Source organism: Bradyrhizobium sp. P3_C3 (assembly GCF_056402655.1).
The window spans coordinates 167553-281925 of the sequence record NZ_JBFUGY010000002.1 but is presented as its reverse complement, the minus strand read 5'-3'; the positions used below and the strand labels follow the sequence as shown (position 1 = coordinate 281925).

The 114373-nt window shown below is 64.8% G+C and carries 103 protein-coding genes (2 of these 103 only partly in view); 57 read left to right on the top strand and 46 right to left on the bottom strand.

The genetic code is table 11. The features are described 5' to 3' along the window. The 4 genes from AC1DW2_RS03875 to AC1DW2_RS03860 all read right to left on the bottom strand — a co-directional run. Positions 1-202, bottom strand: partial view of an FAD-dependent oxidoreductase gene (locus AC1DW2_RS03875; RefSeq protein WP_441497475.1) — the beginning only. It extends 2012 nt beyond the left edge of the window; 202 of the gene's 2214 nt are visible here — the first part of the coding sequence; it begins with the start codon at positions 200-202; its stop codon lies beyond the left edge, outside the window. Positions 203-351: 149 nt separating this feature from the next. Next, positions 352-1560: an acetyl-CoA C-acetyltransferase gene (locus tag AC1DW2_RS03870; RefSeq protein WP_441497474.1), complete on the bottom strand. Its 1209-nt coding sequence runs from the start codon at positions 1558-1560 to the stop codon at positions 352-354. Positions 1561-1630: 70 nt separating this feature from the next. Further along, positions 1631-3421, bottom strand: coding sequence for an acyl-CoA dehydrogenase C-terminal domain-containing protein (locus AC1DW2_RS03865; protein ID WP_477005278.1), 1791 nt, complete (start codon positions 3419-3421; stop codon positions 1631-1633). 40 nt (positions 3422-3461) lie between these two features. Then, entirely contained in the window at positions 3462-3848 is a 387-nt protein-coding gene (locus AC1DW2_RS03860; protein WP_028151642.1) for a nuclear transport factor 2 family protein, read from the bottom strand. Positions 3849-4027: 179 nt separating this feature from the next. Here AC1DW2_RS03860 and AC1DW2_RS03855 point away from each other — a divergent pair, with 179 nt between their 5' ends. Then, the gene (locus AC1DW2_RS03855; protein WP_441497472.1) at positions 4028-4618 is read left to right on the top strand and encodes a PadR family transcriptional regulator; all 591 of its coding nucleotides are present in this window, start codon (positions 4028-4030) and stop codon (positions 4616-4618) included. Positions 4619-4630: 12 nt separating this feature from the next. Here AC1DW2_RS03855 and AC1DW2_RS03850 read toward each other — a convergent pair whose 3' ends face one another. Continuing rightward, positions 4631-5380 carry an outer membrane protein gene (locus AC1DW2_RS03850; RefSeq protein ID WP_208089103.1) on the bottom strand — a complete coding sequence of 250 codons (750 nt, stop codon included), beginning with the start codon at positions 5378-5380 and terminating at the stop codon, positions 4631-4633. 319 nt (positions 5381-5699) lie between these two features. Between AC1DW2_RS03850 and AC1DW2_RS03845 the strand changes: the two genes are divergently transcribed. The 3 genes from AC1DW2_RS03845 (at position 5700) to AC1DW2_RS03835 (ending at position 11195) form a co-directional block, all read left to right on the top strand. Further along, a complete protein-coding gene (locus AC1DW2_RS03845) occupies positions 5700-9212 on the top strand; it encodes a tetratricopeptide repeat protein (RefSeq protein ID WP_441497470.1) in 3513 nt (1170 codons plus the stop codon). A gap of 298 nt (positions 9213-9510) precedes the next feature. Further along, positions 9511-10428, top strand: coding sequence for a sulfite exporter TauE/SafE family protein (locus AC1DW2_RS03840; RefSeq protein WP_071916904.1), 918 nt, complete (start codon positions 9511-9513; stop codon positions 10426-10428). Beyond that, positions 10425-11195, top strand: coding sequence for a TIGR02186 family protein (locus AC1DW2_RS03835; protein WP_441497469.1), 771 nt, complete (start codon positions 10425-10427; stop codon positions 11193-11195). The genes AC1DW2_RS03840 and AC1DW2_RS03835 overlap by 4 nt, the downstream gene beginning before the upstream one ends. A gap of 225 nt (positions 11196-11420) precedes the next feature. On the opposite strand, the gene AC1DW2_RS03830 is transcribed toward AC1DW2_RS03835, so the two are convergent. After that, positions 11421-12194 carry an MBL fold metallo-hydrolase gene (locus AC1DW2_RS03830; protein ID WP_247316323.1) on the bottom strand — a complete coding sequence of 258 codons (774 nt, stop codon included), beginning with the start codon at positions 12192-12194 and terminating at the stop codon, positions 11421-11423. Between the two features lie 13 nt (positions 12195-12207). Further along, on the bottom strand, positions 12208-13119 hold the full coding sequence (locus AC1DW2_RS03825; RefSeq protein ID WP_441497468.1) for a DMT family transporter: 912 nt from the start codon (positions 13117-13119) through the stop codon (positions 12208-12210). 98 nt (positions 13120-13217) lie between these two features. On the opposite strand from AC1DW2_RS03825, the gene AC1DW2_RS03820 reads away from it, so the two are divergent. Then, entirely contained in the window at positions 13218-14081 is an 864-nt protein-coding gene (locus tag AC1DW2_RS03820) for a LysR family transcriptional regulator (RefSeq protein ID WP_441497467.1), read from the top strand. Here the strand turns inward: AC1DW2_RS03820 and AC1DW2_RS03815 are convergent, their stop codons facing one another. The 5 genes from AC1DW2_RS03815 to AC1DW2_RS03795 form a co-directional block, all read right to left on the bottom strand. Continuing rightward, a complete protein-coding gene (locus AC1DW2_RS03815) occupies positions 14082-14648 on the bottom strand; it encodes a nucleotidyltransferase family protein (RefSeq protein ID WP_441497466.1) in 567 nt (188 codons plus the stop codon). It abuts the gene before it with no gap. A 12-nt stretch (positions 14649-14660) separates the two neighbouring features. Then, complete coding sequence (locus tag AC1DW2_RS03810) at positions 14661-15002, bottom strand: MmcQ/YjbR family DNA-binding protein (RefSeq protein ID WP_354245661.1); 342 nt, start codon at positions 15000-15002, stop codon at positions 14661-14663. Positions 15003-15011: 9 nt separating this feature from the next. After that, positions 15012-15788: a signal peptidase I gene (lepB, locus tag AC1DW2_RS03805; RefSeq protein WP_063980763.1), complete on the bottom strand. Its 777-nt coding sequence runs from the start codon at positions 15786-15788 to the stop codon at positions 15012-15014. Then, positions 15785-17212 carry a metalloprotease TldD gene (tldD, locus tag AC1DW2_RS03800; RefSeq protein WP_441497465.1) on the bottom strand — a complete coding sequence of 476 codons (1428 nt, stop codon included), beginning with the start codon at positions 17210-17212 and terminating at the stop codon, positions 15785-15787. The genes lepB and tldD overlap by 4 nt, the downstream gene beginning before the upstream one ends. A gap of 120 nt (positions 17213-17332) precedes the next feature. Further along, positions 17333-17866 carry an invasion associated locus B family protein gene (locus tag AC1DW2_RS03795; RefSeq protein WP_166345719.1) on the bottom strand — a complete coding sequence of 178 codons (534 nt, stop codon included), beginning with the start codon at positions 17864-17866 and terminating at the stop codon, positions 17333-17335. A 447-nt stretch (positions 17867-18313) separates the two neighbouring features. Here AC1DW2_RS03795 and coxB point away from each other — a divergent pair, with 447 nt between their 5' ends. The 9 genes from coxB to AC1DW2_RS03750 all read left to right on the top strand — a co-directional run bounded on the left by coxB (position 18314) and on the right by AC1DW2_RS03750 (position 25519). Next, positions 18314-19156: a cytochrome c oxidase subunit II gene (gene coxB / locus AC1DW2_RS03790; protein WP_071916897.1), complete on the top strand. Its 843-nt coding sequence runs from the start codon at positions 18314-18316 to the stop codon at positions 19154-19156. An 88-nt stretch (positions 19157-19244) separates the two neighbouring features. Continuing rightward, the gene (gene ctaD / locus AC1DW2_RS03785) at positions 19245-20870 is read left to right on the top strand and encodes a cytochrome c oxidase subunit I (protein WP_071916896.1); all 1626 of its coding nucleotides are present in this window, start codon (positions 19245-19247) and stop codon (positions 20868-20870) included. 61 nt (positions 20871-20931) lie between these two features. Then, entirely contained in the window at positions 20932-21876 is a 945-nt protein-coding gene (locus tag AC1DW2_RS03780) for a heme o synthase (RefSeq protein ID WP_166076593.1), read from the top strand. Beyond that, positions 21873-22049, top strand: a complete 177-nt coding sequence (locus AC1DW2_RS03775) for a hypothetical protein (protein ID WP_014498510.1) — start codon at positions 21873-21875, stop codon at positions 22047-22049. Before AC1DW2_RS03780 ends, AC1DW2_RS03775 begins: the two co-directional genes overlap by 4 nt. Before the next feature lie 5 nt (positions 22050-22054). Next, positions 22055-22705, top strand: a complete 651-nt coding sequence (locus tag AC1DW2_RS03770) for a cytochrome c oxidase assembly protein (protein WP_208089095.1) — start codon at positions 22055-22057, stop codon at positions 22703-22705. 79 nt (positions 22706-22784) lie between these two features. Continuing rightward, positions 22785-23681 (top strand): cytochrome c oxidase subunit 3, encoded by an 897-nt coding sequence (locus AC1DW2_RS03765; RefSeq protein WP_208067435.1) that lies wholly within the window; start codon positions 22785-22787, stop codon positions 23679-23681. Positions 23682-23881: 200 nt separating this feature from the next. Continuing rightward, entirely contained in the window at positions 23882-24283 is a 402-nt protein-coding gene (locus tag AC1DW2_RS03760) for a DUF983 domain-containing protein (RefSeq protein WP_441497463.1), read from the top strand. Further along, a complete protein-coding gene (locus tag AC1DW2_RS03755; RefSeq protein WP_166345710.1) occupies positions 24280-25035 on the top strand; it encodes an SURF1 family protein in 756 nt (251 codons plus the stop codon). Before AC1DW2_RS03760 ends, AC1DW2_RS03755 begins: the two co-directional genes overlap by 4 nt. A gap of 118 nt (positions 25036-25153) precedes the next feature. After that, complete coding sequence (locus AC1DW2_RS03750; RefSeq protein ID WP_063980769.1) at positions 25154-25519, top strand: nuclear transport factor 2 family protein; 366 nt, start codon at positions 25154-25156, stop codon at positions 25517-25519. Here AC1DW2_RS03750 and AC1DW2_RS03745 read toward each other — a convergent pair. Continuing rightward, positions 25516-26847 carry a histidine kinase gene (locus AC1DW2_RS03745; RefSeq protein WP_441497461.1) on the bottom strand — a complete coding sequence of 444 codons (1332 nt, stop codon included), beginning with the start codon at positions 26845-26847 and terminating at the stop codon, positions 25516-25518. The two genes, AC1DW2_RS03750 and AC1DW2_RS03745, sit on opposite strands and share 4 nt — an antisense overlap. Positions 26848-26933: 86 nt before the next feature. Between AC1DW2_RS03745 and AC1DW2_RS03740 the strand changes: the two genes are divergently transcribed. The 5 genes from AC1DW2_RS03740 to AC1DW2_RS03720 all read left to right on the top strand — a co-directional run bounded on the left by AC1DW2_RS03740 (position 26934) and on the right by AC1DW2_RS03720 (position 32287). Further along, positions 26934-27578, top strand: coding sequence for a response regulator transcription factor (locus AC1DW2_RS03740; protein WP_014498503.1), 645 nt, complete (start codon positions 26934-26936; stop codon positions 27576-27578). Between the two features lie 592 nt (positions 27579-28170). Next, positions 28171-29589: a threonine synthase gene (thrC, locus tag AC1DW2_RS03735; protein WP_014498502.1), complete on the top strand. Its 1419-nt coding sequence runs from the start codon at positions 28171-28173 to the stop codon at positions 29587-29589. Then, complete coding sequence (locus AC1DW2_RS03730; protein ID WP_441497460.1) at positions 29586-30875, top strand: M16 family metallopeptidase; 1290 nt, start codon at positions 29586-29588, stop codon at positions 30873-30875. The genes thrC and AC1DW2_RS03730 overlap by 4 nt, the downstream gene beginning before the upstream one ends. A 39-nt stretch (positions 30876-30914) precedes the next feature. Further along, a complete protein-coding gene (locus AC1DW2_RS03725) occupies positions 30915-31502 on the top strand; it encodes a GNAT family N-acetyltransferase (RefSeq protein ID WP_014498500.1) in 588 nt (195 codons plus the stop codon). Positions 31503-31630: 128 nt separating this feature from the next. Next, on the top strand, positions 31631-32287 hold the full coding sequence (locus AC1DW2_RS03720; RefSeq protein ID WP_063980773.1) for a hypothetical protein: 657 nt from the start codon (positions 31631-31633) through the stop codon (positions 32285-32287). Between the two features lie 200 nt (positions 32288-32487). Here the strand turns inward: AC1DW2_RS03720 and AC1DW2_RS03715 are convergent, their stop codons facing one another. The 5 genes from AC1DW2_RS03715 to AC1DW2_RS03695 all read right to left on the bottom strand — a co-directional run bounded on the left by AC1DW2_RS03715 (position 32488) and on the right by AC1DW2_RS03695 (position 35123). Continuing rightward, entirely contained in the window at positions 32488-32973 is a 486-nt protein-coding gene (locus AC1DW2_RS03715; RefSeq protein ID WP_085402617.1) for a F0F1 ATP synthase subunit B family protein, read from the bottom strand. Positions 32974-32978: 5 nt separating this feature from the next. Beyond that, positions 32979-33542, bottom strand: a complete 564-nt coding sequence (locus tag AC1DW2_RS03710) for a F0F1 ATP synthase subunit B family protein (RefSeq protein ID WP_441497459.1) — start codon at positions 33540-33542, stop codon at positions 32979-32981. A gap of 60 nt (positions 33543-33602) precedes the next feature. Continuing rightward, positions 33603-33833: a F0F1 ATP synthase subunit C gene (locus tag AC1DW2_RS03705; RefSeq protein ID WP_007599451.1), complete on the bottom strand. Its 231-nt coding sequence runs from the start codon at positions 33831-33833 to the stop codon at positions 33603-33605. 53 nt (positions 33834-33886) lie between these two features. Further along, positions 33887-34636, bottom strand: coding sequence for a F0F1 ATP synthase subunit A (locus AC1DW2_RS03700; RefSeq protein ID WP_071916889.1), 750 nt, complete (start codon positions 34634-34636; stop codon positions 33887-33889). Between the two features lie 112 nt (positions 34637-34748). Then, positions 34749-35123 carry an AtpZ/AtpI family protein gene (locus tag AC1DW2_RS03695; protein WP_063980777.1) on the bottom strand — a complete coding sequence of 125 codons (375 nt, stop codon included), beginning with the start codon at positions 35121-35123 and terminating at the stop codon, positions 34749-34751. A gap of 75 nt (positions 35124-35198) precedes the next feature. Here AC1DW2_RS03695 and AC1DW2_RS03690 point away from each other — a divergent pair, with 75 nt between their 5' ends. From AC1DW2_RS03690 to AC1DW2_RS03680, 3 genes are all read left to right on the top strand, one after another. After that, on the top strand, positions 35199-35441 hold the full coding sequence (locus tag AC1DW2_RS03690) for a hypothetical protein (protein WP_441497457.1): 243 nt from the start codon (positions 35199-35201) through the stop codon (positions 35439-35441). 41 nt (positions 35442-35482) lie between these two features. Then, the gene (locus AC1DW2_RS03685) at positions 35483-36001 is read left to right on the top strand and encodes a hypothetical protein (RefSeq protein WP_063986051.1); all 519 of its coding nucleotides are present in this window, start codon (positions 35483-35485) and stop codon (positions 35999-36001) included. A 160-nt stretch (positions 36002-36161) separates the two neighbouring features. Next, the gene (locus AC1DW2_RS03680) at positions 36162-36635 is read left to right on the top strand and encodes a secondary thiamine-phosphate synthase enzyme YjbQ (RefSeq protein ID WP_441497456.1); all 474 of its coding nucleotides are present in this window, start codon (positions 36162-36164) and stop codon (positions 36633-36635) included. Between the two features lie 61 nt (positions 36636-36696). Here AC1DW2_RS03680 and AC1DW2_RS03675 read toward each other — a convergent pair whose 3' ends face one another. Continuing rightward, entirely contained in the window at positions 36697-38322 is a 1626-nt protein-coding gene (locus tag AC1DW2_RS03675; protein WP_175627402.1) for an MFS transporter, read from the bottom strand. Between the two features lie 343 nt (positions 38323-38665). On the opposite strand from AC1DW2_RS03675, the gene AC1DW2_RS03670 reads away from it, so the two are divergent. Continuing rightward, the gene (locus tag AC1DW2_RS03670) at positions 38666-39337 is read left to right on the top strand and encodes a response regulator (RefSeq protein ID WP_071917775.1); all 672 of its coding nucleotides are present in this window, start codon (positions 38666-38668) and stop codon (positions 39335-39337) included. A gap of 30 nt (positions 39338-39367) precedes the next feature. On the opposite strand, the gene AC1DW2_RS03665 is transcribed toward AC1DW2_RS03670, so the two are convergent. Next, positions 39368-42202 (bottom strand): ATP-binding protein, encoded by a 2835-nt coding sequence (locus AC1DW2_RS03665; RefSeq protein WP_441497455.1) that lies wholly within the window; start codon positions 42200-42202, stop codon positions 39368-39370. A 200-nt stretch (positions 42203-42402) separates the two neighbouring features. Between AC1DW2_RS03665 and AC1DW2_RS03660 the strand changes: the two genes are divergently transcribed. The 4 genes from AC1DW2_RS03660 to AC1DW2_RS03645 all read left to right on the top strand — a co-directional run bounded on the left by AC1DW2_RS03660 (position 42403) and on the right by AC1DW2_RS03645 (position 45369). Then, positions 42403-42822 (top strand): organic hydroperoxide resistance protein, encoded by a 420-nt coding sequence (locus AC1DW2_RS03660; RefSeq protein WP_441497454.1) that lies wholly within the window; start codon positions 42403-42405, stop codon positions 42820-42822. 40 nt (positions 42823-42862) lie between these two features. Continuing rightward, the gene (locus tag AC1DW2_RS03655; protein ID WP_441497453.1) at positions 42863-43891 is read left to right on the top strand and encodes an alpha/beta fold hydrolase; all 1029 of its coding nucleotides are present in this window, start codon (positions 42863-42865) and stop codon (positions 43889-43891) included. 72 nt (positions 43892-43963) lie between these two features. Then, positions 43964-44527 (top strand): cytochrome P460 family protein, encoded by a 564-nt coding sequence (locus tag AC1DW2_RS03650; protein WP_247316307.1) that lies wholly within the window; start codon positions 43964-43966, stop codon positions 44525-44527. 17 nt (positions 44528-44544) lie between these two features. Beyond that, positions 44545-45369: an SDR family NAD(P)-dependent oxidoreductase gene (locus AC1DW2_RS03645; protein WP_441497452.1), complete on the top strand. Its 825-nt coding sequence runs from the start codon at positions 44545-44547 to the stop codon at positions 45367-45369. A 7-nt stretch (positions 45370-45376) separates the two neighbouring features. On the opposite strand, the gene AC1DW2_RS03640 is transcribed toward AC1DW2_RS03645, so the two are convergent. The 3 genes from AC1DW2_RS03640 to AC1DW2_RS03630 all read right to left on the bottom strand — a co-directional run bounded on the left by AC1DW2_RS03640 (position 45377) and on the right by AC1DW2_RS03630 (position 51333). After that, the gene (locus tag AC1DW2_RS03640; protein ID WP_477005277.1) at positions 45377-48886 is read right to left on the bottom strand and encodes a PAS domain-containing hybrid sensor histidine kinase/response regulator; all 3510 of its coding nucleotides are present in this window, start codon (positions 48884-48886) and stop codon (positions 45377-45379) included. Positions 48887-49170: 284 nt separating this feature from the next. Then, complete coding sequence (gene hemA / locus AC1DW2_RS03635; protein ID WP_477005276.1) at positions 49171-50400, bottom strand: 5-aminolevulinate synthase; 1230 nt, start codon at positions 50398-50400, stop codon at positions 49171-49173. A 198-nt stretch (positions 50401-50598) separates the two neighbouring features. Continuing rightward, complete coding sequence (locus AC1DW2_RS03630; protein ID WP_477005275.1) at positions 50599-51333, bottom strand: GntR family transcriptional regulator; 735 nt, start codon at positions 51331-51333, stop codon at positions 50599-50601. Between the two features lie 158 nt (positions 51334-51491). Here AC1DW2_RS03630 and AC1DW2_RS03625 point away from each other — a divergent pair, with 158 nt between their 5' ends. The 4 genes from AC1DW2_RS03625 to aroQ are packed head-to-tail and all read left to right on the top strand — an operon-like array spanning position 51492 to position 54822. Further along, on the top strand, positions 51492-52520 hold the full coding sequence (locus tag AC1DW2_RS03625) for a TRAP transporter substrate-binding protein (protein WP_441497449.1): 1029 nt from the start codon (positions 51492-51494) through the stop codon (positions 52518-52520). Positions 52521-52545: 25 nt separating this feature from the next. After that, a complete protein-coding gene (locus AC1DW2_RS03620; protein WP_441497480.1) occupies positions 52546-53094 on the top strand; it encodes a TRAP transporter small permease in 549 nt (182 codons plus the stop codon). After that, a complete protein-coding gene (locus tag AC1DW2_RS03615; protein ID WP_259259388.1) occupies positions 53091-54371 on the top strand; it encodes a TRAP transporter large permease in 1281 nt (426 codons plus the stop codon). The genes AC1DW2_RS03620 and AC1DW2_RS03615 overlap by 4 nt, the downstream gene beginning before the upstream one ends. A gap of 19 nt (positions 54372-54390) precedes the next feature. Then, positions 54391-54822, top strand: a complete 432-nt coding sequence (gene aroQ, locus AC1DW2_RS03610) for a type II 3-dehydroquinate dehydratase (RefSeq protein ID WP_247316300.1) — start codon at positions 54391-54393, stop codon at positions 54820-54822. A gap of 109 nt (positions 54823-54931) precedes the next feature. On the opposite strand, the gene AC1DW2_RS03605 is transcribed toward aroQ, so the two are convergent. The 4 genes from AC1DW2_RS03605 to AC1DW2_RS03590 form a co-directional block, all read right to left on the bottom strand. Then, the gene (locus AC1DW2_RS03605; RefSeq protein WP_441497446.1) at positions 54932-55993 is read right to left on the bottom strand and encodes an MBL fold metallo-hydrolase; all 1062 of its coding nucleotides are present in this window, start codon (positions 55991-55993) and stop codon (positions 54932-54934) included. Between the two features lie 135 nt (positions 55994-56128). Next, positions 56129-58285, bottom strand: a complete 2157-nt coding sequence (locus AC1DW2_RS03600) for a methyl-accepting chemotaxis protein (RefSeq protein WP_441497445.1) — start codon at positions 58283-58285, stop codon at positions 56129-56131. Positions 58286-58452: 167 nt separating this feature from the next. Next, entirely contained in the window at positions 58453-59178 is a 726-nt protein-coding gene (locus AC1DW2_RS03595) for an outer membrane protein (RefSeq protein ID WP_441497444.1), read from the bottom strand. Between the two features lie 224 nt (positions 59179-59402). Then, positions 59403-59723 (bottom strand): hypothetical protein, encoded by a 321-nt coding sequence (locus AC1DW2_RS03590; RefSeq protein WP_071916874.1) that lies wholly within the window; start codon positions 59721-59723, stop codon positions 59403-59405. Between the two features lie 120 nt (positions 59724-59843). Between AC1DW2_RS03590 and AC1DW2_RS03585 the strand changes: the two genes are divergently transcribed. Further along, positions 59844-60185, top strand: a complete 342-nt coding sequence (locus AC1DW2_RS03585) for a hypothetical protein (RefSeq protein ID WP_282520443.1) — start codon at positions 59844-59846, stop codon at positions 60183-60185. 124 nt (positions 60186-60309) lie between these two features. Continuing rightward, entirely contained in the window at positions 60310-60597 is a 288-nt protein-coding gene (locus tag AC1DW2_RS03580; protein ID WP_063986056.1) for a hypothetical protein, read from the top strand. 30 nt (positions 60598-60627) lie between these two features. Here AC1DW2_RS03580 and AC1DW2_RS03575 read toward each other — a convergent pair whose 3' ends face one another. The 3 genes from AC1DW2_RS03575 to AC1DW2_RS03565 form a co-directional block, all read right to left on the bottom strand. Beyond that, entirely contained in the window at positions 60628-61563 is a 936-nt protein-coding gene (locus AC1DW2_RS03575; protein WP_441497443.1) for an AEC family transporter, read from the bottom strand. Positions 61564-61666: 103 nt separating this feature from the next. Beyond that, positions 61667-61876, bottom strand: a complete 210-nt coding sequence (locus AC1DW2_RS03570) for a hypothetical protein (RefSeq protein ID WP_028148688.1) — start codon at positions 61874-61876, stop codon at positions 61667-61669. Next, positions 61873-62076 carry a hypothetical protein gene (locus AC1DW2_RS03565; protein WP_477005317.1) on the bottom strand — a complete coding sequence of 68 codons (204 nt, stop codon included), beginning with the start codon at positions 62074-62076 and terminating at the stop codon, positions 61873-61875. The genes AC1DW2_RS03570 and AC1DW2_RS03565 overlap by 4 nt, the downstream gene beginning before the upstream one ends. A 418-nt stretch (positions 62077-62494) precedes the next feature. Between AC1DW2_RS03565 and AC1DW2_RS03560 the strand changes: the two genes are divergently transcribed. After that, complete coding sequence (locus AC1DW2_RS03560) at positions 62495-62767, top strand: hypothetical protein (RefSeq protein WP_441497442.1); 273 nt, start codon at positions 62495-62497, stop codon at positions 62765-62767. A gap of 18 nt (positions 62768-62785) precedes the next feature. Here the strand turns inward: AC1DW2_RS03560 and AC1DW2_RS03555 are convergent, their stop codons facing one another. The 4 genes from AC1DW2_RS03555 to AC1DW2_RS03540 all read right to left on the bottom strand — a co-directional run bounded on the left by AC1DW2_RS03555 (position 62786) and on the right by AC1DW2_RS03540 (position 68020). Beyond that, positions 62786-64405 (bottom strand): ABC transporter ATP-binding protein, encoded by a 1620-nt coding sequence (locus AC1DW2_RS03555; RefSeq protein ID WP_208089591.1) that lies wholly within the window; start codon positions 64403-64405, stop codon positions 62786-62788. Positions 64406-64407: 2 nt separating this feature from the next. Next, positions 64408-65247, bottom strand: coding sequence for an ABC transporter permease (locus AC1DW2_RS03550; protein WP_028148686.1), 840 nt, complete (start codon positions 65245-65247; stop codon positions 64408-64410). After that, a complete protein-coding gene (locus tag AC1DW2_RS03545; RefSeq protein ID WP_028148685.1) occupies positions 65244-66215 on the bottom strand; it encodes an ABC transporter permease in 972 nt (323 codons plus the stop codon). The genes AC1DW2_RS03550 and AC1DW2_RS03545 overlap by 4 nt, the downstream gene beginning before the upstream one ends. 254 nt (positions 66216-66469) lie before the next feature. After that, on the bottom strand, positions 66470-68020 hold the full coding sequence (locus AC1DW2_RS03540; protein WP_038942205.1) for an ABC transporter substrate-binding protein: 1551 nt from the start codon (positions 68018-68020) through the stop codon (positions 66470-66472). A 215-nt stretch (positions 68021-68235) separates the two neighbouring features. On the opposite strand from AC1DW2_RS03540, the gene AC1DW2_RS03535 reads away from it, so the two are divergent. The 5 genes from AC1DW2_RS03535 to AC1DW2_RS03515 all read left to right on the top strand — a co-directional run bounded on the left by AC1DW2_RS03535 (position 68236) and on the right by AC1DW2_RS03515 (position 72858). Next, positions 68236-68874 carry a TetR/AcrR family transcriptional regulator gene (locus tag AC1DW2_RS03535; protein WP_208089071.1) on the top strand — a complete coding sequence of 213 codons (639 nt, stop codon included), beginning with the start codon at positions 68236-68238 and terminating at the stop codon, positions 68872-68874. Positions 68875-69127: 253 nt separating this feature from the next. After that, positions 69128-69790 (top strand): DUF3313 domain-containing protein, encoded by a 663-nt coding sequence (locus tag AC1DW2_RS03530; protein ID WP_477005274.1) that lies wholly within the window; start codon positions 69128-69130, stop codon positions 69788-69790. Positions 69791-69822: 32 nt separating this feature from the next. Then, positions 69823-70392: a DUF2147 domain-containing protein gene (locus AC1DW2_RS03525; RefSeq protein ID WP_208089069.1), complete on the top strand. Its 570-nt coding sequence runs from the start codon at positions 69823-69825 to the stop codon at positions 70390-70392. A 193-nt stretch (positions 70393-70585) separates the two neighbouring features. Continuing rightward, positions 70586-71518 carry a helix-turn-helix domain-containing protein gene (locus AC1DW2_RS03520; protein ID WP_477005273.1) on the top strand — a complete coding sequence of 311 codons (933 nt, stop codon included), beginning with the start codon at positions 70586-70588 and terminating at the stop codon, positions 71516-71518. Positions 71519-71613: 95 nt separating this feature from the next. Next, on the top strand, positions 71614-72858 hold the full coding sequence (locus AC1DW2_RS03515) for an acyl-CoA dehydrogenase family protein (protein ID WP_477005272.1): 1245 nt from the start codon (positions 71614-71616) through the stop codon (positions 72856-72858). A gap of 56 nt (positions 72859-72914) precedes the next feature. Here the strand turns inward: AC1DW2_RS03515 and AC1DW2_RS03510 are convergent, their stop codons facing one another. Next, positions 72915-74465, bottom strand: coding sequence for a winged helix-turn-helix domain-containing protein (locus AC1DW2_RS03510; protein WP_477005271.1), 1551 nt, complete (start codon positions 74463-74465; stop codon positions 72915-72917). 133 nt (positions 74466-74598) lie between these two features. Between AC1DW2_RS03510 and mddA the strand changes: the two genes are divergently transcribed. Together mddA and AC1DW2_RS03500 are read left to right on the top strand one after the other, a co-directional pair. Next, on the top strand, positions 74599-75387 hold the full coding sequence (gene mddA / locus AC1DW2_RS03505) for a methanethiol S-methyltransferase (RefSeq protein ID WP_063980801.1): 789 nt from the start codon (positions 74599-74601) through the stop codon (positions 75385-75387). A gap of 207 nt (positions 75388-75594) precedes the next feature. Further along, positions 75595-76017 carry a GFA family protein gene (locus AC1DW2_RS03500; protein WP_477005270.1) on the top strand — a complete coding sequence of 141 codons (423 nt, stop codon included), beginning with the start codon at positions 75595-75597 and terminating at the stop codon, positions 76015-76017. Positions 76018-76219: 202 nt separating this feature from the next. On the opposite strand, the gene AC1DW2_RS03495 is transcribed toward AC1DW2_RS03500, so the two are convergent. Together AC1DW2_RS03495 and AC1DW2_RS03490 are read right to left on the bottom strand one after the other, a co-directional pair. Then, positions 76220-77779: a winged helix-turn-helix domain-containing protein gene (locus tag AC1DW2_RS03495; protein ID WP_063980802.1), complete on the bottom strand. Its 1560-nt coding sequence runs from the start codon at positions 77777-77779 to the stop codon at positions 76220-76222. A gap of 230 nt (positions 77780-78009) precedes the next feature. Continuing rightward, positions 78010-78198, bottom strand: a complete 189-nt coding sequence (locus tag AC1DW2_RS03490; RefSeq protein ID WP_477005269.1) for a hypothetical protein — start codon at positions 78196-78198, stop codon at positions 78010-78012. Between the two features lie 73 nt (positions 78199-78271). Here AC1DW2_RS03490 and pcaB point away from each other — a divergent pair, with 73 nt between their 5' ends. Both pcaB and AC1DW2_RS03480 read left to right on the top strand, forming a co-directional pair. Then, positions 78272-79633, top strand: coding sequence for a 3-carboxy-cis,cis-muconate cycloisomerase (pcaB, locus tag AC1DW2_RS03485; protein ID WP_477005268.1), 1362 nt, complete (start codon positions 78272-78274; stop codon positions 79631-79633). A gap of 112 nt (positions 79634-79745) precedes the next feature. Next, positions 79746-81002 (top strand): aminopeptidase, encoded by a 1257-nt coding sequence (locus AC1DW2_RS03480; RefSeq protein WP_477005267.1) that lies wholly within the window; start codon positions 79746-79748, stop codon positions 81000-81002. Between the two features lie 137 nt (positions 81003-81139). Here AC1DW2_RS03480 and AC1DW2_RS03475 read toward each other — a convergent pair whose 3' ends face one another. Then, the gene (locus AC1DW2_RS03475; RefSeq protein ID WP_477005266.1) at positions 81140-81694 is read right to left on the bottom strand and encodes a hypothetical protein; all 555 of its coding nucleotides are present in this window, start codon (positions 81692-81694) and stop codon (positions 81140-81142) included. Positions 81695-81933: 239 nt separating this feature from the next. On the opposite strand from AC1DW2_RS03475, the gene AC1DW2_RS03470 reads away from it, so the two are divergent. Continuing rightward, positions 81934-82389 carry a cupin domain-containing protein gene (locus AC1DW2_RS03470; RefSeq protein WP_477005265.1) on the top strand — a complete coding sequence of 152 codons (456 nt, stop codon included), beginning with the start codon at positions 81934-81936 and terminating at the stop codon, positions 82387-82389. 80 nt (positions 82390-82469) lie between these two features. Here AC1DW2_RS03470 and AC1DW2_RS03465 read toward each other — a convergent pair whose 3' ends face one another. The 5 genes from AC1DW2_RS03465 to AC1DW2_RS03445 form a co-directional block, all read right to left on the bottom strand. Next, complete coding sequence (locus AC1DW2_RS03465) at positions 82470-83522, bottom strand: amidohydrolase family protein (protein WP_477005264.1); 1053 nt, start codon at positions 83520-83522, stop codon at positions 82470-82472. A 112-nt stretch (positions 83523-83634) separates the two neighbouring features. After that, entirely contained in the window at positions 83635-84156 is a 522-nt protein-coding gene (locus AC1DW2_RS03460) for a hypothetical protein (protein WP_477005263.1), read from the bottom strand. 65 nt (positions 84157-84221) lie between these two features. After that, a complete protein-coding gene (locus AC1DW2_RS03455) occupies positions 84222-85037 on the bottom strand; it encodes an MBL fold metallo-hydrolase (protein WP_477005262.1) in 816 nt (271 codons plus the stop codon). A gap of 105 nt (positions 85038-85142) precedes the next feature. Next, on the bottom strand, positions 85143-86669 hold the full coding sequence (locus AC1DW2_RS03450) for a permease (protein ID WP_477005261.1): 1527 nt from the start codon (positions 86667-86669) through the stop codon (positions 85143-85145). After that, a complete protein-coding gene (locus tag AC1DW2_RS03445) occupies positions 86666-87415 on the bottom strand; it encodes an ABC transporter ATP-binding protein (protein ID WP_477005260.1) in 750 nt (249 codons plus the stop codon). The genes AC1DW2_RS03450 and AC1DW2_RS03445 overlap by 4 nt, the downstream gene beginning before the upstream one ends. 263 nt (positions 87416-87678) lie before the next feature. On the opposite strand from AC1DW2_RS03445, the gene AC1DW2_RS03440 reads away from it, so the two are divergent. From AC1DW2_RS03440 to AC1DW2_RS03415, 6 genes are all read left to right on the top strand, one after another. Further along, the gene (locus tag AC1DW2_RS03440; RefSeq protein ID WP_014498442.1) at positions 87679-88554 is read left to right on the top strand and encodes a branched-chain amino acid ABC transporter permease; all 876 of its coding nucleotides are present in this window, start codon (positions 87679-87681) and stop codon (positions 88552-88554) included. A gap of 5 nt (positions 88555-88559) precedes the next feature. After that, a complete protein-coding gene (locus AC1DW2_RS03435; RefSeq protein WP_477005259.1) occupies positions 88560-89711 on the top strand; it encodes a branched-chain amino acid ABC transporter permease in 1152 nt (383 codons plus the stop codon). Next, on the top strand, positions 89708-90466 hold the full coding sequence (locus AC1DW2_RS03430) for an ABC transporter ATP-binding protein (RefSeq protein ID WP_063980810.1): 759 nt from the start codon (positions 89708-89710) through the stop codon (positions 90464-90466). Before AC1DW2_RS03435 ends, AC1DW2_RS03430 begins: the two co-directional genes overlap by 4 nt. A gap of 3 nt (positions 90467-90469) precedes the next feature. Beyond that, positions 90470-91258 carry an ABC transporter ATP-binding protein gene (locus AC1DW2_RS03425; RefSeq protein ID WP_063980811.1) on the top strand — a complete coding sequence of 263 codons (789 nt, stop codon included), beginning with the start codon at positions 90470-90472 and terminating at the stop codon, positions 91256-91258. A gap of 119 nt (positions 91259-91377) precedes the next feature. Then, complete coding sequence (locus AC1DW2_RS03420) at positions 91378-93216, top strand: AMP-dependent synthetase/ligase (RefSeq protein WP_477005258.1); 1839 nt, start codon at positions 91378-91380, stop codon at positions 93214-93216. A gap of 81 nt (positions 93217-93297) precedes the next feature. Beyond that, positions 93298-94497 (top strand): ABC transporter substrate-binding protein, encoded by a 1200-nt coding sequence (locus tag AC1DW2_RS03415; RefSeq protein WP_477005257.1) that lies wholly within the window; start codon positions 93298-93300, stop codon positions 94495-94497. A gap of 200 nt (positions 94498-94697) precedes the next feature. Here AC1DW2_RS03415 and AC1DW2_RS03410 read toward each other — a convergent pair whose 3' ends face one another. Continuing rightward, entirely contained in the window at positions 94698-95822 is a 1125-nt protein-coding gene (locus tag AC1DW2_RS03410) for a lysozyme inhibitor LprI family protein (RefSeq protein ID WP_477005256.1), read from the bottom strand. 496 nt (positions 95823-96318) lie between these two features. Between AC1DW2_RS03410 and AC1DW2_RS03405 the strand changes: the two genes are divergently transcribed. Next, a complete protein-coding gene (locus tag AC1DW2_RS03405; protein ID WP_354113423.1) occupies positions 96319-97242 on the top strand; it encodes a helix-turn-helix domain-containing protein in 924 nt (307 codons plus the stop codon). 12 nt (positions 97243-97254) lie between these two features. Here the strand turns inward: AC1DW2_RS03405 and AC1DW2_RS03400 are convergent, their stop codons facing one another. After that, on the bottom strand, positions 97255-97986 hold the full coding sequence (locus AC1DW2_RS03400; protein WP_354244886.1) for a transglutaminase-like cysteine peptidase: 732 nt from the start codon (positions 97984-97986) through the stop codon (positions 97255-97257). 620 nt (positions 97987-98606) lie between these two features. Between AC1DW2_RS03400 and AC1DW2_RS03395 the strand changes: the two genes are divergently transcribed. Further along, on the top strand, positions 98607-105587 hold the full coding sequence (locus AC1DW2_RS03395; RefSeq protein ID WP_477005255.1) for a VCBS domain-containing protein: 6981 nt from the start codon (positions 98607-98609) through the stop codon (positions 105585-105587). 151 nt (positions 105588-105738) lie between these two features. After that, positions 105739-107970, top strand: coding sequence for a CHASE2 domain-containing protein (locus AC1DW2_RS03390; protein WP_477005254.1), 2232 nt, complete (start codon positions 105739-105741; stop codon positions 107968-107970). A gap of 345 nt (positions 107971-108315) precedes the next feature. Here AC1DW2_RS03390 and AC1DW2_RS03385 read toward each other — a convergent pair whose 3' ends face one another. Then, positions 108316-109911: an ABC transporter substrate-binding protein gene (locus AC1DW2_RS03385; RefSeq protein WP_477005253.1), complete on the bottom strand. Its 1596-nt coding sequence runs from the start codon at positions 109909-109911 to the stop codon at positions 108316-108318. 200 nt (positions 109912-110111) lie between these two features. Between AC1DW2_RS03385 and AC1DW2_RS03380 the strand changes: the two genes are divergently transcribed. The 4 genes from AC1DW2_RS03380 to AC1DW2_RS03365 all read left to right on the top strand — a co-directional run. Continuing rightward, on the top strand, positions 110112-111767 hold the full coding sequence (locus AC1DW2_RS03380) for an ABC transporter substrate-binding protein (protein ID WP_477005252.1): 1656 nt from the start codon (positions 110112-110114) through the stop codon (positions 111765-111767). 201 nt (positions 111768-111968) lie between these two features. After that, positions 111969-112922, top strand: a complete 954-nt coding sequence (locus AC1DW2_RS03375) for an ABC transporter permease (protein WP_014498430.1) — start codon at positions 111969-111971, stop codon at positions 112920-112922. 3 nt (positions 112923-112925) lie between these two features. Beyond that, positions 112926-113828: an ABC transporter permease gene (locus AC1DW2_RS03370; RefSeq protein WP_014498429.1), complete on the top strand. Its 903-nt coding sequence runs from the start codon at positions 112926-112928 to the stop codon at positions 113826-113828. Between the two features lie 3 nt (positions 113829-113831). After that, positions 113832-114373, top strand: partial view of an ABC transporter ATP-binding protein gene (locus AC1DW2_RS03365; protein ID WP_477005251.1) — the 5' portion only. 520 nt of this gene lie beyond the right edge of the window; only the first 542 of its 1062 coding nucleotides appear in the window; it begins with the start codon at positions 113832-113834; its stop codon lies beyond the right edge, outside the window.

Sequence of the window (114373 nt, the reverse complement as noted above, 5' to 3'; positions counted from 1 at the left end):
CGGCGCCGGCGCAGAACGCCTCCTTGGCGGAGGTGATGACGACGCCCTTCACGGCAGCGTCGGCCGTGGTTTCCTTGACGATCGCATCGAGCTCGCTGGTCGAGGTCTCGTCGAGCACGTTCATCGAACGGCCCGGGATGTCCCAGGTGACGAGCGCGATGCCGTCGGAATCGGTCTCAACCTTGAAGTTCTTGTAAGCCATGTTGGTTGCTCCTCGGTGCCGCAGCCGATTTCAGGCGCGGCGGTTGACTGTGATCTCGTAGGGTGGGCAAAGGCGCTCTTGCGCCGTGCCCACCATCATTTGCTGAGACGTCAGTGGTGGGCACGCTTCGCTTTGCCCACCCTACGAAGTCAGACGCGCTCGATGATGGTCGCGGTGCCCATGCCGCCGCCGATGCACAGCGTCACCAGCGCGGTCGCCTTGTTGGTGCGCTCGAGCTCGTCGAGCACGGTACCGAGGATCATCGCGCCGGTGGCGCCAAGCGGATGGCCGAGCGCGATCGCGCCGCCATTGACGTTGATCTTGGCGTTGTCGATGTCGAAGGCCTGGATGTAGCGCAGCACCACCGAGGCAAAGGCCTCGTTGAGCTCGAACAGGTCGATGTCCGACTTCTTCATGCCCGAACGCGCGAACAGCTTTTCGGTGACGTCGACCGGACCGGTCAGCATCATCGCCGGCTCGGAGCCGACGTTGGCGAAGGCGCGGATCCTTGCGCGCGGCTTCAGGCCGTATTTCGCACCCGCTTCCTTGCTGCCGAGCAGCACGGCGCCGGCGCCGTCGACGATGCCCGACGAGTTGCCGGCGTGGTGCACGTAGTTCACGCGCTCGATTTCCGGGTGCGACTGCACCGCGACGCCGTCAAAGCCGCCCATCTGCGCCATCATCGTGAACGACGGCTGAAGCTGTGCCAGCGACTGCATCGTCGTCGAGGGCCGCATGTGCTCGTCCTTGGCGAGGATGGTGAGGCCATTGATGTCCTTCACCGGCACGACGGACCTGTTGAAACGGCCCTCGTCCCAGGCCTTGGCGGCGCGCTGCTGGCTCTGCACGGCATAGGCGTCGACGTCGTCGCGCGAGAAGCCGTACTTCGTGGCGATCAGATCGGCCGAGACGCCTTGCGGCATGAAGTAGGCCGGCACGGCCATCGACGGGTCCATCGGCCAGGCGCCACCGGAGGCGCCGATGCCGACGCGGCTCATGGATTCGGCGCCGCCACCGATCACCAGCTCATGCTGGCCGCTCATCACCTGGGCTGCGGCAAAATTCACGGCGTCGAGGCCGGAAGCGCAGAAGCGGCTGATCTGCACGCCGGGCACGGCTTCGCCGAGTCCGGCCTTGAGCGCCGCGAAGCGCGCGATGTCGCTGCCGGCTTCGCCGACGGGGTCGACCACGCCGAGCACGACGTCGTCCACCGAATCTTCCGGCAAATTGTTGCGGTCCTTCAGCGCCTTCAGCGGCACGGTGGCGAGCGCGAGCGCGGTGACCTCGTGCAGCGCGCCGTCTGCCTTGCCGCGGCCGCGCGGGGTTCGGACGTGGTCGTAAATATAGGCATCTGCCATGGGAGCCTCCTGATTGCAGTTATTGGTTACGACCGCGGCGCGGTCGGGATCATTGGCGAAGCGGGAAGCCTCAGAAAGCTTCCGCCGGCAGTTCCATGATGGTGGCGCAGCCGGCCTGGATGCGCGCGAGATTGGCGGCGGTCTCCGGCAGCATGCGTTCCATGAAGAAACGGCCGGTGACGAGCTTGGTCGAGAGATAGGGCGTCGCTCCGCTCGCGGCAATCTTCGCCTGCGTCACCTTGGCCATCTTCGCCCACATGTAGCCGAGCGTGACGAAGCCGAAGAGATGCAGGTAGTCGGTTGCGGCAGCACCCGCATTGTCGGGCTTTGCCATCGCGTTCTGCATCAGCCAGGTCGTGGCCTGCTGGAGATGGCCGAGCGAGGCCGAGAGCGGGGTGATGAATGGCTTGAGCCCCTCATCGCCGCCGTTCTCCTTAGCGAAGGCCATGACCTCGCCGAAGAAGGCCATGATGGCGCGGCCGCCGTCGCGCGGCAGCTTGCGGCCTACGAGGTCGAGCGCCTGGATGCCGTTGGCGCCCTCATAGATCATGGCGATGCGGGCATCGCGCACGAACTGCTCCATGCCCTGCTCGGCGATGTAGCCGTGGCCGCCATACATCTGCTGCGCCTGCACCGCGTTGGCAAAGCCGTAATCGGTGAGGAAGCCCTTCAGCACGGGCGTCATCAGGCCCATGTGGTCGTCGGCGGCCTGGCGGTCCTTGGGATCTTCGGAGCGATGGGCGACGTCGCTCTTCAGCGCGGTCCACATCACGAAGGCGCGCGCGGCCTCGTTGAAGGCGCGGATCGAGAGCAGCGTGCGGCGCACGTCGGGATGCACGATGATCGGGTCGGCCTGCTTGTCCGGCGCCTTGACGCCGGTCAGCGAGCGGCCCTGGATGCGCTCGCGGGCATAGGCGACCGCGTTCTGATAGGCGACCTCGGACTGCGCGAGACCTTGAACGGCGACGCCGAGGCGGGCCTCGTTCATCATCACGAACATGCCCTGCATGCCCTTGTTCTCTTCGCCGATCAGCCAGCCGGTGGCGCTGTCGTAGTTCATCACGCAGGTGGAATTGCCGTGAATGCCCATCTTGTGCTCGATCGAGCCGCACACCACGCCGTTGCGTGGGCCGACCGAACCGTCGGCATTGACCAGGAATTTCGGCACCACGAACAGCGACACGCCCTTGATGCCGGCCGGTGCGCCCTCGATGCGGGCGAGCACGAGGTGGATGATGTTGGGGGCGAGGTCGTGCTCGCCGGCCGAGATGAAGATCTTCGTGCCCGTGATCTTGAAGCTGCCGTCGGGCTGGCGGACCGCCTTGGTGCGGAGCATGCCGAGATCGGTGCCGCAATGCGGCTCGGTCAGGTTCATGGTGCCGGTCCACTCGCCCGCCACCATCTTCGGCACGTAGGTCTGCTTCTGCTCGGGCGAGCCGTGCACGATCAGCGCCGCGGTCGCGCCCATGGTGAGGCCGCCATACATCGAGAACGCCATGTTGGCGGAGATCTGGAATTCGTTGACCGCCTGGCTCAGCGTCACCGGCAGGCCCTGGCCGCCGAACTCGGTCGGTGCCGACAGGCCAAGCCAGCCACCCTCTGCCACTTGCTTGAAAGCGTCCTTGAAACCCTTCGGCGTGGTGACGCTGCCGTCATCGGCGCGCCTGCAGCCTTCGAGATCGCCAACACGGTTGAGCGGCTGCAGCACTTCTTCCGCAAGCTTCGCGGCTTCGCCGAGAATGGCTTCGCGCACGTCGCTCGACGCATCGGAGAAGCGGGCCAGATTGTCGTAGCGATCGATCTGGAAGACGTCGTTGAGCAGGAAGTTCACGTCTTCGACGGGGGCTTTATAGATCGGCATGATGGTCTCCCGGCAGGCGGTCTGAAGTGATGATGTTGGCTTATGACTGGGCGGCGGCCAACTGCTCCGCCATCAGGCGGTGCAGCATGTTGATCGCCTTGAGCGGACGCACCATCACCTTGAAATGGGTGATGCGTCCCTCGGCATCGAAGGTGATGATGTCGACACCGTTGATCTCGATGCCGTCGATGACATTCTTGAATTCGAGCACCGCGCCATTGGCGCTTTTCCACTCGCCGACATAGGTGAAGCCGGGACCGCCGAGCACCTTCTCGGCACTGGCGAGATATTTGAAGGTGATGTCGCGTCCACGCTGCGGCGAATGCACCACGGGGCTTTCGAACACGGCGTCAGGATGGAGCAGGTCCCAGAGCGCGGCGCGGTCGTGGGACTTCATAAAGGCGTACCAGGAGTCGAGGCCGGTCATTGTCAGGGTGCTCCCTAGATAAAGGCCTTGGCAAAAAACTCGAAAACAACCCCATGCACAGTAGCGCGAAGGGCTGGTACAGCGGGTCTGAAGCCCGTCTCATATGCATATTGACGCATATGCACCGATGCGCATAAAGTCAAGTCAATTGGTCGGGACCTCGAAAGGGAGCTGGTGCCATGGCGCTCGGCGACGCAATCCTCGCATGCCTGACGGAACGTCCGATGACGGGCTACGAGCTCGCCAAGACATTCGATTCCTCTATCGGCTTCTTCTGGAAAGCCGACCACCAGCAAATCTACCGCGAGCTCTCGAAGCTGCGCGACCGCGGCTACATCCAGGGCCGCGAGGTCGTGCAATCGGGCAAGCCCAACAAACTGATTTATACGCTGACTCCCGAGGGCCGAACAGCGCTGCGGCACTGGGCCGCGCGGCCGAGCACACCGCCCTCGATCAAGGACGACCTGCTGGTGCGGCTGCACGCGCTCGACAGCATCGACATCGAGCCCATGCGCACCGATCTGATGGCCCGGCTGGAGCACCACCGCGACCGGCACGAGAATTACGAGCGGATCCTCAAGAAGCGATTTCCGGAGGGCTCGGCGTCGGGCGTGCTCGACCTCGGCAATCTGCTGCTGCTTCAGCTCGGTGCCCGCCACGAGCAGATGGTGGCCGATTTCTGCGAAGAGGCGCTCCAGGCGCTATCGGCGATGAGCGGCAAGGGCAAGGTCGTGCCGCTGGAGGACGGCAAGCGCGAGGGGAAGGGCTGAGCCTGCGCAGCCCTAGTACTTCGTGACGACCGGCTTATCCCAGTTGAACCGGACATTGACGCCGGCGCGGACGATGTCGTCCGTCAGCCTGACGTCGCGCGTGACGGCGCCGCTGATCGGCGGATCGACATATCGTTTGCTGCCAAAATCGACGTGCACATATTCGAGCTTGAGGGTCACGGCGCCCCAGGTATCGACATAGGCCGCCCATTCACCACCGAGCCCGGCCGCCAGGCCGGTGCGGGTCTGGGAGCTGGTGACCTGCACCACTTGGTTGGACACGGTGACCTCGGTACCGGCGAAGGCGATACCGGCCGTGCCATAGATCAGAAACTGATCGAGCGCGTAACCGACACGGCCGCGGAACATATCGATCCATTTTTCCCGCGTGCCGCTCGTCACCCCGACGTTGAAGGGCGGCAGATCCTGCACCTTGCCGTGCTGGTTGGTCCATGACGCGTCGTTCTCGAAGCCGAGCACGGTCTTTTCGATCTGGAAATCGCAGCCGAAGACGCCGCCCGCGACGGCAGCACCGCTGAGATTGAAAGTCCCTGTGATCGTTGGCCCGGAGTCGTCGCCGGCGCGCCGGACATGCTCGCTCTTGCCCCAGTTGCCGCCGCCCTGGATGCCGACATAGCAGCTGGTCCAATTGTATCCCGCGGGCGCCGGTGCCTTCACCGCAGGCGCTGCCGCCGGGGCATCGGCGGCAACGGCATGCGATGCCAGTCCGGCCGCCATCGCGGCCACGAGCAACCTTTTCATGTCAGCCAACAATCCAGTCAGGCAAGAACCCGCCCGTGGATCGGGCCGCTCTCTATCCATTGAGACGTGCGGATCGGGCGCGTGGCGAAATCTTTGTCGGGACGCGGCTTTGGGGCGGGGCCAGCGGCGGCAATTGGGTTCCCGGCGCCCAACTTTAAGACACCGGCAACGCGTTCCTTAACCCGTTATTTACCGTAACAGGAAAAAGTCGGTTTTCGAGGCAGACGACCCGCGCCAAATCCGATTGTCTTCACAACCGGCACGCGTGGGGAGGCTGGAGGCGCCGGGTGGGGCGCCGGAGTCGGAACCGGACAGAGTCATGAATTCGCGCGTATCGTGGAGTGTTGACGGCATCGATCCATCCGTCAGGGAGCGGGCCGAAGCTGCTGCGCGTCGTGCCGGCATGTCACTCAACGATTGGCTGAACTCCACGCTCGGCGAGACGGCCCCGCCGAATTTTCGCGGACCTTACGATCAACGCCAAGAACAACGTCAAGACCAGCGTCAAGAGCAGCGCCAGGATCAGCGCCCGCAACAGATGCCGAGCCAGGAGAGCCGCGACGTCGCCGATATCCACCAGCGGCTCGACGCGATCACCCAGCAGATCGAACGGATTTCAAAGCCCGCGCCGCGCCAAGATGCTTCACGACAGGACGCGTCGCGACCAGACGTCTCGCGCGAGCAGGGCGTCGCGCGCCAGCTCAACGACGCGATCTCGCGGCTCGATGCGCGGCTGTCGCAAATCTCAAAGCCGCAGCAGCCTCAGCGGCCGGCACCGGCTCCGGCACCCGTCGAGACGCGCCAGCGCCAGGCCGATATGGTCGAGCGCGCGGCCGCACAGGTCTATCGCAATTCACCTCCCTTGAGCCCCGCATCGTTCGACGTTGCCGTCGCCGAGATCACGGCCCGGCAGAGCGAGCTCGACGGCTTTACGCCGCGGCAGATACCGCCACGCGCAGCGCCCTCGATTGCACCGGCGGCAGCTCCTTTCGCGCCCCCGATGGCGCCGCCCGCGCCTGCCTATGCACCGCCGCCCCCGCAGCCGGGGCCGGATTTCTCGTCGCTCGAGCGCCATTTGCTCAAGATCACGAGCCAGATCGAGTCGCTTCAGCGCCCTGACAACACCGAGCAGGCAATCAACGCCTTCCGCAGCGAGCTTGCCGAGATCCGCCACGCCATCACCGAGGCGATGCCGCGCCGCGCGATCGAATCGATCGAGAACGAGATCCGCTCGCTGCATCGTCGTATCGACGAGACCCGCTCGTCCGGGACGGATGGCCAGGTCCTGTCGGGCATCGAGCACGCGCTGTCCGAGATCAAGCAGGTGCTGCGCACGCTGACGCCGGCCGAGCAGCTCACCGGCTATGACGAGGCGATCCGCAATCTCGGCGCCAAGCTCGATCTGATCCTGCGCGCCAATGACGACCCGTCGACGGTGCGCCAGCTCGAAGGCGCGATCTCGGCGCTGCGCGGCATCGTCTCCAACGTCGCTTCCAACGAAGCGCTGGCGCGTCTTTCCGAAGACGTGCAGCTGCTGTCGTCCAAGGTCGACCAGGTCACCCGCTCGTCCGGCCCCAGCGACAGCTTTGCCGTGCTGGAGCAGCGCATCGCGGCGCTCACCGCCGCGCTGGAAACGCGCGAGCGGCCGCAGCCCACCGAGAGCAGCGAGCATCTCGAAGCCGCGATCCGCGCGCTGTCGGACCGTTTCGACCGCATGCAGGTCGGCAACGATTCCGCGTCGACCTTTGCGCATCTCGAACAGCGGGTCTCGTATCTGCTGGAGCGGATCGAAGCTGCCTCCGATCCGCGCAACGGCAATCTAAGCCGCGTCGAGGACGGGCTGCACGACATCCTGCGGCATCTGGAACGGCAGCAGGCGACCTATTCCGCCCTCGCCGAAAGCCGCAATTCGGCACCGTCTGCCGATTCCGGCATGGTCGATCTGGTCAAGCGCGAGCTCTCCGACATCCGCTTCAGCCAGGCCGAGACCAACCGCAGCACCCAGGATTCGCTCGAGGCCGTGCACAGCGCGCTCGGCCATGTCGTCGATCGCCTCTCGATGATCGAGGGTGATCTGCGCGCGGTGCGCACGGCGCCGCCGGCACCCGCACCGCAGCCGATGCCCAGTTCGACGTCCGTGTCGATGCCGATGGCCGCGCCCATGGAGCCCGCGCCTGTCGCGCGCGAGCCGTGGCAGCAGCCGCAGCAGCAGCCGAAATACGATCCGAAGCCGGAGCTGCAGAACCCGGCCGCCGCGCAACAGCCGCCACAGGGCGCCTTCGTCGCCGCGCCGCGCGAATTCCATGCCGCCGCACCGGCCGCGCCGCCGCCGGTGCCAACGGCACCGCCCGTTCCGCCGCGTGCGATCAGCGAGATCCTCGAGCCGCACACGGCGCCCGCGCGCGCCGCGCTCGCACCGGAATTGCCGCCGGACCATCCGCTCGAGCCGGGCACACGGCCGGGCGGCCGCGTCGCCACGCCCTCGGAGCGCATTGCCGCGTCCGAAAGCGCGATCAGCGAAATCCCCGCCGCGCCGAAAGAGCCGGTGTCGTCGTCGAGCTTTATCGCGGCCGCACGCCGCGCCGCGCAGGCCGCCGCCGCGCAGCCGGAAAAGCCGGCCCGCGGTGCCAAGGCAAGTGCAAAGGCAGCTGCCAAGGCGGCCATCGCAGGCCGCACCAAGGACAAGGGCCAGGAAGGCGGCTCGACCATCACCTCGAAGATCCGCTCGCTGCTGGTCGGCGCCAGCGTGGTCGTGATCGTGCTCGGCACCTTCAAGATGGCGATGAACCTGCTCGATGGCGGCAGCCCGCCACCGTCACCGCAGGCGATGGAGAATTCGTCGAGCGCGCCCGCGCCGCAGGCTCCGCCGCCGCCGGTCGAGACCAGGCCTGCCACGCCCGAGCAGGTCACGCCGTCGATGACCTCGCCGACGCCGATCGGGAAGCAGTCGCTGAACAATCCCGCGCCGGCTCCCGTGGCAGGGGCGGGCAGCTCGGCTTCGGTCGAAATCCCGCCGGTCCCCGCGACGCCACCACCGCCTGCGGCGAGCAACGACGTCACCGGCGCGCTGTCGGGCGCGAGCCGCGCGAGGCTTGGCATGATCCAGGTGCCGCCGAGCGAGAAGCTCCCTGACGGCATCGGCGGTCCGGTGCTGCGCACCGCCGCGATGAAGGGCGATGCGACCGCGGCCTACGAGATCGGCGTGCGCTTTGCCGAGGGCAAGGGCGTCGCCGCGAATTACGATGAAGCCGCCAAATGGTACGACCGCGCGGCGCAGGCCGGCGTGGTGCCCGCGACCTTCCGCCTCGGCACGCTCTACGAGAAGGGCCTCGGGGTGAAGAAGGACGCCGACATCGCCCGCCGCTACTACACGCAGGCTGCCGAGCGCGGCAACGCCAAGGCGATGCACAATCTCGCGGTGCTCGACGCCGACGGCGGCGGACGCGGCGCCAATTACAAGAGCGCGGCGCAGTGGTTCCGCAAGGCCGCCGATCGCGGCGTCGCCGACAGCCAGTTCAACCTCGGCATCCTCTATGCCCGCGGCATCGGCGTGGAGCAGAACCTCGCCGAATCCTACAAATGGTTCACTCTCGCGGCCGCCCAGGGTGACGCGGATGCGTCCGGCAAGCGCGACGACGTTGCCAAGCGGCTCGATCCGCAGTCGCTCGCCGCCGCCAAGCTCGCGATCCAGACTTTCAGTGCCGAGCCGCAGCCCGACGACGCCGTCAACGTTCCCGCCCCGAACGGCGGCTGGGACAGCGCGCCGCAGGCGAACGCAAAGCCCGCGCCGAAGCCGGTCGCGACCAAGCGCTCGGCGTCGGCGGCGCACTAAGCGCACTCTCACTCCTCATGGTGAGGAGCGCGCCCTGGCGCGCGTAGCGGACGATGCTTCGCATCGCCGCGAGAACCGTGCAGGCCCCCACCACCGATCCGGGCCTCGCCCTTCGAGACGCCTGCTGCGCAGGCTCCTCAGGGTGAGGGGAGACAGCTCGCGCGCCACGTTCACCACGCCCTAAATTCATGGTCCCGCCCGACAACGAATTCCGCTATTGAGGGGCGCGGCAATCGTTCCGACCGTCCGGCGAGCATTCCCGCGCAATCGATCCATTTCGCCGGAGTGTGGTCCTTCGATGCAGCTCTATCTCCCGATCGCCGATCTGCCGGTCAACATCTTCCTGGTGCTGGCGATGGGCGCGGCGGTCGGCTTCGTCTCCGGCATGTTCGGGATCGGCGGCGGCTTCCTGATGACGCCGCTTCTGATCTTCATCGGGATCACGCCGGCGGTCGCGGTCGCCTCCGTTGCGAGCCACATCGCGGCCTCCTCGTTTTCCGGCGCGCTGTCCTACTGGCGGCGGCGTGCGATCGATCCGGCGCTGGCGAGTGTGTTGTTATGCGGCGGCGTCACCGGCACGGCGCTCGGGGTGTGGACCTTCACGCAGCTTCGCGCGCTCGGCCAGCTCGATCTGATGATCGCGTTGTCCTACGTGGTGCTGCTCACCACCGTCGGCAGCCTGATGTTCTCCGAGGGCCTGCGCGCCCTGATGCGGACCCGTCGCGGCGCGGTGCCGCCACGGCGCACGCACAGCTGGATCCACGGCCTGCCGCTGAAAATGCGGTTCAAGCGCTCGAAGATCTATCTCTCGGTTATTCCTGTCGTGATCGTCGGCATCGTGATCGGCTTCATCGGCGCCATCATGGGCATCGGCGGCGGCTTCATCCTGGTGCCGATCATGATCTACCTGCTGCGGGTGCCGACCTCGACCGTGATCGGGACCTCGATGGTCCTGACGCTGGTCACGATGCTGTTCGCGACCTTGCTGCACGCGGTGACCAATCACCTCGTCGACGCGGTGCTGGCGCTGATCCTGATGGTCGGCGGCGTCACCGGTGCACAGTTCGGCGCCCGCGCCGGCCAGAAGATCCGGGGCGAGCAGCTGCGGCTGTTGCTGGGCCTGCTGATCCTTTCGGTCGGCGTCCGCTTCGCCATCGAGCTGGTGATCCGGCCCGAGGATCTCTTCACCATCCGCGAATTGGGAGTGAGCGGATGATGCGCGCAGCTCTCGCGGTCCTTCTCGTCCTGCTGCTCGGCTCAGTCGCGCGTGCCGAGCGACTGATCGTGTCGGTCTCCAACCATCGTGTCACGGTGACGCCGAACTATTCCGGCGAGGAATTGGTGCTGTTCGGCTCGGTCGAGAAGGACGCCTCCACGCCCGCGGACCGCAAGAGCTACGATCTCGTCGTCACCGTGATGGGCCCGCGCGCCGACATGGTGACGCGACGCAAGGAGCGCACCTTCGGGATCTGGATCAACACCGACTACCGGCAGTTCCTGGCGGTGCCGAGCTATCTCGCGCTGTTCGCCAACCGCCCCTTCGATGTCATCACCTCACCCGAGATCGCGCGGCGGCAGCAGATCGGGCTCAACAACGTGCTGCTGACCCAACGGGTCAGCGGCGACTATGCCGACGTGGTGCCGAACGATGTGTTCCGCTCGGCCTTCATCCGCCTGCGAACCCAGAAAGGTCTCTATCGCGAGGACCCGAGCGCGGTGACGTTCCTGACACCGACGCTGTTCCGTACCGGCATTCCACTGCCGGAGGAGGTGCCGATCGGCACCTATGAGGTGGAAATCAAGCTGTTCGCGAACGGCGCGTTAGTCACCAAGACCGAGACCGCGTTCGAGATCGTCAAGGTCGGCTTCGAGCAGTTCGTCGCGACCAGTGCGCGGCAGCACGGGCTGATCTATGGGCTCGTTACGGCCGCGATGGCGCTGATGACGGGCTGGATGGCGTCGATCGTGTTTCGGAAGGATTAGCGTCCGTCATTGCGAGGAGCACCACTCTCTCCTCCCGTCATCGCCCGGCTCGACCGGGCGATCCAGTATTCCAGAGGCCTTCGTCGAATAGCTCGCTCTCGCAACGACCGCCGCGGCGTACTGGATGCCCCGGTCCCGGCTCCGCCAAGGCTACGCCGGGCCACAAGCTCGCCCGGCCGCCGAAGCTTCAGCGAAGGCGGCAAGCCGGGGCATGACAGCTGAGGCTCACGGCGCCTCAACCACCGTCGGCACGCCCGGCACCAGCAATCGCAACCGGGTCCCGAAGCCGAGCACATCAAAGGTCTTGCGCAGATCCTCGCCGTCCTGGCGGAAATGCGCCCAGCCCTCGGTATGCAAGGGCACGATCATCGCATCCGGAAAGGCGCGCGCCGTCTCGATGGTGTCGTTGGTGTCCATGGTGAGATGGAACGGCCCGCGGGTTTGCGCCGCGCCCGCGAACGGCAGCACCACGCCGCATTTGAAGCGGCGCGCGACCTCGGCGACGCCGTCGAACCAGGTGGTGTCGCCGCTGATGTAGACGTCGCTCGTGTCCGTCCGGCTCGAGGACACCACGAAGCCGATGACGTCGCCCGACAGCGGCTCGATGCCGGCCGGGCCGTGGCGCGCGGGCGTCGCGGTGATCGTCAGCGTGTTGCCGTCACGGTCCTTCAGATGCGAGGTCGCCCAAGGCGCGAGGCCCTCGACATGGCCGCCCAGGCGTTTTGCGCCGGCCTCGGTGGTCAGCACGCGCTTTGCGTGTTTGAGAAACGCGCGGCCGGAATTGTCGAGATTGTCCGAGTGCTGGTCGTGGCTGAGCAGGACGGCATCGATCGGGCCGATCGCGTCGGCCTTCAGTGCGGGGCCGATGGTCTTTTCCAGCGTCACATGCGGCAGCTGGTAGGCGCCGGGCGCATCGAAGGTCGGGTCAGTGAGCAGGCGGAAGCCGTCGATCTCGATCAGCGCAGTGGGGCCGCCGATCAGGGTGATGGAAATGGGCATCAGAAAGCTCCTCTTACGCGACGGGCTTTGCGGGGCGCGTCACCAGGTAAATGCCGAGCGCGACCGGGATGATGCCGAGCAGGTCGCGGGCCTCGACATGCTCACCGAGCACGATGTAGGCGAACAGCATGCCGAGCGGCGGCATCAGGAAATGATAGGCGCTCGCAGCCGTTGCGCCACACACTTTCAGGAGATGAAACCAGAGCCAGTAGGCGAGGATCGAGCCGCCGAGCACGAGGAACGCGAAGGCGCCGACCAGGCCCGGGGTGAAATCAATTGCGTGGACGTCGGCGAAGGTGAACGCGACCGGCGTCAGCACGATGCCGGCGGCGAGGTTCTGCACGCCGTTGCCGATCCACAGGCTTCCCTTCGGCGCGAGCAGTTTGAACAGAATCGTGCCGGCGACGATGGAGGCGAGCGAGGCCAGGGTGAAGACGATGCCGTGCAGGGAGTCGGTGCCGACCGACAGGCGATGCCAGACGATCAGGGTCACGCCGATGATGCCGAGCAGGAGACCGCCCGCCTTGCGCCAGGTCATGCCTTCGCCAAGCAGCAACGCAGCGAGCGCCGCCGTGAAGACCGGATTGGCCGAGACGATCAGGCCGCCGAGGCCGGCGGAGACCGATTGCAGGCCGGTGTAGCCGAGCCCGAGATAGAGTGCGTTGTTGGCGATGCCGAGCACGGCGAAAATCGCGGCATCGCGCCAGGACAATGACCAGCCATCACCGCGGATCAGCGTCGCACCGAGGATCAAAATGCCGGCGAGCGAGAAGCGCGCGGCGAGCAGAATCAGCGGCGGGCAATGGGTGACGCCGATCTTGCCGGCGACGAAGGCATAGCTCCAGAGCAGGCAAAACACTCCGATGGCGAGCGGCAGCGTGTTGAACCGGCTGGGGGCTGCGGGAAGCGAGGTGGCGAGCGACATGAGGGCATTCTCCTGAGCCCTCGATCTAGGGAGACGGCTTGTCATTTGGAAATTAAATGATTAACTTCCGATCAGTGGATTTTCGAATGGATGCGGCCATGCTCGACCTAGAGCTCCTGCGCAGCTTCGTCTCGGTGGTCGAGGCCGGCGGCTTCACCCGCGCCGGCGAGCGCGTCCACCGCACGCAATCGACCGTCAGCCAGCAGATCAAGCGGCTGGAGGAGGACGTCGGCCAGCTGCTCTTGCACCGCGATGGCAAGGACGTGCGTCCCACTGAGGCCGGCGAACGGCTGCTGTCCTACGCGCGGCGGCTGCTCACGCTCGCCGAGGAGGCGCGCGACGTGCTGCGCGAGCCCGACAGCGAGGGCGCGATCCGGCTCGGCATCCCCGAGGATTTTGCGGCGTACCGGCTGGCAAAACTGCTCGGCGCCTTCTCGCGCTCACATCCGGGCCTGCGAATGGATGTGCGCGCCGACCAGAGCAAGAACCTGTCCCGCGACCTCGAACGCGGCGAGCTCGACCTGGCGCTGTTCAAGCGTGAGGCCGGCGCGAAAGGCGCTATCGCGGTGTGGCCGGAGCGGGTGCACTGGGTCACGAGCAAGAGCCATCCGGTCGACGTCAACGCCTCGTCCGTGCCGCTGATCGGATTTCCGCTCGGCTGTCTCTATCGCGCCGGCGCCATCCACGCGCTGGAAAGCGCGGGTCGCGCCTGGCACATGTCCTACTCCTCGTCGAGCCTTGCCGGCATCCAGGCGGCGGTTGCCGCCGGCATGGGCCTGAGCATTTTGTCTGAGATGTCGATCCAGTCCGACCACCGCGTGCTGACGGCAAAGGACGGTTTTGAGCCGATCAACCGGACCGAAGTGGCGCTGATGGCTTCGCCCGACGCCAGCCCCGCAACGCTGCGGCTTGCGGATCGGCTCGCGGAGTTCTGCGACGATGTACAGGCCAAGGCGGCGTGATCACTCCGCGGCAATCACTGTGAGTTCCGGCCACAACGCCTTCCATCGCGCGGCCTTCACCGCGTAACTCGCCGCAGAGAAGTTCGGGCCCGGATTGGGCCGCGCGATCAATCCGGTTATGTCGTCGAAGCCGTGCGGCGCGTAGACCTCAAAGCCGTCGCCTGCGTGCCTCACACCGACTTGCGTGTTCTGGGTGAGGAAACGGTCGATGCCGTCGGTCGAGCAGGTTAGAGGCGGATAGGGCAGGCCGTGCTTGCCGGGATACCAAAGGTGCACGCGCGCCTGGTTGCGGGTCTCGATCCTGACGCCGAGATGCGAGAGCCGCGCGTGCAGCGTGCGGATCACCGTGTCCTCCGCCTCCCATGAGGTGTCAGGATCGAAATAGAACACGTCGTAATCGGCGATGCCATGATCGACCGCGCGGTCCGTGAGTACGTTCCACGCCGTCTGCACCAGGCACCCCGACACAAGCCACGCATCGGGAAGCGCGAGCGAGGCGAGCTCGCCGATGATTGCAACATTGACCGGGTTCTTCAGCGCCAGTGCTAGGAAGCGGTCGCGATCCATCGCGGCCATCATTCACGCGCTGGCATCGAACGCGGCGCGCGCCGTCTTCGAGGCGAGGCCACGCCAGCGCCGCCGCAGGAACGGCTCGACGATCGCGCGCTTCGCCTTGGACAGGCGGATCAGCACGATCGGATAGTCGGCGTAGTGATCGGTGAAATAAAAGATTTTTGGCTGGCTCTCGACCAGCATCGCGCGCTCGTCGATTGGAACGTCGGGCATGACGAGACTGTCGCCGTCCTCCTTCAGCCGCGCCAGCATCTTCTTGCGCACTTTCAGCGCGGGCGTGCCGTAGGAGGTGCCGTCCTCGACCTCCGGCCACGTCAGCGCAAATTTTCTGACGTCGTCGAAGGTCACGAGATCAGCTCAGTGCACGGCGGTGAAGAATCGCGCGAGCCGGAAGCCGGAGAGCCAGGTCCACACCGGCTGGCCGCGCATGCCGAGATCCCAGGAGCCGAGCACGGCATCCGCGCGTCCGACCAGATTGTCGATCGGCAGCAGGCCGACGCCGCCGGAGCGCAAGGGCACGCGGCTGTCGGCGGAATTGTCGCGGTTATCGCCGAGCACGAAGAGGTGGCCGGGCGGCACCGTCACTTCAGGCGTGTTGTCGAGCGGACCGTTGTCGCGCATCTTGAAGATCAGATGCGACACGCCGTTCGGCAGCGTCTCTATGTAGCGGTAGGCCGGCTCGCTGCCGCCATTGTCGTCTTCGGCGGCGCCAACACCATCCGGCTTCAGCTCGGCGGGACGGTCGTTGATGAAGAGCTGGCCCTGCCGCATCTGGATGCGGTCGCCGGGCAGACCCACGACGCGCTTGACCCAGGCCTGCGAGCGATCGCCGGGCCAGCGGAACACGACGACGTCGCCTTGCTTCGGCGTCTCCGCGAAGACGCGGCCGCTTTCGGGCAGGTTGATCTGGATCGGCAGCGACGAGGTGCCGTAGCCATACGGGAATTTCGAGGCGAGCAGCGCATCGCCGATCAGGAGCGTCGGCTCCATCGAACCCGACGGCACGTAGAACGGCTCGGCGAGCGCGCCCTTGGCGATGAACACGGCGGCGACGATGCCGGCGAGCTGCATGAGCTGACCAGCCCAGCCGCTGCTCTTCCGCTTGGCGGTGACAGTTACCTTCTCAACGCTCATGCGCCCGTTCCACCTACAGTAATACGTTCCATCAGAAGCGACGGCTGGCCGACGCCGACGGGCACGCCCTGACCGTTCTTGCCGCAAGTGCCGATGCCGGTATCCAGCGCGAGATCGTTGCCGATCATGCGGATGCGGTGCAAATCGGTCGGTCCGTTGCCGATCAGCATGGCGCCCTTCAGCGGCGCGCCAATCTTGCCGTTCTCGATCTTGTAGGCCTCGGTGCACTGGAACACGTATTTGCCCGAGGTGATGTCGACCTGGCCGCCGCCGAAATTCGCGGCGAAGACGCCGTTCTTCACGGACGCCAGGATCTCGGCCGGATCGCGGTCGCCCGCGAGCATGTAGGTGTTGGTCATGCGCGGCATCGGCACATGGGCGTAGCCCTGGCGGCGGCCGTTGCCGGTCGGCTTCATGTTCATCAGGCGCGCGTTCTGGCGGTCCTGCATGTAGCCGACCAGAATGCCGTCCTCGATCAGCACGGTGCGGTTGGTCGGCGTGCCCTCGTCGTCGATCGACAGCGAGCCGCGGCGCGAGGCAATGGTGCCGTCGTCGACCACGGTGACGCCCTTGGCCGCGACCTGCTGGCCCATCAGGCCGGCAAACGCGGACGTCTTCTTGCGGTTGAAATCGCCTTCGAGGCCGTGGCCGACCGCCTCATGCAGCATCACGCCGGGCCAGCCGGCCCCAAGCACGACGTCCATTTCGCCGGCGGGGGCGGGGATCGATTCCAGATTGACCAGGGCTTCGCGCAGCGCTCCGTCGGCGGCGTCGCGCCAGTTCTTACTCTCGATGAATTCGGCATAGCCGGCGCGGCCGCCATAACCCTTGCTGCCGCTCTCCTGGCGGTCGCCCTGACCGGCGACGACGGAGACGTTGACGCGCACCAGCGGGCGAATGTCGCGATAGCTCTCGCCGTCGGGGCGCAGGATCTCGACGACCTGCCAGGTCGCACCCAGGCTGACACTGACCTGCCGCACCCGCGGATCCTTGTCGCGCAGATAGGCGTCGATCTCGGCGAGCAGCTTCACCTTGGTCTCGAAGCCCGGCGCATCCAGCGGATTGTCGTCGGCGTAGAGCCGCACATTGGTATGCGCCGGCGGGGCCGCAAAGCTGCCCGAATAGCCGCCGCGCACGGCCGCGACCGCGTCGGCGGCGCGAATCAGCGCCGGCAGCGAGACGTCGGAGGAATGGGCATAGCCGACCGCGTCGTCCTTGACGGCGCGCAGGCCAAAGCCCTGCGAGGTGTCATAGGTCGCCTGCTTCAGCCGCCCATTGTCGAACATCAGCGCTTCGGTCTGGCTGTATTCGAGGAACAGTTCGCCGTCGTCGGCACCGGCAAGCCCGCGTGCGACCTCGTTGCGGACCTGGTCGCGGTCGAGATTGGCGCGGTCGAGCAGGGAGGTTGTGGCTGGATTGGTCATGCGTCCGTCCATTATCGAAAGATGTAGGGCAAGATAATGGTTTCCCGGCGGTTCCGCGAGGGTGCCAGGTGCCACATTACGAAACGATAGGATTCGCCGCGCGCGGACGCGCCTGCCACCCTACGGCAGCTTGTCATAGCCCTCGCCGAGCCCGTTCAGGCTGAGCGGGAAGCCGATGCCTTCTTCCGGGGTCTCGAAGATGATGAAGGTCGCGGTCTTGGCGGTGCGGAGCTGGCCGAGCAGCTTGTCGTCCATGACGACCTCGGCGACGCAGCCATTGGGCAGGCAGCGGACGAAGCCGGCGCGGCCGACGTCCTGGTTGTCGAGCTTCAGCCCGAGGCCGGAGGGCAGCAGCACGCCGAGCGGGGCCACCACCCGCATCAGCCGGCTCTTCTGGTCGGCCGTCTTGAGCACGATCACGGTGAGGCCGGCGTTGGAGCGGTCTTCGGCCACCACGCTCTGGATCAGGGCGCATTGCTCGGTCTGGGCGCCGGGCGGGGTGTCGCAGCGGATCTGCCAGTCGCCATGGACGGAGCGCACCGCGCCCTGCGCATGGGCGAGGCCCGGCAGCGCCATGACTACGACCACCGCCAGCAGGGCCGCTAGCATCGTGAGGCCGCTTGCCTGCCTTGCCATGCTTCTCGAAAACCCCATCGGGTCGGTCCCTCTGCTCGCCTGGGTCGCTCACGCCTGGCGGACTGATACGGGAATGACGGCGTCTTGAAGGCGATTCGCAAGCAAATTCCGCGCCGCCCACACCGCCATCGCCCGCACGAATCAGGTTCCTGCGCGGCTGTCTGCCAGTGCCTACCGCGGGCAATGCCGCTGTCAAGCCGCGGCATCCCGGGAAACGGTATTTTTCTCTGATGTTACTAGGAAATATCTTGCGGGTGATGGCTGACAGACGGGGCTCAAGACTGCATTGCGATAGATCAAGAATTATGGTTTGAGAGGCTTGATTTCGGCGTTCTAGCGATCTGGCCCCAATTCCTCTTAGAGGTATTCTTGCGCGGCGGTTTGTCAGACGGGCGGATCGAATAAGCGTTTCCCGGAAATAGGGGGATGCACTTGGGGTGATTTCGTTAGGGGAGCGCGAACGGCATGAGGATGTCGATGGGCCAGGTTGGCCGGCACTTGCTGGGATTGGCCGTGGCGGGTCTGACGCTGGCGACGGGCGGTGCGACATTCGCCGCTGAGCTCGGGCAACCGGCGCCGTGGGAGTGGACGCTTCAGCAATCCGCCTCTCCGGTGATGGACAACATCGTCTGGTTCCACAATTTCCTGTTCGTGCTGATCACGCTGATCACGCTGTTCGTTCTGGCGTTGCTGGTGATCGTGGTCATGAAGTTCAACGCGAAGGCCAATCCGGTGCCGTCGCGGACCACGCACAACACGCTGATCGAGGTGGCCTGGACGCTCGTGCCGGTGCTGATCCTGGTCGGTATCTCGGTGCCGTCGTTCCGCCTGCTGTTCCTCGAGCTCGACGTGCCGAAGGCGGATTTGACCATCAAGGCCACCGGCAAGCAGTGGTACTGGTCCTATGCCTATCCTGATAACGGCAAGTTCGAGTTCGACTCGCTGATGGCCCAGGACAAGCAGCCCCGTCTGCTCGGCGTCGACAACGAGATGGTGGTGCCGGTCAACAAGGTGGTTCGTGTCCAGGTCACCGGCGCGGACGTCATCCACGCCTTTGCGCTGCCGGCTTTCGGCGTCAAGATCGACGCCATTCCGGGGCGGCTGAACGAGACCTGGTTCAAGGCCACCAAGACCGGCATGTTCTACGGCCAGTGCTCGGAGCTCTGCGGCAAGGACCACGCCTTCATGCCGATCGCGATTCGCGTCGTGGAGGACAAGGAGTTCGCCTCCTGGGTCGAAACGGCGAAGAAGAAATATGCGAGCGGCGGCACCAGCACTTTCGCCTCCGCGGCCGGCCCGACGCAGTAAGCGCCGGACGACGGCTCGAGGGGACTGAAAGCGACATAAAGGGTGGGACCGCACAAGGTCCGAACGGGACGCAAGGCAGGATTTGAAAATGGCAACGAGCGCAGCGACACACGGCGATCACGCGCAAGACCACGGACATGACGAGCACGCCCATCCGACCGGATGGCGGCGCTACGTCTATTCGACCAACCACAAGGACATCGGTACGATGTACCTGATCTTCGCGGTCATCGCCGGCGTGATCGGTGCCGCGATGTCGATCGCGATCCGTGCCGAGCTGATGTATCCGGGCGTGCAGATCTTCCACGAGACGCACACCTATAATGTGTTCGTGACCTCTCACGGCCTGATCATGATCTTCTTCATGGTCATGCCCGCAATGATCGGCGGCTTCGGCAACTGGTTCGTGCCGCTGATGATCGGCGCGCCCGACATGGCGTTCCCGCGCATGAACAACATCTCGTTCTGGCTACTGCCGGCCTCCTTCGCGCTGCTGCTGATGTCGACCTTCGTCGAGGGCGAGCCGGGTGCCAACGGCGTCGGCGCCGGCTGGACCATGTACGTGCCGCTGTCGAGCTCCGGCCATCCGGGCCCGGCCGTCGACTTCGCGATCCTGTCGCTGCATCTGGCGGGCGCCTCGTCGATCCTCGGCGCCATCAACTTCATCACCACGATCTTCAACATGCGCGCGCCGGGCATGACCCTGCACAAGATGCCGCTGTTCGTGTGGTCGATCCTGGTGACGGTGTTCCTGCTGCTGTTGTCGCTGCCGGTGCTCGCCGGTGCGATCACCATGCTGCTCACCGACCGCAATTTCGGCACGACGTTCTTCGCGCCCGATGGTGGCGGCGATCCCGTGCTGTTCCAGCATCTGTTCTGGTTCTTCGGTCACCCTGAAGTGTACATCCTGATCCTGCCCGCCTTCGGCATGGTCAGCCAGATCGTCTCGACCTTCTCGCGCAAGCCCGTGTTCGGCTATCTCGGCATGGCCTACGCCATGGTGGCGATCGGCGGCATCGGCTTCGTGGTCTGGGCGCACCACATGTACACGGTCGGCATGTCCTCGGCGACGCAGGCCTATTTCGTCGCCGCGACCATGGTCATCGCGGTTCCGACCGGCGTGAAGATCTTCTCGTGGATCGCCACGATGTGGGGCGGCTCGATCGAGTTCCGTGCCCCGATGATCTGGGCGGTCGGTTTCATCTTCCTGTTCACGGTCGGCGGTGTCACCGGCGTCGTGCTGGCGAACGCGGGCGTCGACCGCGTGCTCCAGGAGACCTACTACGTCGTTGCGCACTTCCATTACGTGCTGTCGCTCGGTGCGGTGTTCGGGATCTTTGCCGGCTGGTACTACTGGTTCCCGAAGATGTCGGGCTACATGTACAACGAGACGCTGGCCAAGGCGCACTTCTGGGTCACCTTCATCGGTGTGAACCTTGTGTTCTTCCCGCAGCACTTCCTCGGCCTGTCGGGCATGCCGCGCCGCTACGTCGACTATCCCGACGCGTTCGCCGGCTGGAACCTGGTCTCCTCGGTCGGCTCCTACATCTCCGGCTTCGGCGTGCTGATCTTCCTCTACTGCGTGTTCGACGCCTTCGCGAAAAAGGTGCCGGCCGGCGACAATCCGTGGGGTGCGGGCGCGACCACGCTGGAATGGACGCTGCCTTCGCCGCCGCCCTTCCATCAGTTCGAAGTGCTGCCCCGCGTGCAGTAAGCCAACGCTCGCGGCGCCCGTGACGGGCGCCGCGGCTCTGTAACGAAGCGAGTCAAAACTAGTGTCCGTCCTCGACCACAACGCCATCGACATCGATCCCCGCATCTCCGAAGCGGAGGTGGGCGACTACATTGCGCTGCTCAAGCCGCGGGTGATGTCGCTGGTGATCTTCACCGCGCTGGTCGGACTGGCGATGGCGCCCGGGCATTTCCACCCGGTGCTGGCCATCACCTCGCTGCTCTGCATCGCGGTCGGTGCCGGCGCGTCCGGAGCGCTCAACATGGCGCTCGAGGGCGATATCGACGCCAAGATGTCGCGCACGGCAAACCGGCCGATTCCGCGCGGCCGCATCACCCGTCCCGAGGCGATGGCGTTCGGCATGACGCTCGCCTTCTTCTCGGTGATGACGCTCGGCATCCTCGTCAACTGGATCGCCGGCGCGCTGCTCGCCTTCACCATCTTCTTCTACGTCGTGATCTACACGATGATCCTGAAGCGCCGGACCGCACAGAACATCGTGATCGGCGGCGCCGCCGGTGCGCTGCCGCCGGTGGTGGCGTGGGCCGCGGTGACGGGCACGGTCGACGTCGAGCCGCTGCTGCTGTTCGCCATCATCTTCTTCTGGACGCCGCCGCACTTCTGGGCGCTGGCGCTGTTCCGCTCCGACGACTATGCGCGTGCCGGCATTCCGATGCTGCCCAACGTCGCCGGTCCCGACGCGACGCGGCTTCAGATCCTGCTCTACACCATCGTGCTGATCGCGGTCGCCGCCGCCCCGTGGGCGCTCGGCTATTTCGACGCCATCTACGGCATCGTCTCGCTGATCCTCGGCGCCGGCATGCTTGTGCTCGCGATCAACGTCTATGTCCGCCGCGAGCGCAGCCAATCGCTGCGCGCGACCCGCAAGCTGTTCGCCTTCTCCATCCTTTATCTGTTCGCGCTGTTTGCGACCCTGCTGGCCGAAGTCGTGTTCCGGGCGCTTGCTCCGATGGTAGGGGGCGCATGATCGCTGGAATGGCCGACAAACCTGAGATGAATGGAATCGTCCTCACGGAGGCGCAGAAGAAGAGCCGCCGCCAGCGCTCGATCGCGATCGCGCTCGCGCTCGGCGTGCTCGTGGTGCTGTTCTTCGCCGTCACCATCGTCAAGGGACCGGCAGTCCTCGTCCGGCCGATGTAGGAAGCATGGATCGAGAGCCCACCATATCGCGGGATCAGAACCGGACGGCCAACAAGGGGCGTGGGCCTTCCAAGGGTCTTGGCCGCGATGTGCTGGTCGCCTCGATCTGCGGCGGCGTGGTGGCGCTGATGGTCGGTGCCTCCTACGCGGCGGTGCCGTTCTACAACTGGTTCTGCCGCGCCACCGGCTTCAACGGCACGACGCAGGTCGCGACGTCCGCGCCCGCCACCGGCCCGATCGCGCGGAAGATCGCGGTGCGCTTCGATTCCAACGTCGCGCCCGGCCTGCCCTGGAAGTTCGAGCCGGAGCAGAGCGAGATCGAGGTCAATATCGGCCAGGTCGTGACCGTCTTTTACACCGTGACCAACCAGGCCGCGCGCACCACCGCGGGCCAGGCGGCCTACAACGTCGCCCCGCTGACGGTCGGCTCCTACTTCCAGAAGATCAACTGCTTCTGCTTCACCGAACAGACCATGGCGCCCGGCGAGAAGCGCGAGATGCCGGTCGTGTTCTACGTCGATCCGTCGATCGCCGACGATCACGAGAACGACGGGCTGAACACGATCACGTTGTCCTACACGTTCTATCCGGTGCGCGATCCCGTGGTGAAGCCGCTGGCGTCGGGCGAAGACGACAAACGCAAGGGAAATCTCTGACCGCCGGGCTCATGCCGCGGGGGTTGGACACAAGGGGATAAGTGCCGGACAGGCACGGGATTGAGGAGAGAGACCGCAAATGGCAACGGCGCACACCAAGCATCACGACTACCACCTGGTGGATCCCTCCCCGTGGCCCGTCGTCGGCTCCATCTCGGCCTTTGTCATGGCGGTCGGTGCGATCACCTGGATGCACCACATGTTCTCGGCCGCGCCGATCATCTTCGGTGCCGGCACCGTCGGCGTGATCTACACCATGGCGAGCTGGTGGGCCGATGTGATCAAGGAAGCCCAGTACAAGGGCGATCACACCCGCGTCGTGCAGCTGCATCACCGCTACGGCATGATCCTGTTCATCGCCTCCGAGGTGATGTTCTTCGTCGCCTGGTTCTGGGCCTATTTCAACGCGGCGCTGTTCCCGGCCGACGCCGTCCATGCCACGCGCGACGCCGTGTTCGGCTGCGGTCTCGGCACCGCGGCTGGCGCCTGCGCCGTGCCCGGCACCTGGCCGCCGCATGGCATCGAGACCTTCGATCCGTGGCATCTGCCGCTCCTGAACACGCTGATCCTGCTGACATCAGGCACCACCGTGACCTGGGCGCACCATGCGTTGCTCGAGAACGATCGCCAGGGCCTGAAATACGGCCTGATCCTCACCGTCGTGCTCGGCGCGCTCTTCACCTGCGTGCAGGCCTATGAGTACAGCCACGCGGCGTTCTCGTTCGGCGGCAACGTCTATGGCGCGACCTTCTTCATGGCGACCGGCTTCCATGGTTTCCATGTGCTGGTCGGCACCATCTTCCTGCTGGTCTGCCTGTTCCGCGCCTATGCCGGCCACTTCACCCCGACACAGCACCTCGGCTTCGAGTTCGCCGCCTGGTACTGGCACTTCGTCGACGTGGTCTGGCTGTTCCTGTTCCTCTGCATCTATGTGTGGGGACACGGCGCCGAGACCATGGCCCACGGCGCGCACTGAGCCGCATTGGACCGATCAGAAAGGGCGGCCGCAGGGCCGCCCTTTCGCTTTTGGGTCGCCGGAAGCTTCGGCGGAAGCTGTGATTGAGCGTTTTCGAGCGAAGTGGATACCGGTTCGCGTGAAGAAAACGCGTCAAAACAAGAATCTAGAGCTTCGGTTCTGATTCAATCAGAACCGATAATGCTCTAGAGTCCGTCATCATGAACGATACCGCCGGCCCATCCGAGCCCGAAACGACCGTCCTGCAAAGCGCGCTGCGCGGGCTTGCCTGCAAGTGCCCGCGCTGCGGCCAGGGCAAGCTCTATGCGGGTTTCCTGACGCTCGCGCCCAGCTGCGACCGCTGCGGCCTCGACTATGCCTTCATCGACACCGGCGACGGTCCTGCGATCTTCATCATCATGCTGGCCGGCGGGATCGTCGTTGCGTGCGCGCTGATCGTCGAGGTCAAATACCAGCCGCCGTACTGGCTGCATGCCGCGCTGTGGCTGCCGCTGATCCTCGTGACCACGCTCTTGCCGCTGCGCGCGATGAAGTCGCTGCTGATCGCGCTGCAATTCCACCACAAGGCGGCGCCGGGCCGGCTGGTCGACCGCGCGAAATGAACGAGACCGCGCGCAAGCCCCGCGTGGCCGGCTTCGCGCTGTTCACGCTTTTCCTGGCCGCCGTCTTGGTCGCGCTCGGCGTCTGGCAATTGCAGCGCCGCGTCGCGAAACATCAGTTGATCGCCGCATTGACCGAGCGTCTCGCGGCGGCACCTGTTGCGTTGCCGCCGCCGTCGCAATGGAGCACGCTGACGCCGGAGCGGGACGAATTCCGTCGGGTCACATTTACGGCGACCTACGAGTCCCGTCTGGATGCGATGGTCTACAGTTCCGGCTCCGCCATCCGCTCCGACATTTCCGGCCCCGGCACCTGGGCTTTCCTTCCCGCACGGCTGCCTGGCGGCGATATGGTCGCGGTCAACGCGGGCTTCGTGCCGAACACCCAACAGGACCGCGCCCTGCAGGATCGGGCGGTCGCGCGACTCATTACCAACAAGCCGGCGATGTTGACCGGCTACGTCCGTTTCCCCGAAACAGCCAGCGTGCTGATGCCTGACGCTGAGCGTGACAAACGGCTGTGGTTCACCCGCGATCATCTCGCCATGTCCCGGGCGCTCGGCTGGGGCACGGTCGCGCCGTTCTACATCGACCTGGAGCGGCCGGTGCCGGAGAACGGCATTCCGCGTCCCGGCCCGCTCGACGTGCATCTGAAGGACGATCATCTGCAATACGCCATCACCTGGTTCGCGCTCGCCGGCGCGGTGCTGATCGCATTCGGCGTCTGGGCGAGGGGACGGCGGCACCCGACCTGAAATTTTCCGTAGGTTCCTGGAGGGAACCCGGTATCGCCCGGGGTTTATTATTCAGGACATATTCACGAGGGTGGTCCTAAGCCGCACGCAAATTTTTCGCGGCAGACAGGATTTTGGTGTGAGCGATTTCGACCAGATGGGAATTGTCGTCGACTGGGTGGACGCCTGCCGGAAGGGCGACCTCGCGACGCTCCTCGATCTCTATGCGGACGACGCCCGGGTCGAATGCATGTGCAACGGCAAGCGACATTATCGCGGGCGGCGCGAGCTCGAAACCTATTGGGGACCGCGGCTTAGCACCTTCTCGTCGGCAGGCTTCGGTCTTGAGGAGATCAATCCAGTGCCGCATGGCATCGATCTCGAATATTCCGTCGCGGGCTCGCTGCGTATCCACGCCTCGTTTCGCTTCAGTCCCGAAGGCAAGATCTACAGCACCCTGTGCGAGCCGGCGCGGCAGTCCCCGCATGCTGATGGTGTGTGCTAGCCGGCCGATGGCGCGTCTCGCGCCGTCTCGACCGGCAGGCGACAGCGCACATAGGTTCGCTCGTCGGCGCGCAGCAGTGACAGCGATCCGCTGAGCGCGCGCACGCGCTCGTGCATGCCCGTCAGGCCGCGGCCGAAGACGTTGTCGGCGGGAAAGCCGCCGCCGTCGTCGGAGATCTCAATCGTGAGCACCTCGCCGGCAATGGTCGCCAGCACATTGGCATTGTTCGCCCCGGCGTGGCGCAGCACGTTGGTCAGCGCCTCCTGGATCAGGCGATAGACGGTCTGGGCCAGCGGTCGGTCGATCTCGTTCAGGCCAGGATCGATCGTGGCCGTCAGGCTGATATGCGGCGCCTGTCTGCGAAAGTTCTGGAGCAGCGTCTGCACGCTGGTCTTGAGCCCCAATTCCTCGATGTAAAGCGGCCGCAGCCGGTCGAGGATGCGGCGGTTGGTCTGCTGGAGCGCTTCGACAGATCGCATCACCTCCTGCGCCGGGTTGCCGAGATTTCCCGAAACCTCGCTCAGCGCGATCGTGCTGGCGCGGATGCCGAACAATAGCGGTCCGAGCTCGTCGTGCAGCTCGCGCGCGAGATCGCGCCGCTCGTCGTCCTGGAGCGACACCAGGCGGTGCAACAGGTCGCGATTATCCTGACTCAATTGCGCGAGCGTCATCGCCAGCGCATTGGCTTCCTCGCAGCTCTGCCGGATCTCCTGCGGTCCTGCGACCGGGATAGGCGTTGCATAATCGCCGCGCCGGATTCGCGTGAGGCCTGCGCCGAGATCTTGCAGGGGACGCAGCACCGATCCCGCAAAGAGATAGGCAATGGTCCCGGTCAGCATCATCAGCACGGCGATGAGGCTCGTCAGCGCCAGGAAGCCGATCCATTTCTCGAACAGATCGGCTGACAGGTCCGGCATGAACACGATGTCGCCGACGCGCCTGCCGTCGATGATGACGGGAGATGCCGCGTCCATCTCCGGGATGGCGATCAGGTCCACGAACCAATGCGGCACGCCATGCAGATCACGCAGGCTGTCCTTTGGAGAGGGGGCGGGACCTGCTTCCACTGAACGGAATTGAATATCTGAGGAGTTGTCCAAAGAATGGACAAATGCATCGAGTATCTTCCGCGGGTCGTCCGAGGCCTTCAGGCTGTTGTTGAGTGCCTCGGCGACCGTCCGGGTCGAGCGTCGGCCCGGCTCATTCTCGTCGGCAAGCTGCCCCGTCGCGAAGTTCTGGAGCAGCACGCCGCCCATGACCAGCGCGGCAAGGAAGCTCAAGCCGAGCGGAAGAAACAATTGTGTTCTGAATGAGAGCCGCTGCCACATTAGGTCAATTCTAACGCGCATTGGCGGGATTTGCTCTTTCCATTTGTTCCCGTCGGTCTATGAGTCGAAAAACAAGAGAGCGCGCGATGCAAGATACCGCCAAGCCGGCGACCCGAGTTCTGATCGTCGACGACCATCCCGTGGTGCTGTCAGGATGCCGCACCCTTTTCGCGTCCGACCACTCGATCCGTATCGACGAGGCGACCGACGCCAAATCCGGGCATCGCGCCTATATCAGCAAGCGTCCCGACGTCACCGTCATCGACATCAGCCTGCCCGACGTCTCCGGCTTCGAGCTGATGCGGCGGATCCGCAAGGACGACCCCGATGCCAAGATCATCATGTTCAGCATGAACGACGATCCGGCCTTCGTGGTGCGGGCGGTCGAGCTTGGCGCGCAGGGCTATGTCTCCAAGGGCGACGATCCCCGGATTCTGCTCAAGGCGGTGCGCAAGGTGGTCGCCGGCGACAATTTCATCTCGCCGCAGCTCGCGGAGGCGGTCACGTTCTCCGGTGCAGCGATCAAGGCCAATCCGGCCTCGCAAATGACGCCGCGGGAGCTCGAGATTCTCCGCCTGCTCGGCCGTGGCGACAAGATCGTCGAGGTCGCCGAGGCGCTCGGCATCTCCTACAAGACGGTCGCCAACACCACGTCCCTGCTCAAGCAGAAGCTCGGCGCCAAGAACCATTCCGACCTGATCAGGATCGCGGTGGAAATCGGGATGAGCTGATGGGACACTGGCGGCCCCGGGGGCACCGGCGGCCCGCGCACTGGCGGCTCGGCACCGAACCGGCTGCTTCAGGATGCAGCCGGTCCGGCCGGGCGGATCGGGTCTCGACGCTTAGCCGGGCAATGCATGGACAGCGCCGACACCATCCGCCGACACAATGGGCCGGCGTGATATTCGTTCCTGAACCACCCGAAACTTCGGGAAAAAGCAGCAATGGTACGCGAGCGCTCGCAGGGATGCCTTTACGAAACGCGAACCGCGCCGGGAAAAATAGGAACATTTTCTTGCCCCCGCCGTTTTGGCCCTTGACGATTTCGTGACGGGCGCCGAGAACTTGGCCGACAGTTTTTGGCGGGCCGGCAACCCGCACGAGGCAAACCGGGTCTGCACATATCAACGACAGACCTTCCAAGAGAAGGGCTGCGGTATCGCCGCAGCCCTTTTTCGTTGAGCGGGGCACAGGCGGGAAGCGGTTTCCCGATGCCGCAAAACACTTTATGGTGGCCCAACGCCTCTGGCCGTTAACAAGTAGTTTCATGAAATCAAAGGCTTATGGATCTGGCTCAAGGCCGGCCGGCCTTTGGAGGGCAGTTTGACTCGCTATATCTCGACCCGGGGCGAGGCCCCAGAACTCGGCTTCTGCGACGTGATGCTGACTGGGCTTGCCCGTGACGGCGGCCTGTATGTGCCGGTGACCTGGCCGCAGCTCTCGACCGAGGCCATCGCTGGCTTCTTCGGCCGCCCCTATTGGGAGGTCGCCGTCGACGTGATCCGTCCGTTCGCCGGCGGCGAGATTTCGGATGCCGAGCTCGGCCGCATGGCGAACGAGGCCTATGCCACCTTCCGCCATCCGGCGGTGGTGCCGCTGCGCCAGATGACGCCGCATCAATTCGTGCTGGAGCTGTTCCACGGCCCGACGCTCGCCTTCAAGGACGTGGCGATGCAGCTGATCTCGCGGCTGATGGACCACGTGCTCGCCAAGCGCGGCCAGCGCACCACCATCGTGGTCGCGACCTCCGGCGACACCGGTGGCGCCGCGGTCGACGCGTTCGCGGGCCTGGAGAATGTCGATCTCATCGTGCTGTTCCCGCACGGCCGCATCTCCGAAGTGCAGCAGCGGATGATGACGACCACGGGCGCGGCCAACGTCCATGCGCTCGCCATCGAGGGCAATTTCGACGACTGCCAGGCGCTCGTGAAGGGGATGTTCAACAACCATCGCTTCCGCGATGCGACCTCGCTCTCCGGCGTCAACTCCATCAACTGGGCGCGCATCGTCGCCCAAGTGGTCTACTACTTCACCTCCGCCGTCGCCGCCGGCGCGCCGGCGCGCACGGTGGATTTTGTCGTGCCGACCGGAAATTTCGGCGACATCTTTGCCGGTTATGTCGCCAAGCGGATGGGGCTGCCGGTGCGCACGCTGCGCATCGCCGCCAACGTCAACGACATCCTGGCGCGCACGCTCAAGACCGGGATCTACGAGGTGCGCGAGGTGCACGCCACCGCGTCGCCATCGATGGACATCCAGATCTCCTCGAATTTCGAGCGGCTGCTGTTCGAGGCCGGCCGGCGCGATGCGGCCGGCGTGCGCCGTCTGATGGACTCGCTGAAGCAGTCGGGGCGCTTCGTGTTGCCTGACGCGATGCTGGCCGCAATCCGTGAAGAATTCGACGCCGGCCGGGCCGACGAGACCGAAACCGCAGCCGCGATCCGCGCCGCCTGGCGCGAGGCGGGCGAGCTGGTCGATCCCCATACCGCGGTCGCGCTTGCTGTCGCCGACCGCGACACCACCGATACGACGGTGCCCAGCATCGTGCTCTCCACCGCCCATCCGGCCAAATTCCCCGATGCGGTCGAGGCAGCCTGCGGCCAGCGGCCGCAATTGCCCGCCTGGCTCGACGGTCTCATGACCAAATCCGAACACATGAAGGTGATGAAGAACGATCAGGCCGAGGTCGAGCGGTTCGTGCTGTCGGTCAGCCGGGCCGCAAAACAGGGAGTTGCCGGATGAGTGTCGAGATGTCCAAGCTTGCCTCCGGCCTGACCGTCGTCACCGACGAGATGCCCCATCTCGAGACCGCGGCGCTCGGCGTCTGGGCCGGTGTTGGCGGGCGCGACGAGAAGCCGAACGAGCACGGCATCTCGCATCTGCTCGAGCACATGGCGTTCAAGGGCACGACCAAGCGCTCCTCGCGCGAGATCGTCGAGGAGATCGAGGCGGTCGGCGGCGACCTCAATGCCGGCACCTCGACCGAGACCACGTCCTATTATGCACGGGTGCTGAAGGCCGACGTGCCGCTCGCGCTCGACGTACTCGCCGACATCCTCGCCAATCCCGCTTTCGAGCCCGACGAGCTCGAGCGCGAGAAGAACGTCATCGTGCAGGAGATCGGTGCCGCGCAGGACACGCCCGACGACGTCGTGTTCGAGCATCTCAACGAGCTCTGCTATCCCGACCAGCCGATGGGCCGCTCGCTGCTCGGCACCGCCAAGACCCTGCGCGCCTTCAACCGCGACATGCTGCGCGGTTATCTGTCGACGCATTATCGCGGCCCCGACATGGTGGTGGCGGCAGCCGGCGCGGTCAATCACAAGCAGGTCGTCGCCGAGGTCGAGAAGCGCTTTGCGAGTTTCGAAGGAACGCCGGGTCCGAAGCCGCAAGCCGCCCAGTTCGGCAAAGGCGGCGCCAAGGTGGTGCATCGCGAGCTTGAGCAGGCGCATCTGACGCTGGCGCTGGAAGGCGTGCCGCAGAGCGATCCGTCGTTGTTCTCGCTCCAGGTCTTCACCAACATCCTCGGCGGCGGGATGTCGTCGCGGCTGTTCCAGGAGGTGCGTGAGAAGCGCGGCCTCTGCTACTCCATCTACTCGTTCCACGCGCCCTACACCGACACGGGCTTCTTCGGCCTCTACACCGGCACCGATCCGGCCGACGCGCCGGAGATGATGGAGGTCGTGGTCGACATCATGAATGATTCGGTGGAGACGCTGACCGAGGCCGAGATCGCGCGGGCCAAGGCGCAGATGAAGGCGGGCCTCCTGATGGCGCTGGAGAGCTGCTCGTCCCGCGCCGAGCAGCTGGCCCGGCATGTGCTGGCCTATGGCCGGCCGCAGACGGTCGAGGAACTGGTGGCCCGGATCGACGCCGTCAGCGTCGAATCGACCCGGGATGCGGCGCGTGCGCTGCTTTCGCGGAGCCGCCCTGCGGTTGTCGCATTGGGCAGTGGCAGGGGTCTGGACACGGCGGTATCTTTTGCGGAAGGATTGACCCGGGCACGTGCCAAGGCGCGGCTGCATTAGGAGCCGCGCACGGGCTGATCTGCCCCGGGAAGCATCACCATGGCCCTGTTTCGCCTGCCATCCAGTGGACCCGCCGCCCTCGCGCCGCGCGGCAACGGCCTGTTGCTGCGCGCGCCGCAGATGTCGGACTTCATACAGTGGGCGCATTTGCGCGAGTCCAGCCGCGATTACCTGACGCCCTGGGAGCCGATCTGGCCGTCTGATGACCTGACCCGGTCCGGCTTCCGCCGCCGCCTGCGGCGCTATTCCGAGGACATCGCCGCGGACCGCTCCTATCCCTTCCTGATCTTCCGTGAGCTCGATGGCGCCATGGTTGGCGGCATCACGCTCGCCAATGTCCGCCGTGGCATCGTCCAGGCCGGCACCATCGGCTACTGGGTCGGCAAGCCTCATGCCCATCGCGGCTACATGACGGCGGCGCTGCGGGTGTTGCTGCCGACGCTGTTCGGGGAGCTCAATCTGCACCGGGTCGAGGCCGCCTGCATCCCGACCAATGCGCCGTCGATCCGGGTCCTGGAGAAGTGCGGCTTCTCCCGCGAGGGCCTGGCGCGCCGCTATCTCTGCATCAACGGAGTCTGGCAGGACCACCTGCTGTTCGGCCTGCTGCACGAGGATTTCCGCGGCTGAGCCCTGTCATGCCTGAGGCCAAAGTCTGATTGGACTGCCTTGCTTGCCTTGGGTTCGCCGATTTTGGCGATATAAACCGCTGGCCGGCCGGCGATCGGCTGGAAGATGGTCATGGAGTATGGGCGTTGATGGTGAAGAAGCTTCGGTCATCGCGGAATGCGTTGCGGCGGGGTACGGGGATCGCGCTGGCGTTGTCGGTTGCGCTCGCCGCCGTCTCGCCAGTGGCGGCCCAGTCGCTCACCGACCGCTTCAAGAGCCTGTTCGGCGGCAAGTCCGACGAGCCGGCCCAGCCCAAGCCGGCGCCCGCGCCCGGCCAGCCGGCGGCCGATGACGACGTCGATTGTCCGCAGGTCACGGTGCGCGCCGGGGCCTCGACCTATGCGGTCGGCGCCGCCGGCAAGCCGGCCGTCGGCAATGAGATCCGCTTCCAGGCCACGATCACCAAGATGGCGCGTGAATGTACCCGGAATGGCGGCGATATCACCGCCCGGATCGGCATCCAGGGCCGTGTCATCGCCGGTCCCGCCGGTGCGCCTGCGACCGTCGAGGTGCCCTTGCGCATTGCCGTGGTGCAGGGCGGCGTCGGCGAGAAGGTGATCGCCTCGAAGGCGTACCGGACCACGGTCGAGATGTCGGAGGGCGGCAGCGTGCCCTTCACCTTCATCGCCGAGGATCTGGCCTATCCGGTGCCCTCGGCCAAGATCGCCGATTCCTACATCTTCTATGTCGGCTTCGACCCGCAGGCGCTCTCGCCCGAGCCGAAGGCAAGGCCGAAGAAGAAATAGGTAACCACACGCTTCGCTGTCATGCCCCGCGAAGGCGGGGCATCCAGTACGCCGCGGCTTCTCCGTATCCCATTGCTGTCTCTGGAATACTGGATCACCCGCCTTCGCGGGTGATGACACCTGATTTGCGGCTACAGGCCTGCCCAACAAAAAAGCCGGCGCTCGCGCGCCGGCTTTTTGATTGGTGAGGGCAAAGCCCCTCAGTTCAGCTTCTGCCGAACCTCGTTGATGCCCTTGGCGAGCAGGTCGTCGGCGACCTGGCCCTTGACCGACTGCGACAGGATCGTGGAGGCGGCCTGGACGGCGGCTTCCGCGGCTGCGGCGCGGACATCGGCCACCGCCTGGGCCTCGGCGAGCGCGATCTTGCTCTCCGCGGTCTTGGTGCGGCGGGCGACGAAGTCTTCCATCTTCGCCTTGGCCTCGGTCGCGATGCGCTCGGCTTCGGACTTGGCGTTGGCGATGATGTCGGCAGCCTCGCGCTCGGCCGTGGCACTGCGCGCCTTGTAGTCGGCGAGCACCTTGGCCGCTTCCTGCTTGAGGCGCGTCGCGTCGTCGAGCTCGGCCTTGATGCGGTCGGCGCGGTGGTCGAGCGCAGTCGTCACCTTCTTGAAGACCCCGAGATAGCCGAACAGGACCATCAGGATCACGAAGGCGATGGCGACCCAGGTTTCAGGATCGAAGAACATATCGACTAACCCTTCAAGGACGCGTCAACGGCAGTGCTGACCGAGGCTGCGTCCGGAACGATACCGGTGAGCTGCTGCACGATCTGGCCTGCCGCATCGGCCGCGATGCCGCGGACGTTGCTCATGGCCGTCTTGCGGGTCGAGGCGATGGTCTTTTCCGCCTCGGCGAGCTTGACCGCCAGTTGCTCTTCAAGCGCCTTGCGCTCGGCTTCCGCCTGCGCATTCGCCTTGTCGCGGGATTCGTTGCCGATCGCCTGCGCGCGCGAACGTGCCGAAGCAAGCTCACCCTCATAGGCCTTCAGCGCCGCGTCGGACTGGTCCTTCAGCTTCTGCGCTTCGGCGAGGTCACCCTCGATCTTGTTTTGACGTGCCTCGATCGCACCGCCGACGCGCGGCAGAGCGAGCTTGGACACGATCACGTAAAGCGCGACGAAGAAGATCGCGAGTGACACCAGCTGTGAAGCATAGGTGCCGCTCTCGAAAGGCGGAAAACCGCCACCGTGACCGCCTTCGGACTCGGTGTGGGCGCCCGCCGCCGGACTTTTCGCCCCGCCATGACTCTCAGCCATGGATTACTCCTGTTGCCGTCATGCGCGCCGCTTCGGTCGAAGCGGCGCGAAACATCGTCCTCAGAGCGGAACGAACAGCAGCAGCAGCGCGATCAGCAGCGAGAAAATGCCAAGCGCTTCGGTCACGGCGAAGCCGAAGATCAGGTTGCCGAACTGGCCCTGAGCGGCCGACGGATTGCGAACGGCTGCGGCAAGGTAGTTGCCGAAGATCACGCCCACGCCGACGCCCGCGCCGCCCATGCCGATGCATGCGATGCCCGCGCCGATAAGTTTTGCTGCTGCCGGATCCATTTTAGACTCCTTGGAAGAAAGATTGGGTTGTGGGTGGAAATTCCCCGGACCGCTCAGTGTCCCGGATGAATGGCGTCGTTCAGGTAGATGCAGGTCAGGATCGCAAACACATAGGCCTGCAGGAACGCGACCAGAATCTCGAGAGCGTACAGCGCGACCGTGAGCGCCAGCGGCAGCACGCCRCCGACCCAGCCGAGCGCGCCGAGCGAGAAGCCGAGCATGGCGACGAAGCCCGCGAAAACCTTGAGCGCGATGTGGCCGGCCAGCATGTTGGCGAACAGACGGACGCTGTGGGAGACCGGCCGCAGGAAGAACGACAGGATCTCGATGAACATCACCAGCGGCAGGATGTAGCCGGGGACGCCGTGAGGCACGAAGATCGAGAAGAATTTCAGGCCGTTCTTGGCAACGCCGTAGATCAGCACGGTGAAGAAGACCAAAAGCGCGAGCGCGGCCGTCACGATCAGATGGCTCGAGATCGTGAAGGTATAGGGGATGATGCCGACCAGGTTCGAGACGCAGATGAACATGAACAGCGAGAAGATCAGCGGGAAGAACTTCATGCCTTCCGCGCCGGCCGTCGAACGGATGGTCGAGGCGACGAATTCGTAGGAGATCTCGGCGACCGACTGGAGGCGCCCGGGAACCAGCTGCGTGCCACTGGCAAGCATCAGGAACGAGATGATCGCCACCGCCACCAGCATGTAGAGCGACGAATTGGTGAAGGCGATCGTGTGATTGCCGATATGGCCCAGGGTGAAGAGAGGCTCGATGTTGAACTGGTGGATCGGGTCGATTTTCATCAGCGCGGCATCTCTTGGTCTGCCGGGCAATGCCGGCGGGTCTCGGTCTGCCGGCCGGGCCGGCCCGTACCGGCATAGCCGGCACGATCATTCCTCTGTTGGTGCGGATCGCTTAAGAATCACCGCGCCTGTTTTGACCCGCGCCTGCCGTTCTCACCACATTCACCACGCCGGCCACGAAGCCCAGCAGCAGGAACACGATAAATCCGAAAGGCGACGTCGACAGCAAGCGGTCGAAACCCCAGCCAATCCCCGCTCCGACAACGACCCCGGCGACCAACTCGGAGGATAACCGGAAACCAAGCGCCATCGCCGAAGCTCTGGCCGCTCTGTCTTCACCGTCACCTGCGGGTTGCTCGGTCTTGATTCGTCGGTCCCGGAATTCGGACAACCGCTGATCAAGATTCCCGAGCCGTTCGGAAAGCGCAGCTTCCTCGGACGATCTATCGCGATCCCCATTCTCGCCGTGTCCCGTGCCCTGTGTCATGCAACGAAGACCCGAAACGCCGCGGCTGAATGGAAATTACGCCCGCCACCCTCAAAAGCCGCGCGGACCATACTGATGGCCCATAATCAAGTCAAGCCAAGTCACGATTGCGTCGCGTTCTATTATCTATCTGATTTACTTGATGATATTGGCGCGCGCGGCAACGCTGCACACAGCGTGACGCCGCACCGCAGCAGCTCTCTTCATGATCGGCGAATGCGACCACCATTTCGTCCCGCTGGCGGGATCAAAGGGATTGCCGCGATCGTTGATATCGGTGGCGCGTTTTGGGCGGCAGATCGCCTCGCCGGGGTGTAGAATTGAAGAGAAGCCACAGAAGCGCCATGGCGGAGAGCGCGATGAGACCAGCAAATTCATCCACAGCATCATGGCTTGCAGCGGCGGTATTCGCCGCGATGATGACCATCGGCGGCGGCCTCGTTGCCGCACAGTCCGCGCCCGACAGCGAAAACGGCCGCTACAGCATGACGCCCATCCCCGAGGGCGTGCTGCGGCTCGACACCCGCACCGGCACGGTATCGACTTGCACCAAGAACGGCGCGGGCTGGGCCTGTTACGCGGTGCCCGACGAACGCACCGCGCTCGACGCCGAGATCGGCCGGCTCCAGGCCGAAGTCGAGAAGCTGAAGGGGCAGATCGCGGCGGGGCCGACCGTGTCAGGCAAGATCGACGAGGCGATGCCGAAATCCGATCCGCTCAAGAAGGACCCGAAGGTCGCCGAGGGGGACCGCAAGATCGAGATTCCGCTTCCCAGCGACCAGGATGTCGATCGGGTGATGTCGTTCCTGGAAAAGGCCTGGCGCCGGCTGATCGACATGGCCAACCGCGTGCAGAAGGACGTCTCGGGGAAGATTTGAGGACCCCTTCGGGCTATCCATGCGTTGAGCTGCCGTAGGGTGGGCAAAGGCCTTCTTACGCCGTGYCCACCATGTTTCCACCGTGACGTAAGAAGACGTGGGCACGTCGCTACGCGCCTTTGCCCACCCTACGGCGGCGTTCCGAGTTGAGAGATCTTTCATGACATCAGGCAAATCCGTCACGCGCTCGGCGCCATCGTCGGTGCAAGCCACCACCGTCGCATCGTCACTGCTGACCGTGCAGACGCCCGGCCGCGGCTTCACCGATCTCACCAGCGAAGCCGTGAAGTTCATCAATGAGGTTCAGGCGCGCGATGGCGCGTTAACGCTGTTCATCCGGCACACCTCGGCTTCGCTGACGATCCAGGAGAACGCCGATCCGTCCGTGCTCGTCGATCTCACCACGTCGCTGTCCAGGCTCGCGCCTGAAAACGGCGGCTGGACGCACGACACCGAGGGACCGGACGACATGCCGGCGCATATCAAGACGATGCTAACCGGGGCCTCGCTTCAGGTCCCGATCCTGAACGGCAAGCTCGCGCTCGGTACGTGGCAGGCGATCTACCTGATCGAGCACCGCAAGCGCCCGCACCGGCGCGAGGTGGTGCTGCAATTCATCGGCAGCAATCACTGATCCCAAAACAAAACCGGCCGCGGAGACCGCGGCCGGTTCGTGTGTCGATCGGTGCTGTCGATCAGGTCGCCTTGATGTCGACGTCCTTGGTCTCGGGCAGGAAGAAGAAGCCGATCACGACGGTAATCGATGCGAAGATGACCGGATACCAGAGACCCGCATAGATATCGCCTGTGGAAGCCACGATGGCGAAGGCGGTCGCGGGCAGCAGGCCGCCGAACCAGCCGTTACCAATGTGGTAGGGCAGCGACATCGAGGTGTAGCGGATGCGGGTCGGGAACAGTTCGACCAGCATCGCGGCGATCGGGCCGTACACCATGGTGACGAAGATCACCAGGATGAACAGCAGCCCGACGGTCGCGGCCACCTGCGGACGGAAGATGTCGAACGGATGCGACATCTTCACGATGCCCGCATCGCCCGGCTTCGGATAGCCGGCTGCCTGCACTGCGGCGAGCAGCGCGGGATTGCCGTCCTTGGCGTTGGCGTAGGCGATGTCCTTGCCGTTGACCACCACCTTCACGCCGGAGCCGGCCGGGCCGGAAGAGGTCGAGTACTTGACCGACGCGCCCGACAGGTAGGCGCGTGCGGTGTCGCAGGGCGCGCTGAAGACGCGGGTGCCGACCGGGTTGAACAGGTCGCCGCAACCCGCGGGATCCGCCACCACGTCGACCTTGACCGACTCGATCGCCTTTTCCAGCGCCGGGTTGGCGTTGGTGGTGATCATCTTGAAGATCGGGAAGAAGGTCAGCGCCGCGATCAGACAGCCGCCGAGGATAATCGGCTTGCGGCCGATCTTGTCGGAGAGCACGCCGAACACGATGAAGAAGCCGGTGCCGAGCAGCAGCGACCAGGCGATCAGGAGGTTGGCGGTATAGCCGTCGACCTTCAGGATCGATTGCAGGAAGAACAGCGCGTAGAACTGGCCGGTGTACCAGACCACGCCCTGGCCCATCACGCCGCCGAGCAGCGCGAGCAGAACGAGCTTGCCGTTCTGCCAGTTGCCGAAGGCTTCCGTCAGCGGCGCCTTCGAGCTCTTCCCCTCGTCCTTCATCTTCTGGAAGATCGGAGATTCGCTGAGGCGGAGCCGGATCCAGACCGAGATGCCGAGCAGCAGCACCGAGACCAGGAACGGGATGCGCCAGCCCCAAGCCGCGAAATCGGCCTCGCCGATCGCGCTGCGGGTGAACAGGATCACCAGCAGCGACAGGAACAGGCCGAGCGTGGCGGTCGTCTGAATGAACGAGGTGTAATAGCCGCGCTTGCCGTTCGGCGCGTGCTCCGCGACATAGGTCGCCGCACCGCCATATTCACCGCCGAGCGCCAGGCCCTGGGCGAGGCGCAGCGCGATCAGGATGATCGGGGCCGCGATGCCGATGGTCGCCGCATTGGGCAGCAGGCCGACGATGAAGGTCGACAGACCCATGATCAGGATGGTGACGAGGAAGGTGTATTTGCGGCCGACGATGTCGCCGACGCGCCCGAACACGATGGCGCCGAACGGACGGACGAGGAAGCCCGCGGCGAAGGCCAGCAGCGCGAAGATGTCGCGGGTTGCCGGCGGATAGGCCGAGAAGAACTGCGCGCCGATGATGCCGGCCAGCGAACCGTAGAGGTAGAAGTCGTACCACTCGAAGACGGTACCGAGCGAGGAGGCGAGAATGACGAACCGTTCGTCTTTCGTCATTCCTCCCGCGCCCGCTTGAGACACAGCCATTGTCGACATGTTGAGTCGCTCCCCGAAATGCGTTTCCTCGCGCCCCGGATACCCGGTCATGCCGGATCAACCCAGGTCTTGGCTCCAAGGTAACATCGGCGTGAAACCCGCCCCAATACGACTTTCGGCCTTGCGCACTGACGCGCACCTGACGCCGCGGACCTTTCAATCCGGCACGATCGTGCTCGACCATGGGTTAACCCCGTTCCCGCAAAGGGATAATGCCCACTTGCATGCCACGGCCGGTCGGGAAAGAATTGACCAAGGCCCCGGGCCGGCCTACTGGCCCGGTGTGAATGCCAGCAAGAGAACGATGAGCGCTCCTTCGACCCATCTTGTCATTGCCGATGACCATCCCCTGTTCCGCGACGCGTTGCGGCAAGCGGTGGCGGGCGTCCTGACCTCGGCCAGGATCGACGAGGCGGGATCGTTCGAGGATCTCACCAAGCTGCTGGAACAGACATCCGACGTCGATCTGGTCCTGCTCGACCTCTCGATGCCCGGGATCTCCGGCTTTTCCGGGCTAATCTATCTGCGCGCGCAGTACCCGGCCATCCCGGTGGTGATCGTCTCGGCCTCCGACGACAGCGCCACGATTCGCCGCTCGCTCGATTTCGGCGCCTCCGGCTTCATCCCGAAGCGATTCGGCGTCGAGACCTTGCGCGACGCGATCCTCAAGGTGATGGAGGGGGACGTCTGGGTTCCCACCGACACCGATCTATCGGCCGCCGCCGATCCCGACATGACGCGCCTGCGCGACCGCCTGGTGACGCTGACGCCGCAGCAGGTCCGGGTCTTGATGATGCTATCGGAAGGGCTGCTCAACAAGCAGATCGCCTATGAGCTCGGCGTCTCCGAAGCCACCATCAAGGCGCATGTCTCGGCGATCCTGCAAAAGCTCGGCGTCGAGAGCCGCACGCAGGCGGTGATTGCCGCGGCGAAGATCGCCGGCGGCCAGTGGAAGCAGGGCACCCCGACGGGATAAGCCGTCGTCGGTGCGCACTGCCGACCTGGGTCACCCCAGGAGCCTCTTGGCGGCCTTGATATCCGCAGTCTCGGAGCCCTCGGCAAAGCCCTCGAGCGCCGACTGCAGCAACCGCTTCGCTTCCTCACACCGGCCACGTTCAGCAAGGAACTCGGCGAGATCGATCGCAGCCCGTAGCTCCCAGGCTTTTGCGCCGTTGCGACGGCCCAGCTCCAACGACTGCATCAGGTGGCTTTCGGCATCTCCACGGTTCGGCTCCGGCAGTGTCAGCAACACATTGCCCTTCATGCGCAGCAGCTCGGGCATGTAGAGATGATCGCCGCCTTGCTCGACGAGGCCGATCGCGTCGTCGATCAGGCGCGCACTCCGCTCGATCTGTCCAAGCGCCAACAAGCCATGCACGAGCGCGATGTTGAAGGTCGTGGTGAGCAGTTCGTAGCCGGCGTCGTGGAGCTCGCGCAGACAGGCCCGTATCGTCTCGACGCCGCTTGCGGCGTCGCCGCGCCGGATCGCCAGCTCGCCTTTGACGCCGCGGCCGACCGCGAGATAAGGGCCCATCGAGCGCGTTTCGGCATGTGCGATGAAGCGGTCGATGTTCTCTTCCGCGCCGTCGAGATCCCCGCTCCAGAGATCGATCGAGACCGCCCAGATCAGCGCGATGCAGAGCGTGATCGGATGGTCCATCTGCGCGGCCTCGGTGACCGTCTGCCGCGCCAGTTGCCGCGCATCCGCCGGCCGGCCCTGCAACCAAAGCTCGCGCGCGAGAGAGATGCCGGCCCGGTTGCGGTGATCGAAGCCGTTGACCGTGCTGATCCGCTCCGTGCCCGGCCCGTGCCAGGCGGCCTCCAGCATGCCCAGGGCGTCGCGATGCTCGCCGGCCAGATGCAAGGAGACACCCAGCAGCGAATGGGCGAGGGCGATGGAGGCGGCATCGCCGAGCGTCTCGGCGACCGTGAGGCTCTGCTGCGCGTAACCGAGCGCGGCGTCGAACTGTCCCATCCGCTCGTGGAAGATGTGCATGCGGCCGAGCAGCTGGAGCTGGTTCGGCGCGTCGCCGCGCGCCTCGGCGATCGCCAGGCTCCTGCTCAGGGCGGCACGCGCAGCTTCGCTGCCGCCACGCGTGAACATCAAGGTCAATCCGAGGGCGGCCTGGATGTGCATTTCCTCGGCGCTGCCGCGCGAGGGCGGATCGATCGCCAGCAGCGCGCGTTCCGACCAGCGCCGGCATTCGATCAGCAGCGACATCGCGAGAAAGATCGGAGCCGCTGCGGCGGCGAGCGCAATGCCGATGCCGACATCGCCGCCCGTGCCGAAGCACCAGTCCAGCGCCGCGCGCACGTTGTGAAGCGCGGAGAAATGGATCGCGCGTTCGTCGGCGCTCGGCACGGTCGCCCATGTCGTGCCAGCCTGCTCCAGCCATCGCCGGTAGTAGGTTGCGTGGCGGGCGGCAAGCGCGGTCTCGTTCGGCTCGATCTCGAGCAGATAGGCGCGCGTCGTGTCGAGCAGACGGTAGCGCATCATGGCGCCGACCGGTCGCGGCGCGACCATCGACTTGGCGACCAGGCTGTCGATGGCGTCGAACAGGCGCGAGCGGTCGACGCGCTCGTCCGGCACGATTTCGAGCGCGGCGTCGATGGTGAAGTGACCGGCGAAGACGGCAAGCCGGCGCAGCACGAGGCGTTCGGTGTCGGACAGGAGCCCGTAGCTCCAGTCCAGCGTCGCTTGCAACGTCTTCTGCCGCGGCGGCGCGGTGCGCTGGCCCTGCCAGAGCAGATTGAGGCGTTCGTCGAGCAGTGCGGCCGTCTGCTCCAGGCCGTAGGCTTCGACCCGGCCGGCGGCGAGCTCGATCGCCAGCGCCATGCCGTCGAGCTTGCGGCAGATCCCGGCGACGATCGCGGCATTGGCGTCGTCGAGCGCGATCTGCGCGCCGCCGGCCATGGCACGTTCGAGGAAGAGCTGAAGCGCGGGATAGGTCTGTGCGGCAGCCGCGGTCAGCCCGGGATTGTCAGGCGGAACGGCGAGCGGCGCCAATCGGTAGACCTGCTCGCCCTCGACGCGCAGGGCCTCGCGGCTCGTGGCGAGGATATGGACATGCGGTGCGGCGTGAAAGATTTCGGCTGCCAGCGGCGCCGCGGCGGCGATGACATGCTCGCAATTGTCCAGGATCAGCAGCATCCGCTTGTCGCCGAGATGCGCGAGCAATGCAGGCAGGGGATCGTCGGTCTGCGCCGGCAAGCCCAGCATCAGCAGAATCGAGGTGATCACGAGATCGGGATCGCTGAGCGCGGCGAGGTCGACGAAATGCGCGGCGTCGGAGAAAGTCTCGAGCAGGTCGTGCGCGATTGCCACCGCAACGGCGGTCTTGCCGACGCCGCCCGGGCCGACGATCGTGACGAAGCGCGAGCCGATGAGCTTGTCGGAGACCGCGGCGACCGCATCGTCGCGCCCGACCATCCGTTGCAGCCGGTTCGGCAGCTTGACGGGCGGTAATTCCGTTCGCTGCGCGGGACGCCGCTCTGGCGCGATTTCCGCCTTCGAGATCGGCGCCACGAAGCAATAGCCGCGGCCGGAGAGCGTGGTGATGTAGCGGGCGCCGTCCTTGCCGTCGCCGAGCGCCTTGCGCAGGGCTGCGACGTGAAAGCGCAGATTGGCTTCTTCGACGGTCAGGCCGGGCCACACCAGCGCCATCAGATCCCATTTGCTGACGACATCGTTCGGTCGCGACATCAGCGCGATCAGCGTGTCGAAGGCCTTCGCGCCGAGCGGCAGCGCGACGCCGTCGCGCATCACGAGCCTTTCCTGCGATATCACGGTGAATGGCCCGAACGATAGGGTTCCCGTTGCGGTGCCGGCCGACTCGGTCATGGCGAAATCTTGGTCCTTTCAAACGGACCGGATAGCCAGATGATCGCAATCCGGCAAGGCCGCACCTGCATCGGCATCAGACCGCTGATGCAGGCCTCGCGGCGGGGCTGCGCGCCGGGGCCTCACAACTTCTCACAAGTCCAAACGGGTGTCCTGCCGACGCCGCTGCTAGTCAGTTGCGTGACGGCAAGGAGACCTTCATGACGCAAGCGGCAAACCTGCTTTACACGGGCAAGACCCACACCAGCGGTGGACGACAGGACGGCATATCGCGCAGCTCCGACGGCCGCCTGGATGTCAAATTGTCGCCACCGGGCGGCGCGGGCATCGGCACCAATCCCGAGCAATTGTTCGCGGCCGGCTGGTCGGCCTGCTTCGAAGGCGCCATGGAGATGGCCGCGCGCAAGCGGAAAATCGTGCTTCCGAGAAACAGCGCGATCGATGCGGAAATCGACCTTCTTCTCGATGAGGGCACTTACGCCCTCAGCGCGCGCCTCAACGTCAGCCTGCCGGGCCTCGATCGCGAGATCGCGCGCGGCATCGTCGATGAGGCGCACCAGACCTGCCCCTATTCCAAGGCCGTCCGCGGCAATATTGACGTCACGGTCGCGCTGATCTGACGCACCATCACCAACCATCCATCCACAAGGTAGCACCACCATGAAACAGATCATCGACCAGCACCGCCGCAAATTTTTCGGCGTCGCCGCGGGAACCGTCGCCGTCGGTCTCGGCGTGATCGACCTCGCCCGTGCCGAAACGGACGCGCCGAAGTCGTCCGCATCGAATGCGTCGTTCGGTCCGATCAAGCAGATCGACGCCGGCGTCCTCAATGTCGGCTATGCGGAGGCAGGTCCCTCGAACGGTCCCGTGGCGATCCTGCTGCACGGCTGGCCTTACGACATTCACGCCTTCGTCGATGTCGCGCCGATCCTGGCAAAGGCCGGCTATCGCGTGATCATCCCTTATCTGCGCGGCTACGGCTCGACGCATTTCCTTTCCAGCGAGACGCCGCGCAACGGCGAGCCCGCGGCCATGGCCGTCGACATCATCGCGCTGATGGACAAGCTCGACATCAAGAAGGCTGTTATCGCCGGGTTCGACTGGGGCGCGCGCACCGCCGATATCATCGCTGCGTTGTGGCCGGATCGCTGCCGCGCGCTGGTGTCGGTCAGCGGCTATCTGATCTCCAGCCAGGCCGCGGGCAACGCGCCGCTGCCGCCGTCGGCCGAGCTGCAATGGTGGTATCAGTTCTATTTCGCGACCGAGCGCGGCCGCGCCGGATACGAGAAGTACACGCATGATTTCGCAAAACTGATCTGGAAGCTCGCCTCGCCGCAATGGAAATTCGACGACGCGACCTTTAACCGGAGCGCGGCGGCGCTAGATAACAAGGATCATGTCGCCATCACGATCCACAATTACCGCTGGCGGCTCGGGCTCGCCCAGGGCGAAGCCAAATACGAGGAGCTCGAAAAGAAGCTCGCTGCAGCTCCGGTGATCAGCGTCCCGACGATCACGATGGAAGGCGACGCCAACGGTGCGCCGCATCCCGACCCCAGCGCCTATGCCAAGAGGTTCTCAGGCCGGTACGACTTCCGCCTGATCACCGGCGGCATCGGCCACAATCTGCCGCAGGAAGCGCCGCAAGCCTTCGCCAAGGCCGTCATCGACGCCGACGGCGCCTGAGCGTTCATTCGATGCCTCGGTCCAGCGCGGCTGGACCGAGGCTATGCCGCGATCCCAGCATGAAGGAACGTCATGACGTCCATCGAACCTGACAAGAAAAAGCGCTCTTACGCGACGGCTCTCACGCTTGCCGCGCTCCTTCTCGTCGTTCTCCTGACTTGCGTGCCCTATCTGGTCTCGATTGCTCTTGCCGAGGGACCGGCACAAGGCAACACGGCAGACGCTTCGCCGATCTTCGGCGTCACGATTCCTGCGGGTTACAAGCAGTGGGAGCTGATCGCGCCGGCCGAAGAGGCGGCACCGCTCGATGAGCTTCGCGCCGTTGTCGGCAACCAGACCGCGATCGATGCTTATCAGGCCGGAAAACTTCCGTTCCCCGATGGCACCATTCTGGTCAAGCGCGCCTGGAAACGGAAACAGTCACCGGAATTCGCATCCGCGACGATCCCCGGCGCGGCCACCACGGTGCAGGTGATGGTCAAGGATTCCAGGAAATATGCGTCCACCGGCGGTTGGGGCTTTGGCCGTTTCATCAATGGCAAGCCGGTCGACGAGGCCCAGCACCGCACCTGCTTCGCCTGCCATGACGCCCGCGCGAAGAGCCACGACTACGTCTTCACCCGGCTTGCGCCTTGAGCGGTCAGGAGCCCACCGTGTCAAAGATCTGGTTCATCAGCGGCAGCTCGCGCGGGCTCGGGCGTGCGATCACGGAAGCCGCGCTTGCGGCGGGCCACCGGGTGGTTGCCACTGCCCGGAATCTCGGTCCGCTCGAATCGCTGCGGGAACGCTTTGGGGAAAGACTGCGGCTCGCAACGCTCGACGTGACTGACGAGGCGGCCGCGCAAGTGGCCATCGGCCTCGCCGTGGAGGCGTTCGGCGGCGTCGATGTGGTCGTGAACAATGCCGGCTATGGCGATCTCGGATCGGTCGAGGACACGAGCCTGGCCTCGTTCCGTCAGCAGATCGAGGTCAATCTGCTCGGCACCATCATCGTCACCAAGGCGGCGATCCCCGTGCTGCGCCGGCAGCGCCGCGGGCATATCGTGCAATTCTCATCCGTCGGCGGACGGATCGGAGCCCCCGCACGCGCGGCCTATTCGGCCGCGAAATGGGGCATCGAGGGCTTTTCGGAATCGCTGGCACGCGAGATGGCGTTGATCGGCGTGCACGTGACGATCGTCGAACCCGGCGGCTTCCGTACGGGCTTTGCGCAGTCCGCGCATGCGACCGGCGAAGGGCGGGCGGAGTACGACGCCGTCGTTGGAGCGGCCGTCAGGATGCAGCGCGATTATGATGGCCGCCAGCCGGGCGATCCGGCGAAGGCCGCCGCCGTCGTGCTGGAGCTCGTCGACATGGACAGCCCGCCGCTGCGGATCGCGTTCGGCAGCGACGCCGTGAACGCCATCGCGGCGACGGACCGGCAACGCCTCGAAGAGCTCGAGAGGTGGCGCGCGCTCAGCGTCTCGACCGACTACTGACCGCGTCTCACTCCGCCGCCACCATCTGCTGCGTGCGCCACTGTCCCAGCAGGGCGCGCAGCGAGGCCGGCTTCACCGGCTTGTTGAGCACCGCGACGTTTTCCTCGCGCGCGGCGACCTGCACCGCGGGGCTGCGGTCGGCGGTGATCAGGATCGCGGGGATGCCGTCGCCGAAGCGGCGGCGGATGTCGCGGATGGCGGCAATGCCGTTGCCGCGATCGAGGTGATAATCGACCAGCAGGCCGGTGACGCGGCGGCCCGCGCCTTCGATCGCGGCGATCGCGCCCTCGGGGTCGGCGACCGCGATCACCTCGGCGTCCCAGGCCTTCAGCAGCGTGCGCATGCCGTCGAGGATCGCCGCATCGTTCTCGATGCAGACGATGAGGGCGCCCGAGATCGGCCTACGCGCCAGCGGCGTCGCGCTGGTGACGGCCGCGGTGTGGGTGATCGCCTTGGCTGTCGGCACTGTCACGGAGAAGACCGAGCCGCCGCTCTTGTTGCCGTCGATGGCGATGCCGTGCTTGAGCACGCGTGCAAGACGCTCGACGATCGAGAGGCCGAGTCCAAGGCCGCGGGCGATCCGCGCGCCCTGTTCGAGGCGGTGGAATTCCTTGAAGATCTCGCCGCGCTTGACCGGCGGGATGCCGACGCCGGTGTCGTAGACGCAGATTTTCAGCGAAGGGCCCTGGCGGCGGCAGCCGACCAGCACGCGTCCGCGCGGGGTGTATTTGATCGCGTTGGAGATCAGGTTCTGGAGCAGGCGCCGCAGCAACAGCCGGTCGGACTCGACCGGCAGCGAGCAGGGCACGAAGGCGAGCTCGAGGTTCTTGGCACGTGCGATCGGTGCAAACTCGATCTCCAGCGAGCGCATCAAATCGGCCATCTTGAAGCTCGAGATCGAGGTCGTCATCGCGCCGGCATCCAGCCGCGATATGTCGAGCAGTGCACCGAGGATCTCCTCGATCGCCTGGAGCGATTCGTCGATGTTCTCGACCAGCCGCGTCTCCTCGCCGCTGTGCTGGCGTTCGACCAGGCTGGTGACATACAGCCGCGCCGCGTTCAGGGGCTGGAGGATGTCGTGGCTGGCTGCCGCCAGGAATCGCGTCTTGGAGATGCTGGCGTCCTCGGCCGCGCTCTTGGCCAGCGCCAGCTCGGAATTCAGCCGGGTCAGCTCCTCGGTGCGGTCGCGCACCCGCTTTTCGAGCGTCGCGTTGGCGCGCTCCAGTGCTTCGGCGGCCTCGAACGTGGGGGTGACATCGGTGAAGGTGATGACGAAGCCACCGCCGGGCATGCGGTTGGTCAAAATCTCGATCACCATGTGGCGGTCGGGCAGGCGCTCGAGATAAGGCTCGCCGTCGGTGGTGTAAGCCGCGAGCCGCCGCTCCAGCATGGCTTCGCGCTCGACCGGATTGTCCGGCTCGCTCACGCCCATGAATTCCAGGATTTCACGCAATGGCGTGCCGAACTGGATGAAATGCGGCGGCACGTTCAGGAGATCGCCGAACTGCCGGTTGGAGCAGATCAGTTGCAGATCGGCGTCGAACACGGCGATGCCCTGGCGGACATGGTTGAGCGCGGTCTGGAGGATCTCGCGATTGAAATGCAGCGCCGCGTGGGAATCGTCGAGCAGTTTCAGCGCCGCTTTCGCCGAGACCGTCCGCTTGCGCAGCAGCAGCGACATCACGAGCCGCGAGGAGGCCGCGCCGATCGAAGAGGCGATCAGGTGCTCGGCGTGCTGCAGCAGCTCGAAATCGGCGGGCGCCCCGGATTCCAGGCGTACATTGCGCCGCACCGAAAATGCCTCGAACGAATGCCGGGCGCGGTCGGGTCCGAGATATTGCGCGACCGTGGTCTGGATGTCCTGCACCGTAACGGTGGTACGCCAGCGGCGGAAGTTCGGGGAGATCGGCGCGAGCGTGTTCGGTACGAACAGATCGGCTTGCACCAGCTCGATCGAAGACGGCCGCCGCGCCAGCGACAACAGCACATAGGTCAGGATGTTGAGCGACAGCGACCAGATCACGCCGTGCATCAGCGGCGGCAGGTCGGCGCCGAACAGCGCCTGCGGCCGCAAGACCTCGATGCCGAACGGGCCGTGCTGGAGCAGCAGGATTCCCGCCGTCGAGGAATCCATGAAGCTCGGGATGAACAGCGTGTAGAGCCACACCGCGAAGCCGACCAGCATGCCGCCGATGGCGCCGCGCGCGGTGGCGCGCCGCCACAACAGCCCGCCGAAGAAGCTGGGCGCGAGCTGGGCGATGGCGGCAAAGGAGAGCAGGCCGATCGCCGCAAGCTGGGTGTTGCCGAGTGCGCGGTAGTAGAAATAGGCCATCACCATGATGGCGAAGATCGCAAGGCGCCGCGAGCGCAGCAGGAAGTCGCTGAAATCGGCGCCGCCGGTGCGCCCCTCCGGCCGCCGCTGCAGCACCAATGGCACCACGAGGTCGTTCGAGACCATGATGGAGAGCGCGACGCATTCGACGATCACCATCGCGGTCGCCGCCGACAGCCCCCCGACGAAGACGGCGACGCTGAGAAGTCCCGCGCCGCCCTCCATCGGCAGCGCCAGCACATACATGTCCGGTTCGACCGCGCCGAACGGAAAGGTGACGAGGCCAGCGAGCGCGATCGGGATCACGAACAAATTGATGGCGACGAGATAGAACGGGAACAGCCAGCGCGCGCGGCTGACCTCGGCATCCGAGGAGTTTTCGACCACGCTGACGTGGAACTGGCGGGGCAGCAGCATGATCGCGCAGAGCGACAGCAGCGTCATGGTGAGGAAGTTGCCGATCGACGGCGAATAGTTGATGGCGCGCACCGCCTCCGGCGTCCTCATCGCGCGCTCGATCAATTCGTGTGGCGAGAACATCCAGAAGGTGACGAAGATGCCGGCGGCAAGGAAGGCGATCAGCTTGATGATGGATTCGGTTGCGACCGCCAGCATCAGTCCGTGCTGGTGCTCGGTGGCGTCGGTCTGCCGCGTGCCGAACAGCACGGCAAAGGCGGCCATCGCCAGCGTCACCATCAGCGCCATGTCGCCGAGGATCGGGATGTGGGAGAACGCCTGGTCCTCGCTCAGGATCGTTTCGAGCGAGGAGGCGACCGCCTTGAGCTGGAGCGCGATGTAGGGCACCGAGCCGATGATCGCGATCAGCGCCACCGTCGCCGCCACCGCCTGGCTCTTGCCGTAGCGCGCGCCGATGAAGTCGGCGATCGAGGTGATGTTGTGCGCTTTCGCGAGCTGGATCACGCGGCGCAGGACGCCGGCGCCGAGCCCGATCATCAGGATCGGGCCGACATAGATGGCGAGGAAGTCGGTCGAGGCGCGGGTGGCGAAGCCGACCGAGCCGAAGAAGGTCCAGGAGGTGCAATAGATCGCCAACGACAGCGGATAGATCAGCCCGGACGCGCGGCCGCGCCCGGCCGGCGAGCGGCGGTCGCCGTGGCTCGCCACCAGGAACAGGAAGCCGATATAGCCGAAGGCGGCAGCGATCACGCCCCAGTCGTGCAGCATGGCGAGCGCGCTTCTCCCTGGGCGCGGGGGCGCCCGAACTCATTTTCCCTGCAAATCTAGCGCGTTGGGCGGTCGCAAGCGACAGCGAAATGCCGTACCGGGGCGGGAACTGGGGTTGTCGTTAAGGTGCGAGCGGACGCGGATCCCGCTTACCCTCCCTGGAGGGGGAGGGTCGATCGCGCGAAGCGCGATCGGGGTGGGGTGATCTTTCCACACGAGCAGCGTCAGAGGTGGAGAGACTGTCACCCCACCCCGTCTCCCTCCAAGGGAGGGTGGAAGCAGACCTACTCCGCCGCCAGCGACTTTTGCTTGAGCGGCAGACCCAGGCGGTCCCACACCTGCAAGAGCGCTTCGGCGAGCTGATCGATCAAGCCGTCGTCGTGATAGGGCGAGGGTGTGATGCGCAGGCGTTCGGTGCCCTTGGCCACCGTCGGATAGTTGATCGGCTGAATGTAGATGCCGTGCTGTTCTAGCAGCAGGTCGGACGCCTGCTTGCACTTCTCGGCATCGCCGATGAACAGTGGCACAATATGGGTGTCGCTCGACATCACAGGCAGGCCGGCAGCATTGAGGATCGCCTTGACGCGGGCGGCGCGGTCCTGGTGGCGCTCGCGCTCCCAGTTCGAGGTCTTCAGATGCTTGATCGCGGCGGTCGCGGCCGAGCAGATCGCCGGCGGCAGCGCGGTGGTGAAGATGAAGCCCGGCGCGTAGGAGCGCACGGCGTCGATGATCTGGCCGTTGGCGGCGATGTAGCCGCCGAGGCAGCCGAACGCCTTGGCCAGCGTACCTTCGAGAATGTCGATGCGATGCATGACGCCGTCACGCTCGGCGATGCCGCCGCCGCGCGGGCCGTACATGCCGACGGCATGGACCTCGTCGACATAGGYCATCGCGCCATATTTCTCGGCGAGATCGCAGATCTTGGCGAGCGGGGCGACGTCGCCGTCCATCGAATAGAGGCTTTCGCAGGCGATCAGCTTCGGCCGGTTCGGACCTGCGGCCTTCAACTTCTCTTCGAGGTCGGCGAGGTCGTTGTGGCGGAACACGACGCGCTCGCAGGCGGACTGGCGGATGCCCTCGATCATCGAATTGTGGTTGAGCTCGTCCGACAGGATCAGGCAGTTCGGAATGAGCTTCGCGATGGTCGCGATGCCGGTCTGGTTCGAGACATAGCCCGAGGTGAACAGCAGCGACGCTTCCTTGCCGTGGAGATCGGCGAGCTCGGCCTCGAGCTGCACCAGCGGATGATGGGTGCCGGCGATGTTGCGGGTGCCGCCTGCGCCGGTGCCGACGCGGGTCGCGGTTTCGACCATGGCGCCGACCACCTTCGGGTGCTGGCCCATGCCGAGATAATCGTTGGAGCACCAGATCACGACGTCGCGTTTGCCCTTCGGCGAGTGCCACAGCGCATGCGGGAACCGGCCGGCGATGCGTTCGAGATCGGCGAACACGCGGTAGCGCCGCTCGGTGTGGAGACGATCGAGGGCGGTATTGAAGAACTGGGCGTAATCCATCGGCAAAACCTAAGACGGAACTGACCAAAAAGGGCGCATCTTCTTAGAGCTTTTCCAGCTCTAGAGTCTATGCGCTATCCCACATTTGGGCATGGGGAGCATTTGGGCAAAATGCCCTATCGTGCGATTTGAAACTTGATCCCGATCAAGTTCGCGCGAGAGGCAATGTTGCTTTGCACCATCGGCGGCGCTGCGGGTCTACCCGGCCTTGGCCTTCTTGCGCGGCTCGCTCCGCGCGTCCTTGACGGCGGCCACCGGCTTTAACCAATCCGAATTGCGCAAGGCATGCGCCACGCAATCATGGATGTGGGTGTGCAGCACCTTGTTCGCGCCCTTGGCGTCGCGCTTCAGCGCCAGCTCTTTCAGCTCGCGATGCTCGGAAGCAGCCATCTCGCCGCGGAACACCACGGCGATCATCTGGTAGCGCAGATAGCGGTCATAGACCGCGGCATGCGCATCGAGCAGCACCTTCGAGCCGCAGGCCGCGACGAGCGCGCGATGAAACTGGAAATCGCACTGTTTCCAGCTTTCCGCATCGGACCGCTCGCCTGACAGCAGCATCCGCTCCATCGCCGCGAGCTTGTGATGCGCCGAGACGATGTGCGCCTCCCAGTCGAGATCGCCGGCCGCAAACGACTTCTCGATCATGTGGCTCTCGAGCAGCTCGCGCAGCTCCGCGATCTCCTGGAATTCGGTTGCCGAGATCGGCGCGACCTCGAAGCCGCGCTGGCCTTCGGCGACGACAAAACCTTCCGAGCACAGCCGGTTCAGCGTCTCGCGCAGCGTCGAGATGMTGGTGCCATAGGCGCCGCTCATCCGCTCGAGCTTCAGCTTCTGCCCCGGCGTCAGCTTGCCGAAGATCAGGTCGGTGCGGATGCGGCGGTAGGCGCTGTCGCCCACCGTCTCGGCTGTCGTGTCGGGAAGGGTGTCCATGCCTCATTCTAGCGCGTTGGACGTGCGTTTTGCCAAATTTCGAAACTTTATCAAGTGTTTCATGTAATATCAGACAAAATCAAAAATATAGGTTGATTTATAATTCGTCATATAAGACGTTCCTGTCCCTAAGAACGAGATCAACAGGGGAGGGAGCGATGCCCGTTCGGTTCAAAGGTCTGGCTTTGGTGGCGGCGATCGGCGCGGTCGCCTTGGGCGCGATGGGGCCGGCCTCGGCGCAGGCCATTCAGGAGCGCACCATCCGCTGGGGGCACCTCAACAACACCGACCATCCCGTCAGCAAAGGCGTGCAGAAATTCGCCGAGATCGTCGCGGCGAAGAGCGGCGGCAAGATCAAGGTGCGCGAATATCCGGCCAATCAGCTGGGCAGCGAGATGCAGCAGCAATCGGCGCTGCGCGCCGGCACCCAGGAGATGCAGTCGCCGGCGACGACGTCGCTGGTCGGCATCGTCAAGGATTACGGCCTGATCGATTTCCCCTTCATCGTCTCGACGCCGCAGCAGGCCGACGCCTTGCTCGATGGTCCGCTCGGCGCAGCGCTGCTGGCAAAGCTGTCTGAGAAGGGGCTGGTTGGTCTCGCTTATTGGGATCTCGGCTTCCGCAACGTCACCAACAGCAAGCGTGCCATCACCAAGGGCGAGGACCTCGGCGGCATCAAGATCCGTGTGATCCCGAACCCGGTCTATCTGGAGACCTTCAAGGCCTTCAACGCCAACCCGGTGCCGATGAGTTTCTCGGAGCTCTATAGCGCGCTGGAGACGGGCACCGTCGACGGCCAGGAGAACCCGTTCTCCGTGATCCTGTCGAACAAGTTCTTCGAGGTGCAAAAGTATCTCAGCGTCACCAACCATACCTACTCGACCAACATCATCCTGATCAGCAAGAAGTTCTGGGACGGGCTTTCGCCCGACGAGCAGAAGATCTTGCAGGACGCGGCCATCGAGGCGCGCGACTACCAGCGCAAGGTCAGCCGCGAGCAGGCCGCTGCCGCGATCGACGAGCTCAAGTCCAAGGGCATGGCGGTCAACGAGATCGCACCCGCCGAGCTCGATCGCATGCGCGAGAAGACAAAGCCGATCGCGGAAAAATTCTCGGCCGACTACGACCCCGCCATCGTCAAGCTGTTCAACAGTGAGCTCGACCGCGTGCACGCTTTGAAGCCGTAAGCCGACGCGCAGCAGGACGGACATGATGAAAACGATGGTCAACGCCTATTTCTGGCTGCTCCGCGCGGTGATCGCGGTGCTGCTCGCCGCCATGGTGGTGCTGGTGTTCGGCAACGTCGTGCTGCGCTACGGCTTCAATTCCGGTATCGCGATCTCGGAAGAGCTGTCGCGCTGGCTGTTCGTGTGGATGGTGTTTCTGGGCGCGATCATCGGCCTGAAGGAGCATGCCCATCTCGGCGTCGACAGCCTCGTCAAGGTGCTGTCGCCGTTCGGCCGCAAGGTCTGCTACGGCCTCAGCCACGCGCTGATGCTCTACGCCTCCGTGCTGCTGACGGAAGGCTCCTGGAAGCAGACGGTGTTGAACTGGGATACGGTGGCGCCCGCCTCGGGGCTCTCAGTCGGCCTGTTCTATGCTGCCGGGATCGTATTCGGCGCTTCCTCCTGCGTGATCATCGTGCACGAGCTCTATCGGCTCGTGACCGGGCAGGTCGCCGATGCCGATCTGATCGCCATCAGCGAATCCGAGGAGCTCCCGCATTCTCCTGGCGCCGCGAGCGGAAAGCAGCAGGCATGACTGTCGCCGTCTTCACCTTCTCGCTGCTCGGCGCCATGGCGATCGGCATGCCGATCGCGTTTGCGCTGATCATCTGCGGCATCGCGTTGATGACCTATCTCGCGATGTTCGATTCCCAGATCATCGCGCAGAACGTCATCAACGGCGTCGATTCCTTTCCGTTGATGGCGGTGCCGTTCTTCATCCTTGCCGGCGAAGTCATGAACACCGGTGGCCTTGCGCGCCGTATCCTCAACTTCGCGATCGCGCTGGTCGGCCATTTCCGCGGCGGGCTCGGCTATGTCGCGATCCTGACGTCATGCATCCTGGCCTCGCTCTCGGGCTCGGCGGTCGCGGACGCCGCGGCGCTCGGTGCGCTGCTGGTGCCGATGATGGCCGCCGCCGGCCACAATCGCGCCAGTGCGGCTGGCCTCGTCGCTGCCGGCGGGATCATCGCGCCCGTCATTCCTCCGTCGATCGGCTTCGTCATCTTCGGCGTCGCCGCCAATGTCTCGATCTCGAAGCTGTTTCTGGCCGGCATCGTGCCGGGCCTGCTGCTCGGCGTCGGCCTATGCTTTGCCTGGTGGTGGGTGGTGCGCAAGGAGAACCCGGCGCGCCTGCCGCGCAAGAGCATCGCCGAGATCTGGCGCGCGCTGATCGACGGCTTCTGGGCCCTGATGCTGCCGATGATCATTATTTTCGGCCTGCGCTTCGGTATCTTCACGCCGACGGAAGCGGCCGTCGTCGTCGCCGTCTACTCGCTGGTGGTGGCGATGGGCGTCTATCGCGAGCTCAGGCCCGCGCAACTGCCGGCACTGCTAGTCTCGACCGCGCAGACCACGGCTGTCGTGATGTTCCTCGTCGCCGCGGCGCTGGTATCGTCCTGGCTGATCACGGTTGCCGAGATCTCCGACCAGATCGTGGCGCTCGTGCAACCGTTCGCGGGCAACAAGACCCTCCTCACCTTCGTTCTGATGATTATCGTCGTCATCGTCGGCACCGCGCTGGACATGACGCCGACGATCCTGATCCTGACGCCGATCCTGATGCCGATCGTCAAGCAGGCCGGCATCGACCCCGTCTATTTCGGCGTGCTCTTCATCATCAACAATGCGATCGGCCTGATCACGCCGCCGGTCGGCGTCGTGCTCAACGTCGTCTGTGGCGTTGCCCGCGTCTCGATGGATGATCTGATCCGCGGCGTCTGGCCCTTCATGATCGCGCAGCTCGTCGTGCTAGCCTTGCTGACGCTGTTTCCCGTTCTCGTCACCGGCCCGGCCAAGTGGTTCGGTGGCTAACTTCCAGAAGGACCTGTCCATGAAGCGCGTGATGATCCTCAACGGGCCCAACCTCAACATGCTCGGCATCCGCGAGCCGCACATCTACGGCACCACGACGCTCGATCAGGTCAATGCGAGCTGCGAGGAAGCAGCCGCCAAGCTCGGGCTCAAGCTCGCCTTCCACCAGTCCAACCATGAAGGCGTGCTGGTCGATCTGATCCAGTCGGCGCGGCAGGATGCCGATGCGATCATCATCAATCCGGCCGGTCTTTCCTTCACCTCGGTCTCGATCATGGACGCGATCAAGACCTTCGAAGGCCCGGTGCTGGAGGTTCACATCTCCAACATCCACGCCCGCGACGAATATCACCGCCACTCCAAGATCTCGTTCGTGGCGACCGGTGTGATCTGCGGGCTGGGCCCGTTCGGCTACGTCGCGGCGCTGCACGCGATCGCGAATATGAAGTGAGCTGCTTCCACAAGCTCGTCATGCCCGGGCTTGTCCCGGGCATCCACGAACTCGTTTCGACTTGAAAGAACGTGGATGGCCGGGACAAGCCCGGCCATGACGCCGTGGCTCACGTCGTCCGGAACTGGAGCACGCCGTCTTTCGTCTCCGCCGTCAGCCGGCCCTCGACGATCATGTAGTTGACGTGGGCGACGAGCTCGCCGGCGGCAAAACCCATCTGGTGTTCGTCCAGCACGTGCTTGTTGAACACGACAGGCACCAGGGCGCGCGAGGTCTGCGGCACCTCGCTGCAGGCTTCCGCGATCAGGCGGCAGCGCTCCTCGTGGTGATCGGCGAGCTGCTTGATGCGGGTCTTCAGACCATAGAACGGCACGCCGTGGCCGGGCAGCACCAGCAGATCGTAGGGCAGGGTGGTGGTCAGGCTCGCGAGCGAGGCCAGATATTCGCCGAGCGAGTTCTGGTCGGGTTCGACCGCCCAGACGCTGACATTCGGCGAGATCTTGCTCAGCACCTGGTCGGCGGAGAGGAACAGCTTGTCGTCGGCGCAATAAAGCATCACCTGGTCGAGCGCGTGCCCGCCACCGGTGATGACCTTGAAGCGGCGGGTGCCGATCACGATCTCGTCGCCGTGCGAGATGCGGCGGTAGGACGGCGGCAGCACCGAGACGCGCTTGAGATAATCCTGGCCGCGGCCGAGCAGCTTTTCGGTGAGCGACTCGTCCATGCCGTGGCGGCGGAAGAACAGCCGCTGGGCTTCGCGCCGCTCCTCGGTGCCGCGGTTCTGGTGGTAGACCGATTGCAGATATTCGACCTGCGTCATCACCAGCGGGCAGTTGAACCGCTCGACGATCCAGCCCGCGAGGCCGACGTGATCGGGGTGCGAATGCGTAACGATCAGGCGCGTGATGTTGACGCCTTTCAGCGGCCCCTCGAACAGTCTGGTCCAGGCCTCGATCGTCTCCTCGTTGCCGAAGCCGGCATCGACCATGGCATAGCCGTCGCCGTCGGCGAGCAGGTAGATGTTTACGTGGTTGAGGCGGAACGGCAGTTTCAGCCGCGCCCACAACACGCCGGGACGCACCTCGACGATCTCTTCGGGGCCGGGATGCTGGTCCCAGGGATAGCGCAGGGCCTCGGCCGAGGACTGCACGGTGTCGGTTTTCGGGTTCATGCTACCGGCTTAAACCCGCCGGGCGCGGGGCGCCAGCCGAAAAAGGCCGGGCCGTGGTCTCCGCATGGCGGTCATACCAGCAGTTTTCCGTAGCCCGGATTACGCGGCGCTCCATCCGGGCCACGGGCCGGTGGCTTACGCCGCCCGCATATTGTTGAGGAACGCGTCGATCTCTCCGCGCAGCATGTCGGCTTCGCGGCGGAGCGCGTCGGAGGCGCCCAGCACTTCGCTCGCCGCCGCGCCGGCTTCCGCGGACGCCGTGGAGACGCCGATGATGTTGCTGGAGACCTCGCTGGTGCCGCCGGCGGCATGCTGGATGTTGCGGGCGATTTCGCGGGTGGCTGCGCCCTGTTCCTCGACCGCGGCGGCGATCGTCGTCGTCACGTCGTTGATCTCGCCGATGATCCGGCCGATGCCCTGGATGGCGCCCACCGCCGAGGTGGTGACTTGCTGCATGCTGGCGATCTGGGTGCGGATCTCTTCCGTCGCCTTGGCGGTCTGGCTCGCGAGGCTCTTCACCTCGGAGGCGACCACTGCGAAGCCGCGGCCGGCTTCGCCCGCGCGCGCCGCCTCGATGGTGGCGTTGAGCGCGAGCAGGTTGGTTTGCGAGGCGATGGTCTGGATCAGGTCGACCACGACGCTGATGCGGCTCGCGCTGTCGGCAAGGCTCTGCACCGTGGTGTCGGTGGCGCCGGCCTCGTCGACCGCCTTCCTGGCGATCGCGGCCGAGGTGACGACCTGCTTGCTGATCTCCTCGATCGAGGACGACAGCTGCTCGGTGCCTGATGACACGGTCTGCACGTTGACCGAGGTTTCCTCCGCGGCGGAGGCAACCGCGTTCACCAGCGCGTTGGACTGGTCGGCGGTGTTCGACATGCTCTGCGCGGTGGACTGCATCGAATTGGCCGATTGCGCGAGATTGTCGAGCGCGTTGCGTACCGCGCCCTCGAACTCGGCGATCTTCGCTTCCATGCGCGCGGCACGCTCGGCCTTGGCGGCACGGTCCTTGTCCTGCTCGCTCGACATCGCGCGGGCCTCGATCATGCTCTCGCGGAACACCTGCAGCGTGTTCGCCATCACCGAGATTTCGTCATTGTGGTGCTTCGAGCGGTAGATCTCGGTCTCGAGGTCGCCGTTCGCGAGCAGCTGCATCGACTGATGCAGCGCGCCGATCCGCCGCAGGATGTTGCGGCCGACATAGAGCCAGACGAACAGCGCCGAGCCGACCAGCATCAGCGCGCCCAGCGCCAGCATCGCGGTGGTGGCGAGCGAGATCTCCTGGCGCGCCTGGAAGGTCGACGCGTTGGTCTCCTTCTGCACGCCGTCGACGAGCTGCTGCACGCTGATGCCGAGACCGACATTGAGCTTGCGGGTCTCGTCCAGAATGGTCTGGCCGTAGTCGATGGCGTCGAGCTCCTTCTGGCGGATCTTGAACACGCCGGTCTTGCCCTCGCCGAAGGCGAACAGCTTCTGCACGGCGTCGCGCACCGTCTGCATCGAGGGCATGTTCGGGAGGTCCTCGAGGTTCGACTTGACGCGGTCGCGCGTCGCCTTGAACTCCTTCTCGATCGCCTCCAGCGTGTCGCTGTTGTTGGCCGACAGCGCCGCCATCATGTCGGCGGCCATCAGATTGCCGTTGGCGGAGATTGTCGCGACCTGGGAGACGGTGCGGGCAGCCTCAGTCGCATCATCGGCGGAAACTTCCGCCGCGCCGAGGATCGCGTTCAGGCGCGTCTGTGCGTCCAGCATCGCAGGACCGGCCGCGCCGACGAAGGTGAGCTGGGCCTTGCGCAGCGCGTCATACTGCTTGTCATGCAGCGCGCCGGTCTCGAGCCGCTCGCGCGCGGCCGACACCAGGCTCTGGGTCGCCTCGTCGATGCTCTTGGCGGTGTCGCGCAGCGCGGTTGCGATCTGCTTGTCGGCGCCGAGCTCGATGATCTCGCCGAGCTTGGCCATGGCGAGCTGCTGGATGTCCTTCACGCTCTTGGTGCGTTCCTTCAGCGCCTCGTCGGAGGGCGATGCCAGCAGGCCCGGGCCTTGCGCGGCGAGCGTCGCGCTCTGCGAGGCGAGCTGCAGGCTGGCGGAGAGGCGCGGGATGTCGCGGCCGCTCAGATCCATCATGGTCGCGCCGAGGTGATTGAAGACGAAGCCGGCGCCGGCTGCGATGACGAGGCCCATGCCCGCGATCAATGCGAAGGCGGCGAACAGGCTGCCGCGCACGCCCCACCTTGGCATCTTGAAACGAGGCTTGAGACGGCCAAGGACACGGCCAGCACCCAGACGGATCGCCATCGAAATTCCCCCACGCGTGATCTTTATATTTTCGCCGCGGAGTATCCCTGGGTCGGGTTAAAAAATCGCAAGTTGCACAATCGGTTGCGCCTGTTCCGCACAGCGAAAAAGAAAGAGCCGGCAGAGTTGCCGGCCCTTGATTGCGAAGAGATTTTTTGGAGGCGCGATCAGTAGCGCGCGACCGCCGAGTTGGCCCAGTTGAAGCGGTAGTTGACGCCCGCCTTGAAGGTGTGGTCGTCGGTCGTGAAGTTGCCGGTGCCCACCAGCGGGCCCGCGGTGAAGTGGGCGTCGCCGAAATTGTAGTACTGGTACTCGGCCTTGGCCGACCAGTTCGGGGCGAACATGTATTCGAGGCCGGCGCCGACGGTGTAGCCGTTGCGGTGATCGCCATCGATGATGAAGCCGGTCGGCACGCCGCCAATCGTCACCTTCTCGTTGTTGTCCGAATAGGCGTAGCCGCCCTTCACGTAGAGCAGGCCGGGACCCCAGGTGTAGCCGACGCGGCCGGTGATGGAGCCGAGGCCACGCTGGTCGTTGCTGTAGGCGACGCCGCCCGGGAACGCCGCGCCGACGCTGCCGGAGAGCCAGGAATACTGGCCTTCGACGCCGACCAAGAAGTTCGGGTTGAACTGCCAGTCAGCACCGACCTGCACGCCGCCGAGGAAACGGCCGTTGCCGTTGTTGCCGGTGGAGAGGCCGTTGAAATTGTTGTCGCTGGAGAACGCGCCGCCGACATGGCCGCCGATATAGAAGCCCGTCCAGTTGTAGATCGGCGCGGCATAGGCCGGCGCGGGCGCCTTGTAATAGTTGCGGTTGCCGAGATCGGCGCCGACGGCCGGCGCGGCAGCGCTCACCACGAGCAGCGCAACGGTTGCAAACAAAATCTTCTTCATCGTCTTGAACTCCAGCACTTTGGTCCCCGGCAGGCGCGCTGTCCGCGCCGTCGTTGGTTTTGCAGATAGCTCGCTTTTGACGAAAATGCTGTCACATCCGTGGCACAGCGACAGCCAACCTAACTTATTGGGCTGTAAATGATTTTCGTGCTTAATGCCGGCTTAAGAAGTGGTGAAGGAAGGCTTAACGTCGCACGTCTCGGGTAACTTGCGCGCGTCTCTCGTTAACCAAGCCGCCGCCGTACCTCATCGCGCATCTGCTGGCGGAAGGCCGCGCGCCTTGCAGGCCGGTCTTCCTCGCGTACGTCGTGGCGATCGAAGACGTCGAACTTCTCCATGATCGGATAGCGCTCGCTCGCCATCGCGAGCACGCGCAGCACCTTGGTCGCGGACGGCGTCGGGCCACGGACCTCCCAGCGCCGGATGGTATCGGCGCCGCCCTTCTCCGGCAGTCCGCAAAGCTTGGCCATGTCGGCCGCGGTGAGCTTGCGCTCGAGGGCATCGGAAAGGTCGTTGCGGAGCTGCTTCAGTTCGGGGCCGGTCATGCTGCTTGCGTCCAGGGAAGTCACTGAAGGCGATGCACTAGCGCTGATTCGGGTCCATCCGAAGGCGGGTGGTCGTGATAGTGTGTCCGTGCCGGTCGAGCATCAGCGAGGCGAAATCGCATGCCTGTGTTCAAGCTGCCCCTGTCGGGGGATGTCGTCCAGTCCATTTATCCGTCGTTCTTCAGTCCCACCGGCGGCCAGTTCGGTCTCGTCAATATCACGGTGGGGCAATCCTCGGCGCCAGATGTCGAGAAGGACGTGCTGTCGGATGTCGCCGGTTACGGCAAGCAGATCGGACAGATCGCGGACGCGCTGCTGGCCGTGGTCGAGCATCTGGAGTCGCGGCCCGACCACGCGCTCGCTGACGATCCGGCGATCGCCGCCTTCAAGGAGCTGATGCACTCTGTCGCGACAGTTAAGGAGCGACACGGCCGCAAGGCGTGTCGCCCGAAGCGACGATGACCACGGCGGCGGCCTGGGTCAGGCACCTTCGGGCGTGCACGAAGTTATGAACGGATGCCTATGGAAATCTTGCGTTGAATGAACACATCGCACACTGGGCTCGCAGCCAATGAAGGGAACCGCCATGACAAGCATCAAACCCGCCATTGCCGCACTCATCACCGTCGGACTGCTTGCCGCGCCCTTCGCAGCCGAAGCGAAGAAGGCCCGGCCGAGCCGGCATCACTACAGCACGAGCGTGGTGGCCCCGACCTACGGCGCCGCCGCATTGCCGGTCGCGCAGCCCAGGACCTCCTACGGGTCGTCCGGGCAGACGGTCGGGACGGTCACGGCGCCCTCGATCGGCTCGTACAATTGGCCGTCGGTCGGCGTGACCAATTCGGTGCCGACCTGGAGCAACACCACGAGATAGAGAACACCTCGCCAGGCGCGCCGGTGATCGTCAACGCGTGCCGGGCGCGAGGCCGGAGAGCAGGTAGAGCGCGACCAGCAATGTCGCGACCGACAGCATCGTCGTGACCGAGACGGTGGCCGCGACCAGCTTCTCCTCGACCTTGTGCTCGTGTGCCAGCACATAGACGGTCTTCGCCGTCGGCACGGCCGCGCATATGACGGCGGCAACCGTGTAGAGCGGATTGAGGCCGGTGACCACGCAAAGCCCGTAGACGATCAGCGGCATCACCACCAGCTTGACGGTCGCGAGCGCGAACGAGGCCTTCAGGTTGGATCGCAGACCGTCGACCGACAGGCCAAGCCCGATGGCAAACAGTGCGCAGGGCGTGAGCGCGGCGGCAATGATGTTCAGATAGGCCGCGACCGGCGCCGGAATCGGCAAGCCCGTGATCGCCCAGACGAGACCGATCAGCGTCGACAGCACCATCGGATTGAGCAGGATCTGCTTCACCAGCCCGGCGGAATGCGCAGGGCCGCGCACGTCCCTTTCCAGCAGGATGACCGTGAGCGGAAACATCACGCCGGCGACGAACACCGTCGCCACCGCGGCAGGCAAGACGGCGGGCTGGCCGTAGATCGCGTGCAGGATCGGGAGCGCCACGAAGCCGGTATTGGTCATGGCCGCCGCCATGCCATGGATCGTGCTGCTGGCGAGGTCGTGCTTGCCGCCCGCGCGGACGGCCAGGAACACCAGCGCGAAGCAGAGGAGGGAGCCGCCGCCGAAAGCGAGCAGGAAGCGCCATTCCAGCAGGTTGCGCGCCGGCTCCTGGGCGATCGTGACGATCAGCAGCGCCGGCATCGCCACGTTGTAGGCAAAATGCACCAGCGCGTCCGCAAGCGAGCGGGAGAGATAACCGAGTTCGCCGGCAAACCAGCCGGTGACGATGATTGCGAACACGGGAAGAACGAGGCTGGCGACCTCCATCCGGCGTCCCCTCTGCCAAGCAGCGTCGCCATTCTAGCCTGGCGATGCATGCTCGTCACGGTTCAACTGGATGGCGCCGTCCTCGACCAGACGGCCTGTGGCCTCAGGCGCCCCTGCCGGTCTGTTGACCGAACACGCAGCGCCATCCAGCCAGGCGTTCGGCCGGATGCTGGTTCATCCATTCGGCGAGCTGCGGCGCGCCCATCAGGCAGGACTGCATCGAGACGTTGGCGAAGTCCGAGGTGGTGACGATCTGCTCGTGACAATTTGCCGGAGAGGAGAGGCTGCACAGCACCGCGATGATCTTGATCACGCCAGATTTCCTGCGTCGCCGTTGGCCGCGCGGCCGATCGTCGCCTTGCCCTGCGGCTCGCCGCTCGGATCAGCCGGCGGAAAAATGCTGTCGTAGATCGCCCGTGCCTCCTGAATGAGGCGAACGCGCTCGCGTTCGGATTTCGAGACAAACTGAATAACCTGGCCCATATCGTCTCCAATGGATCGGAAATCCATCATAAGATGATGGAAATCATTCCATGCGAATCTGGGGTGCCGGCCTCTGTTTCGCATCTGTGCGGACGGTCACGAGGGATAAAAAGCCCGTGAGTGTTCCGTCGCCCGAAGAGGAGCGGAATACCTTAGTCATGAGCTGGCCTGACGTTGCCGGCGCGCGCTGCTTGTGTCCCGGGACCGCTGCAAGCACGGCACACATGCGGGCATCCTCCGGTGCGGCGGCGAGCCAAGGGGCCGGGAGTGCGCCCCTGTTCGGCTGGAGCTGCTCGTCGCGCCATCGTGATGGAGCGTCAGGCCCTGCAGTGTGATCGTATTGCGGCACATTTTCACGCGCGTGGAGTTGTAAGATGGCTCAGTGCACGAGTGGTTCGACGAGCGAACGGCCGACGCGACTGAGAGACCGCGCCCGAAAGGATTAGCCATGACAAGAACGAGACGCTCGATTGCGGTGCTTATCGCGGTCGGATTTGCGGCATCGCCACTCGCTGCAGGCGCACAGACGTCTGCGGCGGGTACACAAGGCAACACGAGCGGTGGCTCCGGAGCACCGGCAACGCAAGGCACGACCTATGGAAGCTCCGGACAGACCGTCGGGACCGTCACGGCACCGTCGGTCGGAACGTCCAATCAACCATCGGTCGGCGTGACCAACTCAGTCCCCACCTGGAAAAACACTAATCCTCCGGCCAGGTAGCAACCGCGATCGGCCGCCTCACGCCGCCGGCGCGCGCTCTTTCCGCCCGGGCACCGCCGCCAGCAGTTCGCGCGTATAGGCGTGCTCCGGCGCGGCGAACAGTTGCGCGGTCGGCTTCAACTCGACGATGGCGCCGCGCTGCATCACCGCGATGCGGTCGCAGATTTGCGCTGCGACGCGCAGATCGTGGGTGATGAACAGCATCGAGAGGCCAAGGCGCGCCTTGAGGTCTTCGAGCAGTCGCAGCACCTGCGCCTGCACGGAGACGTCGAGCGCGGAAACGGCTTCGTCGGCGACGATGATCTCGGGTTCGAGCGCGAGCGCGCGCGCGATGCCGATGCGCTGACGCTGGCCGCCGGAGAATTCATGCGGGTAGCGGTCGAGCGCGCCGGCGTCCAGCCCGACCATCTTGAGGAGATCGCGGGCGCGGCCGAACGCCACCTTCGGATCGATGCCGGCTGCGATCGGACCGTCGGCGATGATGTGCCCGACCTTGCGGCGCGGATTGAGCGAGGCGAACGGATCTTGAAAGATCATCTGGATGCGATGGCGCTCGGCGCGGAGCGCCTTGCCCGAGAGCTGCGTGAGATCGGTCTCGCCGATCCGCACCGTGCCACGGTCGGCTTCGATCAGTCGCATCACCAGCCGCGCCACCGACGATTTGCCGGAGCCGGATTCGCCAACGAGGCCGAGCGTCTCGCCCTTGAGGATGTTGAAGTTGACTTCGCGCGCAGCATCGACGCGGCGGTCCTCGCGAAACCAGCCGCCTGAGGTGACATAGGTCTTGTCCAGCCCGATCACCTCGACGGCCCTGGCCTGGTCGTCGAGCGGCTCACGCGCCGGCGGGTCCATCGACGGCACGGCGGCGAGCAGCGCCTTGGTGTAGTCATGCTGCGGATTGTTGAAAACGGAGCTAGCGGGGCCTTCCTCGACGACCTTGCCATGCCTGAGCACCACGACCTGGTCGGCGATGTCGGCGACCACGCCGAAATCATGGGTGATGAACATCACCGCCATGTTGCGGTTGCGCTGGAGGTTGCGGATCAGCTTCAGGATCTGCGCCTGCGTGGTGACGTCGAGCGCGGTGGTCGGTTCGTCCGCGACCAGCACTGCGGGCTCGAGCGCGAGCGCCATCGCGATCATGGCGCGCTGGCGCTGGCCGCCGGAGAGCTGGTGCGGATAGGCGCGGACAATGCGCTCGGGGTCGGGCAGGCCGACCTCGCGCGCCAGCGACAGGGCCTTGGCGCGCCGCTCCTTCGGCGTCAGCAGACCGTGGGCCTCGAACATCTCCGCCATCTGGTCGCCGATCCGCATCAACGGATTGAGCGCGGTCATCGGCTCCTGAAAAATCATCGCGAGCCGGCGGCCGCGCAAATCGCGCCAGCCGTCGTCATCGAGCTCGAGCAGGTCGCGGCCTTCGAACTGGATCTCGCCGGAGGTGACGGTGACCGTATCAGGCAGAAGCCCCATCAGCGCATGCGCGCACATCGACTTGCCGGAACCGGATTCGCCGACGACGCAGACGATCTTGCCGGGCCGCAAATCCAGCGAGACGCCGTCGACGGCGAACGGACGCTCGGCGCCCTTGGGCAGCGCGATCCGCAGATTCTTGATCGAAACGGCGGGCGGGGCGGTCATCATCAGCGGCCCTCCCGCGACAGGCGCGGATTGAGCGCGTCGTTGAGGCCTTCGCCGATCAGGTTCAGCCCCAGCACCGAGATCAGGATGGCGACGCCGGGAAACACGGTGATCCACCAGGCCTGGCGGATCACGGTGCGGCCGGCGCCGACCATGTAGCCCCAGGAGATCAGATTGGGATCGCCGAGCCCGAGGAACGCCAGCGAGGATTCCAGCAGGATCGCGGTCGCCACCATCAGCGAGGCCAGCACGATCACCGGCGACAGCGCGTTCGGCAGGATCTCGCGCAGGATGATCCAGGTGTTGCTCTGGCCGGTGACGACGGCGGCCTGGACATATTCGCGCGTGCGCAGCGACAGCACCTCGCCGCGCACGAGGCGGGCGACCGGCGGCCAGCTCACCACCGCGATCGAGGCCACGATCGAGTAGATCGAGGGCTGGAGGATCGCGACCAGCACGATCGCGAGCGCGAAGCTCGGAATGGTCTGGAAGAACTCGGTGAAGCGCATCAGGGCGTCGTCGACCTTGCCGCCGAAATAGCCGGCCATGGCGCCGATGGGAACGCCGACGACCAGCGCGACCAGCGTGGAGACGAGACCCACCAGCAGCGAGACGCGAGCGCCAAAGATCATGCCGGCGAACACGTCGCGGCCGAGCGCGTCGGTGCCGAGCGGCACGGTCGAGAGCGTGAAGGGCGGCAGGAACGGCCGCTGCACCATGCGCCAGGGTGAATTCGGGAACAGCATCGGCCCGAACACCGCGATCGAGATCGCAAGGACAAGGATGACGAGCCCGACGACGCCGCTCGGGCTCTTCAGCATCGATTTCCAGAACTGTTTCATGAGGCGAATTCGATGCGCGGGTCGACCAGGCGGTAGACGAGGTCGGTGATGAGGTTGAAGATCAGCACCATGGCGGAGCAGATCACGAAGACGCCGAGCAGGAGGTTGTAGTCGCGCTGGAGCAGCGCGTCGTACATCAGACGCCCGATGCCGGGCCAGGCGAACACGGTCTCGGTGATGACGGCGCCGCCGATCAGCGTGCCGGAATGCACACCGGCCAGCGTCACGACCGGCAGCAGCGCGTTGCGCAGCACGTGGCGGCGCTGGATCACGGCATCGGAGAGGCCCTTTGCGCGCGCCGTCTTGACGAAGTCGAGCCGCTTCACCTCCAGCATCGAAGCGCGCGTCATGCGGGTGTAGGTCGCCATGAAGAACAGGCCGAGCGTCATCGCCGGCATGATCAGGTGCTTTGCGACGTCGACTGCGTGGGCAAGGCCGGTGAGGTTGGCGCCGACCGTCTCGTAACCGAAGCTCGGCAGCCAATCCATGGTGACCGAGAACAGGAGGATTCCCATCAGTGCCACCCAGAAGATCGGCATGGCGTAGAAGATCAGCGCGAACACGGTGATGGCCGTGTCGAGGAAGGTTCCGGCAAAGCGCGCGGCGAAGGTGCCGAAGAGAACGCCGAGCATGAGCGAGATCGCAAAGGCCGTCAGCGTCAGCAGCAGCGTCGCCGGCAGCCGCTCGCCGATCAGCTTCGCGACCGGCGCCTGCTGGCGGAAGGAGAAGCCGAGGTCGAGCGTGACGACGCCCTTGACATAGATGAAGAGCTGCTCGGGCAGTGGCTTGTCGAGGCCGAACTTTTCCCGGAGCTGCTTGACGAACACCTGGTCACTGGCGCCGGCCTCGCCCGCCATCACGACCGCGGGGTCGCCGGGCGCAAGCCGGATCAGGAAGAAATTGAGGACGACGATCGCAAGCAGGACGATCACGCCCTTCACGATACGCTGAGCGACGAAGGAGAGCATCTAGAGAGTCATATCTTGTAGCGTGACCTGGAACCACGGTGACGGTGAACTCCCTCGCCCCGCTCTTGCGGGGCCGAGACGAGCTTCGCTCGCTCTGGGAGGGTTGGGGTGAGGGGCCTCTCTCCACGCGGGAGAATGCCGATGGACCTGTACCCCCTCACCCGCCGCGCTCTGCGAGCGCGTCGACCTCTCCCCGCATCCGCCTTCGCCGAGGCTTCGGCGGACAAGAGCGGGGAGAGGTGAAAGAGCAGCCCTCACTTGTCCAGCCATGCGTCCTTGAAGCCGTCATTGACCCCGATGCCCGTGGTGATCAGGTTCTTGACCTTGCAGCGGGTGATGGTCGGGAATTGCAGTTCGAGCATCCAGGCCACCGGCACGTCCTCGACCAGGATTTTTTGCGCCTTCTCGTAGATCTCCTTGCGCTTCGAGTCCGGCGTCGCGGTCGCGCCGTCGGCGAACAGCTTGTCGATCTCCGGGTTGGAGTAGCCCTCGACGTTGTTGAAGACCTGCCCCTTGGCGATGTTGCTGGAGATATAATTGCGGCCGACGCCGAGCGCGGGATCGCCATACTGGTAGAGATAGGTGAAGGCGATGTCGTAGTCCCAGTCGCCGATCTTCTGGTTGCCGCCGGCAACGTCGGTGGCGATCGTCTCGATGTTCATGCCGACGTCCTGGAGGTTCTGCTTCACGGCTTCACCCCAGCGCTGCCAGGTCTCGCCATAGGCGAGCGGCAGCAGGCGGATCTTCTCGCCCTTGTAGCCGGCTTCCTTCAGCAGCGCCTTGGCCTTGGCCGGATCGTAAGGGTATTTCGGCACGTCGTCGGTGTAGAACCTTATGGTCGAGGCGGACGGGCCTGTCGCCACCTTGCCGAGCCCGTTCCAGATCACGTCCTTGGCGAAATCGCGGTCGATCGCGTACATGATCGCCTGCCGCACCCGCTTGTCGGCGAGTGGCCCCTGGCGGTTGTTCAGCCATAGCCAGGCGAGCGGCGAGAAGAACTCCCAGCCGGCGCCGGTGACGCAGGTGTCCTTCAGCTTGGACAGCCGCGGCACGTCGAAGTTCTCGACCGAGCCGCCGGGCAGCACGTCGACCTTGCCGGTCTCATACGCCACCGAGCGCGCGGCGGCGTCGGGAATGATCTGCCAGTAGATCTCGTCGAGATAGGGCTTGCCCTTTTCGTGGTAGTTCGGGTTCTTGACCAGGCGGATGAACGAGCCCTTCTGCCACTCCTTGAACATGAAGGGGCCGGTGCCGACCGGCGCGTTGTTGTAGGGGTTGGTCTTCCAGTCGGTGCCTTCATAGAGATGCTTCGGCACCATCGGCATCGAGCCGACCTCGAAGATGCCGAGGAACGGTCCGAATGGCTGCTTCAGCGTGAACACCACCGTATAGTCGTCCGGCGTCTCGATCTTGTCGACCTGCGCCAGATTGGTGCGGGCACGCGCATGCGTCTGCTTCAGCATCTCCATCGAGAACAGGACGTCGGCGGCGGTGAAGGGCTTGCCGTCATGCCAGGTCACGCCCTTCTTGAGCTTGAAGGTGTAGGTCTTGGCGTCCTCGCTGACGCTCCAGCTTTCGGCAAGCTCCGGCAGCGGCTCGAGCTTGGGGCTGTAGCGCAGCAGGCCCTCGAAGATGTTGCCCGAGACCATTTGAGTCGGGCCGTTCTGGACCTGCGCAAGCATCAGGCCGGGCGGCTCGGGCTGGATCACGGCGTTGATCACGCCCCCCGTCCTCGGCTCTTGCGCCAGCGCTGAGGCCGTGAGGCCGCAAGCCAGGAGGGCACCAAGCAACACTCGTTTTGGCATGTCGTATCTTTCTCAAGCGAGACCGGCCGAAAACGCTTCGCACGTCATGGCGCGCGAAGCTCCGGCCGGCCCATCCCAGTCCCCATCCGGTATCGAGGCTCACACAGTCTCATTCGGGGCCGCAAGATGAAAGTCTCGACAGTGTTCGCACAAAAAATGTACAGCGCGTCCTGTTTTCACTTGATTCATTGTCTTGTCACGGAGACAAGTCGGCCATGGACAATGCCAGCCGCTCCGAACGATCCCGTAACGCCGCACTCGAAGCGGCCATCGCGATCATCGCGCGCGACGGGCCGGGCCGGCTGACGCTTGATGCCATCGCGCGCGAGAGCGGACTCAGCAAGGGCGGCGTGATGCATCAATTCCGCACCAAGGAAGCGGTGCTGAAGGCGTTGCTCGACCGGCAGATGGCGCATTTCGAGGAGTTCGCCACCAGCACCATGGCAAAGGTGAGCGCGACCTCCGCGAATCCCAATCTGGCGACCCAGCTCGCGACCGTGCGCGAAGCGGCCACCTCGCCGAATTCTGCCGCGCTGGCGCTGGTTGCGGCCATGGTCGAGAATCCCAGCCTGATGGCGCTGCCGCGTGAGCGCGAGATGGAGAGGATGGCGGCGATCAGGGAAGAGGCCACTGATCCCGATCTCGCGATGCTGCGCTGGGCCGGCGCGATGGGACTGTTGTTGAGCTCGTTGTTCGGCATGTCGCCGCTCAGCAAGGAGGAGCATCAGCGGCTGTTCGCGCGCCTGCTCGACGACGCGCAGTGGACCGGTCTCGAACGGCCGGCCGCCAAAGGCACCGCCAAATCCCGCGCGCCATCGGCTGCGAAGGCCGCAACGCCGCGCAAGCGCGCCTGATTCATCGTTAACGATTTCCCGCCGATCACTGCCCAAAGCCGCGCCTGCGGCCAAATGTGCCAGGCCTGTGTTTTTGAACTTTACAAACCGTCTAGTCGGTTTTACAAATGGACACACTGAGACGGCCCAAGGCTTCCGAGATGGCCCCGGACGAAGCCTCGGGTTGGCGCTGGTGAGCGCCGCAGCCGCGTCTGGTCCCGTACGCGGCTGCGGTCGCCACTGCCTGGGCAGCATGCCGCTAGAGGAGTCTGGAATGAATCGCTCGATCGCGCTGCGCGGTCTGGGAACGCTGCTGCTCGGCTCAGCCGTCGCGGGCTGCGCCACCGTCGCGCCCGTGCCGTATTCCGGGATGGCGTCCTCAGCCTACATGGCGCCGGACAAGGCGGACGCCTCCGGCCGCGTGCCCTACCGCTATTCCACGCCGGTCGACTGGCGCGCCTATAATAGAGTCATCCTCGAACCGGTCGTGGTCTATCGCGGCAGGGATCACCAGTTCGGCGACATGTCCGACAAGGACAAGGCGACGCTTGCCGCCTACATGCAGAACCGTTTCGCCGAGGGTCTGCGCGGCCGCTTCGCGCTGGTGCGCGAGCGTGGGCCGGAGACGCTGCGGATCAGGCTGACACTCACCGGCGCCGTCGCCAACACGCCGGTGCTCGGCACGCTCTCCCGCTTCGACGTCGCCGGCGCCGTCTACAACGGCGTGCAGGCCGCGCGCGACGGCGAGGGCACCATGACCGGCTCGGTGATCTACGGCGTCGAGATCTTCGACGCCGCGACCGCGCGCCTGCTCTCCGCCTACGTCACCAAGCAATACCCGGCTGCCTACGACATCAAGGCCACCGCCGGCGCGCTCGCCGCCGCCACCGCCGGCCTCGACAAGGGCGCCGACGCACTGATGGCGCAACTGAACTGACGCCGCGACCCATCCAACGAAAGGTGCCGCTGATGAACATTGTCCTTCGCTTCGTGCTGCGCGTTGCGATCACGATCCTGATGATGGTGTTTGGCGGCCGCGCCGGCGCCGCGGCGCCGCCCGATCCCAGCGGCACCTGGCTCGTCCAGGACGGCCGCGCGCGCATCAGGCTCGAGCGTTGCGGGCCGTCGCGCGACCGCATCTGCGGCTTCATCATCTGGATGAAGGAGCCGGCCGACAAGCGCGGCCAGCCCTATCGCGACAAGGAGAATCCCGATCCCGACAAGCGCGCCCGCGCGCTGCTCGGCCATCAGCTCATCATGGGTTTGCAGGCGACGCCGGAGGGACAGTTTGCCGGTGAGATCTACAATGCCGAGGACGGCAAATCCTATTCGGTCTCGCTGTGGCGCGACTCCGCCGATCGCCTCAAGCTCAGGGGTTGCCTGATCAAGTTCCTGTGCCAGACCCAGACCTGGCAGCAGACCCTCGACGTGCTGCCCGGCCAGCTCGTCGGCCTCACCGGCGATCTCAACGGCCCCCGCGCCGACAAGGAATGGGCCGCCGTGCCGGCACCGAAGCCGATACAAGCCAAAGCCAAGTAGCGGATTGCTTCTCTAACCATTCACGTGGTTTCCGGTACGCCGACGGCTGCACTCGCAATGACGACGTGATGGCGGTCGCATATTGCGCGCCTTCGAGATTTGACCGGTTGTTCGCCAAAAGCTATCCTTCCGTCCCGCTGGGTCGTCCAATCTGAATTTGCACGCGCGAATTCCTCGTTCCGGGGGCGCACCTATGGAATGGTCAGCCAAGCCCTCTCGCGCCGATCAGCCCTTCGGCAGTTGGGCCGACGATCTCGCCGCGGCCTTTGTCCGGCTCGAGCCGCGTAAAATCGCCGACCGTCCCTTCGAAGGTTCGATCGCGCGTACCGACGCTGCGTCGGTCCAGATTTCGCTGGTGAAAGCCACAGGGCACTGCGTTCTCCGGCTGCGGCCCCATATTGCGCGAAGCACGGACGATCTCTGCTTCGTCAATCTCCAGCTCGAGGGTCTGGGCCGCACGACGCAGCGGGGACACGAGCAGGTCTGTGCGCCCGGCGACCTCGCGGTCGCCGATACGACCGAGCCGTTCGAGATTGCCAACGGCCGCGACTTCCGCCTCTTTTGCTTTGCCGTGCCGCGGCGGCACCTGCCAAAGAGCTTTGCGGATTCTCCGCGGCTTGCGTTGTCGAGGACGGAAAATGGCCGCGCGCTGTCGCGCACGCTCGCAGGCTATGCCGAGCTTTGCCTGGCAGCACCCGCCGTTGCGGCAAGCAGCGGCACGCATGTGGTCGAGCTGATCGCGCATGCACCGGAGATGCTGGGTGAACTGCCGGTTGCGCGCGTGAATGCGCCCGTGCTGCTGTCGATGATGCTCGACCATATCGACCGCCACAGCGACGATCCCGGTCTCGATGCCGAATTGCTTGCCCGAAAGTTCCGCTGCTCGGAGCGCTATGTGCACCGGTTGTTCGTCGCGACCGGCCGCTCCGTCGGCGAGCATGTCAGCGATCGGCGGATCCTGATCTGCGCCCGCGACCTGCTCGACGCGCAGCATCGTCACAAGACCATCTCCACGATCGCGTATGAGGCCGGCTTTTCCGACATCTCGCACTTCAACCGCCTCTTCAAGCGCAGCCACGGCCTCGCCCCGCGCGAATTTCGCAGGACGAAGGGGAAGGGCGAGTAGTTCACCTCCAGCCAAGAATTAGGTCGCTGCCGACCAAGATTTTCCGCCCTCGCTCGGCTCACCCTGGTGACCTGCCGGAGCGAGGGAGATGTTCGATGGCGATTGATTTCACGCTTTCACCTGCGCAGCGCGCGTTGCAGCTTCAATCGCGAAAATTCGCGGGGGAGGTCTTGGCCGGCGCCGGCAAGGCCGAGTTGCTGGCGACGCCGGAAGAGCGCTTCCTCGCGACGAAGCCGACCTATGAGGCGATGGTCGCTGCCGGTTATCTGCGCAAATGCATTCCGGCGCCGGCGGGCGGCGACAATGCCGGACTCATCGACATGGCGATCCTGGCGGAAGAATTCTACGCCGTGAATCCGAGCGTGACGCTGACCATGCTCGGCACGGTGCTCGGTTTGCTGCCAATTCTGCTTGGTGGTACCGCGGAGCAATGCGCCCGCCTGCTTGCACCGTTCCTGGAGACGAGCGGCGCTCCGCTTGCGGGCTTCTGCTCCTCGGAACCCGGCGGCAGCGCCAATGCTGCCGCACCACCGCCGGGCGAGGGCGTGCGCACCACCGCAAAACGCGAGCTCGGCAATTGGATCATCAACGGCCGCAAGAAATGGGTGTCGTCCGCCACCGGGTGGAATCGCAATGGCGCCGACGTGTTGTGCGTGGTGTGCCGGACCAATCCCGCCGCGCCACCGGAGCAGGGTGTCTCCATCATTGCGGTCGAAGGCCCGGTGCATGGCATCGTGTTCGAACGCGCCATTGATTCGATCGGCCACCGCGCTCACCTCGTGCCGGAATTCAGCCTGCGTGCCGTCACCGCGCCGCACGGCAATCTGCTCGGGCAGGAGGGGGGCGGCTTGATGCTGGCGTCCGCCGCCTTCACCGGCACGGCGGCGCTGGTCGGCATCTTCGGTGTCGCCCTGATGCGGGCCGCCTTCGACTTCGCGCTGCATTTTGCCCGCACCGAGAAACGCGGCGGGGTACAGGCGATCATCGAGCATCAGGCGGTCGGCTATGCACTCGCCGATGCCAAGACCACTATCGAAGCCGTGCGTTACCTGAGCTGGCGGGCCTGCCATGCGCTCGATACGCAATCACCGGGCGCCGACGAGCTCGCGGTCCAGGCCAAGATCTTCGGCTCCGAAGCCGCGGTGCGGGTCATCACCGACCTGATGCGCGTGGTCGGCATCGACAGCTATGATCACGCGGCGCCGTTCGGCCGCTTGTTGCAGGACGCGTTGGCGCTGCCGATCTTCGACGGTGGCAACATGGGCATTCGGCGGCGCCAGCTCCACGCGATGCTGATGCGGCCCGATTACGATCCACTGACCGCGTGCGGAGGAGCCTGAGACGACGCGTCGTATCTGCATCCGCCCTTTGCGCATTTGCGGGGAGAGGGAGTTCGCTACCCCAACCCCGCGCGCCGGAACCCTTCCAGATAGTGCTCGCGATCGGCGTCCCTGGCCCAGGGCAGCTGCGTCGCGATCCAGTGCAGCGAGATGTTGGGCTGGGTGCGGCGGAGTTCGCCCAGCGCCATCTCGGCCAGCGCGCCGTCGCCGGTCATGCCGGCGGACACCGCGAGCACGCGGTAGGCGCCGGTGAGGTCGCCGCGATGGCGGATCGCCTCGCGCGCCAGCGCGATCGCCTCGTCGTAATGCCGTTCGGTGAAGCGCGCATAGCCGGCAATGCCGTAATAGATCGCCAGCGACGGATCGCGCGGCGAGAGCCGGATCGCCCTCTGCGCCGCATCGAAGGATTCCCCGGAACGACCGGCGTAGGACAGCGCCAGGGCGTAATAGCCCTGCGCCAGCGAGAAGTTCGGGTTGAGCGCGAGCGCCTGCTCGAACTCGGACAGCGCGTCGGAAAGCCTGCGCGTCGAGAAGAAGACGCTGCCGAGCGCGGCATGCGCCCAGGCATCCTCGTGGTCATGACGCACCGCGGCGAGCGCGGCGGCCTCCGCGATCGGCACCGTCGTGGCAAGCTCCGCCCAGCCGAGATGGACGCCGAACATGTGGCTTGCCGCGAGCACCGACAGCGCCTGGCCGTAGTTCGAGTCGATGGAAATGGCGCGTTCGAGCAATGCCTGCGCAGCCTTGTGGTCCTGCTGCGTCACCCGCCAGTAATGCGACAGCGCGCGCATCAGCAGGTCCCAGGCATCAAGGCTCGCGGGCGGCTTGCGGTCGGCGCGAAAATTCTCGGCCGCGTGGATCTGCGGCTCGATCGCCGCGACGATCGCGTTGGTGATGTCGTCCTGCACGCCGAAGACGTCGACAAGCTCGCGGTCGTAGCGCTCGGCCCAGAGATGGCTACCGGTGGTGGCGTCGTTGAGCTGCGCGGTGATGCGCACACGGTTGTCGACCTTGCGCACGCTGCCTTCGACGATGTAGCGGACGCCGAGCTCTTCGGCGATCTGCCTGATATGGACCGAGCGCCCCTTGTAGGTGAAGGACGAATTGCGGGCGATCACCATGAACCAGCGCTGCTTCGACAGCGCGGTGAGAATGTCCTCGCTGATCCCGTCGCCGAAATATTCCTGCGCGGGATCGCCGCTCATGTTCTCGAAGGCGAGCACCGCGATCGCCGGGCGGTCCGTCGCGGCGCGCACCGGGGCAGGGCCGGGTTCCACCGGCGCAAGCGTCGCTGCCACATCTTCCCGGACGTCGCCGACGAAGCGAAAGCCCTTGCGCGGGATCGTCTTGATCAGCCGCTGCGTCGCGCCGTCGTCGCCAAGCGCCTTGCGCGCGGCATTGATTCGGCTGTTCAGGGCGGAATCCGAGACGATGCGGTCGCTCCAGATCTGGCTGATCAGGTCATCCTTGCTGACCACACGGGCGCGTTGAGCGACCAGATAAAGCAGCAGATCGAACACTTGCGGCTGCAGCGGCACGGCCGCGCCGCTGCAGGTCAGTTCCCGCAGGTCGCCGTCGAGCACGTTGTTTTCAAAGAGAAATCGCACGTTTCTGTCGTCTCAAGCAAAAATCAAAGTGGTCTCAGGCGAAAATCAACCGTCCGCGAAAGTCAGGGGGTGTCCGATCCGGCATGGTGCGAACACTAAACAGTGCCGATGCCTCGGCACAACGGAGCGTTCTATGACCCAACTTGATCACCAGCTTCATTCCATCGGCCCGGAGGTTGCGGGCTCACGCATTTTCAAATTCATCGGCTTTCTGTACGGAATTGCGGCATATCTCGTGTTTTTCGTCACCATTCTCTACGCCATCGGCTTCGTCATGGGGCTGGTGGTGCCGAAGACCATCGACACCGGAACCGACACGCCGACGGCCGAAGCCGTCATCATCAATCTACTGCTGATGACGCTGTTCGCCGTTCAGCACAGCGTGATGGCGCGCAAGCAGTTCAAGGCGTGGTGGACGCAGTTCGTCCCCAAGCCGGTCGAGCGTTCGACCTACGTGCTGTTCGCGAGCCTGTCATTGCTGCTCCTGTTCTGGCAGTGGCGTCCGATGCCTGCAGTCGTATGGGATGTCGGAAACCCGGATCTCGCCGTGACGCTGGTCACGCTGTCCCTCGCGGGCTGGGTGCTGGTGTTCGCCTCGACCTTCATCATCAATCACTTCGAATTGTTCGGGTTGCACCAGGTGACGAACCATCTCGTGGGCAATGAGGCGGCGCCGCCGCGCTTCAAGACGCCGTTGTTCTACAAGTTCGTTCGTCATCCGATCTATCTCGGCTTCATCATCGCATTCTGGGCGGCGCCGGTCATGACGGCGGGCCATCTGCTGTTCGCGGCCGTGACCACGCTCTACATCTTCGTCGGCATCGCGCTGGAGGAGCACGACCTCGTCGATCTCTTCGGCGACGAATACCGGCAGTACAAACAACGGGTGTCGATGCTTATTCCCTGGCGCAGATCGGTATAGCCGTAGCATCTTTCCGCCGCGTCCACCGAAAGGAGGACGCGCGGCGGAACCGAAGCGCGTAACGGACGTTGCCGGCCTCCAGCCTTCAACGTCCCTCGGGGTGATTCCCTCCGCTCCGACGCCTCTCCCCGCATCCGCCTTTGCCGGTTTATCGGCGAGCCGGAGCGGGGAGAGGAATTTCAACCTTCATCCAACGGAGACGACCCAATGAAACATGTCGGAAACTGCTTCTGTGGCGCGGTCACAATCGAGGTCACGGGCGAGCCGGCGGCGATGGGCTATTGTCATTGCCGCTCCTGCCGCTCGTGGTCGGGCGGACCGGTGAACGCCTTCAGCCTGTGGAAGCCGGAAGCCGTGCGCATCACCGAAGGCACCCAGAACGTCGAGACTTTCGCCAAGACGCCGCTCAGCCAGCGCAAATATTGCAAGAAGTGCGGCGGTCATCTCATGACCAACCACCCGCCGCTCGACTTGATCGACGTCTTCACCGCCACCATCCCCACGCTCGCATTCACACCCGGTGTTCACGTCAACTACGCCGAGACGGTGTTGCCGATGCGCGACGGCCTGCCGAAACTGAAGGACTTTCCGGCCGAGTTCGGCGGCAGCGGCGAGATGATGCAGGAGTAGAGGTGCTCTTACCCTCCCCTGGAGGGGGAGGGTCGATCGCGCGAAGCGCGAGCGGGGTGGGGTGATCTCTCCACACAGGCAGTCTTCGTTGTGGAGAGACCGTCACCCCACCCCGTCTCTCATCTTCGCAGCGCTCAGATACGAGCCGACCCACGGGCGAGCTACGCTCGTCCCGGACCCCTCCAGGGGAGGGTAAACAGCATCACCTCATCCCGGCGCGCCGAAACCCCTGCAGATAGTGCTCGCGATCCTCTGCCCGCCGCATCGGCAGCTCGCGCGTGAGCCAGGCCAACGAGATGCCGGGCTGGGTGCGTTGCAGGCCCCGCAGCGCGTACGCCGCGAGTTGAGGATCGCCCAACATGCCGGCGGCGGCCGTCAGCACGCGATGGGCGCCGACGAAATCGGCGCGCTGCCGCATCGATTCCCGCGCCATCTGCACGGCGCCCTCATAGTTGCGGCCGATGAACTGGGCATAGGCGGCTACGCCGCAATAGATCGCCGCGAGCGGATCGCGCGGGCTCAGCCGCAGCGCGCGGCGTGCGGCGGCATCGCCGTCTCGCCATCTCCCGGCGTAGCACAGCGTCACGCCGTAGAAAGCGTGCGCCATCGCAAAATTCGGATTGAGTTGCAGCGTCAGCTCGAACTCAGCCAGCGCGTCGTCGAAGCGGCGGCGGAACAAATAAGTGTAAGCCAGACCGTGATGGGCCCAGGCGTCCTCGCGATCGGCTTCCACCGCCGCGAGCGCCGCGCGTTCGGCGACCGGCACGGTCATGGCCATGTCGGCCCAGCCCATATGCGCGCCGAAGATATGGCTGGTCGCGAGCAGGCCCAGCGCCTTGCCATAGGCGGGATCGATCGCGGTCGCCTGTTCCAGCAGTCCTTGCGCGGCGGCGTTGTCCTCGCGCGTGATGCGCCAGTAATGCGACAGCGCACGCATCACGAGGTCCCAGGCGTCGAGGCTGCCCGGTGGCTTCTGCTGGGCACGAAAGCTTTCGGCGGTATAGAGCTGCGGCTCGATCGCGGCGACGATCGCCTCGGTGATCTCGTCCTGCACGGCGAAGATGTCGGCAAGCTCGCGGTCGTAACGCTCGGCCCAGAGATGGCTGCCGGTCGAGACGTCGTTGAGCTGCGCCGAGATGCGCAGGCGATCGCCGCTGCGCCGCACGCTGCCTTCGAGCACATAGCGTACGCCGAGCTCGCGCGCGACTTCGTGCATGTGAACGGCGCGGCCCTTGTAGACGAAGGAAGAGTTGCGGGCGACGACGAAGAACCAGCGCAGCTTCGACAGCGCCGTGATGATGTCCTCGCTGATGCCGTCGGAGAAATAGTCCTGCTCGCGGTCGCCGCTCATATTGGTGAAGGGCAGCACGGCGATCGCGGGACGGTCGGGCAGCGCGAGCGCCGCCTGCGGCGCCTGGGCGACACGGCCCGGCTCCGGCAAGGCCGCGCCGCGCTGCGTCTGGACAGCGCCGACGAAACGAAAGCCCTTGCGCGCGATGGTGCGGATCAGCGCCTGGTTGGCGCCGCTGTCGCCGATCGCCTTGCGCGCCGCGTTGATCCGGCTGGTCAGGGTGGATTCGGAGACGCTGCGCCCGTGCCAGATCTTGTCGATCAGCTCATCCTTGCTGACCACCCGGTCGCGGTTCTCCATGAGGTGGACGACGAGGTCGAAGACCTGCGGCTCCACGGCCACGGGAACCTGCTCGCGGCTCAGCTCGCGCCGGTCGGTGTCGAGAAGGTGGTCCCGGAACATAAACTGCACGTCGAAAACTCAACCCTCGCAATGACATCAGGCAATGATGAAATCAGAATGGATTTCGACTCTAAGACTGTGAGTCCGCTGAGCGGCCTGCCGGGTTCACCACGATCGCGTGATGGCTGCTATGCCGTTTTCGGATAGGAATGCAACTTGAATGAGAATGTGGCGGGTCTGGTGGACTGTCGCGGGCTGCGCACTTAGCCCGATCTTGCTGCGCGCACAATTTATCCCCGTCACCCTGCGGTGGCCGCCTTGTCACGGCCCTCGAAGGGCAACGGCCCGGCTGCATCGCGGCCGCTCATCACTTCGAGGCCCTTCGTGCGCCGCTGCGCATCGCACGCTTCGCATCTCAGGATGACGGGGTGATCGAGCGATGCGCCGTCGTAATGCCGTCGCACGGCATCGAATGTGTGGCGAGCCATGAATGTCCATTGCCGGACAGGGCGGCCCGCGTAAGCTGCTCTCCACACAAACACCAACCATAAAGAAACGCCCATGCCCGCTTTTCCCGCCTCGACGACCGTGCTCGATTCCATGCTGTTCCGCGACGCCTTCGGCACGCCCGAGATGCGCGAGGTGTTTTCCGATGTCGCGCTGGTCGGACGCTATGCCGAGGTCGAGGTGGCGCTGGCGAAAGCGGAGGCGAAGTGCGGCGTGATCCCGCAGGAAGCCGCCGACCAGATCGCGGCGCGGACCGATGTCGCCGCATTCGATTTCGATCTGCTGCGACAGGAGACCGACATCGTCGGCTATCCGATCCTGCCGCTGGTGCATCAGATGGTGAAGCAGTGCGGCGAGGCCGGCCGCTACGTGCATTGGGGCGCGACCACGCAGGACATCATGGATACCGCGGTGGTGCTGCAATTGCGCGCCGCGCTCGGGATCGTCGAGCGCGACATCGCCGAGCTGCGAAACATCCTCGCGGACCTCTCGAAGCGCTACCGCGACACGCCGATGGCCGGCCGCACCCATCTCCAGCAGGCGCTGCCGGTGACGTTCGGCTACAAGACCGCGATCTGGCTCGCGATGTTCGACCGCCACGCCGAGCGGCTCGTGCAATTGAAGCCGCGCGTGCTGGTCGGACAGTTCGCCGGCGCCGCCGGAACGCTGGCCTCGCTCGGCGGCAAGGGGTTCGAGGTGCAGGAGGCGCTCTGCGCCGAGCTCGAGCTCGGCATTCCTGCCTCGACCTGGCACGTCGCGCGCGACGGCTTTGCCGAGGCCGTGAACTTCCTCGCGCTGGTCACCGGCTCGCTCGGCAAGATCGCGCTCGACATCATGATCATGGCCTCGACCGAGTTCGCCGAGGTCTACGAGCCCTTCGTCAAGGGCCGCGGCGCCTCCTCGACCATGCCGCAGAAGCGCAACCCGATCTCCTCGGAGCTGATGCTCGCGGCGTCCAAGGCGGTGCGCCAGCATGCCGGTCTGATGCTGGATGCGATGGTGCAGGATTTCGAGCGCGCCACTGGGCCCTGGCATGCCGAATGGATTGCGATCCCGGAAAGCTTCGTGCTGACCGCCGGCGCGCTGCACCAGGCGAAGTTCGCGCTCGCAGGCCTCATCGTCGATGAAAGGAAGATGAACGACAATCTCGCCATCAGCCGCGGCCTGATCGTGGCCGAAGCGGTCATGATGGGGCTGGCGCCGCAGATCGGGCGGCAGGAGGCGCATGACGTGGTCTATGATGCCTGCCGGCTCGCCAATGAGAAGGGTCTGACATTGGCGGACGCGCTCTCGTCCGACGCCCGCGTCTCCGTCAGGATCGACCGTGCCACGATCGAAGCGCTGACTTCACCGAAAAATTACCTCGGCCTTGCGCCCGCCATGGTCGACCGGGTGCTGAAATCGGCAACGCGTTGAAAACCAAAATGCGCGAAACTCCGTATCTCTCCGTGTCGCAAGGCGCTCGCGCACTTGCGCCTTGCGATGCTAGACTTAGATTGAACGAGAGAGCTTCGGCAGAGGACCACGCATGATTGATCACCGCAATTCCGCCGTTCCCATCGATCCCGTGAAACTCGACCGGCTGGCCGAGGTGGCGGTGAAGGTGGGCCTGGGCTTGCGGCCGGGACAGGATCTGCTCTTGACGGCGCCCGCGATCGCGCTGCCGCTGGTGCGGCGGATCGCCGTGCACGCCTACAGGGCCGGCGCCGGTATCGTGACGCCGATCCTGTCGGATGAGGAGATGACGCTGGCGCGCTACCGCCACGGCCAAGACAACAGCTTCGATCGTGCCGCCAACTGGCTCTATGAGGGCATGGCCAAGGCGTTCTCCGACAACACCGCGCGGCTCGCCATCGTCGGCGACAATCCGATGCTGCTGTCCGGCGAAGATCCTTCCAAGGTGGCGCGCGCCAGCAAGGCCAATTCGATAGCCTATCAGCCGGCGCTGGAAAAAATCGTCAATTTCGACACCAACTGGAACATCATCGCCTATCCGAGCCCGTCATGGGCCAAACAGGTCTTCCCTGATGATCCCGAGGACGTTGCGATCGGCAAGCTGGCAGACGCGATCTTCGCGGCCTCCCGCGTCGACCGCGAGGATGCGATGGGCAATTGGGCGAGCCACAACGCGGTGCTGCGCGAGCGCACCAACTGGCTCAACGGCCAGCGTTTTCGCGCGCTGCAATATTCAGGTCCCGGCATCGACCTCTCCATCGGGCTGGCCGACGGACATGAATGGGAGGGCGGCGCCTCGCTGTCCAAGAACGGCATCAGTTGCAACGCCAATATCCCGACCGAAGAGGTTTTCACCACGCCGCATTGCCGGCGCGTCTTTGGCCATGTCGTGAGCTCGAAGCCGCTGTCCTACCAGGGCACGCTGATCGACAACATCGCGGTGCGCTTCGAGGACGGCAGGATCGTCGACGCAAAGGCCTCGCGCGGCGCGGAGGTGCTGAACAAGGTGCTCGACACCGACGAAGGCGCGCGGCGTCTCGGCGAGGTGGCGCTGGTGCCGCATTCCTCGCCGATCTCGCAGAGCGGGCTGTTGTTCTACAACACGCTGTTCGACGAGAACGCGGCCTCGCACATCGCGCTCGGCCAGTGCTATTCGAAATGCTTCGTCAACGGCGCGCAGCTGACGCCGCAGCAGATCGCCGCGCAAGGCGGCAACCAGAGCCTGATCCATATCGACTGGATGATCGGCTCTGCCGAGACCGACATCGACGGCATTCTCGCCGACGGCAGCAAGGTGCCGGTGTTCCGCAAGGGCGAGTGGGCGAAGTAGTCCGCTGCTGCTCGTCATGCCCGGGCTTGTCCCGGGCATCCACGTTCTTGGTGCCGCTAGGCGTGGATGGCCGGGACAAGCCCGGCCGTGACGATGATGGTGGAAGGTTCAAGCCCCAGCGCTGGCGTCACGTTCTCTCACGCCGCCGCGTTGCGCAGCATCCGGTTGTTGTCGATGCTGAAGCGGTTGAACAGCGTCGTGAACGGGCTGCCGTCGGTGGCCCGCACGATGGCGTCGGACGTGGCGACCGCCTCGTAAAGCGCACCGATGGGATCGTCCGCGTCGGGCAGGTCGAGGGCGCCGCGAATTTCCTCGCGGGCCGCGTTGACGTCGTCCTCCTGGTCGAGTGTCGCCTCCAGCGCATCCGCCGCGCGCCGCATCTCCGCGAGATCGCCGCCGGCGGAGAATTTGAGGATGTGCAGCCAGTAGGGGTGGGCGACAACGAGCTGGATGAAGGCCTCGAACGTGCCGGCGATGATTCCTGCGCGGCCCTCCGATGAGACGTAGAGCACATTCCGCGACGGAAGCAGCACGAAGGTGCCGCCGCAGCCGTCGCTGCCGATCTGCCGGGGGTTTTCGACGCCATCGATGGTGAACCAGGGCTCCTCTTCGGCTGCAAAGGAAACATCGAGGCTGCCGAGCCAGGCGACGACCTCGCCTTGGGCTGTCAGAACCTCCGGGGTGAGGGGCATCGGTGTGGACTCCTTCGATGGTCACTTTCGCGCACTTTGTCGCACCCCGGAAAAGATGGGTTCATGTGCGCGAATTTGCAGGCAAATCCCGACGTTAACCTCGTCGCACCTGCAACTTGCGGCTGATTGTCGGCGCCTGCGTAAGAAAGAATTAAAAACCGGCTACTAGCGTTCCAACATCTTTGGAAACAATCCGGGCCCAGACCCGGCCATACATATTTTATTCCCTGGGGAAGCAGATGTCGCCGTCATTGATTGAAATCAGTAGTTGCAACGTGGATCTCGAGCTGCGGCCGATCGAGCCGTCCTGGATTATCGAAGGCAATCCGGTGTCGCGCTCGCACATCCTGTCGACCAGCGCCGACGGCACCGCCTCGACCATCATCTGGCACTGCACCGAAGGGCGCTTCAACTGGTACTACGACATCGACGAGACGATCATGATCATGGAAGGATCGATCGTGCTCGAAAGCGACGGCATGCCGGCGAAGCGCTATGGGCCCGGCGACGTCATCTTCTTCCGCGACGGCGCGCATGCCAAATGGCATGTCGAAGGCCACGTCAAGAAGATCGCCTTCTGCCGCAAGACCAATCCCGTGATGATCGGATTCCTGATCCGCGTCGTCAACAAGCTCAAGCGGATGTTCGTCTCCGCCGGCGAGCGCCGCCCCGCCTCGCTGTTGGGGGCTGGCTAGAGTTCAAACATATCCAAGGACGCTTCCCAGCGGCCACGACGGAAGAGGGGCCGGGACCAACATCCCGGCCCCTCTTCTCGTCATGACGGCAGTTCGAGCCGGTAGACATCGCTCGCCGTCTGCGAGAACAGCGCCGTCTTCTCGGCCTCGCTCAAGGGCGCCGCGATACGCTTGAACGCGTTGAAGATCACCTGGTAGCTGCACTGGCCCTTGTCCGGCGGGAAATTGCTCTCGAACATCGCTCGCTTGGGGCCGAACGCCTCGATGCAGGTCTCGACATAGGGCCGCCAGGCCGCGGCAAGCTCCTCGGATGACGGGGGCTTCGCGCGCAGATGGAAGTCATAGGCGAGCAGGCACATCGCGAGCCCACCGAGTTTCACCGAGACATTCTCGCACTTCGCGATCTCCTGGATCGAGGCGCGCCATTGCGGAAACACTTCTTCGCGCCGCCCGGCAAAGCGACCGACGCCGGCCGGGCCGCCGCAATGGTCGAGCACGATTTTGGTGTCGGGAAAGGCGCGCGCGAGCTCGGTCAGCTCGCCGATCTGTGGGTGAAACAGCCAGGCATCGAAGCTCAGATTCAGCGGTGCGAGGCAGGCAAAGCCTTTGCGGAAAGTCGGATCCCGCAACAACCCCTTCGGCCGGTTGGCATACATGCCGGCGACGACAGGGTCTTCGTCCCAAGCCGAGGAATGCCTGATGCCGCGGAAGCGGCCGTTGCCCGCTGCGATTTCGGCTTCCAGCACCGGCTTGGCGGCATCGCCGAGCAACAGGTTGACGTGGCTGACGATGCCGGCGCAGATCGCGGCCGTGCCGTAGCCGCCGCTTGCGCTCATGGCGGCGACGCCGTTGGCGAACTCGACTTCACCGACCGGCCGGAATGCCTCGGGCCCGTGCGCGCGATACATCGAACGGCAGTCAACATAGACGGTCGCGATGATGTTGTGCCCGGAGGCGATATCGGCCGCCATCTCCTCGATCAGATAGCGCTGCCCGCGATTCCAGAGATGGTGATGCGGATCGACGATCGGCCGCAAGGGATCGATGATCTCCTCCTGATATTGCGCGAGCCAGTCCTCGCGCGGCTCGACGAATAGCCCGCTCGTGTTGGCGGGCACACCGCTTGCAGCCATCGGCATTCGCTCCCTTATGTTTTTTGTGGGGGGAGCCTAGCACCTCGTCTCCGCATCCAGCTGCGCGTGCTGCGCAACCGCACCCGTCATCGCGAGCACAGCGGCGCCGTCGTTAGCCCTTGCGCCGCTTCGCCCTCACGTCGACCACAAGCCGCCAATCGGCTGCGGCTGCCGGCTCCACTTCGCCGAGCCAATGGAAGGAATCATCGGTAATCTCCGTGAAACTCCAGCGTGTCAGGTCGCCCGCATCGGTCGTGCCTTCCTGCACGATGTCCGCGCCGCGCGGGCGGCCGATCTGCTGGCGGAATACGCTACGACCGGGATCGAACCAGGAAATCCGCCACGCGGACATGGAGGGGTCATAGACCCGCAGCGTCGTGCCGTACCAATTGCCGGCGATCGGAAACGCCAGCGCAGCCGCTGGGCGGGGGATGATCCAGACATCCTGAACGGCGCGGCCTTCCAGCACCCAGCCGAAATGGATTTCGCCGGGCGCGGTGTGCGTGGTTCCATCGGGGCCATGAGCGGTGATCCCGGCATCCCAGTCGCCGACGAAGCGGCCGTAGAGCTGGAGCGCCGCCGCGTGCTCGGGGTTCGGTCCGTCCGCGTGCAAAAGTCTGGCAAAGTCGGTCATGTCGATCTCCTGTCGTGAGGAGATCAGCACGAACGAACGGCAATCGACTTGGAGAAAATTGCGCGTCAGACGCCGTCGAGGATGATGACCGTCGGCGTCGTCGGCAGCGCGTCCCGCGACATCCGGAAGGAGCGCTCGCTGCGCCGGTCGATCTCGAACTGCCGGCCGATGAGGTGCATGAATTCGTCGAGCGGGGTGGCGAAGCGGTGCATCGGCAGCACCACAGAGGCGCGCAGCCGTTTGGTGATCTCGGAGACGCCGTCGAGCGACATGGTGTAGGTGCCGTCGATCGGCACCATCACGATGTCGAGCCGCCCGATCTGGGCGAAATGGGTTTCGTCGAGCTTGTGGTGGAGATGACCGAGATGGCCGATGCAGAGCCCGGCGACCTCGAAGATGAAGATCGAATTGCCGTCGCGGATCATGTCGGTGCCGGAATCGTCACCGAAATAGCGGCGGATATCGGTCGTGACGTTGCGGATGAAGGTGTCGCCGATGCGCTCCGACACGACGGCCGGCTTGCCGTCCTCGCCCCAGCCATGCAGCACATGGGGAATGCGCTGGTCGGGAAATAAAGAGTAGTGCGTGCTGTGCGCCCGGTTCATGGTGACGACATCGGGCAGACGTCCGACCTGGTAGGCGCCGCTGTAGTCGGTCGCGATGCGCAAGCCGCCGGGCGTGTCGATGAAATAGGTGGAATGGCCGGCATAAGTGATCTGGACGTCAGCCGAGCCTGCGGCCTGCCGGAAGGCGGCCGGCATTGCGCGGGGCATGGCGTTTGCCATCGCCAGGCATTCGCTCCGCTGAGGTGGCTGCTGGGCGAGAGCAGGAGAGAGGAATGCGCCGAACAGCGCCAGAGCCGCTGAAACCAGTCGCCGCATGAATCCGTCCCCGATGACTTCGAAAGAAGTCTAGCGTGCAATGCAGTGCGTGGCCAATAGGCCGCGATCAACAGCGCGTCAGTGTCGCAGCCTTACTCCCGGCTTTTAGTTGCGCCTTGGGCTGAACTTCCAGGTGATGGCGATGAGGCCCGCGGTGATCAGGCCGCTGATGAGGCCGGCGATGGGGAGGGCGAGCAGCAGCGCTGCGCTGGCGGCCCAGCCGATCGAGGAGAAGGCTTCGGCGAAGGTCGCGAGCCGCGACGAGGTCTGGCGGCGGCGGAATTGGCTGCGCCGGGCCTGCACCCGGAACCAGAGCTGGATCGCAGTCGCGGACGCCGCGCTGATGATGAGAGCACCGGCACTGACCGCGGCCTGGAAGGGCGAGGCGAAGGCGAGTGCCGCGACCAGCGGGCAGAAGATGGCAGCGATGGCGATCAGCACGACCTCGATCTTGGCGCGGATGACGCTGGACGGCGTCAGCGGCGCGGTCGCGACCAGGTCGGGGGCGTCCTCGCCCGAGATCGTCAGCCAGGCGAGTCCGCCCGCGAGCTGTCCCGCCGCCATCACGATGACGGGTGTGATCAGCGTCAGCGCCGCGGAGCTGTCGGCAAAGTTGCGCCAGAGCAGCAGCGCCGGCGGCACCAGATAGAGCAGCTGCATAAGCGTCTGCGAGATCAGCCAGGGATCGCGCCAGAGCAGCGAAAATTCCTTGCGCCGCAGCGCTTGTTGCCGCGATCCGCCGCGGAACGGGCGCTGCTTCGCGGCCTTGCTGCCGGAGGCGCCGTAAGCGGCGGCATCGATTGCGGTATCGGCAAAGCGGTGCGAGAAGACCGCCATCACGCTGCCGAGCAGCACGAGCCCGAGCGCGAGGAGCAGCAGCAGCGCCTCGCTGTCGCCCATGGCCGCCCGCGCCGGCCACCACCAGATGCTGTCGACGTCGGGCGCGTAGGCGGCGAAGCTGCCCGAGGTCAGGATGGTGAAGCGCGACAGCGTGCCATAGGACATGATCGCGGCGACCTGGAGCGCGATCACGAAGCCGGCGCCGATCATCGCGGCGAGGACCTGGGCGACGAAGCGCGTGCGCGCCGGGCCGATCAGGCGGAACAGCACGATGGTGATGGCGATCGCGATCGCCGCGGCCGAGAGGCCCATGGCGATGACGACGCCGAACGCCGCAAGCCAGCGCGCGCCGCCGCCGATCACCAGCACGTCGATGAACGGCGTCGAGAACAGCAGCGCCATCACGGTGACGGCCAGTGCGATCGCGGCGATGCGCACCGAGAACAGATTGGCCAGCATCGCGGGCGAGGACATGATCAGGTCGAGATCGGCGCGGGCGTAAAACACCCGCGTCACCGATTCGATCGCCTGCGACAGCATCAGCGTCCAGGCCAGAAAGATCGTCGCCGAGATCACGATCAGCGAGGATTTGTCGAGCGGCAGCTGCAGGTCGGCGAAGCGGCCGATCACAGCCCAGGCCGGTACGTGTAGGAGGGCCGCGAAGAACAGCAGGCCGATCATTGCGGCGCGCGCCCGCTTGCGCCGCCCGCCGGTCATCATGGCGAACCATTCGCGCCAGGCGAGCCGGAGCTCGTGGCGGGCAAACCAGGAGAGCGCGGTTGCCGAGCTCATGCGGCTTCCGGAAGCGTCACCAGCGCGATGAAGAGATCTTCCAGGCTGGTGTCGGCATGGCCGTTCTGCTGGCGCAGCTCGGTCAGCGTGCCCTCGGCGACCAGACGGCCCGAGGCGATCACGCCGATGCGGTCGGCCATGCGTTCGGCCACCTCGAGAATATGCGTGGTCATGATGACGGTGCAGCCGGCGCGGACGCGCTCGCTCAGCAGTCCCTTCACGTGGCGGGCGGAAACGGCATCGAGGCCGGTCAGCGGTTCGTCGAGGATGATGAGGCGGGGATCGTGCACCAGCGCGCCGGCGAGAGCGACCTTCTGGCGCATGCCCTTGGAAAAGCCTTCGCAGCGTTCGTGCCGGTGCGGCTCGAGCCCGAGCGAGGTCAGTAGGTCCTGCGCGACCGGTTCCGAGACCGACGGCGCGATGCCCCAGAGCCCGGCGACGAATTCGAGGTACTCAAGCGGCGTCAGCTTGTCGTAGATCATGGGCTCGTCGGAGACCCACGCCATCACCTGCTTGGCGGCGACGGGATTTGCGAGCGCATCGATGCCGAAGATCGAGACTGCGCCGGCGTCGGGCCGCAACAGGCCCGCGACCATGCGCAAAGTGGTGGTCTTGCCGGCGCCGTTGGGGCCGACCAGCGCATAGAATTCCCCAGCGTGAATGGTGAGATCGAGGCTGTCGACCGCCAGACGGTCAAAACGCTTCGTTAACCCCAGGACTTCCAGCGCCGATCTGTCCGGGTTCATGACGGCCACACCATCCGGTTTTGCATCGCTCGCGACCATGATCCCAAGATGTTTCGGCACCGTGAATCTACGGCCCACAAATTCCGCCATCCGGTTGCTACTAATGGCAAGTCACCGTTTGTTGACAGCGCTGGACGGTTCAGGCTGAATTGGCGTCGGGACAAATGGCGCTAACGCGGCGAAACGACCGCGTAGCGACTGGACACAAGATGCAGCAAGGCGGTCACGAAGAACCGCTGGTTGTATCGGGAGGAAGCGCGGCGATGCTGGATTTCGTTCAGCAGCTGGTCAGCGGTGTTGCGCTCGGCTGCGTCTACGGCCTGATCGCGCTCGGCTTCGTGCTCGTCTACAAGGCCACGGAGGTCGTCAATTTCGCCCAGGGCGATTTGATGATGCTGGGCGGCTTCTTCGCCTTCACCTTCATCGGCATGATGGGACTGAACTACTGGATCGGCTTTGCCGGTGCGGTGGCGGCAATGGCGTTGTTCGGCATGCTGGCGGAGCGCGTGGTGGTGCGGCCGATCCTCGGCTATCCGCAATTCTCCATCATCATGGCCACCATCGGCCTCGGCTATTTCCTGCGCTCGGTCGCCGGGATGATCTGGGGCACCGACGATCTGAAGATCGAGACGCCGTTCAGCCACGGCGTGCTGCGCGTCGGCTCGCTGGTGCTGGCCTATGACAAGCTCTCGGTGATCGCCGCGACGATGATCCTGTGCGCGCTGCTCTGGCTGTTCTTCAACAAGACCACGCTCGGCACCGCGATGCGCGCCAGTTCCGAGAATATGCTGGCGGCCTATTACATGGGCATCCCGGTCAAGCGCGTGGTGTCGGTCGTCTGGGCGATCAGCGCGGCGGTCGCGACCTGCGCCGGCGTGCTGCTGGCGCCGATCACGTTCATCCATTCCAATGTCGGCCTCGTGCTCGGCCTCAAGGCGTTTCCCGCCGCAGTCCTCGGCGGCTTCGGCTCGATCCCCGGCGCGGTCGTCGGCGGCGTGCTGATCGGCGTGATCGAGAGCATGGCCGGCTTCTATCTGGCGGAGGGCTGGAAGGACGTCGCGCCCTATCTCGTGCTGCTCGCCGTGCTCTTGCTCAAGCCTGAAGGCCTGTTCGGCCTTCACGTCCGCAAGAAGGTCTGAACGCCATGCGCTTCCTGTTCAAGACCGACTATGAGGACGACATCAAGCTGTTCCCGCATTCAGGCTACGTCGTCTCCTACGGCATCCTGCTCGCGCTGCTGCTGATCGCGCCCTATGTGCTCTCCAGCTATCTGATGAGCCAGCTCGTCTTCGTCTGCATCTACGCGACGGTCGGTGTCGGCCTTCTGATCCTGACCGGCTTTACCGGGCAAGCCTCGCTGGGCCACGCCGCGTTCCTCGCGATCGGCGCTTACACGGCGGCATACTTGCAGAAATACAACGTGCCGTTCCCGGTCTATTTCCTCGCCGCCGGTGCCCTGACCGGGTTGATCGGCGCGATGGTCGGCTTTCCCGCCCTGCGCCTGACCGGCATCTACCTCGTCATCGCTACCATCTCCTTTGCCCTGATCGTCGAGGAGATCCTGGCCCGCTGGGAGAGCGTCACCAACGGCAACGAGGGCATGCGGGTCAAGACATTGTCGCTGCTCGGCGTCACGGTTCCGCGCGACAGCCCGACCTTCTATTTCCTCTGCCTCGCCGTGCTGGTCTTGACCATCGTCGGCACGCTCAATCTGCTGCGCTCGCCCACGGGCCGCGCGTTCGTCGCGATCCGCGACAGCGAGACCGCGGCGCGCAGCATGGGCGTCAATGTCGCGCTGTATAAGGTGAAGTCCTTTGCGATCTCGGCGGCGATCACCGGCTTTGCCGGCGTGCTGTTCGCGCACAAGCTCTCCTTCATCTCGCCGGAGATGTTCACGCTCCAGCTCTCGATCGAGTTCATCATCGTGATCCTGATTGGCGGCACCTTCAGCCTGCACGGCGCGGTGCTGGGCGCGATCTTCATCGTGATGATCGACCCGTTCCTGACCTATCTGAAGGACGACTTGCCCGGCATCATCGCCGGCATTGCCGCGACGTTCGGGGCGGGCCCGGCGACTGCGGGCAATGTCCAGTCGAAGGTCGCGGCGTTCGCCTCGCTCAACGGATTGAAGGGCGCGATCTACGGCATCATCATCGTGCTGTTCGTGCTGTTCGAGCCGCTCGGGCTCTACGGCCGCTGGCTCAAGATCAAGCTCTTCTTCCAGCTATTTCCGCTCTACAAGCGCGCCACCTTCAAGCGGCAGAAGATCTACGTGAAGTCGGAGCGCAACCGATGAGCTATTTTCGCGCGGAGAACCTGTCGCTGCATTTCGGAGGGCTGAAGGCGGTCGATGCGGTATCCTTCGCGGTCGAGAAGGGCGAGATCCTCTCGATCATCGGGCCGAACGGTGCCGGCAAGAGCTCGATCTTCAACCTGATCTCGCGGATCTACCGGCCGACCACGGGCCGCATCTTCTTCGAAGACCAGGACATCACGGAGCAGCCGCCCTACGACATCGCCAGGCTCGGCATCGCGCGAACCTTCCAGAACATCGAGCTGTTCGAGAACGCGACCGTGCTCTCCAACCTCCTGGTCGGCCGCCACCGTCACTCGACCACCCGGCTCTGGCAGGAGCTGCTGTTCCTGCCGAGCGTGCGGGCGAACGAGAAGGTGCATCGCCGCAGGGTCGAGCAGGTGATCGAGTTCCTCGATCTCGAACCCTATCGCGACAAGCTGATCTCCGGCCTGCCCTATGGCGTGCGCAAGGTGATCGAGCTCGCACGCGCGCTGTGCTCGGAGCCGAAACTGATCCTGCTCGACGAGCCGTCCTCCGGCCTCAACGTCGAGGAGACCGGCGACATGTCTTTCTGGATCCGCGACATGAAGAACGAGCTCGGCGTCACCGTGCTGATGGTCGAGCACGACATGTCGCTGGTCAACCGCGTCTCCGATCGCGTCATCGCGCTGAACTATGGCCGGGTGCTGGCGATGGGGTCGCCCGCCGAGGTGCAGCAGCATCCCGATGTCGTCGCCGCGTATCTGGGAGCCTGACGCATGGACGCCGCCGTCACGCCCGACATCATCCTGAAGCTATCCAACATCGAGAGCTATTACGGGCCGATCATGGCGATCCGCGGCATCTCGCTGGAGGTGCCGCGCGGCCGCATCGTCACCCTGCTAGGCGCCAACGGCGCCGGCAAGACCACGGTGCTGAAGACGATCTCGGGCATTCTGGATCCGCAGAAGGGCACGATCGAATTCATGGGCAGGTCGATCCAGCGCATGGAGGCGGACCGGATCGTGCGGCTCGGCCTCAGCCATGTGCCGGAGGGGCGCGAGGTGTTCCCGTTCCTCTCGGTGCGCGAGAACCTGATGATGGGGGCGTATCCGCGCCGGGATCGTGATGGCGTCGCGGAGGATCTGGAGCGCGTCTACGGCTATTTCCCGCGTCTGAAGGAGCGCATCAACCAGCCGGCCGGCCAGCTTTCCGGCGGCGAGCAGCAGATGCTCGCGATCGGGCGTGCGCTGATGAACCGGCCGACCTTGCTGCTGCTCGACGAGCCCTCGCTCGGCCTGTCGCCGCTGCTGGTGAAGGAGATTTTCACCATCATCCGCCGCGTCAATGAGGAGCAGGGCATGTCGATCCTGCTGGTCGAGCAGAATGCCAAGGTGGCGCTGGAGACGGCGCATTACGGCTACGTGCTGGAGATCGGCCGCGTCGTGATGAACGACACCTGCGACCGCTTGATGCATTCCCAGGACATTCAGGAATTCTACCTTGGCGCCAAGGAGGCGGGCGCGCGAGGCGAGCGGCGCTGGAAAAAGAAGAAGACTTGGCGCTAGAAGATTTGGCGCTGAAGACTTGGCGCTAGGGGAAGGCGTTAGATGGATTGGCCCATCCGCAACGACAGACCGCCGGCAAGGCAGGCAGCGGAGGGGAGAGCGACAAGGAGGAGACGCGCATGGCCCGACCGGCGGTGCTGACGGTCGCTGATACGATCGCGAAGAGCTTCTTGCGCGCCGCCGAGACGCGGGGCGACAGGCCGGCTATCCGCGAAAAGAAATTCGGCATCTGGCAGCCGACCAGCTGGCGCGAGTGGCTTGAGATCTCGAAGGAGATCGCCTACGCGCTTCGCGCCTCCGGCTTTCTGCCCGGCGACGTCGCCTCCGTCATCGCCAATACCGTGCCGGAATGGGTTCATGCCGACATGGGCATTTTGTGCGCCGGCGGTGTTTCCTCCGGAATCTATCCGACCGATGCATCGTCCCAGGTCGAATATCTCGTCAACGATTCCCGGACCAAGGTGATCTTCGCCGAGGACGAGGAGCAACTCGACAAGGTGCTCGCCTGCCGCGCGCGCTGTCCGTCCCTGCAAAAAATCATCGTGTTCGACATGGAGGGCCTCAGCGGCTTCTTCGATGACATGGTGATGTCGCTCGACGAGTTCCGTGCGCTCGGCCGCAACCACATGGTCGGCCGCGAGGCGCTGTGGCAGGACATGATCGACAGCCGCAGTGCGGATGACCTTGCCATTCTCGTCTACACCTCGGGCACCACCGGTCCGCCCAAGGGCGCGATGCACGCGAACCGCAGCGTCACGCACCAGATGCGGCATGCCAACGATTTCATCTCGGCGCGGGAGGACGAAGACCGGCTGATCTTCCTTCCGCTCTGCCACGTCGCCGAGCGGGTCGCCGGCTACTACATCTCGGTCGCACTCGGCTCGGTGATGAATTTCGCCGAGAGCCCGGAGACGGTGCCGGACAATCTGCGCGAGGTGCAGCCGACCGTCTTCTTTGCGGTGCCTCGCATCTGGGAGAAGTTCTATTCCTCCGTCACGATCGCGCTGAAGGACGCGACGCCGCTCCAGCAATGGGTCTATCGCCGCGCCATCAAGGTCGGCTATCGCATGGTCGATTGCCGGATCGAGGGCAGGGCGCCGCCGCTCTCGCTACGCATCGCCAACGGCATCGCCTACCGGCTCGCGTTCCGCAACATCCGCCGCATGATGGGGCTCGACCGCTGCCGCATCGCGTTCACCGGCGCTGCGCCGATCGCACCGGAGCTGATCCGCTGGTATCTCGCGCTCGGCATCGACATGCACGAGGTCTATGGCCAGACCGAGAATTGCGGCGTCGCGACCATGATGCCGGCGGAACGCATCAAGTTCGGCTCGGTCGGCACTGCCGTGTCCTGGGGCGAGGTCACGCTGTCGCCCGATGGCGAGATCCTGATCAAGGGCGACTTCCTGTTCATGGGCTATCTGAATCAGGCTGAGAAGACCGCCGAGACCATCGACGATCGCGGCTGGCTGCACACCGGCGACGTCGGCACCATCGACAACGAAGGCTTTGTCCGCATCACCGACCGGATGAAGGACATCATCATCACCTCCGGCGGAAAGAACGTCACGCCGTCCGAGATCGAGAACCAGCTCAAATTCTCGCCCTACATCTCGGATGCCGTCGTGATCGGCGACAAGCGGCCTTATCTCACCTGCCTCGTGATGATCGACCAGGAGAATGTCGAGAAGTTCGCCCAGGACCACGACATCCCCTTCACCAATTATGCGAGCCTGTGCCGCGCGGCGGAGATCCAGGACCTGATCTGGCGCGAGATCGAAGGCGTCAACGGAAATTTCGCCCGCGTCGAGACCATCAAGAGATTTTACCTGATCGAGCGCCAGTTGACCCCGGAGGACGAGGAGCTGACGCCGACCATGAAGCTGAAGCGCGGCTTCGTGAACAAGCGCTACGCTGCCGAGATCGAGGCGATGTATCGCCAGCGCGCGGTGGCGTGACGAGCCTGCCAGTTCGAGAAAGCGAAGGAGCTGTGGCCCCCGCCCTTCGCACCATACGGGCCCAAAGGAGAGGAGACGTCAATGTCGAAATCGTTCAGCACGCTCGGCCTTGCTGTGAGCGCCGTGGTGCTCACCTGTCTGCCGGCCGCGGCGCAAACCAAGGTCACCAACGAGGGCATCTCGGCATCCGAGATCGTCATCGGCACCCATCAGGACCTGTCGGGGCCGATCAAGGGCTGGGGCGTCCCGGTCTCCAACGGCATGAAGATGGCGGTCGAGGAGATCAACGCGGCGGGCGGTGTCCAGGGCCGCAAGATCAAGCTGGTTGTCGAGGACTCGGGCTACGATCCGAAGAAAGCGGTGCTGGCTTCGCAAAAGCTGATCGAGCGCGACAAGATTTTCGCGATGGTGGGACCAATGGGATCGCCGACCGTGCTCGCTGCGCAGGATATCTTGCTCGACGCCGGCGTGCTTCAGCTCTTCCCGCTGACGGCGGCCGAGTTCACCTTCAAGTTCGATCCGGCCAAGCCGCAGGAGCGGCTGAAGTTCAACAACCTCCTGCCCTATGTCGAGAGCACGCGCGCAGCGCTCAAATACATGATAGAGGCAAAGAATTTCAAGAAGCCGTGCATCCTGCATCAGGACGACGAGTACGGCAAAAACGTGCTCGACGGCTTCAACCAGCAGCTCACCGCCATGAAGGTGCAGCCGGCCTCGATCACGAGCTACAAGCGCGGCGCCTCCGATTTCAGCGCGCAGGTCGCCAAGATGAAGTCTGACGGCTGCGACCTCGTCGTGCTCGGCGCGGTCCTCCGTGAACCGATCGGCACGATGGGTGAAGCGAAGAAGCTCGGATGGGACGTCACCTTCCTCGGCGCCACGCCCGTTAACGTGCTCGAAGTGCCGGCGCTCGGCAAGGAAGTGGTGGAAGGCTTGTATTCCGCCTCGAACTTCGAAATTCCCTACGAAGACACCGCGAAGGGAAAGGTGAAGGACTGGCTCGTCAATTACAAGAAGATGTTCAACGCCGACGCCAACACCCAGGCGATCATCGGCTACAATGCGGTGATGACGTTCGCGCATTATGCCAACAAGACTGGCAAGGATCTCACTGGCCAGAAGATGCTCGACGCGCTGGAGTCCGGCGACAAGTTCCAGGATATCTTTAATTCGCCGCCGACGGTGTTCTCGAAGACCAACCATCTCGCCACCACCGTCACCCAGGTGCAGCAGGTGAAGAACGGCCGCTGGGTGCTGGTGAAGGACAATCTGATGTTTTGATGGCTTCGCTCTTGCGGCGCTGACGGTGCACCCTCTCCCCTTGTGGGAGAGGGTGGCTTCGCGTGAGCGAAGCCGGGTGAGGGGTCTCTATCCTCATGAATGGTCGTGCGAGTGGAGAGAACCCCTCATCCGGCGCGCACGATGTGCGCGCCACCTTCTCCCACAAGGGGAGAAGGAAGAAAGCACCCCACGGGGAGAACCTACGATCCCCCGCCCGCCGTCCCTGAATTCACCGGCGCCAGCTCGTCTTCCCGGCAGCGCCAGCCGTCGGCGGCTTTCACGAAAGCAAACGTCCGCTGGATTCTCAGGCGGCGCGTGACGTTGAAGGCCTCGCCGGATCGCTCCTTGCTGCCGAGGCCGGGTTGCGGACGGCCCGTCCTGGGGTCCCAGCAGGTGCCGGTGCAGGTGGAAGCGACCTTGCTGCACATGGTGAAGGGCGCCAGCACGACCATCTCGATCTCGCCCGTGACCTGCGCCTCCTGGTCGGTCACCTGGCTGTCGAGCGCGTAGACGCGGTTGATGCGGAGGAAATTGCCGCACGAATTGGCGGCGTGAATCCGCGCGGCGCAGAAATCGACGGCGTCGGTGTCGGGCGAGCGGGCCGCGACCTGCCGGCCGAACACTTTCTTCGGATCGCCCTTGGCGGCGGCGATCTCCTCGGTCTTGCGCTTCAGATGCTCGGCGAGACAATCTTCCGCGGACGAAAGCTCGGCAAGCGGCACGTTCTCCTTGCCGACGAGATTGCACTTGCGATCGCGCTCTCTCGTCCATCGGCCGTATTCGGCGAAGGCAAAGCGGGCCGCGGTCGGGTCCAGCCTGCCGATCAGGCCCAGCACCTGGCTGTTGAGCTCGGTTTCGGTGAGCGCCAGCGACGGGTCCGCGCAGATCAGCGCGCCCGCGGCCGTGTTGGCCGCGAGACAGTCGAAATCGGGATCACGCACGATTGCGGCGCGCTCTTCGGTGACCTTGAGAAGGCACGCCTTCACGCGGTCGAAATCGTCAGTGCGGATCGCGGTCTGGCCGACGATGCCGCAGCCGAGGTTGCGCTGACGGATCCAGATCGCATTCTCCTCGATCGCGGGCAGGCGATCGGGCAGGCGGGCGAGCCGCGACTCGATCGCTGTGCCGAGCTTCTCGGCGGCGGCGGCCAGCTCGGCATCACCGCAGATCAATTGATTGCCGGGATCGCGGATCTGCTGGCAGTTGTTTCGGGCAAATAGCGGCAGCCTGTCGGCGATGGAGCGGTCGGACGGGCCCGATTGCGCGGAGCCTGGTGCCGCCGGCAATACCAGCAGCGCAAGCACAGACAGCACGATGAACCGCATTCCAGTCGCCCCCGCAAAGGCGCCATGCTAGCGCCCCGGATCGCGCGGCGAAACGGCTTTGTGGCGGGCGGTTTACGTGAGACCCGTAGCCCGGATGGAGCCAACGGGTCGGCGAAAAGCGCCGCCCGATAACAGGCTCCGCGTAATCCGGGGCCGCTGCTAGTGGTTAGGGTGCGTACTCATAAAGTCGGTTGCTGCGAGTCGGCCACCTGATGTCTGCCTCTCCCCCAACGGCGGCGCGGGAGCGGACATCGCGGCACTTCGCCTTCGGGCGGAAGAACATAAACCGGCTGGTCATTGGCCGAGCTGCCGCGGAACCTGCGAAACCTTGCCCTGCGGCACCATGGTCCCGCACTATCCGAGAATGCAGGTCGATCTGAACGCGCGTTTCGTCTAAACTTGCAGCAGGGTCACTTTGGGAAGAGACCCCAGATCCGTATTCCTGAGAACGCCTCGAACGCTCAAACCAGACCCTCTCAACGGCGAGAACAGGTCCATGAGCAAACCTCGCTTGCGAGATATTTCGCAGAATCCAGACACTTCCCAGTTGCCGATCGGCGAGTGTCCCGATGCGGAAATGACGCGCGTACTCAAGACGAAGCCCGTTCAAATGGCATCATCGTCCTGCGGCGCGATCACATTTTGGAAGCATGATCCGCTGCACGACGTCGTCAAGCCCATGGACGATCACGTCATCATGACGTTCCCCGCCGGGTCGGTGCGGTTCGAGCGCCGTAACGGGAAAGCATTTGTGAATGGAATGACGCGTCCCGGGACCGTGACGGTCATTCCGGCCGGTTCGAGCTCACGATGGGACATTTACCAACCTCTGAATGTCGTTCAGCTCTACCTGCCGCACGCAACGCTCCAGCGCGTTGCCCACGAAGCCGACGCGGCCGCTCCTGGTGATCTCGTGGAGCGAACGGTCCATCCCGACCCCGTTACATCCCGATTGCTCCTGAGTGCTGCGGATGTGCTGGAAGGCAGCGCGGCCTTGGATGCCCTGTTCAGGCATCAGATGACTGATCTTCTGGCGACGCGCCTGCTGGTTGCCCACGCAGGTTCGCCTGTAACGGTCCAGCCGGTCACCGGCGGGTTGTCGCCCAAGGTGCTGTGTCGCGCCATCGAACGCTTGCGTTCGGACAGCAATGCGGACGTCTCGCTCGCGGCGCTGGCATCCGATGCCGGCCTTTCGCGCTTCCATTTCTGCCGCGCCTTCAAGGGAAGCACCGGGCTGTCGCCGTATGCCTGGCTACGCCAGCACCAGCTCGAGCAGGCCATGAACATGCTGCGCGACACCGACGACTCGATCGTGTCGATCGCAGCCGCGCTTGGTTATTCCTCGCAGACCGCCTTCGCTGCGGCATTCAGGAAGCTGACCGGCGAGACCCCGAGCGGTTGGCGGCGACGCACGCGGTGAACATCTTCTTCGTCAGTGCGCCTCGGGCGCGGCCATCGACAACCGCACGGGTTCGTCGACATATTTCATCACGGCGGACTGGTAGAGCACGAACAGCGGCTGGTAGGTCTGCGCCGCGTCGTCCTCGACCATCGCCATGCGGCGGTTGTCGAGCATCAGCCAGTGGCCGTCGAGCCTTGCTGCGGCGACCGCATGCTCTTCGCCGGCCCTGACGTCACGCACCACGACGATGCGGAGGTCCTCATTGGCAACGCCGGCAAGCCGCAGCGCGGCCAGCTTGGCGATGGCATAGTCTTCGCAATCGCCGGCGCCCCGCGCGAAGGTCGCGAGCGGCGAGCTCCAGACGTCGTCGGCGCCGTCATTGGCGGCCCGGATGGCAAGATTGATGGCGCGATTGGTCTCGCCCAGCTTCGCGCGGCCGTCGCGGCTGCGGGCCTGGTCGACGATGGCGATCAGCTTGAGCGCCGCGGGCGACGCGCAATTGTCCCGGTCGCCGTCGCACAACGCGAGCTGCACCATGTCGTCGTCGAGCTTCTGCTTCAGCGCGAACCATTTCTGCTGGAGGCTGCCGGACGAGATGGCGAAGGCGAACACGCCGAACGGCTCGGCGGATCTGCGCACGAGGACGCCGGCTCCAGGCGACAGCAGCGTGCCGGCGCGGAGCTCGGCGGCCGATCCGAGCAGGATCAATCCGCACAGCACAAGGACAGCGCGCCAGGCGCGCGAGCGAGCAGCGGTCTCCATCTGACATCCCCTTCCGGCTTCGCCAGGTCCCCCTCGACCTGGTCGTGCCGGGCTTTGTTGCTTTCGCGGAGATAGTGCGAGACGGGCCGTTTTGTTCTGCTTAACGCGCCCGGCAGGGGTCCCAAAACCGTGGGACAGGCTGAAACGGGCCTGTGCAAATTGCGTAAAATTTTACGATTCGCCGGCTAGGAGGGCTCCGTCGCCGCGAAATGGAACCAATTGCAGGGAGAAGTTGCGGGAGGGCTGATTCTACCGCTTATGGCTAACAGCCCGTTATTTCACGGGTTCTGTTAGTTGGGTCACAGATTCTGCCCCGTATTTGTCGCAGGATGCTGCGGGGTACTACGAACAAAAGATGACACAAGTATCCGTCGTTCGATAGGGGCGACTGATTACTTTGGATGACTGGGAATGCGTGAAAATAAGCCGAAAACCGACCTCGGAATATTTGAAGAATTACTTCGGCTTCTCTGTGAAGGCGCCGCTATTGGGGACGCCTCCAGCCAAGTGATGGGAATCACACAAGCAATAGATGGTTTCGCTAAGGACTTGGTAATGCTATTCAAGCTTAGGCGGTCGTTACTTACTTAGATTTTAACTCTTTTTGCGGTGCCCCCCGGTTGAATTACGCTGGCAAATTTGACGCCACGATTCCCCTTGATGGCGAGGGTTCCCGCTCGGCCGCGGACGTTCATGTCGATTCCTTTGCGGCCAAGCCTTTTATCGCCAAGCCCTTTATCGCGAAGGCACACGGTCACGTGCCCGACGGCACGTTCGTTGTTCCCGATGCCAACCTGATCTTCAATGGCGAGTTCAAGCGCGCAGGTCTCGACCTCGTGCTGTCCCACGAGGGGCATGAGTTCGTCGTTCACGATTATTTCAAGGGCGACAAGCGCGCAGCGATCGCTTCGCCCGATGGCGCCCACCTCACCGGCGACGTCGTCAACGCGCTTACGGGCCATGTGCAGGTTGCGCAGGCCGCGCCCGGCATCGCCGCCGCGCAGGTCATCGGCCACGTCACAAAACTCTCCGGCAGCGCGACCGCGGTTCGCAACGGCGTCTCGGTCACGCTGAACAACGGCGATAACGTCGAGAAGGGCGATGTGGTCTCGACCGGCGCGGATTCGACGCTCGGCATCACCTTCATCGACGGCACCGTGTTCGGCCTGTCCTCCAATGCGCGGATGGTGCTGAACGAGATGGTCTACGACCCCAACGGGTCGAGCAATTCCTCGCTGCTGAGCCTGGTTGCGGGCACCATCACCTTCGTCGCGGGCGAGACCGCCAAGCACGGCGACATGAAGATCGACACGCCGGTCGCCACCATGGGCATCCGCGGCACGGCGGTGCTGACCCAGATCAACTTCGTCGTTCCCGCCGGCGGCGGCGATCCGCAGCCGCAGGCGAGCTTCCAGGTGCTGGTCGAGCCGAACGGCACGACGGGCTCCTACATCCTGTTCGACAAGGTCACGCTGCTGCCGATCGCGACGGTCAACCAGGCCGGCCAGATGATCCAGATCAGCGGCGGCAACGTCTCGATCACCAACGGGCTGCTGTCGCCGGACGTCCAGAAGCTGATCACGGACGTGTTCACGCTGAAGTTCACCGACAACAACACCAACACCAAGCTGACCACGAACTTCACCGACACGATCACGCAGACCAGCGACGGCCTGGTGATCAAGACTCCGGCCGGCTACATCGCGACCGCGCTCTTCACCAACCTCGGTCAGCAGGGACCGCAGGGGCCCAGCGATCACACGACGCCTTTCAACCGTTACCCCGGCAAGCCTCTGTCTCAAAGCCTTGATCTCAACGGCAATGTGAAGACGGCGTTTGCGCTGACCGAGCGCGCGGACACGACCGGCGACACGACGCATTCCGACACGATCTCCGGCCGGATCACCTTCGTCGACCAGAACCTGGGCGACAGGCCGACGGTGAGCGTGAATCTCGCCGATGCGCCGAACTACGTCTACAAGAGTGCCGGCCAGGACGTCACCGGCTCGCTCACCGCGCTCCAGAAGCAGGACATCGCGGCGACGCAGATCCAGATCAACGTCGTCGCCGACGGCGGCAACAACAACAACGGCTCGGCGGTCTGGACCTACACGATCCCCGACCACGTCTTCGACTTTCTCGCGGCCAGCGAAACGTTGACGCTGACCTACATGGTCCGCGTCGACAACAATTTCTCGGTCAGCCCCGAGACCGCCTTCATCCCCATCACGATCACGATCACCGGCACCAACGACAAGCCGGTGATCACCACCAGCGTTCCGGTCATCATCTTTGAAGGCGGCACCAGCGTGCCGGGTGGCCCGCTCACCAGCGATGTGCCGACGACGGGCACGCTGAACTTCGACGACGTCGATCTCACCGACAAGCATACGGTGTCGGCGGCGCTGACCAGCGCGACCCTGCCCGATGGCACCGTTCCGCCGGGCCCGCTCGCGGCGTTCCAGAGCGCGATGTCGGTCGCGATCGCGGCGGGCGCCGACAGCACCGGAGACGGCACCGGCACCATCAACTGGTCGCTGGCCGATCTGCCGGTCTATCTCGCCGACTTCATCCCGAAGGGTGAGGTGCTGACGCTGGTCTACACCGTGACGCTGACGGATTCGCAAGGCGCGACCTCGAAGCAGACCATCACCGTCACGATCACCGGCACCGATGCGCCCGCGGTGGTGTGGATCGCGACCGACAAGGCCGGCGCTCCCTCCGGCGGCTTCTGGAAGGACGCGGCGAACTGGGCAACCGGCACGGTCCCGACCATCAATGACGATGTCATCGTCATCACCGATCAGCTGCACGGCCTGACGCCGTCCTATCCGGTGACGATCGACACTGCGGCCTACGCCAAGTCGCTGACGATGAACGATTTCGGTGGCCCGCCGCCGAAGGTGATCGTCCAGAGCTCGCTGACGATATCAGGCGCGCTCAACATGGGTGCCGATTCGATCCTCACGACCGCCGCGACCGGAACGATGTCGGTCGGCGGCAAGGCCGAGATTCTGGGCACGAGCGTGCTCACCAATGCCGGCTATCTGACGCTCGCGGGCGGCGGCGATTTCGCCAGCGGCACCAAGATCACCAATTCCGGCACGATCGAGCTGTCCGGCGGCACGCTGAAGACGCTGGCCACAATCCACAATGCCGGCGGCTTGCTGAAGGCCGATGCCGGCTCGACGCTGATCGTCGATACCGCGACGGTCGATGGCGGCACCGTCAGCATTTTGGGCACGCTGGAGCTCGATGGCACCAGCCTGATCGAGAACGGCACGCTGAACAATTCCGGCACTGTCAACGTCAAGGGCACGGTCGAGTTTGCCCACGAGACCGTGTCCAACACCGCGGCCGGTGTGATCGAGGTGCTGGCCAATGGCTGGCTGACGATCCATCAGGGCTCCAGCGTTATCAATGACGGTCAGATCACGGTCGATGCCAGCGGCAAGCTGATCGTCAACAATGCGACCATCGGCGGAGCTGGTGCGGTGATCGACACCGATGGCGGTGATGACGAGGGAGGCCCCGTCCTCAACGCCGGCATTCGCGGCGCCGGCACGATTACCAACAACGGTGAGATTGATCTGACCGGCGATGCGGTCCTGAGCGGCGGCATTCTGAAAAACAATGCCGTCTTCAAGGTGAGCGGTGCGCGCAATGCGCTCAGCGATGAGACCGTCACCAATGCCGGCATCATCGAAGTGCTCGCCAACGGCGCGCTCGCGATCGAGCAGGGCTCGACCGTCGACAATTCAGCCGGCAATGTCATCGTCGATGGCAATGCGGTCCTGACGCTGGACAATGCCACGATCAGCGGCGGCGCCATCAAGGGCGCCGGCACGATCGACGTCACCGGTGCCAGCAAGATCGACAGCGCCGCCACGCTCAGCGTCAGCGCGGTGACGGTCGAGAGCGGCGTCACGCTGACGCTCGACGACGCGACCGTTTCGGGCACCGCGATTGTCAATCACGGCACCGTCAATGTCGATGCGAGCAAGACGCTGACGTTGAACGGTGCGAGCCTGGCCGGCGGCACGCTCACCATCGCCGGCACGCTGGAATCGACCGGCGCGAGCGCCATCGACAACGCCGACGTCGGCAACACCGGCACGATCTCGGTCACCAGCGGCACGCTGACGATCGATCCCGGCATCCTTCACGCCATCACCAATCACGGTCTGATCGAGGCAGTGACCGGCGGCACGCTGAAGCTCACGGCCGCCACCATCGCCAACGCCGGCGGCATCATCTCGGTCGACGGCGCGTCAAAGCTCTATCTGACCGACGTCTCGATCAACGGCGGCAGCCTGACCAACGCCGGCAATCTCTACAGCGTCGCCGGCCTCAATACGATCACGGGCGGCGTCACCAACACCGGCACCATCGAAGTCCAGAGCGGCACGCTCAACCTGTCCGGCGGCATCACCGGCGCCGGCACGCTGATCATCGACGATAACACGACGCTGGAGCTCGGTGGTGCGGACGCGCAGACCGTCACCTTCGCCGGCGGCACCAATACGCTCGAGATCGACAAGACGAGCCATGCCTTTACCGGCACTATCGCCGGTCAGGCGACGACCGGCGGCACCTTCACGGTCACCGGCGGTGCCGACATCAAGTCGGGCAAGGGCGACGCGCTCGACTTCACCGCTTCGGGCGGGACGATCGGCCATCGCGGCAACATCGTACTGACCCCGAGCGGTACGCTGACCGGCGCGACCAACGGCATCGTCGTCACCCAGAATGGCATCGGCGATATCTCGCTGACGACATCAGGCGACGTCACCGGCCAGACCGGCAACGGCATCGTGCTGCATGACGGTGTGAACGGTGCGGGCGATATCACGGCGACGATCGGCGGCGGCGTTTCCGGCGCGGTCGGTCTCGACATCGTCTCCCATGGCAACGGCGCAGTCACCGTCACCAACAACGGGCACATCACCGGCACGACCTCCTCCGGTATCAATGTCGACCAGGACGATGCGGGCGCGACCGGCTCGACGCACATCACCAATACCGGCTCCATGGTCGGCGCCGGCAGTTTTGCTGCGATCTCGATCCAGGAGCACGGCACCGGCGCTGCATTTATCACCAACTCCGGCACCATCGGGCCAGCCGATGCCGGCAGCGTGACCTCATCGACCTACGCGATCGTCGAGACTGGCGGCGAGATCACGATCAACAACACCGGCCACATCAACGGCAACATCTCGGTCGCCACCGCCACGTTCAATAACAACGCAGGCGGCACCTGGACGGTCGCCGGCAGCGGCGTGTTCGGCGATGCGTCCTCGATCGTCAACCACGGCGACATCGATCTGCACGGGGCCTCCATTTCCGGGGCCGATCTGACCATCGAAAATTATGGCGACATCGACAGCTGGGGCACTGCGTCGATCACGGGCGACATCACCAACAGCAGCACCGGTTCGATCGAGGTTCACACCGGGACGCTGACGCTGTTTGGCTCGCTGTCGGGCTCGGCCACGGGCGCGGTCGTCGTCGATGCCGGCGCGACGCTCGAGGTCAAGGGTGCGGTATCGCAAACGATCACGCTTGCCGGTGACGGCGCCGAGCTGGAGATCGATACGAAGGATTTCGGCGGCTCGATCGCGGAGCTGTCCGCGAACGACAAGATCGACCTGACGATGATCAAGTGGGGGCCTGGCACCAGCGCGGTTTATGTCCCGGATGCCGACCACCCCGCGAACGGCGGCGTGCTGACGGTCACCGGCGACGATGGCAAGAGCATCAGCCTGACCCTGATCGGAGACTATCGCGACGCGCACTTCGCGGGTAGCGATGAGGGCGGCCACACGCTGATCACGATCCATGCGGACGACGATGCGCCGGCATTCACCACCACGGACGTGGCGCAGCTGACCGCAAGCTTCTCCGAACAACCTGATACCACCGGCTCGTCCTCGACGATCGACCCGTCGCCGGCTGCGACCGGCTCGATCAACTTCAAGGACATCGACCTGACCGACCGGCCGACGGTGACGAAGGTCGACCAGGACGTGACCTGGCTCGACGGCGCCACCGACCTCACCGCGTCGCTCACGCCCGACGAGACCGCCGCGTTGAAGAACGCGCTGACATATCAGCTGACCGGCAAGAACAACGGTACCGTCACCTGGCACTATTCGATCGCCGACAACGCGCTCGATTTCCTCGGCCAGGACCAGACGGCGAAGGTCGTGTCCACCATCGCGCTCGATGATGGCCGGGGCGAGACCACCACGACCGAAGTCACCATCACGATCACCGGCAAGAACGACGCGCCGACATTGGCCGCGGTGACCAAGGGTCCACTCGTGGACACGGCCATCGCCGACAGCTTCTCGAATATCACGGGGGCGCTGGTCGGGACCGATGCCGACTATGGTGAGACGGCGACGCTCAAATACGCCGTTCTGGACGCGACGAACCACGCAGTGACGACCGTCGCGGGTCAGTTTGGCTCGCTGACGGTCTGCGAAGACGGCACCTACAAGTACGTTCCAAGTGCGGCTGCGATCAACGCGCTCTCGGAAGGCGACTATACGGATACTTTCACGGTCCAGACCAAGGACGCGCAGAATGCCACTGGCACCGCCACGTTCAAGGTGAACGTGACCGGCGCCAACGACGCACCTGTGTTGTCCGATGGCAGCATGGGGAAGCTCACCGACACGGCGGCCGCGGACCACTTCTCCGATCTCACCGGCCAACTGGCCGCGACCGATGCCGACAGCGGCGACACGTTGACCTACGCTGTCCTGAATGCGGACCACCACGCGGCGACGACCGTCGGGGGGCACTACGGCTCGCTGACGGTCAACACCAACGGCAGCTACAGCTACGTTCCGAACGCGGCTGCGATCAATGCGCTACAGGATGGGAATTACACGGATACGTTTACCGTCCAGACCACGGACGCGCATGGCGCCACCGGCACAGCGACACTCACGGTGGATGTGACCGGCGTGAACGACGCGCCGGTGATCAACACCGACCAGATCAGCGTCACGCAGAACAGCGATGAGCGGGTGATCGTGTACGGTCTGTCGGTTACCGACGCTGATGCTGTCGCTACTGAGACGTTCACGATCGCTGCTACCACCGACGATTCGGGTAGCAAAGTGAGCCCGTCATCGGGGACCGGTTCTTTGGTCGATATCAATTCGACATTGCAGACGGTCACCTACAGGGAGGGCAGCGGAGAGCCTTCCACGGATAAGGTCGCGCTCACCGTGACCGACGGCCACGGCGCGACCGATACAATCAACTTGATTTTCAACCTCGCTGAAAATGCGAATGATCACGTCAGCCTTGCCGGGACGACCGGCAAGGACGTGTTCTTCGGGACCGGCTATCAGGATCAGTTCGTGTTCGCGGCCAATTCGAACCGCGATACGATCATTCATTTCACGTCCGGCCAGGACCATATTGACCTGTCGTTCGTGGGGGCCTCCAACGTTTCCGACTGGATGGCTCATCATGTGACCGCGTCGGGGGCAGACACTCTGATCACGATCGATACGGCAGACACTATCCTCCTCAAAGGCGTCAGCAGCGTCCAGGCGAGCGATTTCATCCTTCACGTCACCTAGTGAACTGGCCCCGCCCCGAAGGCTGAGTTTCATTTCGCCTTGACCGCGGCAAAAAATCCATAATCCTCAACCGCCGGGGAATAGCCAATCGCCCGCGGACGCTCCATGATCGGTGCGCCGGGCGCGATGCAGGTCAGGAAGTCCGACTAAAATGAAACGTCTGAAGATCCTGCGGCGGTGGTTTGCGCGGAAGCTTGGCTTCGCGCGGCTGATGTGCCTTGCGCTGCTGGTCGTGTTCGCCGGCGCGCGGCTGTGGGATCCGCCGCCGATCCAGGAATTGCGGCTGCGCACCTTCGACATGTTCCAGCTGATCGATCCGCGCCACAAGGCGGCGCGGCCGGTCACCATCGTCGACATCGACGACAAGAGCCTCGCCAAGCTCGGCCAGTGGCCATGGCCGCGCACGCGGATCGCGGACCTGATCCAGAACCTCACCAGTAACGGCGCGGTGACGATCGGCTTCGACATGGTGTTCTCCGAAGCCGACCGGCTCAACCCGGATCTGGTCGCGAGCCAGATGCGCGATCTCGACGACGCCACCCGCGCCAGGCTGCGCGAGCTCCCGAGCAACGACCAGATCCTCTCCGACGCGATCAAGCGCTCGCGCGTGGTGCTGGGCGAGACCGGGCAGCCGGCGATCTCGTCCGAGATCGACAAGTCGCTGCCCTTCACCGGCGTCGCGACGGTCGGCGAAGCGGATGCCGAACGTTTCCTGTTCGAATTCCCCGGCCTGTTGCGTAACGTGCCCGTCATCGAGAAGGTCGCCGCCGGCCGCGGCCTGTTCTCGATCAAGACCGAGCGCGACGGCCTGATCCGCCGCGTGCCGTTGATCATGCGCGCCCAGGGCAACATCATGCCCTCGCTCAGCCTCGAGATTTTGCGCGTCGTCACGGCAACGCCGACGCTGTTGGTCCGGACCGACAAGACCGGTGTGCGGGCCGTGCGCCTCAAGGGTGTGGAGATTCCGACCGACAAGAACGGCCAGCTCTGGGTGCACTACGCCCGCCAGGATCCCTCGATCTACATCTCGGCGGCCGACGTGCTCGACAACACCGCGCCGCCGAACAAGATCGCTGGCAAGCTGGTGCTGGTCGGCACCTCGGCGGTCGGGCTGAACGACATCAAGACCACGCCGGTGTCATCGACCATGCCGGGTGTCGAGATCCATGCCCAGGTGCTGGAGAGCGTGCTCAGCGGCGCGGTGATCTCCCAGCCGAACTATGCGCTCGGCGTCGAGCTGATCGCCGCGCTCGTGATCGGCCTGCTCGTCATCATCTTCACGCCGAATCTCGGACCGGTGCGCCTCGGGCTCGCGGGTGCCATGTTCGCCGCCATCCTGGTCGGCGTATCCTGGTTCTTCTATGCACAGTACCGCTATCTCATCGACTTCACCTACCCATTGCTCTCGACCACCGCGATCTATTTGACACTGATCTTCGCGAGCTTCGTGCGCGAGCAGCGTCAGCGCGTGCAGATCCGCGGCATGTTCGCGCAATACATGTCGCCCGTCCTGGTCGAGCAGCTCGCGCAGTCGCCCGAAAAGCTGGTGCTCGGCGGCGAGGAGCGCGAGATGACGATCATGTTTTCCGATGTGCGCGGCTTCACCACGATCTCGGAGAGTTACAAGCAAGATCCGCAAGGCCTGATCGCGCTGATGAACCGCTTCCTGACGCCGCTGACCGACGTCATCATCGATCAGAAGGGCTACATCGACAAGTACATGGGCGACGCCATCATGGCGTTCTGGAACGCACCGCTCGACGATGCCGACCACGAGGTCAACGCCTGCGAGGCCGCGATCCAGATGCTGGAGCAGATCGACGCGGTCAACAAGGAGCGCGAGCAGGAGGCCGCCGACGGCGGTCACGTCTACATCCCGCTCAATGTCGGCATCGGCCTCAACACCGGCATCGGCGTTGTCGGCAACATGGGCTCCGATCTGAAGAAGAACTATTCGGTGCTCGGCGACAGCGTGAACCTCGCCTCGCGCCTGGAAGGCCAGTCGAAGGAATACGGCTTTCCCATCATCGTCGGCTCCAGGACCGCGCTCGCCGCCAAGGACAAGTTCGCGATCCTCGAGCTCGACTTCATCATGGTCAAGGGCAAGACCGAGCCCGAGGTGATCTACGCCATCGCCGGCCGCGAGGACGTGATGCATTCGGGCGCCTTCCAGCGCCTGCGCAACGTCACCATCGAGATGCTCGGCTGCTACCGCGGCCGCGACTGGCAGGGCGCGCTGGACGCGATCGAGCGCGGCCGCCGCAGCGAGGACGCCGACACGCTGGAAAAGCTGTTCAAGCTCTACGAGGCGCGGATCAAGGAATTCCAGATCAATCCGCCGGCGGAGGGATGGACCGGGGCGTATGCGCTGCTGACGAAGTAGCTGTAAGAGTGCGTGGGGCATCGCTGGTGCCGCACTGAAAGTGTCGTCCCCGCGTACGCGGGGACCCATACCCCCAGGGAGATGTTTATCGCGCGAGCCGGCAACTCCGAGTCTTCGCCAAACCACTCCCTGTGGTTATGGGTCCCGGGCTCGCGACTACGTCGCGCCCCGGGACGACAGCAGTGTTTGGCGCGCGAGCGTCCGTCTCCTCTTCGCCACCAACATCAACTCCCGTAGGGTGGGCAAAGGCGCGCAAGCGCCGTGCCCACCATCTTACTCCGCGTGTAGAAGTGGTGGGCACGCTTCCGCTTTGCCCACCCTACGGCATCTGCGTTTGCCGCCCCCTCACTCCGTCCCGATCGTCGTCAGATCCTGGAACCAGTGCTGCGCCTGCACGAATTGCTTGATCTTCGGCGACAGCGCGTGCGGGTTGGTGTCGTGGACGACCCAGACCAGCACGGCATCGTCGACGATCAGCGCGTGCGCCTGCGCGATCAGATCGTCCTGCTTGGCGGTGTCGAACGTCTGCTTGGCCTCGCTGATCAGAGCATCGACCTCAGGGTTCTTGTAGCCGCCCCAGTTGACGCCGACCGGCGCGATCTGGTCGGAGGCGAAGAAGCGGACGATGGCGTAGAGCGGGTCCGAGGTGACATAGGCGATATTGTTGGCGGTGATGCCGGCGTTCATCTCGTCGGCCGCGCCCTTGCGCCAATGCGTATATAATGTCTCGAGCTCGACCACCTTGAAGTCGATGTCGATGCCGATCTCCTTGAAGCTCTGCTGCAGGAATTCGTTCATCGGCAGCGACAGCATCTGGCCGGTGCCGCCCTGGGCGATGATGAAGGTGGCCTTCAGCGGCTTTGCCTTGGAGTAGCCTGCCTCTTCGACCAGTTTCTTGGCCGCGGCCAGATCATATTTCAGCTCAAAGCTCGGTTTGCCGAACCACGGGCTCGACGGGTCGACCTGGCCCTTGGCCGGTTTTGCGAGGCCATTCATCAGGCCGACGACTTCGTCACGATTGATCGCGAGGTCCAGCGCCTTGCGCAGGCGGATGTCGGTCCAGGGCGAGCCCGGCAGCACGCTGAGGTGATAGTTCCAGACATGCGGCGTGACGTTGTCGACGATCTTCATGCCGGCGGCTTTCAGCTGCGGCACGGCGTCCGGCGCCGGCGTCTCGATCAGGTCCACTTGCCCTGCGAGCAGCGCATTGGTGCGCGTCAGCGCTTCCGGCATCGGCACCAGCACGATCTTGTCGGCCTTTGGAATGCGCTTCTTGTTCCAGTAGTCCGGATTCTTCGTGAGCTCGGCAAGCTCGCGCGGCACGAGCTTGGTCAATTTGAACGGACCGGTGCCGGAGGGCTGGCTCGCGAACTTGTCCCAATCCTTGCCGAGCTTCTCGTACTGCGCCGGGCTCGAGACCAGGAACCACAGCATCTGATAGGGAAAGAAGGAATCGACCGTCTTGGTCGTGATCTCCACCGTGAAATCGTCGATCTTGGCGTAGCTCGCGACCGAAGGCAGGCGGGTCTTCACCTGCGCGCTCTGCCGCTTGTCGAATTGCGGCGCCTTGTCATTGAGCACCTTGTCCAGATTCCAGATCACTGCATCGGCGTTGAACTCGCTGCCGTCGTGAAACTTCACGCCCTTGCGCAGCGTGAAGCGCCATTTGGTCTTGTCGGTGTCATCCACCTTCCATTCGGTGGCGAGCCCGGGCACCAGCTTGCCGGGGCGGTCGGCGACGTCCATCTCCCAGGCGACCAGCGGATCGTAGATGGTGTACGCCGTGAACTGATAGGCGCCGGCGCCCCGATCGGGCTGGCCCGTCGTCAGCGGGATGTCCGCCATCGAGATGCCGTAGCGCACCACCGTTTCGGCGCGCGCCGTGATCGCGGATAACGCCAGCGCAAGCACGGCGAGACAGGTCGATAGTCGGATACGCATGGCCCAAGGCTCCCAGGAGATTTCAGGGCCAAACTTGCAATCTTGATGCCAGAATAGGCAGGACGGTGCCTTTGCCGACACGTGATCACACAGACTTGTCGTCGCAGGGGCAATTTGCAGAAAAAGTTTCCCCATTGGCATAGCCATTGCATACGTTTGCATCAAAATTAGTCATTGAAAGCCGAAAGAGGACTGAGACGATGCTTATGAAGACAACCACCCGCGCGGCGCTGATTGCTGCGCTGGCTCTGACGACTGCGGCCGCGTGGCCGAGCGTGGCAAGCGCCGAAACCGTGCTGCGCATCGGCATGACCGCTGCCGATATTCCGCGCACATTGGGCCAGCCCGATCAGGGTTTTGAAGGCAACCGCTTCACCGGCCTCACCATGTACGACGCGCTCACCGGCTGGGACCTGTCCTCGGCCGACAAGGCGAGCGTGGTGATCCCGGGCCTTGCGACCGAATGGAAGGTCGACGATGCCGACAAGACCAAGTGGATCTTCAAGCTGCGCCCCGGCGTCACCTTCCATGACGGCTCGCCGTTCAATGCCGATGCCGTGGTCTGGAACGTCGAGAAGGTGCTGAAGCAGGATGCGCCGCAGTTCGACGCCAGCCAGGTCGGCGTCACCGCGTCGCGCATGCCGACGCTGGCCTCCGCAAAGAAGATCGACGACATGACGGTCGAGCTCACCACCAAGGAGCCCGACAGCTTCCTGCCGATCAACCTCACCAACCTGTTCATGGCGAGCCCGGCGAAGTGGCAGCATTTCTACGACAAGGCGGAAGGCGCCGACGCCAAGGCGAAGTCGCAGGCTGCGTGGACTGCGTTCGCCAAGGACGCCGCGGGCACCGGCCCGTGGAAGATGGCGAGCTTCACGCCGCGCGAGCGGCTCGAGCTGGTGAAGAATGCGGCCTATTGGGACAAGGCGCGCGTGCCCAAGGTCGACAAGATGGTGCTCCTGCCGATGCCGGAAGCAAACGCGCGCACCGCGGCGCTGCTCTCGGGGCWGGTCGATTGGGTCGAGGCGCCGGCGCCCGACGCGTTGCCCGAGCTCAAGCAGCGCGGCTTCAAGCTCTACGCCAACGAGCAGCCGCATGTCTGGCCGTGGCAGTTCTCGCGCGTCGAAGGCTCGCCCTGGAACGACATCCGCGTCCGCAAGGCCGCCAACCTCTGCGTCGATCGCGAGGGTCTCAAGGACGGCCTGCTCGCGGGCCTGATGGTGCCGGCGACCGGCACCTTCGAGCCCGGCCATCCCTGGCGCGGCAAGCCGAGCTTCGAGATCAAGTATGACAAGGCCGCTGCACAGAAGCTGATGCAGGAGGCCGGCTTCGGTCCGTTAAAGAAGCTGACGGTAAAGATCCAGACGTCGGCATCGGGCTCCGGCCAGATGCAGCCGCTGCCGATGAACGAATATCTCCAGCAGGCGCTCGCCGAATGCTATTTCGACGTGAAGCTCGACGTCATCGAGTGGAACACGCTGTTCACCAACTGGCGCCGCGGCGCCAAGGACCCCAGCGCCAACGGCTCGAACGCGACCAACGTCACCTACGCGGCGATGGACCCGTTCTTCGCGCTGGTGCGCTTCCTCCAGTCCGGCATGGCGCCGCCGGTCTCGAACAATTGGGGCTTCATCCACGAGCCCAAGTTCGACGAGCTGGTGAAGAAGGCACGGCAGACGTTTGATCCAGCCGCGCGCGACGCCGCGCTCGCCGAGCTGCACGCGGCCTCCGTCGACGATGCAGCCTTCCTCTACGTCGCCCACGACGTCGGCCCCCGCGCCATCAGCCCGAAGGTGACGGGCGTCGTGCAGCCCAAGAGCTGGTTCATCGACTTCTCGCTGGTGTCGATGCAGTAGTTCGCGCCACACGCTCAGTGCACCCTCTCCCCTTGTGGGAGAGGGCGGCTTCGCGGCAGCGAAGCCGGGTGAGGGGTCTCTCTCCGCGAGCGACCCTCTCTCTCATTCGATAACGCTGTATCTGCGGATAGATACCCCTCATCCGGCGCGCTGATCGCGCGCCACCTTCTCCCACAAGGGGAGAAGGAAGAAAGAAGACCAGTGCTCGCCTATATCGCTCGCCGCATCGTCTATGTCATCCCGATCGTCATCAGCGTGGCGCTGGTGTGCTTTCTGCTCGTGCACATCACGCCGGGCGATCCGCTGGTTGCGGTGCTGCCGGCCGACGCCTCGCAGGAGCTCGCGGCGCAGCTCCGCGCCGCCTACGGCTTCGACCGCCCGCTGCCGGTGCAGTTCGGGCTGTGGCTGCTTCGCGCCCTTCATGGCGATCTCGGCAATTCCATCGCGACGGGGCGCCCTGTGCTCGCCGAGGTCATGCGCGCGGTCAGCAACACCGTCACGCTCGCGATTGCGGCCGCCATCATCGGCTTCACGATGGGAATCCTGCTCGGCCTGATCGCCGGCTATTTCCGCGAGACCTGGATCGACAAGGTCGCGACCTCCTTCGCCATCGCCGGTGTATCCGTGCCGCATTACTGGCTCGGCATGGTGCTCGTCATCATCTTCTCGGTCCAGCTGAACTGGCTGCCCGCGGTCGGCGCCGGACCGAACGGCTCCAACTCCTGGGCCTGGGACTGGGCGCATCTGAAATACCTGGTGCTGCCGGCGATCACGACCTCGGTGATCCCGATGGGCATCGTCACCCGCACCGTGCGCGCGCTCACCGGCGACATCCTCTCGCAGGATTTCGTCGAGGCGCTGCGCGCAAAAGGCTTGCACGAAACCGGCGTGTTTCGCCACGTCATCAAGAATGCCGCGCCCACCGCGCTCGCGGTGATGGGGCTTCAACTGGGTTATATGCTCGGTGGCTCGATCCTGATCGAGACCGTGTTCTCCTGGCCGGGCTCGGGCTTCCTGCTCAACTCCGCGATCTTCCAGCGCGACCTGCCGCTGCTGCAGGGCACGATCCTGATCCTGGCGCTGTTCTTCGTCTTCCTCAATCTGCTGGTCGACATCGCGCAAGCCGCGATCGACCCGCGCATCAAGCGGGGCTAGCCGATGAGCGAGCTTCCGTTGTCCGCCACCGCCGACGCCGCGCTGCAGGCCGCGCCCGCCACCAAGGCGCGCGGCTATTGGGCGACCGTCGGCCGCCGCATCGCCCGCGACAAGGTCAGCATGGCCTGCGCGCTGGTGCTGCTGCTGATCTTCCTGTCCGCCGTGCTCGCGCCATGGCTCGGCCTTGAAGATCCCTACAAGGGTTCGATGATCCGCCGCCTGCGCCACATCGGCACAGCAGGCTACCCGCTCGGCACCGACGAGCTCGGCCGCGACATGCTGGCGCGGCTGATCTATGGCGGACGGCTGTCGCTGGTCATCGGCATTTTGCCTGTCATCCTCGCGTTCTGCATCGGCACATCGCTCGGTCTCGTCGCCGGCTATGTCGGCGGCAAGCTCAACACCGCGATCATGCGCACGATCGACGTGTTCTACGCCTTTCCCTCCGTGTTGCTGGCGATCGCGATCTCCGGCGCGCTCGGGGCCGGCATCCTCAACTCGATCGTGTCGCTGACTGTCGTGTTCGTGCCGCAGATCACCCGCGTTGCCGAAAGCGTCACCACCGGCGTGCGCAACATGGATTTCGTCGAAGCGGCGCGCGCCTCCGGCGCGGGACCCTTCACCATCATGCGGGTGCACATCCTCGGCAACGTCTTGGGCGCGATCTTCGTCTATGCCACCAGCCTGATTTCGGTCTCGATGATTTTGGCCGCAGGTCTCTCCTTCCTCGGCCTCGGCACAAAACCGCCGGAGCCGGAATGGGGCTTGATGCTGAACACGCTGCGCACCGCGATCTACGTCAATCCCTGGGTCGCGGCATTGCCGGGCGCGATGATCTTCGCGGTCTCGATCTGCTTCAACCTGCTCTCGGACGGCCTGCGCAGCGCCATGGACATCAGGAATTAGGCCATGAGCGAGACCAACACATCCGTCGAAATGCTGGAGCCGGTCGAGGACGTTGGCGGCGTCGCGCAACCGCTGCTCCAGGTCAACGGCCTGACCAAGCATTTCCCGGTGCGCGGCGGGCTGTTCGCCGCGAAACGCACCGTGCGCGCGGTGGACAATGTCTCCTTCTCGGTCGCGAAGGGCGAGACCGTCGGCATCGTCGGCGAATCCGGCTGCGGCAAGTCGACCACCGCGCGGCTGCTGATGCATCTGATGCCGCGCGATACCGGCGACATCATCTATGACGGCATGACCGTCGGCCAGGCGCTGTCGTTGCGCGAGCTGCGCCGCGGCATGCAGATGGTGTTCCAGGATTCCTATGCCTCGCTCAATCCGCGCCTGACGATCGAGGAATCGATCGCGTTCGGCCCGAAAGTGCACGGCATGGCCGATGGAACGGCCCGTGCGCTCGCGCGCGAGCTGCTCGGCAAGGTGGGCTTGCGGCCGGAAAACTTCGCCAACCGCTATCCGCACGAGATCTCCGGCGGCCAGCGCCAGCGCGTCAA

Bases quoted from the DNA above. Each gene is read 5' to 3' on its own strand.
- AC1DW2_RS03870 (WP_441497474.1), bottom strand. From the start codon at position 1,560: ATGGCAGATGCCTATATTTACGACCACGTCCGAACCCCGCGCGGCCGC.
- AC1DW2_RS03865 (WP_477005278.1), bottom strand. From the start codon at position 3,421: ATGCCGATCTATAAAGCCCCCGTCGAAGACGTGAACTTCCTGCTCAAC.
- AC1DW2_RS03860 (WP_028151642.1), bottom strand. From the start codon at position 3,848: ATGACCGGCCTCGACTCCTGGTACGCCTTTATGAAGTCCCACGACCGC.
- AC1DW2_RS03855 (WP_441497472.1), top strand. From the start codon at position 4,028: ATGGCGCTCGGCGACGCAATCCTCGCATGCCTGACGGAACGTCCGATG.
- AC1DW2_RS03850 (WP_208089103.1), bottom strand. From the start codon at position 5,380: ATGAAAAGGTTGCTCGTGGCCGCGATGGCGGCCGGACTGGCATCGCAT.
- AC1DW2_RS03845 (WP_441497470.1), top strand. From the start codon at position 5,700: ATGAATTCGCGCGTATCGTGGAGTGTTGACGGCATCGATCCATCCGTC.
- AC1DW2_RS03840 (WP_071916904.1), top strand. From the start codon at position 9,511: ATGCAGCTCTATCTCCCGATCGCCGATCTGCCGGTCAACATCTTCCTG.
- AC1DW2_RS03835 (WP_441497469.1), top strand. From the start codon at position 10,425: ATGATGCGCGCAGCTCTCGCGGTCCTTCTCGTCCTGCTGCTCGGCTCA.
- AC1DW2_RS03830 (WP_247316323.1), bottom strand. From the start codon at position 12,194: ATGCCCATTTCCATCACCCTGATCGGCGGCCCCACTGCGCTGATCGAG.
- AC1DW2_RS03825 (WP_441497468.1), bottom strand. From the start codon at position 13,119: ATGTCGCTCGCCACCTCGCTTCCCGCAGCCCCCAGCCGGTTCAACACG.
- AC1DW2_RS03820 (WP_441497467.1), top strand. From the start codon at position 13,218: ATGCTCGACCTAGAGCTCCTGCGCAGCTTCGTCTCGGTGGTCGAGGCC.
- AC1DW2_RS03815 (WP_441497466.1), bottom strand. From the start codon at position 14,648: ATGGATCGCGACCGCTTCCTAGCACTGGCGCTGAAGAACCCGGTCAAT.
- lepB (WP_063980763.1), bottom strand. From the start codon at position 15,788: ATGAGCGTTGAGAAGGTAACTGTCACCGCCAAGCGGAAGAGCAGCGGC.
- tldD (WP_441497465.1), bottom strand. From the start codon at position 17,212: ATGACCAATCCAGCCACAACCTCCCTGCTCGACCGCGCCAATCTCGAC.
- AC1DW2_RS03795 (WP_166345719.1), bottom strand. From the start codon at position 17,866: ATGGGGTTTTCGAGAAGCATGGCAAGGCAGGCAAGCGGCCTCACGATG.
- coxB (WP_071916897.1), top strand. From the start codon at position 18,314: ATGAGGATGTCGATGGGCCAGGTTGGCCGGCACTTGCTGGGATTGGCC.
- ctaD (WP_071916896.1), top strand. From the start codon at position 19,245: ATGGCAACGAGCGCAGCGACACACGGCGATCACGCGCAAGACCACGGA.
- AC1DW2_RS03775 (WP_014498510.1), top strand. From the start codon at position 21,873: ATGATCGCTGGAATGGCCGACAAACCTGAGATGAATGGAATCGTCCTC.
- AC1DW2_RS03770 (WP_208089095.1), top strand. From the start codon at position 22,055: ATGGATCGAGAGCCCACCATATCGCGGGATCAGAACCGGACGGCCAAC.
- AC1DW2_RS03765 (WP_208067435.1), top strand. From the start codon at position 22,785: ATGGCAACGGCGCACACCAAGCATCACGACTACCACCTGGTGGATCCC.
- AC1DW2_RS03760 (WP_441497463.1), top strand. From the start codon at position 23,882: ATGAACGATACCGCCGGCCCATCCGAGCCCGAAACGACCGTCCTGCAA.
- AC1DW2_RS03755 (WP_166345710.1), top strand. From the start codon at position 24,280: ATGAACGAGACCGCGCGCAAGCCCCGCGTGGCCGGCTTCGCGCTGTTC.
- AC1DW2_RS03745 (WP_441497461.1), bottom strand. From the start codon at position 26,847: ATGTGGCAGCGGCTCTCATTCAGAACACAATTGTTTCTTCCGCTCGGC.
- AC1DW2_RS03740 (WP_014498503.1), top strand. From the start codon at position 26,934: ATGCAAGATACCGCCAAGCCGGCGACCCGAGTTCTGATCGTCGACGAC.
- AC1DW2_RS03730 (WP_441497460.1), top strand. From the start codon at position 29,586: ATGAGTGTCGAGATGTCCAAGCTTGCCTCCGGCCTGACCGTCGTCACC.
- AC1DW2_RS03725 (WP_014498500.1), top strand. From the start codon at position 30,915: ATGGCCCTGTTTCGCCTGCCATCCAGTGGACCCGCCGCCCTCGCGCCG.
- AC1DW2_RS03720 (WP_063980773.1), top strand. From the start codon at position 31,631: ATGGTGAAGAAGCTTCGGTCATCGCGGAATGCGTTGCGGCGGGGTACG.
- AC1DW2_RS03715 (WP_085402617.1), bottom strand. From the start codon at position 32,973: ATGTTCTTCGATCCTGAAACCTGGGTCGCCATCGCCTTCGTGATCCTG.
- AC1DW2_RS03710 (WP_441497459.1), bottom strand. From the start codon at position 33,542: ATGGCTGAGAGTCATGGCGGGGCGAAAAGTCCGGCGGCGGGCGCCCAC.
- AC1DW2_RS03705 (WP_007599451.1), bottom strand. From the start codon at position 33,833: ATGGATCCGGCAGCAGCAAAACTTATCGGCGCGGGCATCGCATGCATC.
- AC1DW2_RS03695 (WP_063980777.1), bottom strand. From the start codon at position 35,123: ATGACACAGGGCACGGGACACGGCGAGAATGGGGATCGCGATAGATCG.
- AC1DW2_RS03690 (WP_441497457.1), top strand. From the start codon at position 35,199: ATGGCCCATAATCAAGTCAAGCCAAGTCACGATTGCGTCGCGTTCTAT.
- AC1DW2_RS03685 (WP_063986051.1), top strand. From the start codon at position 35,483: ATGAGACCAGCAAATTCATCCACAGCATCATGGCTTGCAGCGGCGGTA.
- AC1DW2_RS03680 (WP_441497456.1), top strand. From the start codon at position 36,162: ATGACATCAGGCAAATCCGTCACGCGCTCGGCGCCATCGTCGGTGCAA.
- AC1DW2_RS03675 (WP_175627402.1), bottom strand. From the start codon at position 38,322: ATGACGAAAGACGAACGGTTCGTCATTCTCGCCTCCTCGCTCGGTACC.
- AC1DW2_RS03670 (WP_071917775.1), top strand. From the start codon at position 38,666: ATGAGCGCTCCTTCGACCCATCTTGTCATTGCCGATGACCATCCCCTG.
- AC1DW2_RS03665 (WP_441497455.1), bottom strand. From the start codon at position 42,202: ATGACCGAGTCGGCCGGCACCGCAACGGGAACCCTATCGTTCGGGCCA.
- AC1DW2_RS03660 (WP_441497454.1), top strand. From the start codon at position 42,403: ATGACGCAAGCGGCAAACCTGCTTTACACGGGCAAGACCCACACCAGC.
- AC1DW2_RS03655 (WP_441497453.1), top strand. From the start codon at position 42,863: ATGAAACAGATCATCGACCAGCACCGCCGCAAATTTTTCGGCGTCGCC.
- AC1DW2_RS03650 (WP_247316307.1), top strand. From the start codon at position 43,964: ATGACGTCCATCGAACCTGACAAGAAAAAGCGCTCTTACGCGACGGCT.
- AC1DW2_RS03640 (WP_477005277.1), bottom strand. From the start codon at position 48,886: ATGCTGCACGACTGGGGCGTGATCGCTGCCGCCTTCGGCTATATCGGC.
- AC1DW2_RS03625 (WP_441497449.1), top strand. From the start codon at position 51,492: ATGCCCGTTCGGTTCAAAGGTCTGGCTTTGGTGGCGGCGATCGGCGCG.
- AC1DW2_RS03620 (WP_441497480.1), top strand. From the start codon at position 52,546: ATGAAAACGATGGTCAACGCCTATTTCTGGCTGCTCCGCGCGGTGATC.
- AC1DW2_RS03615 (WP_259259388.1), top strand. From the start codon at position 53,091: ATGACTGTCGCCGTCTTCACCTTCTCGCTGCTCGGCGCCATGGCGATC.
- aroQ (WP_247316300.1), top strand. From the start codon at position 54,391: ATGAAGCGCGTGATGATCCTCAACGGGCCCAACCTCAACATGCTCGGC.
- AC1DW2_RS03605 (WP_441497446.1), bottom strand. From the start codon at position 55,993: ATGAACCCGAAAACCGACACCGTGCAGTCCTCGGCCGAGGCCCTGCGC.
- AC1DW2_RS03600 (WP_441497445.1), bottom strand. From the start codon at position 58,285: ATGGCGATCCGTCTGGGTGCTGGCCGTGTCCTTGGCCGTCTCAAGCCT.
- AC1DW2_RS03595 (WP_441497444.1), bottom strand. From the start codon at position 59,178: ATGAAGAAGATTTTGTTTGCAACCGTTGCGCTGCTCGTGGTGAGCGCT.
- AC1DW2_RS03590 (WP_071916874.1), bottom strand. From the start codon at position 59,723: ATGACCGGCCCCGAACTGAAGCAGCTCCGCAACGACCTTTCCGATGCC.
- AC1DW2_RS03585 (WP_282520443.1), top strand. From the start codon at position 59,844: ATGCCTGTGTTCAAGCTGCCCCTGTCGGGGGATGTCGTCCAGTCCATT.
- AC1DW2_RS03580 (WP_063986056.1), top strand. From the start codon at position 60,310: ATGACAAGCATCAAACCCGCCATTGCCGCACTCATCACCGTCGGACTG.
- AC1DW2_RS03575 (WP_441497443.1), bottom strand. From the start codon at position 61,563: ATGGAGGTCGCCAGCCTCGTTCTTCCCGTGTTCGCAATCATCGTCACC.
- AC1DW2_RS03565 (WP_477005317.1), bottom strand. From the start codon at position 62,076: ATGATGGATTTCCGATCCATTGGAGACGATATGGGCCAGGTTATTCAG.
- AC1DW2_RS03560 (WP_441497442.1), top strand. From the start codon at position 62,495: ATGACAAGAACGAGACGCTCGATTGCGGTGCTTATCGCGGTCGGATTT.
- AC1DW2_RS03555 (WP_208089591.1), bottom strand. From the start codon at position 64,405: ATGACCGCCCCGCCCGCCGTTTCGATCAAGAATCTGCGGATCGCGCTG.
- AC1DW2_RS03550 (WP_028148686.1), bottom strand. From the start codon at position 65,247: ATGAAACAGTTCTGGAAATCGATGCTGAAGAGCCCGAGCGGCGTCGTC.
- AC1DW2_RS03545 (WP_028148685.1), bottom strand. From the start codon at position 66,215: ATGCTCTCCTTCGTCGCTCAGCGTATCGTGAAGGGCGTGATCGTCCTG.
- AC1DW2_RS03540 (WP_038942205.1), bottom strand. From the start codon at position 68,020: ATGCCAAAACGAGTGTTGCTTGGTGCCCTCCTGGCTTGCGGCCTCACG.
- AC1DW2_RS03535 (WP_208089071.1), top strand. From the start codon at position 68,236: ATGGACAATGCCAGCCGCTCCGAACGATCCCGTAACGCCGCACTCGAA.
- AC1DW2_RS03530 (WP_477005274.1), top strand. From the start codon at position 69,128: ATGAATCGCTCGATCGCGCTGCGCGGTCTGGGAACGCTGCTGCTCGGC.
- AC1DW2_RS03525 (WP_208089069.1), top strand. From the start codon at position 69,823: ATGAACATTGTCCTTCGCTTCGTGCTGCGCGTTGCGATCACGATCCTG.
- AC1DW2_RS03520 (WP_477005273.1), top strand. From the start codon at position 70,586: ATGGAATGGTCAGCCAAGCCCTCTCGCGCCGATCAGCCCTTCGGCAGT.
- AC1DW2_RS03515 (WP_477005272.1), top strand. From the start codon at position 71,614: ATGGCGATTGATTTCACGCTTTCACCTGCGCAGCGCGCGTTGCAGCTT.
- mddA (WP_063980801.1), top strand. From the start codon at position 74,599: ATGACCCAACTTGATCACCAGCTTCATTCCATCGGCCCGGAGGTTGCG.
- AC1DW2_RS03500 (WP_477005270.1), top strand. From the start codon at position 75,595: ATGAAACATGTCGGAAACTGCTTCTGTGGCGCGGTCACAATCGAGGTC.
- AC1DW2_RS03490 (WP_477005269.1), bottom strand. From the start codon at position 78,198: ATGGCTCGCCACACATTCGATGCCGTGCGACGGCATTACGACGGCGCA.
- pcaB (WP_477005268.1), top strand. From the start codon at position 78,272: ATGCCCGCTTTTCCCGCCTCGACGACCGTGCTCGATTCCATGCTGTTC.
- AC1DW2_RS03480 (WP_477005267.1), top strand. From the start codon at position 79,746: ATGATTGATCACCGCAATTCCGCCGTTCCCATCGATCCCGTGAAACTC.
- AC1DW2_RS03475 (WP_477005266.1), bottom strand. From the start codon at position 81,694: ATGCCCCTCACCCCGGAGGTTCTGACAGCCCAAGGCGAGGTCGTCGCC.
- AC1DW2_RS03470 (WP_477005265.1), top strand. From the start codon at position 81,934: ATGTCGCCGTCATTGATTGAAATCAGTAGTTGCAACGTGGATCTCGAG.
- AC1DW2_RS03465 (WP_477005264.1), bottom strand. From the start codon at position 83,522: ATGGCTGCAAGCGGTGTGCCCGCCAACACGAGCGGGCTATTCGTCGAG.
- AC1DW2_RS03460 (WP_477005263.1), bottom strand. From the start codon at position 84,156: ATGACCGACTTTGCCAGACTTTTGCACGCGGACGGACCGAACCCCGAG.
- AC1DW2_RS03455 (WP_477005262.1), bottom strand. From the start codon at position 85,037: ATGCGGCGACTGGTTTCAGCGGCTCTGGCGCTGTTCGGCGCATTCCTC.
- AC1DW2_RS03450 (WP_477005261.1), bottom strand. From the start codon at position 86,669: ATGAGCTCGGCAACCGCGCTCTCCTGGTTTGCCCGCCACGAGCTCCGG.
- AC1DW2_RS03445 (WP_477005260.1), bottom strand. From the start codon at position 87,415: ATGAACCCGGACAGATCGGCGCTGGAAGTCCTGGGGTTAACGAAGCGT.
- AC1DW2_RS03440 (WP_014498442.1), top strand. From the start codon at position 87,679: ATGCTGGATTTCGTTCAGCAGCTGGTCAGCGGTGTTGCGCTCGGCTGC.
- AC1DW2_RS03435 (WP_477005259.1), top strand. From the start codon at position 88,560: ATGCGCTTCCTGTTCAAGACCGACTATGAGGACGACATCAAGCTGTTC.
- AC1DW2_RS03430 (WP_063980810.1), top strand. From the start codon at position 89,708: ATGAGCTATTTTCGCGCGGAGAACCTGTCGCTGCATTTCGGAGGGCTG.
- AC1DW2_RS03425 (WP_063980811.1), top strand. From the start codon at position 90,470: ATGGACGCCGCCGTCACGCCCGACATCATCCTGAAGCTATCCAACATC.
- AC1DW2_RS03420 (WP_477005258.1), top strand. From the start codon at position 91,378: ATGGCCCGACCGGCGGTGCTGACGGTCGCTGATACGATCGCGAAGAGC.
- AC1DW2_RS03415 (WP_477005257.1), top strand. From the start codon at position 93,298: ATGTCGAAATCGTTCAGCACGCTCGGCCTTGCTGTGAGCGCCGTGGTG.
- AC1DW2_RS03410 (WP_477005256.1), bottom strand. From the start codon at position 95,822: ATGCGGTTCATCGTGCTGTCTGTGCTTGCGCTGCTGGTATTGCCGGCG.
- AC1DW2_RS03405 (WP_354113423.1), top strand. From the start codon at position 96,319: ATGAGCAAACCTCGCTTGCGAGATATTTCGCAGAATCCAGACACTTCC.
- AC1DW2_RS03400 (WP_354244886.1), bottom strand. From the start codon at position 97,986: ATGGAGACCGCTGCTCGCTCGCGCGCCTGGCGCGCTGTCCTTGTGCTG.
- AC1DW2_RS03390 (WP_477005254.1), top strand. From the start codon at position 105,739: ATGAAACGTCTGAAGATCCTGCGGCGGTGGTTTGCGCGGAAGCTTGGC.
- AC1DW2_RS03385 (WP_477005253.1), bottom strand. From the start codon at position 109,911: ATGCGTATCCGACTATCGACCTGTCTCGCCGTGCTTGCGCTGGCGTTA.
- AC1DW2_RS03370 (WP_014498429.1), top strand. From the start codon at position 112,926: ATGAGCGAGCTTCCGTTGTCCGCCACCGCCGACGCCGCGCTGCAGGCC.